Source organism: Micromonospora sp. NPDC048947, from assembly GCF_040649495.1.
GTDB lineage: Bacteria > Actinomycetota > Actinomycetes > Mycobacteriales > Micromonosporaceae > Micromonospora > Micromonospora alfalfae.
The window spans coordinates 54,764-167,550 of record NZ_JBEZFO010000012.1 but is presented as its reverse complement, the minus strand read 5'-3'; the positions used below and the strand labels follow the sequence as shown (position 1 = coordinate 167,550).

At 70.9% G+C, this 112,787-nt stretch carries 108 protein-coding genes and 1 pseudogene (2 of these 109 running past the window's edge); 44 read left to right on the top strand and 65 right to left on the bottom strand.

Annotation, left to right across the window (positions count from 1 at the left end; genetic code table 11):
- The 11 genes from AB0B98_RS19030 to AB0B98_RS18980 form a co-directional block, all read right to left on the bottom strand.
- A protein-coding gene (locus AB0B98_RS19030; protein ID WP_357364145.1) for a transketolase C-terminal domain-containing protein crosses the window boundary here: on the bottom strand, positions 1-806 show its 5' portion. Its footprint begins 163 nt before the window's first position; only the first 806 of its 969 coding nucleotides appear in the window; its start codon is at positions 804-806; its stop codon lies beyond the left edge, outside the window.
- 1 nt (position 807) lies between these two features.
- Complete coding sequence (locus AB0B98_RS19025; RefSeq protein ID WP_357364144.1) at positions 808-1,779, bottom strand: thiamine pyrophosphate-dependent dehydrogenase E1 component subunit alpha; 972 nt, start codon at positions 1,777-1,779, stop codon at positions 808-810.
- Positions 1,776-2,567 (bottom strand): DUF3050 domain-containing protein, encoded by a 792-nt coding sequence (locus tag AB0B98_RS19020; RefSeq protein ID WP_357364141.1) that lies wholly within the window; start codon positions 2,565-2,567, stop codon positions 1,776-1,778. The genes AB0B98_RS19025 and AB0B98_RS19020 overlap by 4 nt, the downstream gene beginning before the upstream one ends.
- Before the next feature lies 1 nt (position 2,568).
- Positions 2,569-3,480 carry a phytanoyl-CoA dioxygenase family protein gene (locus AB0B98_RS19015; protein WP_357364139.1) on the bottom strand — a complete coding sequence of 304 codons (912 nt, stop codon included), beginning with the start codon at positions 3,478-3,480 and terminating at the stop codon, positions 2,569-2,571.
- The gene (gene hppD, locus AB0B98_RS19010; RefSeq protein ID WP_357364137.1) at positions 3,477-4,568 is read right to left on the bottom strand and encodes a 4-hydroxyphenylpyruvate dioxygenase; all 1,092 of its coding nucleotides are present in this window, start codon (positions 4,566-4,568) and stop codon (positions 3,477-3,479) included. The genes AB0B98_RS19015 and hppD overlap by 4 nt, the downstream gene beginning before the upstream one ends.
- A gap of 73 nt (positions 4,569-4,641) precedes the next feature.
- Complete coding sequence (locus AB0B98_RS19005) at positions 4,642-5,880, bottom strand: beta-ketoacyl-[acyl-carrier-protein] synthase family protein (protein WP_357364135.1); 1,239 nt, start codon at positions 5,878-5,880, stop codon at positions 4,642-4,644.
- Positions 5,877-7,493, bottom strand: coding sequence for a class I adenylate-forming enzyme family protein (locus tag AB0B98_RS19000; protein ID WP_357364133.1), 1,617 nt, complete (start codon positions 7,491-7,493; stop codon positions 5,877-5,879). Before AB0B98_RS19000 ends, AB0B98_RS19005 begins: the two co-directional genes overlap by 4 nt.
- Positions 7,490-7,927 carry a beta-ketoacyl synthase chain length factor gene (locus AB0B98_RS18995; RefSeq protein WP_357364131.1) on the bottom strand — a complete coding sequence of 146 codons (438 nt, stop codon included), beginning with the start codon at positions 7,925-7,927 and terminating at the stop codon, positions 7,490-7,492. The genes AB0B98_RS19000 and AB0B98_RS18995 overlap by 4 nt, the downstream gene beginning before the upstream one ends.
- Before the next feature lie 161 nt (positions 7,928-8,088).
- Complete coding sequence (locus tag AB0B98_RS18990) at positions 8,089-9,192, bottom strand: beta-ketoacyl synthase N-terminal-like domain-containing protein (protein ID WP_357364129.1); 1,104 nt, start codon at positions 9,190-9,192, stop codon at positions 8,089-8,091.
- Positions 9,185-9,430: an acyl carrier protein gene (locus AB0B98_RS18985; protein WP_357364127.1), complete on the bottom strand. Its 246-nt coding sequence runs from the start codon at positions 9,428-9,430 to the stop codon at positions 9,185-9,187. The genes AB0B98_RS18990 and AB0B98_RS18985 overlap by 8 nt, the downstream gene beginning before the upstream one ends.
- Positions 9,430-9,696: an acyl carrier protein gene (locus AB0B98_RS18980; protein ID WP_238672266.1), complete on the bottom strand. Its 267-nt coding sequence runs from the start codon at positions 9,694-9,696 to the stop codon at positions 9,430-9,432. The genes AB0B98_RS18985 and AB0B98_RS18980 overlap by 1 nt, the downstream gene beginning before the upstream one ends.
- Positions 9,697-9,711: 15 nt before the next feature.
- Between AB0B98_RS18980 and AB0B98_RS18975 the strand changes: the two genes are divergently transcribed.
- Positions 9,712-10,386, top strand: a complete 675-nt coding sequence (locus AB0B98_RS18975) for a 4'-phosphopantetheinyl transferase superfamily protein (RefSeq protein ID WP_357364125.1) — start codon at positions 9,712-9,714, stop codon at positions 10,384-10,386.
- On the opposite strand, the gene AB0B98_RS18970 is transcribed toward AB0B98_RS18975, so the two are convergent.
- The gene (locus AB0B98_RS18970) at positions 10,314-11,663 is read right to left on the bottom strand and encodes a class I adenylate-forming enzyme family protein (protein ID WP_357364123.1); all 1,350 of its coding nucleotides are present in this window, start codon (positions 11,661-11,663) and stop codon (positions 10,314-10,316) included. The genes AB0B98_RS18975 and AB0B98_RS18970 overlap by 73 nt on opposite strands.
- A 397-nt stretch (positions 11,664-12,060) precedes the next feature.
- On the opposite strand from AB0B98_RS18970, the gene AB0B98_RS18965 reads away from it, so the two are divergent.
- Entirely contained in the window at positions 12,061-13,131 is a 1,071-nt protein-coding gene (locus tag AB0B98_RS18965) for a serine hydrolase domain-containing protein (protein ID WP_357364121.1), read from the top strand.
- A 61-nt stretch (positions 13,132-13,192) separates the two neighbouring features.
- Here AB0B98_RS18965 and AB0B98_RS18960 read toward each other — a convergent pair whose 3' ends face one another.
- The 10 genes from AB0B98_RS18960 to AB0B98_RS18915 form a co-directional block, all read right to left on the bottom strand.
- Complete coding sequence (locus AB0B98_RS18960; RefSeq protein ID WP_357364119.1) at positions 13,193-14,020, bottom strand: M55 family metallopeptidase; 828 nt, start codon at positions 14,018-14,020, stop codon at positions 13,193-13,195.
- 176 nt (positions 14,021-14,196) lie between these two features.
- On the bottom strand, positions 14,197-14,514 hold the full coding sequence (locus AB0B98_RS18955; RefSeq protein ID WP_357364117.1) for an antibiotic biosynthesis monooxygenase family protein: 318 nt from the start codon (positions 14,512-14,514) through the stop codon (positions 14,197-14,199).
- Positions 14,511-15,776: a beta-ketoacyl synthase N-terminal-like domain-containing protein gene (locus AB0B98_RS18950; protein WP_357364221.1), complete on the bottom strand. Its 1,266-nt coding sequence runs from the start codon at positions 15,774-15,776 to the stop codon at positions 14,511-14,513. The genes AB0B98_RS18955 and AB0B98_RS18950 overlap by 4 nt, the downstream gene beginning before the upstream one ends.
- A gap of 5 nt (positions 15,777-15,781) precedes the next feature.
- Positions 15,782-17,056 carry a beta-ketoacyl-[acyl-carrier-protein] synthase family protein gene (locus AB0B98_RS18945; protein ID WP_357364115.1) on the bottom strand — a complete coding sequence of 425 codons (1,275 nt, stop codon included), beginning with the start codon at positions 17,054-17,056 and terminating at the stop codon, positions 15,782-15,784.
- Positions 17,053-17,457, bottom strand: coding sequence for a cupin domain-containing protein (locus tag AB0B98_RS18940; RefSeq protein ID WP_357364113.1), 405 nt, complete (start codon positions 17,455-17,457; stop codon positions 17,053-17,055). The genes AB0B98_RS18945 and AB0B98_RS18940 overlap by 4 nt, the downstream gene beginning before the upstream one ends.
- Positions 17,450-18,205 carry an SRPBCC family protein gene (locus AB0B98_RS18935; protein WP_238672274.1) on the bottom strand — a complete coding sequence of 252 codons (756 nt, stop codon included), beginning with the start codon at positions 18,203-18,205 and terminating at the stop codon, positions 17,450-17,452. The genes AB0B98_RS18940 and AB0B98_RS18935 overlap by 8 nt, the downstream gene beginning before the upstream one ends.
- Positions 18,202-19,632, bottom strand: a complete 1,431-nt coding sequence (locus AB0B98_RS18930) for an acetyl-CoA carboxylase biotin carboxylase subunit (protein ID WP_357364111.1) — start codon at positions 19,630-19,632, stop codon at positions 18,202-18,204. Before AB0B98_RS18930 ends, AB0B98_RS18935 begins: the two co-directional genes overlap by 4 nt.
- 19 nt (positions 19,633-19,651) lie before the next feature.
- A complete protein-coding gene (locus AB0B98_RS18925) occupies positions 19,652-20,182 on the bottom strand; it encodes a biotin/lipoyl-containing protein (protein WP_357364109.1) in 531 nt (176 codons plus the stop codon).
- Positions 20,179-21,927: an acetyl-CoA carboxylase carboxyltransferase subunit alpha gene (locus AB0B98_RS18920; protein WP_357364107.1), complete on the bottom strand. Its 1,749-nt coding sequence runs from the start codon at positions 21,925-21,927 to the stop codon at positions 20,179-20,181. The genes AB0B98_RS18925 and AB0B98_RS18920 overlap by 4 nt, the downstream gene beginning before the upstream one ends.
- Complete coding sequence (locus tag AB0B98_RS18915; RefSeq protein WP_357364105.1) at positions 21,924-22,262, bottom strand: TcmI family type II polyketide cyclase; 339 nt, start codon at positions 22,260-22,262, stop codon at positions 21,924-21,926. Before AB0B98_RS18915 ends, AB0B98_RS18920 begins: the two co-directional genes overlap by 4 nt.
- A 425-nt stretch (positions 22,263-22,687) precedes the next feature.
- Between AB0B98_RS18915 and AB0B98_RS18910 the strand changes: the two genes are divergently transcribed.
- The 4 genes from AB0B98_RS18910 to AB0B98_RS18895 all read left to right on the top strand — a co-directional run bounded on the left by AB0B98_RS18910 (position 22,688) and on the right by AB0B98_RS18895 (position 26,881).
- The gene (locus tag AB0B98_RS18910) at positions 22,688-23,485 is read left to right on the top strand and encodes a BTAD domain-containing putative transcriptional regulator (protein ID WP_238672279.1); all 798 of its coding nucleotides are present in this window, start codon (positions 22,688-22,690) and stop codon (positions 23,483-23,485) included.
- A gap of 130 nt (positions 23,486-23,615) precedes the next feature.
- Entirely contained in the window at positions 23,616-24,026 is a 411-nt protein-coding gene (locus AB0B98_RS18905) for a TcmI family type II polyketide cyclase (protein ID WP_357364102.1), read from the top strand.
- 1 nt (position 24,027) lies between these two features.
- The gene (locus AB0B98_RS18900; RefSeq protein ID WP_357364100.1) at positions 24,028-25,377 is read left to right on the top strand and encodes an NAD(P)/FAD-dependent oxidoreductase; all 1,350 of its coding nucleotides are present in this window, start codon (positions 24,028-24,030) and stop codon (positions 25,375-25,377) included.
- A 343-nt stretch (positions 25,378-25,720) separates the two neighbouring features.
- A complete protein-coding gene (locus AB0B98_RS18895) occupies positions 25,721-26,881 on the top strand; it encodes a hypothetical protein (protein WP_357364098.1) in 1,161 nt (386 codons plus the stop codon).
- 219 nt (positions 26,882-27,100) lie between these two features.
- Here AB0B98_RS18895 and AB0B98_RS18890 read toward each other — a convergent pair whose 3' ends face one another.
- Both AB0B98_RS18890 and AB0B98_RS18885 read right to left on the bottom strand, forming a co-directional pair.
- Complete coding sequence (locus AB0B98_RS18890; RefSeq protein ID WP_357364096.1) at positions 27,101-27,817, bottom strand: isocitrate lyase/phosphoenolpyruvate mutase family protein; 717 nt, start codon at positions 27,815-27,817, stop codon at positions 27,101-27,103.
- A gap of 189 nt (positions 27,818-28,006) precedes the next feature.
- Entirely contained in the window at positions 28,007-28,441 is a 435-nt protein-coding gene (locus AB0B98_RS18885) for a GNAT family N-acetyltransferase (protein WP_357364094.1), read from the bottom strand.
- Here AB0B98_RS18885 and AB0B98_RS18880 point away from each other — a divergent pair.
- The 3 genes from AB0B98_RS18880 to AB0B98_RS18870 all read left to right on the top strand — a co-directional run bounded on the left by AB0B98_RS18880 (position 28,440) and on the right by AB0B98_RS18870 (position 32,612).
- Positions 28,440-29,135 carry a DUF1223 domain-containing protein gene (locus tag AB0B98_RS18880; protein WP_357364092.1) on the top strand — a complete coding sequence of 232 codons (696 nt, stop codon included), beginning with the start codon at positions 28,440-28,442 and terminating at the stop codon, positions 29,133-29,135. The genes AB0B98_RS18885 and AB0B98_RS18880 overlap by 2 nt on opposite strands.
- A 40-nt stretch (positions 29,136-29,175) precedes the next feature.
- Entirely contained in the window at positions 29,176-29,574 is a 399-nt protein-coding gene (locus AB0B98_RS18875; protein WP_357364090.1) for an MmcQ/YjbR family DNA-binding protein, read from the top strand.
- Between the two features lie 155 nt (positions 29,575-29,729).
- On the top strand, positions 29,730-32,612 hold the full coding sequence (locus tag AB0B98_RS18870) for a glycosyl hydrolase (protein ID WP_357364088.1): 2,883 nt from the start codon (positions 29,730-29,732) through the stop codon (positions 32,610-32,612).
- Between the two features lie 94 nt (positions 32,613-32,706).
- Here the strand turns inward: AB0B98_RS18870 and AB0B98_RS18865 are convergent, their stop codons facing one another.
- Both AB0B98_RS18865 and AB0B98_RS18860 read right to left on the bottom strand, forming a co-directional pair.
- Positions 32,707-34,092 carry an endo-1,4-beta-xylanase gene (locus AB0B98_RS18865; protein ID WP_357364086.1) on the bottom strand — a complete coding sequence of 462 codons (1,386 nt, stop codon included), beginning with the start codon at positions 34,090-34,092 and terminating at the stop codon, positions 32,707-32,709.
- A gap of 339 nt (positions 34,093-34,431) precedes the next feature.
- The gene (locus tag AB0B98_RS18860; RefSeq protein WP_357364219.1) at positions 34,432-36,207 is read right to left on the bottom strand and encodes a family 43 glycosylhydrolase; all 1,776 of its coding nucleotides are present in this window, start codon (positions 36,205-36,207) and stop codon (positions 34,432-34,434) included.
- A 695-nt stretch (positions 36,208-36,902) separates the two neighbouring features.
- Between AB0B98_RS18860 and AB0B98_RS18855 the strand changes: the two genes are divergently transcribed.
- The 3 genes from AB0B98_RS18855 (at position 36,903) to AB0B98_RS18845 (ending at position 41,344) form a co-directional block, all read left to right on the top strand.
- Entirely contained in the window at positions 36,903-39,236 is a 2,334-nt protein-coding gene (locus tag AB0B98_RS18855; protein ID WP_357364084.1) for a beta-L-arabinofuranosidase domain-containing protein, read from the top strand.
- Positions 39,237-39,396: 160 nt separating this feature from the next.
- Positions 39,397-40,335, top strand: coding sequence for a superoxide dismutase (locus AB0B98_RS18850; RefSeq protein WP_357364082.1), 939 nt, complete (start codon positions 39,397-39,399; stop codon positions 40,333-40,335).
- Between the two features lie 136 nt (positions 40,336-40,471).
- Complete coding sequence (locus tag AB0B98_RS18845; protein ID WP_357364080.1) at positions 40,472-41,344, top strand: endonuclease/exonuclease/phosphatase family protein; 873 nt, start codon at positions 40,472-40,474, stop codon at positions 41,342-41,344.
- A 46-nt stretch (positions 41,345-41,390) separates the two neighbouring features.
- Here AB0B98_RS18845 and AB0B98_RS18840 read toward each other — a convergent pair whose 3' ends face one another.
- Entirely contained in the window at positions 41,391-42,275 is an 885-nt protein-coding gene (locus AB0B98_RS18840; RefSeq protein WP_357364078.1) for an MHYT domain-containing protein, read from the bottom strand.
- Positions 42,276-42,441: 166 nt separating this feature from the next.
- Positions 42,442-45,243, bottom strand: a complete 2,802-nt coding sequence (locus tag AB0B98_RS18835) for a DEAD/DEAH box helicase (RefSeq protein WP_357364075.1) — start codon at positions 45,241-45,243, stop codon at positions 42,442-42,444.
- Between the two features lie 86 nt (positions 45,244-45,329).
- Here AB0B98_RS18835 and AB0B98_RS18830 point away from each other — a divergent pair, with 86 nt between their 5' ends.
- Both AB0B98_RS18830 and AB0B98_RS18825 read left to right on the top strand, forming a co-directional pair.
- Positions 45,330-46,100 (top strand): HAD-IA family hydrolase, encoded by a 771-nt coding sequence (locus tag AB0B98_RS18830; RefSeq protein ID WP_238672296.1) that lies wholly within the window; start codon positions 45,330-45,332, stop codon positions 46,098-46,100.
- Between the two features lie 230 nt (positions 46,101-46,330).
- On the top strand, positions 46,331-47,248 hold the full coding sequence (locus AB0B98_RS18825; RefSeq protein WP_357364073.1) for an EamA family transporter: 918 nt from the start codon (positions 46,331-46,333) through the stop codon (positions 47,246-47,248).
- Here AB0B98_RS18825 and AB0B98_RS18820 read toward each other — a convergent pair.
- The 6 genes from AB0B98_RS18820 to AB0B98_RS18795 form a co-directional block, all read right to left on the bottom strand.
- Positions 47,211-48,134 (bottom strand): diacylglycerol kinase, encoded by a 924-nt coding sequence (locus tag AB0B98_RS18820; RefSeq protein WP_357272746.1) that lies wholly within the window; start codon positions 48,132-48,134, stop codon positions 47,211-47,213. The genes AB0B98_RS18825 and AB0B98_RS18820 overlap by 38 nt on opposite strands.
- Positions 48,135-48,271: 137 nt before the next feature.
- Positions 48,272-49,222: a twin-arginine translocase subunit TatC gene (gene tatC / locus AB0B98_RS18815; protein WP_357272738.1), complete on the bottom strand. Its 951-nt coding sequence runs from the start codon at positions 49,220-49,222 to the stop codon at positions 48,272-48,274.
- Between the two features lie 18 nt (positions 49,223-49,240).
- Entirely contained in the window at positions 49,241-49,555 is a 315-nt protein-coding gene (tatA, locus tag AB0B98_RS18810) for a Sec-independent protein translocase subunit TatA (RefSeq protein ID WP_124855346.1), read from the bottom strand.
- A 159-nt stretch (positions 49,556-49,714) separates the two neighbouring features.
- Positions 49,715-49,960 (bottom strand): hypothetical protein, encoded by a 246-nt coding sequence (locus tag AB0B98_RS18805; RefSeq protein ID WP_357364071.1) that lies wholly within the window; start codon positions 49,958-49,960, stop codon positions 49,715-49,717.
- Positions 49,961-49,970: 10 nt separating this feature from the next.
- Positions 49,971-51,026: a YafY family protein gene (locus tag AB0B98_RS18800; protein WP_357364069.1), complete on the bottom strand. Its 1,056-nt coding sequence runs from the start codon at positions 51,024-51,026 to the stop codon at positions 49,971-49,973.
- Complete coding sequence (locus AB0B98_RS18795) at positions 51,023-52,021, bottom strand: WYL domain-containing protein (protein WP_238672303.1); 999 nt, start codon at positions 52,019-52,021, stop codon at positions 51,023-51,025. The genes AB0B98_RS18800 and AB0B98_RS18795 overlap by 4 nt, the downstream gene beginning before the upstream one ends.
- Before the next feature lie 117 nt (positions 52,022-52,138).
- Here AB0B98_RS18795 and AB0B98_RS18790 point away from each other — a divergent pair, with 117 nt between their 5' ends.
- Together AB0B98_RS18790 and AB0B98_RS18785 are read left to right on the top strand one after the other, a co-directional pair.
- A complete protein-coding gene (locus AB0B98_RS18790) occupies positions 52,139-53,143 on the top strand; it encodes a cation diffusion facilitator family transporter (RefSeq protein ID WP_357364067.1) in 1,005 nt (334 codons plus the stop codon).
- Positions 53,144-53,192: 49 nt separating this feature from the next.
- Positions 53,193-54,278, top strand: a complete 1,086-nt coding sequence (locus AB0B98_RS18785) for a DUF3866 family protein (RefSeq protein ID WP_357364065.1) — start codon at positions 53,193-53,195, stop codon at positions 54,276-54,278.
- Between the two features lie 150 nt (positions 54,279-54,428).
- On the opposite strand, the gene AB0B98_RS18780 is transcribed toward AB0B98_RS18785, so the two are convergent.
- The 4 genes from AB0B98_RS18780 to rfbA all read right to left on the bottom strand — a co-directional run bounded on the left by AB0B98_RS18780 (position 54,429) and on the right by rfbA (position 57,640).
- A complete protein-coding gene (locus AB0B98_RS18780; RefSeq protein ID WP_238672306.1) occupies positions 54,429-54,623 on the bottom strand; it encodes a hypothetical protein in 195 nt (64 codons plus the stop codon).
- 79 nt (positions 54,624-54,702) lie between these two features.
- Complete coding sequence (gene pafA, locus AB0B98_RS18775) at positions 54,703-56,061, bottom strand: Pup--protein ligase (protein WP_210781723.1); 1,359 nt, start codon at positions 56,059-56,061, stop codon at positions 54,703-54,705.
- Positions 56,062-56,129: 68 nt separating this feature from the next.
- Complete coding sequence (gene rfbC, locus AB0B98_RS18770) at positions 56,130-56,753, bottom strand: dTDP-4-dehydrorhamnose 3,5-epimerase (protein WP_238672307.1); 624 nt, start codon at positions 56,751-56,753, stop codon at positions 56,130-56,132.
- A complete protein-coding gene (rfbA, locus tag AB0B98_RS18765) occupies positions 56,750-57,640 on the bottom strand; it encodes a glucose-1-phosphate thymidylyltransferase RfbA (protein ID WP_238672308.1) in 891 nt (296 codons plus the stop codon). The genes rfbC and rfbA overlap by 4 nt, the downstream gene beginning before the upstream one ends.
- Before the next feature lie 85 nt (positions 57,641-57,725).
- Here rfbA and rfbB point away from each other — a divergent pair, with 85 nt between their 5' ends.
- From rfbB to AB0B98_RS18735, 6 genes are read left to right on the top strand one after another with little or no spacing between them, the layout of a single operon-like run.
- Positions 57,726-58,727: a dTDP-glucose 4,6-dehydratase gene (gene rfbB, locus AB0B98_RS18760; RefSeq protein ID WP_238672309.1), complete on the top strand. Its 1,002-nt coding sequence runs from the start codon at positions 57,726-57,728 to the stop codon at positions 58,725-58,727.
- Positions 58,724-59,611, top strand: a complete 888-nt coding sequence (gene rfbD, locus AB0B98_RS18755; RefSeq protein WP_238672310.1) for a dTDP-4-dehydrorhamnose reductase — start codon at positions 58,724-58,726, stop codon at positions 59,609-59,611. Before rfbB ends, rfbD begins: the two co-directional genes overlap by 4 nt.
- A complete protein-coding gene (locus AB0B98_RS18750; RefSeq protein WP_139584287.1) occupies positions 59,608-59,979 on the top strand; it encodes a DUF2304 domain-containing protein in 372 nt (123 codons plus the stop codon). Before rfbD ends, AB0B98_RS18750 begins: the two co-directional genes overlap by 4 nt.
- Positions 59,972-60,673 (top strand): glycosyltransferase family 2 protein, encoded by a 702-nt coding sequence (locus tag AB0B98_RS18745; RefSeq protein WP_357272610.1) that lies wholly within the window; start codon positions 59,972-59,974, stop codon positions 60,671-60,673. The genes AB0B98_RS18750 and AB0B98_RS18745 overlap by 8 nt, the downstream gene beginning before the upstream one ends.
- The gene (locus AB0B98_RS18740) at positions 60,670-61,980 is read left to right on the top strand and encodes a polysaccharide biosynthesis protein (RefSeq protein ID WP_357364062.1); all 1,311 of its coding nucleotides are present in this window, start codon (positions 60,670-60,672) and stop codon (positions 61,978-61,980) included. Before AB0B98_RS18745 ends, AB0B98_RS18740 begins: the two co-directional genes overlap by 4 nt.
- The gene (locus AB0B98_RS18735; RefSeq protein ID WP_238672313.1) at positions 61,977-63,005 is read left to right on the top strand and encodes a glycosyltransferase family 2 protein; all 1,029 of its coding nucleotides are present in this window, start codon (positions 61,977-61,979) and stop codon (positions 63,003-63,005) included. Before AB0B98_RS18740 ends, AB0B98_RS18735 begins: the two co-directional genes overlap by 4 nt.
- Before the next feature lie 48 nt (positions 63,006-63,053).
- Here the strand turns inward: AB0B98_RS18735 and prcA are convergent, their stop codons facing one another.
- The 7 genes from prcA to AB0B98_RS18700 form a co-directional block, all read right to left on the bottom strand.
- A complete protein-coding gene (gene prcA / locus AB0B98_RS18730; RefSeq protein ID WP_238672314.1) occupies positions 63,054-63,893 on the bottom strand; it encodes a proteasome subunit alpha in 840 nt (279 codons plus the stop codon).
- A gap of 58 nt (positions 63,894-63,951) precedes the next feature.
- Complete coding sequence (gene prcB, locus AB0B98_RS18725; protein ID WP_210781714.1) at positions 63,952-64,791, bottom strand: proteasome subunit beta; 840 nt, start codon at positions 64,789-64,791, stop codon at positions 63,952-63,954.
- On the bottom strand, positions 64,710-64,892 hold the full coding sequence (locus tag AB0B98_RS18720) for an endonuclease domain-containing protein (RefSeq protein WP_357364060.1): 183 nt from the start codon (positions 64,890-64,892) through the stop codon (positions 64,710-64,712). Before AB0B98_RS18720 ends, prcB begins: the two co-directional genes overlap by 82 nt.
- A 117-nt stretch (positions 64,893-65,009) precedes the next feature.
- Positions 65,010-65,225 (bottom strand): ubiquitin-like protein Pup, encoded by a 216-nt coding sequence (locus AB0B98_RS18715; protein WP_030332902.1) that lies wholly within the window; start codon positions 65,223-65,225, stop codon positions 65,010-65,012.
- A gap of 109 nt (positions 65,226-65,334) precedes the next feature.
- Entirely contained in the window at positions 65,335-66,561 is a 1,227-nt protein-coding gene (locus AB0B98_RS18710) for an acyltransferase (RefSeq protein ID WP_357364058.1), read from the bottom strand.
- A 113-nt stretch (positions 66,562-66,674) separates the two neighbouring features.
- Entirely contained in the window at positions 66,675-68,192 is a 1,518-nt protein-coding gene (gene dop, locus AB0B98_RS18705) for a depupylase/deamidase Dop (protein WP_124816943.1), read from the bottom strand.
- A 37-nt stretch (positions 68,193-68,229) separates the two neighbouring features.
- The gene (locus AB0B98_RS18700) at positions 68,230-69,798 is read right to left on the bottom strand and encodes a DUF2142 domain-containing protein (protein ID WP_357364056.1); all 1,569 of its coding nucleotides are present in this window, start codon (positions 69,796-69,798) and stop codon (positions 68,230-68,232) included.
- On the opposite strand from AB0B98_RS18700, the gene AB0B98_RS18695 reads away from it, so the two are divergent.
- A complete protein-coding gene (locus AB0B98_RS18695) occupies positions 69,688-70,362 on the top strand; it encodes a GtrA family protein (RefSeq protein ID WP_357364054.1) in 675 nt (224 codons plus the stop codon). The two genes, AB0B98_RS18700 and AB0B98_RS18695, sit on opposite strands and share 111 nt — an antisense overlap.
- A 64-nt stretch (positions 70,363-70,426) precedes the next feature.
- Here AB0B98_RS18695 and arc read toward each other — a convergent pair whose 3' ends face one another.
- Positions 70,427-72,211, bottom strand: coding sequence for a proteasome ATPase (gene arc / locus AB0B98_RS18690; RefSeq protein WP_030332887.1), 1,785 nt, complete (start codon positions 72,209-72,211; stop codon positions 70,427-70,429).
- Positions 72,212-72,389: 178 nt separating this feature from the next.
- Here arc and AB0B98_RS18685 point away from each other — a divergent pair, with 178 nt between their 5' ends.
- Positions 72,390-72,683: a ferredoxin gene (locus AB0B98_RS18685; protein ID WP_091408893.1), complete on the top strand. Its 294-nt coding sequence runs from the start codon at positions 72,390-72,392 to the stop codon at positions 72,681-72,683.
- A gap of 50 nt (positions 72,684-72,733) precedes the next feature.
- On the opposite strand, the gene AB0B98_RS18680 is transcribed toward AB0B98_RS18685, so the two are convergent.
- The 3 genes from AB0B98_RS18680 to AB0B98_RS18670 are packed head-to-tail and all read right to left on the bottom strand — an operon-like array spanning position 72,734 to position 75,505.
- Positions 72,734-73,306, bottom strand: coding sequence for a hypothetical protein (locus tag AB0B98_RS18680; protein WP_091408625.1), 573 nt, complete (start codon positions 73,304-73,306; stop codon positions 72,734-72,736).
- A 46-nt stretch (positions 73,307-73,352) separates the two neighbouring features.
- Complete coding sequence (locus tag AB0B98_RS18675; RefSeq protein ID WP_238672358.1) at positions 73,353-74,306, bottom strand: tRNA (adenine-N1)-methyltransferase; 954 nt, start codon at positions 74,304-74,306, stop codon at positions 73,353-73,355.
- A gap of 44 nt (positions 74,307-74,350) precedes the next feature.
- Complete coding sequence (locus tag AB0B98_RS18670) at positions 74,351-75,505, bottom strand: site-2 protease family protein (protein WP_357364052.1); 1,155 nt, start codon at positions 75,503-75,505, stop codon at positions 74,351-74,353.
- Positions 75,506-75,582: 77 nt separating this feature from the next.
- Between AB0B98_RS18670 and AB0B98_RS18665 the strand changes: the two genes are divergently transcribed.
- The 5 genes from AB0B98_RS18665 to AB0B98_RS18645 all read left to right on the top strand — a co-directional run bounded on the left by AB0B98_RS18665 (position 75,583) and on the right by AB0B98_RS18645 (position 81,608).
- Entirely contained in the window at positions 75,583-76,497 is a 915-nt protein-coding gene (locus AB0B98_RS18665; protein WP_357364050.1) for a PD-(D/E)XK nuclease family protein, read from the top strand.
- A gap of 205 nt (positions 76,498-76,702) precedes the next feature.
- Positions 76,703-77,389 carry a response regulator transcription factor gene (locus tag AB0B98_RS18660; protein WP_357364048.1) on the top strand — a complete coding sequence of 229 codons (687 nt, stop codon included), beginning with the start codon at positions 76,703-76,705 and terminating at the stop codon, positions 77,387-77,389.
- A 355-nt stretch (positions 77,390-77,744) separates the two neighbouring features.
- Positions 77,745-78,512: an ABC transporter ATP-binding protein gene (locus AB0B98_RS18655; protein WP_030332873.1), complete on the top strand. Its 768-nt coding sequence runs from the start codon at positions 77,745-77,747 to the stop codon at positions 78,510-78,512.
- Positions 78,512-81,067, top strand: a complete 2,556-nt coding sequence (locus tag AB0B98_RS18650) for an FtsX-like permease family protein (protein ID WP_357364047.1) — start codon at positions 78,512-78,514, stop codon at positions 81,065-81,067. Before AB0B98_RS18655 ends, AB0B98_RS18650 begins: the two co-directional genes overlap by 1 nt.
- A gap of 163 nt (positions 81,068-81,230) precedes the next feature.
- On the top strand, positions 81,231-81,608 hold the full coding sequence (locus tag AB0B98_RS18645; RefSeq protein WP_357364045.1) for a carboxymuconolactone decarboxylase family protein: 378 nt from the start codon (positions 81,231-81,233) through the stop codon (positions 81,606-81,608).
- Between the two features lie 17 nt (positions 81,609-81,625).
- On the opposite strand, the gene AB0B98_RS18640 is transcribed toward AB0B98_RS18645, so the two are convergent.
- From AB0B98_RS18640 to AB0B98_RS18630, 3 genes are all read right to left on the bottom strand, one after another.
- Positions 81,626-82,282, bottom strand: a complete 657-nt coding sequence (locus tag AB0B98_RS18640) for an HAD family phosphatase (RefSeq protein WP_357364216.1) — start codon at positions 82,280-82,282, stop codon at positions 81,626-81,628.
- A 121-nt stretch (positions 82,283-82,403) separates the two neighbouring features.
- Positions 82,404-83,147, bottom strand: coding sequence for a neutral zinc metallopeptidase (locus AB0B98_RS18635; RefSeq protein ID WP_238672320.1), 744 nt, complete (start codon positions 83,145-83,147; stop codon positions 82,404-82,406).
- Between the two features lie 135 nt (positions 83,148-83,282).
- Entirely contained in the window at positions 83,283-83,492 is a 210-nt protein-coding gene (locus AB0B98_RS18630) for a hypothetical protein (RefSeq protein ID WP_357364043.1), read from the bottom strand.
- 223 nt (positions 83,493-83,715) lie between these two features.
- Between AB0B98_RS18630 and AB0B98_RS18625 the strand changes: the two genes are divergently transcribed.
- Positions 83,716-84,108 (top strand): YciI family protein, encoded by a 393-nt coding sequence (locus AB0B98_RS18625; RefSeq protein WP_258395694.1) that lies wholly within the window; start codon positions 83,716-83,718, stop codon positions 84,106-84,108.
- Positions 84,086-85,369 carry a DUF6596 domain-containing protein gene (locus AB0B98_RS18620; protein ID WP_357364041.1) on the top strand — a complete coding sequence of 428 codons (1,284 nt, stop codon included), beginning with the start codon at positions 84,086-84,088 and terminating at the stop codon, positions 85,367-85,369. Before AB0B98_RS18625 ends, AB0B98_RS18620 begins: the two co-directional genes overlap by 23 nt.
- A 105-nt stretch (positions 85,370-85,474) precedes the next feature.
- On the opposite strand, the gene AB0B98_RS18615 is transcribed toward AB0B98_RS18620, so the two are convergent.
- Positions 85,475-86,575: an ionic transporter y4hA gene (locus AB0B98_RS18615; RefSeq protein WP_238672322.1), complete on the bottom strand. Its 1,101-nt coding sequence runs from the start codon at positions 86,573-86,575 to the stop codon at positions 85,475-85,477.
- 111 nt (positions 86,576-86,686) lie between these two features.
- On the opposite strand from AB0B98_RS18615, the gene AB0B98_RS18610 reads away from it, so the two are divergent.
- On the top strand, positions 86,687-87,049 hold the full coding sequence (locus AB0B98_RS18610) for a metalloregulator ArsR/SmtB family transcription factor (RefSeq protein WP_357364039.1): 363 nt from the start codon (positions 86,687-86,689) through the stop codon (positions 87,047-87,049).
- Positions 87,046-87,549 (top strand): SRPBCC family protein, encoded by a 504-nt coding sequence (locus AB0B98_RS18605; protein WP_357364037.1) that lies wholly within the window; start codon positions 87,046-87,048, stop codon positions 87,547-87,549. Before AB0B98_RS18610 ends, AB0B98_RS18605 begins: the two co-directional genes overlap by 4 nt.
- Here AB0B98_RS18605 and mug read toward each other — a convergent pair.
- Positions 87,546-88,115 (bottom strand): G/U mismatch-specific DNA glycosylase, encoded by a 570-nt coding sequence (gene mug / locus AB0B98_RS18600; RefSeq protein WP_357364214.1) that lies wholly within the window; start codon positions 88,113-88,115, stop codon positions 87,546-87,548. The genes AB0B98_RS18605 and mug overlap by 4 nt on opposite strands.
- Positions 88,116-88,177: 62 nt before the next feature.
- On the opposite strand from mug, the gene AB0B98_RS18595 reads away from it, so the two are divergent.
- The gene (locus tag AB0B98_RS18595) at positions 88,178-88,921 is read left to right on the top strand and encodes a methyltransferase domain-containing protein (protein ID WP_238672326.1); all 744 of its coding nucleotides are present in this window, start codon (positions 88,178-88,180) and stop codon (positions 88,919-88,921) included.
- 145 nt (positions 88,922-89,066) lie between these two features.
- The gene (locus tag AB0B98_RS18590; RefSeq protein ID WP_357364035.1) at positions 89,067-89,771 is read left to right on the top strand and encodes an alpha/beta hydrolase; all 705 of its coding nucleotides are present in this window, start codon (positions 89,067-89,069) and stop codon (positions 89,769-89,771) included.
- A 42-nt stretch (positions 89,772-89,813) separates the two neighbouring features.
- Here AB0B98_RS18590 and AB0B98_RS18585 read toward each other — a convergent pair whose 3' ends face one another.
- Positions 89,814-90,161: a hypothetical protein gene (locus AB0B98_RS18585; RefSeq protein ID WP_357364033.1), complete on the bottom strand. Its 348-nt coding sequence runs from the start codon at positions 90,159-90,161 to the stop codon at positions 89,814-89,816.
- Between the two features lie 306 nt (positions 90,162-90,467).
- Between AB0B98_RS18585 and AB0B98_RS18580 the strand changes: the two genes are divergently transcribed.
- The gene (locus AB0B98_RS18580) at positions 90,468-91,655 is read left to right on the top strand and encodes a ThuA domain-containing protein (RefSeq protein WP_357364031.1); all 1,188 of its coding nucleotides are present in this window, start codon (positions 90,468-90,470) and stop codon (positions 91,653-91,655) included.
- Between the two features lie 86 nt (positions 91,656-91,741).
- Positions 91,742-94,573, top strand: coding sequence for a PQQ-dependent sugar dehydrogenase (locus AB0B98_RS18575; protein WP_357364029.1), 2,832 nt, complete (start codon positions 91,742-91,744; stop codon positions 94,571-94,573).
- A gap of 49 nt (positions 94,574-94,622) precedes the next feature.
- Here the strand turns inward: AB0B98_RS18575 and AB0B98_RS18570 are convergent, their stop codons facing one another.
- Positions 94,623-95,402, bottom strand: a complete 780-nt coding sequence (locus AB0B98_RS18570) for a helix-turn-helix transcriptional regulator (protein WP_357364027.1) — start codon at positions 95,400-95,402, stop codon at positions 94,623-94,625.
- Between the two features lie 69 nt (positions 95,403-95,471).
- Between AB0B98_RS18570 and AB0B98_RS18565 the strand changes: the two genes are divergently transcribed.
- Complete coding sequence (locus AB0B98_RS18565; protein WP_357364025.1) at positions 95,472-95,858, top strand: nuclear transport factor 2 family protein; 387 nt, start codon at positions 95,472-95,474, stop codon at positions 95,856-95,858.
- Here the strand turns inward: AB0B98_RS18565 and AB0B98_RS18560 are convergent.
- The 3 genes from AB0B98_RS18560 to AB0B98_RS18550 form a co-directional block, all read right to left on the bottom strand.
- On the bottom strand, positions 95,855-96,799 hold the full coding sequence (locus AB0B98_RS18560; RefSeq protein ID WP_357364024.1) for an acyltransferase domain-containing protein: 945 nt from the start codon (positions 96,797-96,799) through the stop codon (positions 95,855-95,857). The genes AB0B98_RS18565 and AB0B98_RS18560 overlap by 4 nt on opposite strands.
- 29 nt (positions 96,800-96,828) lie before the next feature.
- Complete coding sequence (locus AB0B98_RS18555; protein ID WP_357364022.1) at positions 96,829-97,413, bottom strand: hypothetical protein; 585 nt, start codon at positions 97,411-97,413, stop codon at positions 96,829-96,831.
- A gap of 119 nt (positions 97,414-97,532) precedes the next feature.
- Positions 97,533-97,961 carry a VOC family protein gene (locus AB0B98_RS18550; RefSeq protein ID WP_357364021.1) on the bottom strand — a complete coding sequence of 143 codons (429 nt, stop codon included), beginning with the start codon at positions 97,959-97,961 and terminating at the stop codon, positions 97,533-97,535.
- Between the two features lie 84 nt (positions 97,962-98,045).
- On the opposite strand from AB0B98_RS18550, the gene AB0B98_RS18545 reads away from it, so the two are divergent.
- Complete coding sequence (locus tag AB0B98_RS18545; RefSeq protein ID WP_357364019.1) at positions 98,046-98,957, top strand: NAD-dependent epimerase/dehydratase family protein; 912 nt, start codon at positions 98,046-98,048, stop codon at positions 98,955-98,957.
- On the opposite strand, the gene AB0B98_RS18540 is transcribed toward AB0B98_RS18545, so the two are convergent.
- Positions 98,954-99,286, bottom strand: a complete 333-nt coding sequence (locus AB0B98_RS18540; protein WP_357364017.1) for a GNAT family N-acetyltransferase — start codon at positions 99,284-99,286, stop codon at positions 98,954-98,956. The two genes, AB0B98_RS18545 and AB0B98_RS18540, sit on opposite strands and share 4 nt — an antisense overlap.
- Before the next feature lie 324 nt (positions 99,287-99,610).
- Between AB0B98_RS18540 and AB0B98_RS18535 the strand changes: the two genes are divergently transcribed.
- The 4 genes from AB0B98_RS18535 to AB0B98_RS18520 all read left to right on the top strand — a co-directional run bounded on the left by AB0B98_RS18535 (position 99,611) and on the right by AB0B98_RS18520 (position 104,735).
- Complete coding sequence (locus AB0B98_RS18535; protein ID WP_357364015.1) at positions 99,611-99,766, top strand: hypothetical protein; 156 nt, start codon at positions 99,611-99,613, stop codon at positions 99,764-99,766.
- A 153-nt stretch (positions 99,767-99,919) separates the two neighbouring features.
- Positions 99,920-101,266 (top strand): sporulation killing factor system radical SAM maturase, encoded by a 1,347-nt coding sequence (skfB, locus tag AB0B98_RS18530; RefSeq protein ID WP_357364013.1) that lies wholly within the window; start codon positions 99,920-99,922, stop codon positions 101,264-101,266.
- Positions 101,259-102,851: a CPBP family glutamic-type intramembrane protease gene (locus AB0B98_RS18525; protein WP_357364011.1), complete on the top strand. Its 1,593-nt coding sequence runs from the start codon at positions 101,259-101,261 to the stop codon at positions 102,849-102,851. The genes skfB and AB0B98_RS18525 overlap by 8 nt, the downstream gene beginning before the upstream one ends.
- 60 nt (positions 102,852-102,911) lie before the next feature.
- Positions 102,912-104,735, top strand: coding sequence for an ABC transporter ATP-binding protein (locus AB0B98_RS18520; protein WP_357364009.1), 1,824 nt, complete (start codon positions 102,912-102,914; stop codon positions 104,733-104,735).
- Between the two features lie 13 nt (positions 104,736-104,748).
- Here the strand turns inward: AB0B98_RS18520 and AB0B98_RS18515 are convergent, their stop codons facing one another.
- Complete coding sequence (locus AB0B98_RS18515; RefSeq protein ID WP_357364007.1) at positions 104,749-107,619, bottom strand: BTAD domain-containing putative transcriptional regulator; 2,871 nt, start codon at positions 107,617-107,619, stop codon at positions 104,749-104,751.
- A gap of 477 nt (positions 107,620-108,096) precedes the next feature.
- Positions 108,097-108,537, bottom strand: coding sequence for a VOC family protein (locus AB0B98_RS18510; RefSeq protein WP_357364006.1), 441 nt, complete (start codon positions 108,535-108,537; stop codon positions 108,097-108,099).
- A gap of 241 nt (positions 108,538-108,778) precedes the next feature.
- Between AB0B98_RS18510 and AB0B98_RS18505 the strand changes: the two genes are divergently transcribed.
- Positions 108,779-109,057, top strand: a complete 279-nt coding sequence (locus tag AB0B98_RS18505; protein ID WP_357364004.1) for a hypothetical protein — start codon at positions 108,779-108,781, stop codon at positions 109,055-109,057.
- Between the two features lie 65 nt (positions 109,058-109,122).
- Here AB0B98_RS18505 and AB0B98_RS18500 read toward each other — a convergent pair.
- The 3 genes and pseudogenes from AB0B98_RS18500 to metH form a co-directional block, all read right to left on the bottom strand.
- A pseudogene (locus AB0B98_RS18500) lies at positions 109,123-109,874 on the bottom strand (MBL fold metallo-hydrolase).
- Between the two features lie 81 nt (positions 109,875-109,955).
- Positions 109,956-110,744, bottom strand: a complete 789-nt coding sequence (locus AB0B98_RS18495) for a GNAT family N-acetyltransferase (RefSeq protein ID WP_357364002.1) — start codon at positions 110,742-110,744, stop codon at positions 109,956-109,958.
- Between the two features lie 590 nt (positions 110,745-111,334).
- On the bottom strand, positions 111,335-112,787 hold the 3' portion of the coding sequence (gene metH / locus AB0B98_RS18490; RefSeq protein ID WP_357364001.1) for a methionine synthase. Its footprint extends 2,063 nt past the window's final position; only the last 1,453 of its 3,516 coding nucleotides appear in the window; its start codon lies off the right edge, out of view; the stop codon is at positions 111,335-111,337.

Genomic DNA, 112,787 nt, shown 5'->3' with positions numbered 1-112,787 from the left:
ATGATCTCGGCGGCCATCCCGCAGGAACGGTTGCCGTCGTCGAGCACCACGAGGCGTCCGGTGCGGGCCACCGACTCGGCGAGACCGTCGATGTCGAACGGGTACAGGGTCCGCGGGTCGAAGACCTCCACCGAGACCTCGTCGGCCAACTCCTCGGCGACGGCGAGCGCGTCGTGCACCAGGTGCCCGATCGCAACAACAGTCACGTCGTCGCCGAAGCGGTGGATCCGGCCTCGGCCCAGCGGCACGGGCGTCAGGTCGTCGACGTCGGCACGCACGTCCAGCGCTCCGGCCGGCGCGAACACCACCACCGGGTCGTCGTGGCGGATCGCGGTGACCAGCAGCCCGTACGCGTCGGCGGGGGTGGCCGGCACGACGGTGACCACGCCGACGTGGGCGAAGAGGCTGTACGGGTGGTCGGAGTGCTGCCCGGCCCACCCGGTACGCGAGCCGGAGCCGGGCACCAGGTAGGTGACGGGGACGCTGCACTGCCCGCCGGTCATCAACGGGAACTTGTGCGCGTGGTTGACGATCTGCTCGAAGACCAGGAACAGCAGCGACGGGATCTGGAACTCGATCACCGGCCGCAGCCCGGCCAGCGCCGCCCCGGTGGCGAAGCTGGTGAACGCCTGCTCGGACAGAGGGGTGTCGCGGACCCGTTCGGTGCCGAACCGCTTGGCCAGCCCCGTGGTCACCAGCGACGCCCCGACCTGAACGTCCTCGCCGAGCAGGAACACCGCCTCGTCGCGGGCCAACTCGTCGCCGAGGGCCCGCGTGAGCGCCCGACGGTACGACAGTCGGGGCACCTCAACCACCTCCGGCGCGGGCGGTCAGGCCGCTGGCGTACAGGTAGGTCAACGCGTCGGCCGGGTCGGGTTCCGGGCTGCTCACCGCGAACCGCACCGCCGCGTCGAGGATCGCCTCGACCTCGGCGTCCACTGCGGCGCGGTCGATGTCGGTAAGGCGTTCACCCTGGATGCGCACCGGGTCCCGGGCCCGACCACGGGTCACCTCGTCGGGTGGCCGGTAGTCGAGGCGTACCGCGTGTTCGAAGGTGTGGTGGACGTCGAAGCGGTACGTCCGGGCCTCGATCAGCTCGGGGCCGCCGCCGGCGCGCATCCGGTCGACGGCGGCGGCCGCGGCGACGCGTACCGTCTCGGGGTCCTGGCCGTCGACCTGGACGGCCGGGATGTCGAACGCGGCGGCCCGGCCGGCGATGCTGCCGGCCACCGCGCCGGCGACCGGCATGGTGGTGGCGTAGCCGTTGTTCTCGCAGACGAACAGCACCGGCACCCGCCAGAGCGCGGCCAGGTTGAACGCCTCCAGCAACATCCCCTCGTTGACCGCGCCGTCGCCGAAGAAACTCACCCCGACGGTGTCGCGGCCCTGGCGACGGTGGGCCCAAACCGCGCCCGTGATGATCGCCCCGGATGCGCCGACGATCGCGTTGGCGCCGAGCACGCCGATGCTCAGGTCGGCGGCGTGCATGGAACCGCCCCGACCGGCGTTGAGGCCGGTGACCCGGCCGCACAGCTCGGCGAGCATCCGGGCCGGATCGGCCCCGCGGGCCAGGACGTGGCCGTGCCCGCGGTGGGTGCCGGCCAGCACGTCGTCGGCGTCCAGCGCGGCGCAGACGCCGGCGGCGATCCCCTCCTGACCGAGGTACGGGTGGACGCCGCCGACGATCTGCCCGCCGTGGACCAGCTCCACCGCCCGTTCCTCGAAGCGGCGGATCAGCCGCACCGTTCGGTAGAGCCGGACCGGGTCGGCGTCGGTCACGCCGGACTCTTGATGGCAGCGAGGATGTCGTCCCAGAGCCGCGCCCTGGCAGTGAGGGCGGTGTTGACGGTGTCGGCGCACTCCTGCCACCTGGTGTCGTCGTCGCCGCACAGGTCGGCAAGCATCTGCATGGCCATCGGGGTGTGCTGTTCGCCGTCGACCTCGATGTGCCGTTGCAGGTAGTCGACGAAGGTGTTCAGCCGGTTGCTGACCTCGTTGACGGAGACGACCTGGGTGAACATGTCCGGGATGAGGTCCTCCCGGCCGAACGCGAAGGCCGCCGCCTGACAGTGCACCGGGGTGGACTCAATGATCTGCCAGGTGGTCGCGGCGAACCTCGCCGACGCGGCCGGCACCCCCGCCTCGACGAGCGCCTCGGTCACCGGCCGGCCGGTGCGCAGCAGGTCGACGAGGGCGTTCACCGCTGTGGTGTCCGCGCCGGCCTCAACCATGCCCTGCACGTACAGCTCGAAGTGGCTGATGTAGCCGCCGCCCAGCTCGTCACTCTCCTCGACCATTACGATGTCGTTGATGAGGCGACGGCTGCCGGTCGGGCCGGTCGGGATCCACGGCACGGTGACGCAGGTCAGTTGCCGTTGCAGCGACTTCAGCAGCGACATGAAGTCCCAGACCGCGAAGACGTGGTGCTCCATGAAGGTGACAAGCGCCTCGTGGGTGTCGAGGTTGGCGTAGAGCGGGTGCTTGACCACGGCGTCGCGCCGCTCGGTCACCGCCCGCTCCAACCGTTCGATGCCCGGGTGCGTCTTACCCCAGTCGTACCGTGACATGTCAGCCTCCCTGCTGGGCGCGGTGGCGCCAGATGACCGGGCAGTAGTCGGGGTCCGCGTAGTCCGGCCGCCCCTCGTGGGTGCGGCGGACCAGCACGTCGTGGTTGTACGCGGCGAGCGTGCCGTCGGAGAGCGGATACTCCCGCCAGGCGTTGTCGCCGTCCTGCAGGTGCAGCGAGATCGCCTGTCGGGGGCGGCCGCTGACGTTGGGGCCACTGCCGTGGTAGGTGCGGCAGTGGTGGAAGCTCACGTGTCCCTTGGGGATCACCATCGGGATCCTGCGGATCTCCGCGCCGTTGTACGCGGCGTTCTCGGCCAGCATCTCCTCCAGCTGGCTGCGGTCCCGGTCGGCGAAGTGCCGCACCACTGTGTCGTCGGCGCCGATCTCCTTCCACCGGTGCGAACCGTCGACCATCGTGATGGTGCCCATCTCCTCCCCGCAGTCGTGAAAGGGGATGAACGCGGTGAGCATCTTCTCCGACGACGAGGACGCCCAGTAGTGCTTGTCGAAGTGCCAGGGCACGATGTTGCTCGGCTCGCCGGAGATCGGCGGCTTGTAGATCAGCGTGGACTGGAAGACCCGGATCTCGTCGGCCTGGGCGAGCCGGGCGGCGACCGCGCCGAGCAGCGGCTTGCGCAGGATCGCGCCGAGTCCGTCGTGCTCGTGGTGGACGTAGTCGTTGTGCCGCTGCACCGGGCCCAGGGACGGCTCCCAGTAGGCCAGCTTCGGTGGGCGTGCCGGCAGCCGGCGGTCCCGCTCCCCGTCGTAGTAGCGCTGCGCGGCAGCGGCGAGGGCGTCCACCTCGTCGTCGGTGAAGACCTTTCCCGACAGGTACCAGCCATGCTCGGCGTAGTGCCGCACGTCGTCGTCGGACGGCAGCAGCGCCCGCTCCTCGTCGGTGAGCGTGGTCATGCGCCCACCCCCTGTGGTGTGGCCGCCACGGCGGCCAGTTCCCGCTCCTTGGCCTCGTAGAGCGCCTTGATGTTGCCGCTGCCGAAGCCCCGCGCGCCGCGACGCTCGATCAGCTCCAGAAAGAGCGTGCGACGCACGTGCATCGACTCGGCGAAGATCTGCAACAGCTGGCCGTCGTGGTCGGAGTCGACGAGCACACCCAGCTCGCGCAGCCGGTGCAGCGGGGCGTCGATCCGACCGACCCGCGCCTCCAGGGCGTCGTAATAGCTGGCCGGGGTGCCGGCGAAGCGCACCCCGCGCCGGCCCAGCGCCTCGACCGCGCCGACGATGTCGTCGGTGCGCAGCCCCAGGTGCTGCACTCCCCCACCGGCGTGCTGGTCGAGGAACGCGTCGATCTGCCCCGGCCGCCGGGTGCGGTCCGGTTCGAGCAGCACCACTGTGACCAGCCCGGACGGGCTCTGCACCACCTTGGAGTTCATTGCCTGCCCGTCGACCTCGATGTGCTCCTCGAAGATCTGCGCGAAGTCGAACAGCGCCTCGAAGTGCCGGACCGTCGCGTCGAGCTGGCCGGGCGGCACGCAGACCGCCAGGTGGTCGATCTCGGCGAGCACCGGCGGGTGGCCGTCCGTCGTGGACGCCGTCGCGGTGATGGCGCCGGGCAGGAACTCGCCCCCCTCGCCCCGGCGCTGCACCAGCCGGTGCCGCACGTCGGCGAAGCCGTCCACCTCGGCGATCACCACCTCGGCGTCCGCGCCGGTACGGGTGGTCGGCGGCGTCACACCTGTCGCGCCCCGACCCACCAGTTCGGCGTACGCGGCCGACACGTCGTCGACCTCGACAGCGACGACAGCGATGCCGTCACCGTGGCGTTGCACGTACCGCGCCGCCGGATGCTCGGCGCTCAGCCCGGAGGTGAGCAGCAACCGGATGTCGCCGTGGCAGAGCAGCAGCGAGCGCTGCCCTTCCAGCCCGGTCTCCGGACCACCCTGGCCACAGATCTCGAAGCCGACGGCGGTGCTGAAGTAGAAGGCCGCCTGTCGGGCGTCCCCCACGTAGAGTTCGATGTGGTCGATACCACGGATGTCCATGTCCCCTGAAACCCTTCCCACCCGATTCCCCCTGTTGCCGTCCGGGCACACCCCGCCCGGGATGCCGCCTCGATCACCCCCTCGGCTCGGCGACGCGCGCCAGCAGCAGGCTCACGTTCTGGCCGCCGAACCCGAACGAGTTGGTCACCGCGTACTCCAGGTCGGCGGTGCGGGGCGTGCCACGGATGTGGTCCGCCGGGCAGGCCGGATCCGGATCGTCGAGGTGGTACGTCGGCGGCAGCAGCCCTCGACCGAGCGCCAAAGCGGTGGCCGCCGCCTCCAGCACCCCGGACGCGCCGAGCAGGTGACCGGTGAGCGCCTTGGTGGAGCTGACCGGCACACCGCCGACGCCGAAGACGTCGGCCAGGGCGGTGGTCTCCGCGATGTCACCCAGCTTCGTGCCGGTGCCGTGTGCGTTGACGTAACCGACCGCCGCCGCCGGCACACCGGCGCTGCGCAGCGCCCGGCGGATGCACGCCGCAGCGCCGGCGCCGTCCGGGCGGGGGGCGGTCGGGTGGTACGCGTCAGTCGTCGCGCCGTGGCCGGCCACCTCGGCGTACCCGGCGACGCCGCGCGCCGCGGCGTGCTCGGCGCGCTCCAGCACCAGCAGGGCGGCACCCTCGGACAGGACGAAGCCGCTGCGGGAGGTGTCGAACGGTCGACTCGCCCGGCCCGGGTCGGTGCCGGCGCGCGCCAACGCCCGCGCGTTGCCGAAGGTGTCGGCGAAGGTCGGGAAGAGCGGTGCCTCGCTGGCCCCGCAGAGCACCACGTCGACCTCTCCGGTGGCGATGAGCCGCACCCCGTCGGCGACTGCCTGGGCGCCGGAGGCGCAGGCGGTGCCGACCGACGAGCTGTAGCCCCGGATGCCGTGCGCGATGGCGATCCGCGCCGCCGGCATGTTCGGCAAAATCCCGGTGAGCAGGTACGGGCTGACCGCCGCCCGACCCCGGGCCGCCCGGGCCAGCACCTGCGACTCCAGGGTGGCCATCCCGCCGACCCCACCGACGATCACACCGATCCGGTCGGGGTCGACGTCGCGGCCCACCTCGATGCCGGCGTCGGTGAGAGCGTCGGCGGCGGCGAGCAGGGCGAGGACGACGATCCGGTCCAGCACCCGGGTCTCCGGCCCGGACGCGACGGTGCGTGGGTCGATGTCGGGCAGCAGGCCGGCGACGTCCAGCGACGTGCTCGCCGGGTGCCCCCCGGGCGGGCGGGTCAGCCCGGACCGGCCGGTGGTCAACGCGTCGAAGGTTTCCTCGACGCCCCGCCCGACCGGGGTGAACAGACCCATCCCCGTGATCAACGCGGTCACGAGCTGACCTCGGTGAGGTAGCGCTCGCGCAGGACCACCTTGCGGACCTTGCCGGTCACGGTGACCGGGATGTCGGCGGAGCGCACCGGCACGACCCGGCGCAGCGTGGCGCCGACGTCCGGGCCGAGGGCGGCCCGGACCCGCTCTGTGCGGTCCTCGGCCTCGTCGGCGCCGGCGGCCAACTCCAACAGCACGTCGGTGACGACCGCGCCGGCCTCGGCGACGATCACCACAGTGCAGTCGGTGACGTCCGGACAGGCGGCGAGGATGCGCTCCTCGGACAACGCCGTGTAGAAGCGCCGCCCGTCACCGGCGTCGACCGAGTCCACCGCCCGGTCCAGGTGGTAGTAGCGGCCCTCGGCGTCGGCGCGGACCAGGTCACCGGTGAGATACCAGCCGCGCTGGCGGAAGCGGTAGGTGGTGACCGAGTCGTTCCAGTAGCCCCGGAACAGCGACGGCGAGTCGATGCCCAGGAAACCCACCTCGCCGACCGGCACCGGCTCCCCGTCGGCGTCGAGCACCGCGACACTGGCGAACCGGTACGGGCGGCCGATGCAGCGGCCGTAGCGGTCGGTGTCGGCGCGGTGGGTGATGTGGAACATCGAGTGCCCCATCTCGCTGGAGCCCAGCCCGTCGATGAAAACCGAGCCGGGCACCTTCGCCACCCCGTCGCGGGTGATGGTGTCGCGCCAACCGACAGCGACCAGGCGTCGGATGTGCGGCTCGTGCGAGGCGTCGCCGGTGTTGAACCACAGCCGCACCGAGTCCAGGTCGTACCCGGACAGGTCGAAGCGGGCAAGCTCCGCCCAGGTGACCGAGAAACCGAACACCCCGTCGGGGCGCCAGCGTTGGATGGCGTCCAGCACCTGCTCGCCGCCCTGCTCGGAGAGCAGGAACATCTGCGCGCGGTTGCCCAGCGCCTGGTTGACCATCAGCACAGTGGCGGTGTGCGGTGCGGGTAGCGCGTTGAGGATCCGGGTGGTGCCCTGCGCCTGCGGCATGGTGAACAGGTGTCGGGTGGCCGCGAAGAGGCTGGCGTGCGAGTGCAGCACCGCCTTGGGCACCCCGGTCGTCCCGGAGGTGTGGGTGATCACGATCGGGTCGTCCGGGTGGTGCCGGTAGTGCGCCGGGGCCGTGGCCGGGTCACCCGCGCCGGCCTGCGCGGGAGTGCCGAGCAGCGGTACGCCCAGGTCGTGCCCGGCCAGCAGCGCGGTGTGCTCGTCGTCGGCCAGCACAGCGACGCCCCGCAGGCGTCGGATGTACTCGGCGGCGATCTCCGGGCGGAGTTTGCCGTTCATCAGCGCCGGGATCGCGCCGAGCCGGGCCAGTGCCAGGAAGCTGAGCACCATGTCGGCGGCGGCGGAGGCCCAGACGGCGACCGGATCGCGGGGGCGTACCCCCTGTTCGTGCAGCCAGGCGGCGCGGGCGGCGACCCGCTCGTCGAGCCGCCCCAGCGTCAGCGGCGTCTCGGCGGGGTGCCCGTCGACGGTGGTGTCGAAGGTCAGTCCGGGCCCGTCCGGGTCGGCGCCGTGCGCCAGGACCCGGGCGAGGACGTTGCCCGCGCCCAGCTCGGTGTCGGCGGCCAGTGCGCCGCGCAGTCCCCGTTTCCTCATTGTCGTGCTCCTCCCCCCAGCAGCACCGCGACCGCCTCGGTCGGCCCGTCGGGTGCCTGTTCGATCAGGATCAGCAACACCTCGTCGGCGTCGCCGTCGTCGCGCAGCAGGTCGGCCTCGGCGACACCGTCGGTGTACGGGTCGCCGGTCGGGCTGAGGCAGACGACCGGGCCGTGCAGGTCCCAGCGGGCCGCGAGGTGCCCGGCGACGCTGTTGGGCACGGACTGGAAGAAGAACAGCGGGCCGACCCGCCCGCCGGCCTCGACGGTGGCCCGTACGTGCTGGGCGCTGGCGAGATCGCCGCTGGCGCTGACCAGCACGATCCCCGTCCGCACCCCGGCCGGTACTCCCGCCGACCCGTACCCCCGCCGCAGACACCGCTCGGCGACGGCCACCACCACCGGTGCGAAGTCCGAGTGCACGAACCCCGGCACGCCCGCCGCCGCGCCCGCGACGTCCCCACCCTCAGGCCAGCAAGCCCGAGCCCTGACCCCCGCCCTGACCCTCGTCGATCTTGCAGTTTCGGTCGTCGTTTCGGGTGTTTGGTCAGAATCGTCGGGGCAGAAAGTGCAAGATCGCGGGGACTCGGGGGCGGTCATTCGAGGCCGACCAGGAGAGCGGTGTTGGCGCCGCCGAAGGCGGCGTTGAGGGTCAGGGCGTGGGTGGCTTCCGTCTTGTGGGGACGGTCCTTGACCACGTTCAGGGGGCAGGACTCGTCGGGGGCGAGCCAGCCGGCGTTGACAGGCAGTTCACCGTGGCGCAGCGCGAGCGCGGTGACCACCAGTTCGAGTAACCCGGACGCCTCCAGCGCGTGCCCGTGCACCGACTTCGTGGAGCTGACCGGGACCCGGTCGGCATGCCCACCGAGGGCCCGACGTAGGGCGGCCGCCTCGGCGGCGTCGCTCTGCGCGGTTCCGGTGGCGTTGGCGTTGACGTAGCCGACGGACTGCGGTGCCAGCCCGGCCCGGTGCAGCGCGCCGCCGACAGCGCGGGCCAGTCCGCTGCCACCGGGCTCCGGCTGGCAGGGATGGAACGCGTCGCCGGCCCGCCCCCAACCGACAACTGTGGCCACCGGATCGACACCGCGTCGCCGCCCGGTGCTCGACTCCAGCACCACAGCGGCCACGCCGTCACCCAGCAGCAACCCCCGGCGGCCGGCGCTGAACGGGCGGACCGCCCCGTCGACAGCGAGGGCGCGACCGGCGTCGAAGAGCGCGAACTGGTCCGACTCCACCAGGTAGCCGGCAGCGACCACCACCCGCTCGACGTCACCGCGGGTGATCCGGGCGGCGGCATCGGCCACCGCCGTGCTCGCCGACACGCAGGCGCTGGTGTAGACCCGGGTGTGACCCGAGAGTCCACATCGGGCGGCGAGCTGTCCGGCGAGCACGGCCGGCGTCGGGCCCGGGGCCGGGCCGCCGTGCACGGCGAGCAGCAGGGCGCACCCGCTGCGCTGCGCGCGGTCCAGGCCGGCCGCTCGGCAGGCCGCGTCGACAGCGGCGGCCAACTCGTCTGGGAGGGTGGCGACCTCGGGCAGTGTGGCCGCCACTGTGACCCGGCGGGCGGCGGTGTCGAATCGGCTCACCGCTGCGAACGCCGGCACCCCGGCCAGCACACCGGCGAGCTGCGCGTCGGCGCCCCGCCCCAGGGCGCTGACCGCGTGCACACCGGTGAGCTGGGCGACGCGCGCCTCAACCATCTGCGGAGGCGGTCAGCGACGCCCGGAACACCACCAGGGCGTCGTCGACGGTGCGGATGCCGGCCAGCTCGTCGTCGGTGAGGTCGAGCCGGCACTCGTAGCGCTGCTCGACGAGGTGCACCAGCCAGGCAAGCTCCATCGAGCCGATCCGGTCGGACACCTCGGCAGCCGGTTTCGCGGTGAGTTCGGCGAGCATGCTCATCAGGTCAGCTCGCCCCAGATCGGGCTGACCGCTCATCAGGCGTTGTCGCTCGTCGCCTCGGTGACGCGATTGGCGACCATTGTGGTGAACTCGCCGACAGTCATCAGGGCCAGCTGCTCCGACTCGTCGTCGGCGAACGTCAGGCCGTACCGGTCCTCGACCCGGACGGACAGGTCGGCCAGGGCGAGTGACTCCAGGTCGACGCCGGACGGGCCGAGCGTGGTGTCGTCGTCGAGCCCCTCGACGTCGTAGTTCATGTCGGCGAGCTGCTCGACGACGAAGGCGCGGACCTCGGCTCTCATGGATACCCTCTCTAGGTGGGTCAGCTGACGGTGTCCGGTCGGGACACCGTCTACGTGTGGGTCGGCCGGGACACCGGCGGTCAGCCGGACCCGTCCGCTGTGCTGGTGCGGCGGGCGAGTGCCCTGCTGCTCGGTCGCGCGAACACCGCTGTGGTGCTGACGCACGACCGCGAGGGACGGCCGGTCGTCCGCGCCGACGAGGTCGAGGTAGCGGTCAGCGTCAGCCGCACCGCCGGGCTGGTGGTGGTCGCCGCCCGTCGGGCCGGCGCGGTCGGGGTGGACGTGGAGCGGATCCGCCCGCTGCCGGCGCTCGCGCTGGCCCGCCGCTGGTTCCCGCCCGCCGAGCTGGCCTGGTTGGGCGATCGGCCCGAGGCCGGCCGGGCTGTGGACTTCCTGCGACTGTGGACCGCCAAGGAGGCGGTCGGCAAGGCGTGCGGGCAGGGGTTGCGCGGCGGCGGGCTTCGCCGGTTGATGCCGCCACCGGGGCTGCCGTTGCGGCCGGTGCCCGGCGCCGAGGCCCTGCGGGTCGGTCACCCGCGGCTGGGCCGGGGCCTCGTCCTGGCGATCGCCGCACAGGCGAGCGCACCTGTCGACGTCAAGGTGGTGCAGCGGCCCGGTCACGAGGTGGCCGCCGAGCGCAGCACGTCGGTCGAGCGGACCAACTTGCCGGTGGTGGTACGGGGCAACTGATCGAGCAGGTGCAACGCCCGGGGCCGCTTGTAGCCGGCCAACCGCTCGGCGAGGAGCTTGTCCAGCGACTCCTCCGACAGCGGTCCGTCGGGTTGGACGTACGCGGTGATGCCGTCGTCCCAGACCACCACGGCGGCGGCCACACCGGTCAGCTCGGCGACGGTGGCCTCCACCTCGGTCAGGTCGACCTTCATCCCGCCGACGGAGACCTGCGAGTCGAGTCGACCGCGCACCGTGACCAGGCCGGTGTCCTCATCGACGGTGCCGGCGTCACGGGTGTGCAGCCAGCCGTCGGACCACCGGGTCGGGTCGCTCAGTCCGACATACGGCGACGCCGGGCAGGACACCCACAGCTCACCCCCGGACTCGCGGACCTCGATACCGGGCGCGGGGGCGATCGACGGTCGGTGCGCGCCATACAGGTCAGTGCCGATCACCCCGACCTCGGTCATTCCGTACATGTTGCCCAGCGGCACCCCGTAGCGATCGGTGAACGCCCGGGCGACGGCGGCCGGCACCAGCTCACCACCGGTGGTCATCCGCCGCAGCTGTGGCAGTGGACCAGCCGGGCGGGTGGAGGCGAGCAGTCCAATGTGGAACGGCACACCGAGCACTGTGGCCGGTGTGGTGCCGGAGCTGATCGCGGCCAGCACCGCGTCGCCGCTGAGCCGCTCCGGCGGAACCAGCTCGACCCCGGCGTGCAGCCCGTAGAGCAGGCCACCGACCAGGCCGAGCACGTGCACCATCGAGGGCAGCAGTATGAGCCGCTCGCCAGGCAGCGCCACCCCGTCGATCAGGGTGTAGCGGTGCACCTCGGCGACCAGGTCGGCGGCGGTGCGGCCGATCACCTTGGACGGGCCGGTGGAGCCGGAGCTGAGCTGGATCACGGCCTGGCCGCTGACCGCCGGACGGTCGGCGTACCCTGTGACGCCCTCGGTGACGTCGACGAAAATCTTCAGCGCGCCGCCACCGGTCCGCACCGGAGCGACCACCACCTGCGGGGTCAACCGGACCAGCGCCCGGTCCACCTCGTGGTCGGTGAGCCGGTGGTCGAGCAGGATCGCCTGCCCCCCGGCGCGCCAGGTGGCAAGCAGGTTCACCACGTACGCCAGCGACGGTGGCAACCGCAGCGCCGCAGCGCCACCGGGGCGCAGTCCGGCAGCGGTCAACCGGTGCTGCGCGGCGGTGACCAACCGGTGCAGGGCGGCCCGGTCGACGGGCTCGGGCAGACGGAGACAAACGTCGGTCGGGTGGCCGGCGAAAAGGACATCGTCCACCCAGCCGGGGTCGGTCGCCGTAGGATCTTCTGCCGTCACTGCCGTTCACCGCCCAGCATGAAAGAGGGCGAATCCGCCCATCACGTACGCTTGTCGGGGTGTTGCGGGGAACCATACGACGGCCGCAGGGCCATTGCTAGATGCGAATGGATGGATCAGAAGCAGCGGCCCGCCGGATTGCCGACAGCCCGTTCGGCGGACAGGATCGAGCGGGCGACTTGGCGGAGCGTCACCGAGACATGACCCCTCGTACAAGCGTCGCGCGGTACCAACCGGACGGCCGATGGCGTCGCGGTTATCGGTGCACCGGCCCGTCGAAGGGGGTGGGGTTGGCCGGAGCACCACCGGGGGGCGTTCCGGAGTGATGGCCCCTGGACCGGCGACCATAGTGGAGCCCATGCGGACTCTTGCGGTGGCAGCGACAATGACATTGCTGGTGGCGACGGCTGCCACCACAACACGCAGTGAGCTTCGGCGTGATGCCGAGGCACTGCGGGCGACCGGTGTGACCGGCGTCCTGACCCGCCTGGAGTCCCGGACCGGGGTGCAGGTTGTCCGCTCGGGCCGGGACGTTGCGCGCGACCCCTACCTCCGGATCGGGAGTACCACAAAGACGTTCACCGCGGTCGTGGTGCTGCAACTCGTCGGCGAAGGAAGGCTGACGCTGGACGATCAGGTTGACAAGTGGCTGCCGGGTGCGGTGGCCGGTCGGCGGATCTCCGTGCGGCAGCTCTTGCAGCACACCAGCGGACTGTACGACTACTCGTCCGACCTGATCGGGAACTACGCCACGCCCGAGTCCTACCGGCGGGAGCGGGACAGGCCGTACCCGCCGGAGCAGCTCGTGACGATTGCCCTGGGCCACCCGCAGGGCGCCACCACCTGGTCGTACTCGAACACCAACTACGTCCTCGCCGGCATGCTGATCGAAGCGGTCACCGGGCGGAGCTGGGCACACGAAGTGGACGCCCGCATCACGGGGCCGCTGGGCCTGCGGCGCACCCGCACCGGATTCTTGCGCGACCTTCCCGCGCCGCATGCCACGAACTACATGCAGTTCACCCGGGGAGGTCCGCTGGTAGACACGACGACTGCGATCCGCGGGCTGGACAGCGGCGCCGACGGATCGATGACCAGCACGGCGTCCGACCTCAACCGATTCCTGGCCGCCCTGGCCGGAGGCCGCCTGTTGCGACCGGCGCAGCAGGCGCAGATGCGCACGCTGGTCGCGACGGCGGATTCGCCTGCCGGTTCCGGGTACGGGTTGGGCATCTTCTGGATACCGCTGTCCTGTGGCGGTGGCTACTGGCGACACGGCGGCACCGGTTTCGGATACCAGGTGGAGCCGGCGTTCACCGACGACGGGCGTCGGTTGACCGTGTCGATCTTCACCAACACCGGTGACCCCGAACTGGCGGCGACCCGCCAGAACCTGCTCAACGACTTGGTCGATAACGCCTTCTGCTAGGCCGTGTCTGCACAGTCGTAACGACGACCCGCGCCACACCAGGACTCTTCGGGGACGCCGGCTAGCCGGGTTTGATGCTGGCGAGTTGAACGAGCAGCTGAACCAGCCGGTACGCCTCGGCGACGTCGGCGGCGTGGAACGCGACAGTCCGGCCGCCGCCGACGCGGGTCACACCGGGCACCAGAGTTGCGAGGTCGACCATGTACGGGCCGTACAGGTCGACCTCGACGTCCAACGGCCCGGCCATCTTCGCCGGGGGAATCGAGGCGCGCCGGGCGATCGCGTCGGCGGCGGCGTGGCGCAGCCGCTCCCGCGCTTCCTGTGGATGCAGTGTCACCGCGGCGGCCTGCCCCAGGGTCTGCTTGACGGCGACGGTGACCGCGGCGGGCACCAGCTCGCTGAATTCCGTGCAGGCGGTGTCGTCTCCGCTGAGCAGGACGACGGGCGCGTCCAGGTGCCCCGCCATGGCGACGTTGAGGCCGATCTCGCCCAACGACCGGCCGGCCACCCGCACGTCGAGGACGGCGTCACTTATCGTGTGGGCCAGCACGGCGGGCCCGGCACCGGCCCGAGCGTGATAGCCGACGAGCAGAACGGCATCCGTCTGCTCGTCCAGCCCCGCGAGCATGCCCAGCGGGCGGGGTTTGCCCCGCACCAGGTGAGCGCGCCGGTCGAGGTCCTCCGGCAGGATGTTCCGAAACGTGCCGTGCGCGTCGGCGACCCACACCACCGCGTCGGGTTCGGCATCGAGGACCCCGGCGATCACCGCGTTCGCCTCGGCCGTCATCAGCGCCCGGCCGCGCTCGTAGTCGTACCGATCCGGGTTCGTCTCGGCGGGATGCACGATCCCCGAGATGCCTTCCAGGTCCACCGAGATCAATACCTTCATGGCTCCAGGACCCTACGCCCTCTGACCACAATGTCGACCCCGCGCGGCGCAGCCAGGGCACCGGCCCGCCTACCCGCGTCGATCTTGCAGTTTCGGTCGTCGAGATGCGTGGAATGACCCCCATGTCGCGACAGTAAGTGCAAGATCGCGGAAGCGGACCGGGGTGGCGCGGAGTGTCAGGGCAGGGCGGGGGTTTGGGCGTGGATGTGGAAGCGCAGCGAACGGGCGTCGGTGAAGCACTCCCGCATCGGGCGGACCAGGTCACGGTGTTCGGGGCTGCGTTCCCAGTCTTCGAAGTCGGCCAGGCTCACCCACTCACTGGTGATCAACCACTGCTCCGGGTCGGTCGACGACCGGCACACCTGGTCGACCAGGTGCCCCGGCACACCGTCGGCGACCAGGTGTCGCACCTTCTCGTACGCGGCGAGGAACTGCGCGGTGCGCGGCACTGGCACCCGCACCAGAAAGACCACCCGGGCTCGTTTGTCGCTCATGACGCCTCTCCCCTCATCGGCGCGGCCCCGCGCAGGACCAGCGCGCTGTTGAACCCGTCGAAGCCCCGCGCGCAGATCAGGGCGAGCCGGCTTCGCGGTTGGCGGTGCTCGCGCAGGAAGTCCAGCTCGCAGCCCTCGGCCACCTCGTCCGGTCCCGCCGACGCGGGCAACGTGTCGTGGGCGAAGGCGAGCAGCGCGGTGGCCACGTCCAACGCCGACCCGCCCTGGTACGCCCGACCGGTCAGCGGTTTCTGCGTGGTCACCGGGGGTGGCCGGTCGGCGAACACGGCCCGCAACGCCTCGGCCTCGCTGCGGTCGTAGCGGGGCACGCCGAGAGCGTCGGGCAGCACCACGTCGATTCCGGCGGCGGCGACGCCCGCCCGGTCCAGGGCCAACCGCATCGCCCGCGCGTACTGGACCGGGTCGCCGCTGCTCTGCTCCGTGGTGTGCGCGGCGTCGTGGGTGGAGCCCCACCCGCTCACCTCGCCGTAGACCCGGGCGCCCCGGGCCAGGGCGTGCCCCAACTCCTCCACCACGAACACCGCTCCGCCCTCGGCCGGCAGGTAGCCGCTGGCCGTGACGTCGAACGGCCGGTACGCCCGCTCCGGGTCGGCGACGTCACTGAGCAGTCCCGAGCGCAACTGGCAGGCGAGCGCGTACGGGCTCAACGGGCACTCGGTGGCCCCGGCGATCACGACCGGGGTGCCCCTGCGCACCGCGCGGGCGGCGTGCGCCAGGCTGTCCAGCCCGCCGGCCGACTCCGCGACCAACACCCCGCTCGGGCCCTTGAACTGGTGATGGATGGAGAGCTGCCCGACGCTGGCCGCGTAGAACCAGGCAATCGACTGGTACGCCCCGACCGTCCGCGACGTGCCGCCCCACAGCCGTTGCAGTTCCCGCTGACCGAACAGGTTGCCCCCGGACGAGCTGGCCAGGGTCACCGCGTATCCGTACGGGTCGGGGGCCCGGTCGGGCAGGCCGGCGTCGGCCAGGGCCAGCCGGGTGGCGGCGAAGCCGAGGTGCGTCCACCTGTCGGTCTGCACCAACTGTCGACTGTCGGCGTAGGAGTCGGCGGTGAAGCCGGGCACCTCCCCACCGAAGCGGGTCGGATAGCCGGCCGGGTCGAACAACGTGATCGGCCCGGTCCGGCGGGTGCCGGCGAGGACCGTACGCCAGTGCGCGTCGGCGCCGATGCCGCTCGGCGCGACCACCCCGATGCCGGTCACCACCGCCCGGGCCGTCGCGCCGCCACTGTGCGACACGGCGCTCACGCCGCCACCGCGCCGACCATCCGCCGGAACACCATCGCCGACTGGAAACCGCCGAACCCGCTGCCCACCGAGAGGGCCACGTCCACCGGGACCTCCCGCGCCTCATTCGGTACGTAGTCCAGGTCGCACTCCGGGTCCCGGGTGCTCCAGTTCGCCGTCGGTGGCACCACACCGAACTCGATGGCCAGGGCGCACGCGGCCATCTCGATCGACCCGATCGCGCCGAGCGAGTGCCCGACCATCGACTTGATCGAGCTGACCGGTATCCGGTACGCGGCCTGGCCCAGCGCCCGCTTGAACGCGGCCGTCTCGTGCCTGTCGTTCTGCCGGGTGCCCGACCCGTGCGCGCTGATGTAGGAGACCTGCTCGGGCAGGATCCGACCCTGCCGGAGGGCGTCGGTGACGGCGAGGCCCATCTCCAGCCCGTCCGGCCGCAGCCCGGTCATGTGGAAGCCGTTGCTGCGGCTGGCGTAGCCGGCCACCTCGCAGTAGATGTGCGCTCCCCGTCGCCGGGCGTGCCCGGCCTCCTCCAGCACCAGCACCGCCCCGCCCTCGGCCAGCACGAACCCGTGCCGATCGGCGTCGAACGGGCGGGAGGCGTGCGCCGGGTCGTCGTTGTCCGGGCTGGTCGCCTTGATCGCGTCGAACGAGGCGACAGTCACCGGCGAGATCGGCGAGTCGGACGCGCCGGCCAGCATCACGTCCGCCTCACCGTCCACGATCATCTGGTGGGCGTACCCGATGGCGTCGATGCCGGATGTGCAGCCGGTGGAGACCACCTGCGCCGGGCCGTGCAACCCGTGCCGGCAGGCCACGTCCGCCGCGAGGCTGCTGGGCACCAGAGCCTGATAGAGGTACGGGCCACCGCGCGCCGCGTCCACCAGCCACCGTCGGCCGTGCTCGCTGACTGTGACGTACTCCTGCTCCAACGCCATCGTGCCGCCCACCGCCGTGCCCAGCACCACCCCGGCCCGGTCCCGTTCCGCGTCGGTGAGCACCAACTGGGCGTCGGCCACCGCCTCGGCGGAACAGGCCAGCGCGAACTGCACGTACCGGTCGGCCCGGCGTCGCTCGGCCTCGCTGAGCCCCGCCGCGACCGGGTCGAAGTCGCACTCCGCCGCGATCTGCGACCGGAACGCCGACGGGTCGAAGAAACTGATCCGCCGGGTGGCGGTCCGCCCCTCGGTGATGGTCTTCCAGAAACGGTCCCGGCTGGCGCCACCCGGGGCGACCACCCCGATCCCGGTCACCACAGTGCGACGCCTGGTCATGATCCGCCCCGCTGTTCGACCAGTTCGGTGTCGACGTGCCCCAGCTCGGGCCTCGGGGCGAGCGGTCCCAGGTGGAAGACCACCTCGGCCGGTTCGACGCCGGTGTTGCGCAGCCGGTGCCGCACGTTAACCGGTACGAACAGCCCCTCGCCGGCGGCCAGCAGCGTCGGCTGGTCGTCCAGGTCGACGGTGATCGCGCCCCGGATCAGGTACAGGAACTCCTCGCTGTACGGGTGGTAGTGCTCGGCGATCCGCTCCCCCGGAACGAGCGTGGCCACCCCGAGGAAACCTGAGGTGCTGCCGACGGTGCGGGGGCCGAGCAGCACGCGCAGCTCACCGCCGCGCCGGCGGTCGGCGGGTACGTCCCGGGCGGCGATCGGGCGGGTGCTCAGGTCACTCATCGTCGGCCTCCGTCGGTGCGTCGCTGGCGGTCGGGCTGCCCTGGTCGGCACGCTGCCAGGCGATCCGCTCCACCCGGTCCTTGATCACCGCGAGTTGGATCACGCTGTTGGTGTTGATCCGCTCGGTCATCGCGGCGTTGTCGACAGGCGCTGTCGGCTTCATCGCGAAGTCCTGCGTCCAGGTCATCCGGGTGCCACCGGCTTCCTCGGTGTAGCGCCAGTGGATGCGCATGTACTCGAACGGCCCGGTCTCCACCCGGTGCGCCCGGACCTGCCTGCTCACCGGGTCGGCGGTGCGCTCGCTGACCCAGCTCCAGGACACCCCGTTCTCGTCGGGGTACATGGTGAGGCGGAACCGCACCGTGTGCGCCTCACGGTGCAGGATCTCCACCACGGCGTACTCGGTGAACAGCTCGGTCCAGTTGGCCACGTCGTTGGTGACCTCCCAGACCAGCCCCAGCGGCGCGTCGATGACCACGCTGTTCTCGGTGTGCCCGGGCGGGTCGGCGCGGCGGGCGACCAGGTCGGCGACCGCCGGGATGCTCAACTGTCCGGCCTGCTCGGGGATGGCCACCTGCCAGCGGTCGGCGACGACCGCCGACAGTTCCAGCAGGGCGAGCGAGTCCATGCCCAGCTCCTCGAGCGACGCGGCGGGCGCCCGGGCCGCGGCGTCGGCGTCCAGCCCGCAGTGTGCCACCAGGATGTCGGTGATCTCGGCGGTCATCGGGCGACCATGGGTGACGGTCATCGGGTCCTCCTGTGGGTTGCGTCGGGATCGGCGGCGGGCGCGGTGCGCGGTGCGGGGGTGGCCGTCGGCCCCGGCGCGGGCGCGGCGAGCAGACGGTCGACCAGGCCGGTGGTGTAGCGGCCCTTGCGGAATGCGGCGTCGTCGAGCACCCGCCGGACGAACGGGATCGTGGTGTGCACGCCCGGACCGGCGATGTCGAACTCGTCCAGGGCACGTTCCAACCGGTTGAGGGCCAACTCCCGGTCGGGGGCCCAGACGATCACCTTGGCGAGCAGCGAGTCGTACCAGGGGCCGACCAGGTAACCGGCGCTGGCGTGGGTGTCCACCCGGGTGAACGGGCCGCCGGGTGGGGTGAACCGCTCCAACCGGCCGGGGGTGGGGGCGAAGCCGCGCCCGGGGTCCTCGGTGTTGACCCGACACTCCACAGCGACGCCGTGCAGGCGGATCTCCTCCTGCCGCCACCGCAGCGGTACGCCGGCGGCGATGTGCAGTTGCTCGTGCACCAGGTCGATCCCGGTGACCATCTCGGTGACGGGATGCTCCACCTGGATCCGACAGTTGATCTCCAGGAAGTGGAACCTCTCCTCGGCGTCGACAAGGAACTCCAGCGTGCCGGCACCGACGAAACCGACCTGGAGCGCACCCCGCAGGGCGGTCTCGGCGATGGTGTCGAGAACGGCGGCGGGCAGCGCCGGCGCGGGCGCCTCCTCGACCAGCTTCTGGTGCCGGCGCTGCACCGAGCAGTCCCGGGTGCCCAGGTGCACCCCGTTGCCGTGGGCGTCACAGAGCACCTGCACCTCGACGTGTCGCGCCTCGGTGAGGTAACGCTCGACGTACACCCGGTCGTCGCCGAAGGCGGCCTGCGCGGCGGCCCGGGTCCGGGTGTACGCCCGGCGCAGCTCGCCCGGTGTGTGCACCACCGTCATCCCCCGGCCCCCGCCGCCGGCGGCGGCCTTCACGATCACCGGGTAGCCGACGGCGTCGGCCACCTCGGCCGCCGCGGCGGCGGTCGGCACCGGCGCGACACTGCCCGGCGACAGCGGCAGGCCGGCGCGGCTCATCAGTGCCCGGGCCGAGGACTTGTCGGCCAGCGCGGCCATCACCGCCGGTGGCGGGCCGATGAACGTCAGCCCGTTGTCGGCGCAGATCTCGGCGAAGTCGGCGTCCTCGGAGAGGAAGCCGTAGCCGGGGTGCACGGCCTGCGCCCCCACCTGCCGGGCCGCCTCCACGATGGCGGCGGCGTTGAGGTAGCTGCGCCGACTCGACGCCGGTCCGATCCGGACGGCCTGGTCGGCGAGGCGGACCGCCGCCGAGTCGGCGTCGGCGGCGGAGTAGACCACCGCCGTTCGCACGCCGAGCTCCTTGCAGGCGCGCAGCACCCGCAGTGCGATCTCGCCGCGGTTGGCGATGAGCACGGTCTCGAACATGGTCAACCACCCCGCGCCGTCATGCCGGGTCCAGCTCGACGAGCGGCTGGTCGTACTCGACCGCCTGGCCGTCCTCGACGAGGATCGCGGCCACCCGGCCGGCCCGGTCGGCGGTCACCTCGTTCATCAGCTTCATCGCCTCGACGATCGCGACCGGCTGGCCGGGGCGGACCAGGTCGCCCACCGCGACGAACGGCCGCGCGCCGGGCTCCGGCGCCCGGTAGAAGGTGCCCACAATCGGTGCCCGCACCGCGGCGCGCCCGGGCACCGGCGGCCGCAGCACAGCGGGTGGGGCACCGGGCGCCGGCCCGGCCGTTGGTGCCGCCTCGGCCCGGGGCAGCGGTACGTCCGGTCGGGTCGCGTCGTCGGGGTGCCACTCGACCTCCAGCACGGCCGGTCCGCTGCGCAGCCGGATCCGGCGCACCGGTCCGGCCAGCTCGGCGATCAGGTGCTGCGCCTGCCGGCGTAACCCGGCCAGCGCCTCCTCGCCGTCCACCCCGACGTCGTCGGACGCGTCGACTGTCGACAGCGCCCGGTCACCGGCGGTCATCGCAGGCCCGCCCGAGCGCCGACGCGGTTCGCGCCGAACCGTCGGAAGCGTTGCCGGCGCAGGCGGACCAGCATGGCCGGCGGCACGTCCAGCAGCGGCAGGAGGTTGGCCAGCAGCGCGGCGCGCAACCGGTGGGCGGTCTCTGCCGGGTCGTCGTGCGCGGCACTCGACGGCTCCGGCACGACCTCGTCGACCACCCCGAGCCGGCGCAGGTCGGGCGCGGTCAGTCGCAGGGCGCGGGCGGCCTGCGGCGCCGCGGACCGGTCCGGCCAGAGGATCGCCGCACACCCCTCGGGGCTGATCACCGAGTAGACGGCGTTCTCCAGCATCAGCACCCGGTCGGCCACCGCCAGCGCCAACGCGCCGCCGCTGCCGCCCTCGCCGGTGATCACCGCGAGCACGGGCGTGGGCAGCACGGTGAGGGTGAGGATGTTCTCGGCGATGGCCGCCGCCTGGCCCTGCTCCTCGGCGCTCACCCCGGGATCGGCGCCGGGGGTGTCCACCAGGGTGACCACTGGCAGGCCGAGGCGGGCCGCCAGGCGCATGAGCCGCAGCGCCTTGCGGTGCCCGGCCGGGCTGGCCATGCCGAAGTTGCGGGCAACCAACTCGGCTGTGGTGTGCCCTTTCTGGTGACCGATGACCATCACGTGCCGGCCGGCCAACCGGGCCACCCCACCCACGATGGCCGGGCAGTCCGCGCCGAGCCGATCGCCGTGCAGCTCCACGAACCCGTCGAAGACCGAGTCCAGGTAGTCCAGTGTGGTGGGCCGCCCCGGGTGCCGCGCCATCCGGACGGTGTCCCACGCGTCGCGTACCGCCGGGGTGCCGGTGTCCTTCTCGGCCGCCGGGTCCGGCGGCTGCGCCAGGGCCGCGCCGTCGTCGGCGAGGCGCTCGCGGTGCGACGCCGGCTCCTGCCGGGGTACGGCCGGACGCGCCGGACGGCCGGCGCGGGTCGCGGCGAGCAGCGCCGCCAGCCGTCCGCGCAGCGACCGGCGCTGCACCACCATGTCGACCTGCCCGTGTTCGAGCAGGAAGTCGGCGGTCTGGAAGCCCTCCGGCAGGGCCCGCCCGGTGATCTGGCGGATCACCCGAGGGCCGGCGAAGCCCATCCGCGCGCCACTCTCGGCGAGCACCAGATCGGTGTTGGTGGCGAACGACGCGGCCACCCCACCGTAGGTCGGGTCGGTGAGGACGCTCACGGTGAGCAGCCCCGCCTCGCGCAACGCGGCGATGGCCTGACTGACGGTCGCCATCTGCATCAACGACAGCGCGCCCTCCTGCATCCGCGCCCCGCCGGAGGCGGTGATCAGGACGAGCGGCGTCCGGTCGTCCAGCGCCCGTTCGGCCGCCCGGGTGATCAGCTCGCCCACCGCGCAGCCCAGGCTGCCCCCGAGGAAACGGAAGTCCATCACCGCCAGGGCCACCGGGTGCCCACCGATGGTGGCAGTGGAGCAGACGACCCCCTCGGCAAGACCCGTGCTGGCCCGCGCGCCGGTGAGCCGGTGCGGGTACGGCAGCGCGTCGACGAAGTCGAGCGGGTCCGCCTCCGGCAGCCGGTCGGGCAGCAGGCGCAGCGAACCCGGGTCCACCAGTTGGCGCAGGCGTTCCGGCGCGCCGAGTCGGGCATGTTCCCCGCACTCCGGGCAGACGTCGAGGTTGCGGCGCAGCCGTTTGCGGTAGAGCAGGCTGGCGCAGCCGGCGCAGCGGGACCAGAGCTGCTCTTGGCGCGGCGCGGTGGCCGTCACGACCGCCGCCCGGCGTCCGGGGCGTCGAACCGGTAGAAGCACCGCGCCATGGCGTCGCGCGGCGAGCGCCAGGTCGTCAGGTACGGCGACACGTACGGGCGTAGACGGTCACTGACCCGGATGAACTCGGGGTGGTCACGAGCGGCCTCCACCGCGCCCTCTGTCGGCTGCGCGGTTTCGAGCAGGTGCACATAGAGGTCGTGCAGTCGGTACAGCGATCGGTGCCGGACACCGACCAGGCGCGGCAGCTCCGTCGCGTCCGACTCGGCGAAGATCTCGGCGACCCGCTCCTCGGCGGTCGGATCCACCTTCGCGACGATCAGCGATCGGTCCATATTGGGCCTCCCCCCACGGCGTCCGGCCGGCGACGGGTGGCCCCCGGACGCGCTGGACGACTGCCGACACGATGCGCCGATCCTCGTCACGGCGGCGTCACCGCGCCGGGTCGGCCAGCGACGGAGAGCGGTGACGCTGCGTTGACGCAACCTGTGTATCAGCTATGTGCCCAGCGCGCTCAACGCGCCAACGTTTATGCAGTTCAGAACCGATCTCGGGTTGACTGTCGCCAATTGAAGGGTCGCGCTGACGTTGACGCAACGTGACCATTATTGATAATCTTCAGCGTGGTCAGCCCAGCGGCCTCGGCGGGCGGGGCCGCGTCCGGCCACGCCGCGATCGGCGGGGTCGACAGTGGCGTCGAGGGCAACCGATCCGGAACACAGCAGACAGTCGGGACGAGCGTTCCGCAGGGGGTGCCGCCGTGGCCGCTGATCCGTCCGTGCCGACCGCCGGAGACCCGCCCGAGGAGGGCGTCTCACTGCACCTGCTCGGAGGTTTCCGACTCCTCCGCGAGGCGGTGCCGGTGGTGGTGCCGCGTGGGCTGCAACGGGTGATCGCGCTGATCGGGCTCCGCCCCGGCGCCACCCGCAGCCAGCTCGCCGGGCTGCTCTGGCCCGACGCGTCGGAGGAGCGGGCGCTGTCCTCCCTGCGTACCGCCCTGTGGCGGCTGCGACAGGACCCGTGCTGCCCGATGACAGTGGCCAGCGACACCGTACGCCTCGGCCCGGCGGTTCGGCTCGACGTGGACGACCTGGTCGGCACCGCGGCCCGGGTCCGGGACGGCGACGACCCGCGCACCGCGGCCGGGGCGCTCGCCGCCGGACGGCACGACCTCCTCCCCGGCTGGTACGACGACTGGGTGCTGCTGGACCGGGAACGCCTGCGCCAACTTCGCCTGCACATGCTGGAGCAGGTCGCCGGGCACCACCTGGCCGCCGGACGGCACGGCGAGGCCCTCGAAGCCGCGTTGGAGGCGATGGCCGCCGAGCCGTTACGGGAGACACCACACCGACTGGTGGTCCGCATCCACCTGGCCGAGGGCAACGCCTTCGAAGCCGTGCACGCGTTCTACGTCTACCGGGACCTGTTGCGCCGGGAGCTGCGGCTGGAGCCGAGCCCCGCCATGAGCGCCCTGCTCGACGACACCCTCGCCCCGATCCGCCAGGCCAGCCGCGAGGCCATCGCCGACCGCCCGTCACCCGCCGCCCGGCGTACGTGACGGCGGTGCCCGTCACCGCCCGGTCGGCGTACGTGACGGTGATGTGACAGGCACTGCGGCACGGTGGGCGCACAGAGCACGTGGCACCGGCCCCCGAGGGGCTGGGCAGGCCACCGGCGGAAGGGGTCCCATGAGTCGTCTACTGATCGTCAGCCGGATCATCCCGGGAGCGGAGGGGCGGGTCGCGCAGATATTCGCCGAGTCCGACGCCACCGAACTGCCCAGCCTGACCGGTGTCACGCACCGATCCCTGTACTGCCTGCACGACCTGTGCGTACACCTGCTGGAGACCTCGGACGACGTCGACCCGGACGCGCTCGCGGCGGCCCGCAACCACCCACTCTTCCGACAGGTCAACGAACGGCTCTCCGCGCACACGTCGCCGTACCTGCCGACCTGGCGCTCCCCCCGGGACGCGATAGCCGGCTGCTTCTACCGGTGGGACGCGGCCGAGGCGCCCGCCGCGCGCCCGGCCGGCACCGAGGCGCCCGCTCCGCGCCCGGCCGTTACCGACGCGCCCGCCGCGCACCCGGCCGGCTGACATGTCCGCCGCGCCGCCGCACGTCCTGATCATCGGCGCGGGCACGGGCGGGCTGTGCCTGGCGCACGGCCTGCGCCGCGCCGGGATCAGCGTCGCCGTCTACGAACGGCACCGCGACCGCGCCGAAGGGCTGCTCGGCTACCGGGTCGGCATCGGCCCCACCGGTAGCCGAGCGCTGCGGGAGTGCCTGCCCCCGGAGCTGTTCGCCACCTTCCTCGCCACCTGCGCCCGGCCGCCGCACTACTTCAACGTCGTCACCCAGGGGCTCCGCCAGACCGCGTCGTTCGCGCTGCGGCCGAACGCCGACCCGGTACACACCGAACACTCGGTGGCCCGGATGGTGCTGCGCCAGGTGCTGCTGACCGGCCTGGAGGACGTGGTGCACTTCGACAAGACCTTCACCCGGTACGAGCAGCGCGACGACGGCACTGTCACAGCGCACTTCGCCGACGGCACAAGCGCCACCGGCGACCTGCTGGTGGCTGCCGACGGCACCCACTCCGCCGTACGTCGCCAGTACCTGCCGCACGCCGTCACCCGCGACGCCGGGACGATCAACATCGCCACCCGGATCCCGCTGACCCCGCACACCCGCGGTCTCATTCCGGAGCGGGTCCAGCAGGGCATCTCGCTGATCTTCGGCGTCGGCGGAATGATGGGCGTGCTGCACGTCATGGAGTTCAAGTGGGACGCCGAACGCAGGATCAAGCCCGGTGTCAGCGAGACCGACGCGGCAGTGCTCCGGGACTGGCCCGGCCTGGCCCACGACACCACCACCGACAACATCAACCTGATCATCTGGAGTGCGGCAAACCGGTTCCCGACCGACATCATGGAACGCCGCGGTGAGGACCTGGTGCAGGTAGCTCTGGACCTCACCGCGAACTGGCACCCGCACCTACGGGAACTGCTCACCCACGCGGACCCGGCCAGCGCCCTACCGATCAAAGTGTCCACGTCCGAGCCGGTGCCGCCCTGGAAGAGCAGCACCGTCACCATGCTCGGCGACGCCATCCACACCATGACCCCCGGTCGGGGCGTGGGCGCGAACACCGCGCTGCGCGACGCCCGCCTGCTCTGCGCACAGCTCAGCCGCGCCACTGCCGGCGACAAGACGCTGCTCCAGGCGGTCGCCGACTACGAGGCCGTGATGGCGCCGTACGGCTTCGCCCGGGTCGCCGAATCGTTGAACCGCAGCGGCACCAGCGGCGACGACCGGATGTACCGGCCGGTGGTGGGTCGGCTCGCGTTGCTCGGCGCGCGCGGCTACTTCGGAGTGACCAGCCGGGTGCCACGGCTCCGTCGCCGGTTCGTCGACGACTTCCACACCTATGAGGGCGACCGGGACTGAACCCCGCATCGCCCGACCCGGGCTCGGCGTTCCGCGCCGGGCCCGGGTCGCATCATGTCCGCGCGCTCACGCCCCGGCCGGTCCCGCCGAGGTCCGTTCATGCCCGGCCTCGGTATCGTCGCGTCCGGGCCCTGCCGGGTCCCGGTCTTTCCGGTCCTCGTCTCGACGGGTCGGGTTCTGGTGCGATCGGGCGACGCTGTGTCACCCGGCAGGCACCGGCTGAGGTGGCCGGCCCGTCCGCAACGCTGTCGACCGATCCTCTCTCTCGCCGGCAATACGCGTGTGCGAAGCTGCGGCGAGTTTTTCTCGTGACTTTTCCAACGAGCTGAGAGGGAGGTTCGCCGTGGCGTGGTCTTTCGGACACTCGCTGATACTGGTACTGGCACTGTTGCTGGGCCTGGCCGCCGGGTGGCTGCTGCGCGGCCGGCGGGGCGTACAGGGCAATTCGATTGTGGATGGTGACCCCGTCGCCGGCCTGGCCGTCATCGAATCGCCCACGCCGGCTGCCACCACCGACGAGGACCGGCCCGCGGCCGCCGTCGACCCGGCACCCACCGCGGTCGCCGACGAGCCGGTGCCGGTCGACACGGTCAGCGCGCCAGCCGCGGTGACCGGGCCGGACGGTCCCACGCCGGTGCCCGTGCCGGCGGATGCCCCGAGCACTGTCGACCCGGCGGACATGGCGCTGACCGAGGACCCGCCGCCGGTACCGGTGACCGAGCAGTCCGACGCTGAGGAGCTGCGGCAGGAAGCGGCCCCCGAGCCGGTCATTGTCGACGAGCAGCCTGCCCCGGCGGCCGTGGTCGCTCCCCGCCAGCCCGCGGACGACCTCGCGACCGCCGACGACGCGCCGGTCGCGGCCACCACCGCCGACAGCACGCCGGCCGACACGACGCCGGCCTCCGTCGGCGCGGCCGACGATGCGGAGACCAAGGCCACGGCGGCCGACCCGGCAGAGGCACAGGCGATCGCCGACCAGTCGACCGCCGAGCCGGCGCAGGCCGACTCCGTGCACGCCGAGCCGGCGCAGGCCGAGTCCATGCACGCCGAGCCGGCACAGGCCGAGTCCATGCACGCCGAGCCGGCACAGGCCGAGTCCATGCACGCCGACCCGGCGCAGGCCGGGTCCGCGGTCGACGCTGCGGAGGCCGAGCGGTCGGCGGTGGCCACGCCTCCGGTCCGGCCGGTCAGCACCGCGACCCCTCCGGTCCGATCGGCCGCCGACGCGACGATCAGCAGCGTCGACGCCGACCCGACGGGCCCGGCCGACGACTTCCGCCGGATTCAGGGAATCGGGCCGAAGATGGCGGCCGCGTTGCAGGACGCTGGCGTGCGTACGTACGGCCAGCTCGGCGAGTTGGACGAGCCGGCGCTGCGCGACCTGATCCGGGCCGCCGGCCTGCGCGCCGCACCTGGGCTGGCCAGCTGGCCGCAGCAGGCGCGCGTGCTCGCCGGCGCCGGCGAGGAGATGGCGGCGGTGCTGCCGAACGGCAACCAGGCCTGACCGCCTGCAACCGAGCCCCCGGCTGCCGTCATCACGACGGCGCGCCGGGGGCTCGGCCGTTGCTGTCGAGAATCCCCGACGCCACCCCGGTGATCGACTCGGCATTCCGGAAACCGGGCCATCCATCCGACCCGGACACCCCGACTTCCAGGAATACGAGTCGATCACGCCAGGCCGAGCGGCTGCGGCGCAGCGCTGACCCGTGAGTGGCGGGCAGCCTCAGGCGCGTAGCTCGGCCGCGAGGTCACCGATCGACGCCATCGCGTACCGCTGCATTCCTGGCCCGAAGGTGATGCGTGTCGCGCCGTGGCGGCCCAGCTCGGTTACGGACTCCCGGTCCGGTCCGGCGGCCATGTTGATCGGCCCGGAGATGCCCTCCCGCAGCTGCGGGAGCACCTTCAGCGGCGCCAGGATCGGGTAGACGCAGTCGGCGCCGGCCGCCACGTAGCGGCGGGCCCGTTCCACCGCGTCGGCCGGGTCACCCGTCCCGACCAGGAACGTGTCGACCCGGGCGTTGATGAAGAGCGCGTCGCCCGCCTCCGCGCGCACCTCGGCCAGCCAGTCCGCGTGCCGCTGCGGGTCCTTCAGGGTGGCGTGCCCCTCCGAGTCTTCCAGGTTGCAGCCGACCACGCCGGCCTCCACCAGCCGCCCGACCAGTTCGCGAGGGGCGAGGCCGTAGCCGCCCTCGACGTCCGCGGACACCGGAACGGAGACAGCGCGGACGATGCGCGCGACCGCCGCGAACATCTCGTCCGGCGGGGTCGCGCCGTCCTCGTAGCCGAGCGAGGCGGCGACACCCGCGCTCGGGGTCGCGAGCGCCAGGTAGCCGGCGTCGGCCAGTACCCGGGCGCTGGCCGCGTCCCAGGGGCCCGGCAGGACGAGCGGGTCACCGGCGGGGCGGTCGTGGTGCAGGGCACGGAAGGTGGCGGCTGTCATCGTTGGTGTCTCCCGACGGGGCTGCGGAGGGGCGGGGTTCAGGCGTTGTATCCCCCGTTGGAGTCAAGCACGGCACCGCTGATGTGCGAGGCCGCGGGGCTGGCCGGGAACGCGAGGGCCGTGGCGGTCTCGGGCCAGGCCACGGCAGTTCGACGAGGAAAAGGTGATCCGCGCGGGCCGGGAGCGCGGTTATTTGATCTTGCGGGTGGACCTGACCACGATGTTCTCGTACTCCGGGTGCTTGACCACCCAGTCGGCGATGAACGGGCAGATCGGCACGACCGTCCGACCCTTGCTCCGCGCGTCGTCCAGCACGGCCCGCGCCAGCGTCGACCCCACGCCCTTGCCCTCGTACGCCGGATCCACCTCGGTGTGGGTGTAGGCGATGATCGAGCCGGTGAGCTGGTAGGTGACGAACCCGACCACCGCGCCGGCCTCGTCGCGCGCCTCGAAACGCTCCCGCGTCGGCGCGTCTGTCACTGTGAACTGCACAGGACCATCCAACCACCCGGCCGGCGGCGCTCGCCGCAAGGCCGGCAGGGGACGCGACCCACGTGCATTGTCTCGGCCGGAACGGGAAACGCAACGCCGCCGGGCACGCAGTGGGAGGAGACAGGCCACCATGACGAATCCATCGACGGACGGCGGCTTCGCCGTCGTCGAGATGTTCACGTCCCAGGGCTGCAACAGTTGCCCTCCCGCCGAGGAGTTGCTGAGCGAGATCGAGCGCGACGCACGGGCTCGGGGCCAGAACGTCTTCGCCCTCGGGTTCCACGTCGACTACTGGGACGACCTGGGCTGGCCCGACCAGTTCGCGGACGCGGCGTACACCGCGCGCCAGGAGGCGTACGCCCGCGCGTTCGGTACCAGAGGTCTGTACACCCCGCAGATGGTCGTCAACGGCACCGTCGAGTTCGTCGGTTCCGATCGCCGCCGGGCGGCCTCCGCGATCATGTCCGCCATAGCCTCGGCCACCGCCACACCACTGGCGCTCTCCATCGGCAACCTGGGCAATGACCGGGTGATGGTGGATTACCGGACCGAACAGCCGCCAGAGCGCGCGGTGTTGCACGTGGCGGTCATGGAACGGGACCTGACCAGCGACATCGCCCGGGGGGAGAACGCCGGGCGGACGCTGCGGCAGGACAACGTCGTACGCGCCTTCAGGTCGGTGGGCCTGGACGCCGAGCGGGGGCAGGTGGAGCTGGCGACACCACCCGGTCTCGATCCGCGGAGCGCCAGTGTTGTCGGTTATGTCCAGGAGAACGGCGAACGGGCGATCGTCGGCGCCACGGCCATCGAACTGTCCACCGCGTAACCTCAGCGCATGCTCATGGTGCGCGGTGCGAGGGGGTTCGGTGGCTGACGCGGACGACGTACGCCGGGTGGCGCTGGCCCTGCCACACACTGTGGAGATCGCCAGTGCCGGCTTCGACTTCCGGGTGGCCGACAAGGGCTTCGTCTGGTCCTATCCGGAGCGGACGCCGGGCAAGCCTCGGGTGATCCGGCTCGACATCGCTGTGCTGTTCGTCGGCGACGAGGCGGAGAAGCAGGCTCTCCTGCTCGGGGAACCCGAGATCTTCTTCACCACGCCCGGCTACCAGGGCCTACCCCTGGTGCTGGTGCGCCTGGCGGCGGTCGACCTGGACCGGTTGACCGAGCTGGTCACCGACGCGTGGCGGATGCGCGTGCCGGACGCGCTGGTGGGCGACAGCGAGGGCGAAGTGCTGGGCGACCATGCGGGCGTCGGCAAATAGCGACATCAGCACGCAACGGGTTGGACACATTGACGGGGATCTCGGTACTCCATTACCGTGACCGAGAGAGCGCTCTCTCACCTGACCTTCCCCCCAATTCAGACGCAAAGCGCTGGACCCGGCAAGGGCCGCACCCAGCGCGCGATGGAGGCACGATGAAACCTCCCGTCCCCCACCGCCGATGGGCCCTGGCCGCCGCCACCGCGCTGGCCCTGGTCGTCGGCGGCCTCGCCATCCCCGTCACCCGCGCGGCCGAAGCCGCACCCGTCGGCGCCGGCAGCTACACCACCACACCTGTCGGCCCGCTCCCCAGCGGCTGCGGCGCGATGTCCAGCAACCCCCGGCAGTTCGCCACCGCCAACGCGCCCGCCGGGCCGATCCCCACCAACGACTGGTGGTCCTCACTGCTGTGGAAGCGCACCGACTGCTCGTTCAGCGAGCCGCTGCACGCCCACCCGATCTCGTACGACACCTTCGGCGACGGGCTCGGCTTCTCCGCCAACTCCACGCCCGCCATCAGCGGCACCGCCACCGGTGTCGGTGAGTTCCACTACCCGTACGTGCAGGACATCCGGGTCGGTGTGGCCGGGCTCGCCGCTCCACTGGTGAAGGTCGACGGTTGGACGGACTGGACGGTCAGCCCGCACTGGAGCGACGGCACGCGCACCATGCGCGCGACCATCGGCCACGGTCTGCCGTTCGCGTACTTCCAGACCACCGGGGGGAACGCGCAGATCAGCACCGCCGGCACCCCCGACGTCTGGTCCAACAGCGGCGCCACCATCGGCTTCCGGGTCAACGGCCACGACTACGTCGGGTTCGCGCCCAGCGGCGCCAGCTGGAGCGTGGCGTCCGGGCGGATCTCGTCCACCCTGGCCGGCCGCGGTTACTTCTCCGTCGCCCTCCTGCCGCCCACGTCGAGCACCACCGAGCGCGCCAGCCTGGCCGCCACCTATGGCCAGTACGCGCACGCCCACGTGACGGGCACCCAGGTGTCGTACGCCTACAACCCGGCCACCAGCGGCCTGACCACCACGTACGCGTTCACCACTACCGCGCGGGAGGGCACCGCCACGCAGACAGTGGTCAGCCTCTACCCGCACCAGTGGAAGTCGCTGAGCGGTTCCACCGCGATCACGCCGACCTACCCGTCGGCGCGTGGCCGGATGAAGGTACTCACCGGCGTCAACCAGTTCCGCACCGCGATGAAGTTCCAAGGCATCCTGCCGGAGCTGCCGGCCGTCGGTGACGGCAGCGGTGGTGACCTGTCGACGCTCACCGGGCACCTGGCCGCCACCCGCGCGAACCCGATGGACCAACGCGGCAACGACACCTACTGGACCGGGAAGGGGCTCGGCCGGGCCGCGCGGATCGCCGAGATCGCCGACCAGGTGAACGACACCACGACGCGCGACAGCGCGCTGAACGCGATCCGCAGCACGCTCACCGACTGGTTCACCGCGTCCAGCGGCAAGACCAGCAGGGTCTTCTACTACGACAACAACTGGGGCACCCTGATCGGCTACCCGGCGTCGTACGGGTCCGACCAGGAGCTCAACGACCACCACTTCCACTACGGCTACTACATCGCCGCCGCCGCGACACTGGCGAAGTTCGACCCGGCCTGGGCGGCCACCAGCCGCTACGGCGGGATGGTCGACCTGCTGATCCGGGACGCCAACAACTACCGTCGCGACGACACCCGCTTCCCGTACCTGCGGGACTTCGACATCTACGCCGGGCACGACTGGGCGTCCGGGCACGGCTCCTTCGGCTCCGGCAACAACCAGGAGTCCTCGTCGGAGGGGATGAACTTCGCGAGCGCCCTGATCCAGTGGGGGCAGACGACAGGCAACACGGCGGTCCGCGACGCGGGCGTCTTCCTCTACACCACGCAGGCCGCGGCGATCCAGGAGTACTGGTTCGACGTGAGCGACCAGAACTTCCCGAGCGCGTTCGGGCACTCCACGGTCGGCATGGTCTGGGGCGACGGCGGCGCGTACGCCACCTGGTTCAGCGGCGAACCGGAGATGATCCAGGGCATCAACCTGCTGCCGGTCACCGGCGGTCACCTCTACCTGGGCAACAACCCGGCGTACGTGCGGACCAACTACGCCGAACTCGTCCGCAACAACGGCGGACAGCCCACTGTGTGGCAGGACATCCTCTGGCAGTTCCAGGCCCTCGGCGACCCCGACACGGCGCTGGCGAACCTCCGTGCGAACCCGGGCTACACCCCCGAGGAGGGAGAGAGCCGGGCGCACACGTTCCACTGGATCCGTAACCTCGCCGCCCTCGGCAATGTCGACACGACGGTGACCGGCAACCATCCGCTGTCCGCCGTCTTCTCCCGCAACGGGGCGCGGACCTACGTGGCGTCGAACCCGACGGCGACGCCGATCACCGTGACGTTCTCCAACGGCACCACGCTCGCGGTGGGCGCCGGCAGGACGGCCACCACCGGGGCGTACACCTGGAGTGGTGGCAACGCGGCCGGCGGCGTCCCCCCGACGACGCCGACCGATCCACCGCCGACGACCACCCCGCCGCCGACCACCCCGCCGCCGTCCACCGGCGGGCCGACGCGGTACCTGTTGCCCGGAGGTGGGTTGGGCGCCGCCGGTAGCGCGGCCACGACGACGGTCGCGGCGGCGAACGGAAACCACGACGGTACGCCCACCAACGCCCAGGTCTTCACGGCGACCGGCCTCAACCTCGCCTACGCCGGCGGGCAGACGGCGTTCGACCTGTTCGTGGACGCCGGGACGGCGGTCGGCAACGGCGTGCAGGTGCGGATCTCCTACGACCTCACCGGCAACGGCAGTTGGGAACGGGTGGAGACGCTGCGCTACTTCGCCACCGACCCGGTCACCGGCTACGAGCACTACACCCAGAACGCCGGCCTGTCCTCGGCCACCGGCACGTTGGGCGCGCTGAGCAACGGCACGGTCCGGGTGGAGGTCTGGTCGGCGATCGGCAACAACCCGACCACGCTGGGCATCGGCAACCAGTCGGTGCTGCGGCTTCCGTACTCCTGATCGATCTGATCGTCGCGACACGACGTCGGCCGGTGTGCAGGACCAGGATCGGTCCCCCACACCGGCCGATGTGTGCCGGGTCAGTCAGTCGTGCTCAGGAGGCGGTGCAGGTGGGCGTGATGCCGGCCCCACTGCCCGTGCCCTGGAAACCGAACTCGGTGACCTGGCCCGCGCCGAGGCGGCCGTTGTAGTCCACGTTGGCGAACCGCACACTGCCGGTCGAGCCACTGGCCGTCGCGCTCCAGGTGTTCGTGACACTCGCACCGCTCGCAAGGGTGACACCGACGTTCCACCCGCTCGTGCCGGCGGAGCCGGCGGTCACCTTCACGGTGGCCACGAACCCGCCGTTCCACGAGTTCAGTGACACCGACGCCGAGCAACCGGCCGTTCCCGGCGGCGGAGTGGTGGGCGGCGGGTCCGTCGGCGGGGGCGTCGTCGGCGGCGGGTCCGTCGGCGGCGGCGTGGTGGGGATGGCGGGGCCGGCGTTGAGGGCGTTCAGAACGCTCGTGTACGCGGCCTTCTTGTTGCCGTTGCAGTCGAACAGCAGCGCGTTGTCCGAACCACGCCACGAGTCGCAGTCCCGCACACCCCAGGTGGTGATGCCGGTGCAACGGGAGACGTTCATGCAGGCGCGGGTGACGGCGCCGAAGATGTTGGCCTGGTTGCCGCCGGTCATCACGTCCAGTTCGGTGATCTGCACGTCCACGCCGAGGTCGGCGAACCGCTGCAGGTTGGCCTGGTAGTCACCGGCCAACGAGGTGCCCAGGTGCGACTGGAAGCCCACGCAGTCGATCGGCACGCCACGGGACTTGAAGTCCCGCACCATGTTGTAGATCCCCGTCGACTTCGCGTTGACCCCGTCGGTGTTGTAGTCGTTGTAACACAACTTCGCACCCGGATCCGCCGCCCGCGCCGCCCGGAACGCCGCCTCGATCCAGTCGTTGCCGGTGCGCTGCAGGTTCGAGTCACGACGCCCACCACCACCACCATCGGCGAACGCCTCGTTCACCACGTCCCAGGCATAGATCTTGCCCCGGAAGTGCGTCGCCACCTGCGTGACATGGTTGATCATCGCGCTGCGCAGCGCGCTGCCCGACATGCCCTGCGCCCAACCCGGCTCCTGCTGGTGCCACAGCAACGCATGGCCCCGCACGCTCATGCCATTGGCCTGCGCGTGACTGACCAGACGATCACCACCGGTGTAGCTGAACCGACCCTGCTGCGGCTCGGTGGCGTCCCACTTCATCTCGTTCTCAGCCACGACGCTGTTGAACTCACGGTTCAGAATGGTCGTGTACGCGCTGGTGGACAGCTTGCCCGTCGCGACGGCCGCGCCGAAGTAACGGCCCTTCTCGGCCGCCGAGGCCCGGAGGGTCGTGCCGGCGCTGGCCGTGGAGGTCAGCGTCATCGTCATAGCGGCGGCGAGAGCGCCGGTGACTGCGATGGTCACCGCCGCTCGCAGGGCTCTTCTGTGATTCATGCGGATTCCTTCTCTGTGGTGGTGCAGCGATGGAGACGCACGCCCGAATCTGCTCCTGCGACAGGGAGACGTCAGCAACGGTCGCCGTCGCGGCAGCGGTGCGGGGAGTCCTGACCCGACGTCCGGCATGCCCTGGGCGGACGTCGCGGGTCGAGGTGCCACAGCAGGTTCGCCCGGTGAACCACTGGTGCGGCTACCCTCAAGCATCGACTGTGAGCGATAACATGCTGTTCGTCAAGTCGTAACCAACAGCGTCAGGAAACGGGCCGCCCCGCCGCAGTGGTGGGGCACGTCGCCGTGCTGCCGGAGCCGCACCCGGCGCGGCTCCGGCAGCAACCGTCACTGGAACGAGGCGTCGTCGACGAGGAGGCTGTCGGTGCCCTCGGCTGTCTCCACGTAGAAGGCGGCGTTGCTCAGCGTGCCGCTCCACGAAACGGTAGTGGTGCCGGTGAGCAGGGTCCAACCGTTGACGTTCACTCCCACCGCCGGCGTCAGCTGGAGGTAGCTCGTCGTGCCGTTGGCTGTCAGCGACAGCGTCGCCTTCGCCGACGGGGTGCCGCTCTGCGCTCGTACCCAGACGTTCGTGGTGTAGCTCCTGCCGTTGGTGAGCTTGGTGGTCACGTCCTGACTGGGGCCGTTCCAGGCGCCGGTCCGGCCGGTGATCGACAACGATCCGCTGCCGCCGTGCGCGACAGTGGTGTTCCTGGCGAGGGTGCCGCTGCCGTGCACACCCCAGCCCGTCGTGCCGTTCTCCACGTCGCCGTTGGTGAGCAGGTTGGTGGCGCTGCCGCCGGCACCGCCGAACTGCCACCAGTTGATGTTGAACAGGTTGCCGCTGCCGCCGGCGAAGCGCAGGTAGAGATCACGGGTGCCGGTCGCTCCGCTGACCGCGCAGGTGGTGGTGCTCCAGGCCTGCCAGCCGCCGGTGCCACCCACTGTGCAGGTGCCCACGGTCGGGCCGCTGGCACTGTCGAGGCGTACCTCGATCCGCCCGCCGCTGGTGGCCGACGCGACCCGGGCGCTGAACGAGGTCGCACCCGCCCCGAACGCGACGCCCTTGACCTTGATGTAGTCGCCGTTCTCGATCCAACCGACGTTCATCCCGCCCTCGCTGGACGCCTCGGTCTCGATCCCCGAGCCCCACGCGATCGTCTCGGCCTCCTGCCGCACGTACGGGTTCAGCGTGCCCACCTGCGGGGCACCGGTGTTCGTCATCGTGATCGTCGGGAACAGGCCATTGCTGCCGTAACTGAACTTCTCCACGGCGACCGAGCGGGTGTAACCACCACCACCCGGCAACGCCCCGTTGTGATAGAAGAAATACGAGCCGCCCTGGAAATCAATCACACCCGCGTGATTGGTGAAACTGGCGCCCTGCCGCGGCATGATCGTTCCCCGATACGTCCACGGCCCGGTCGGCCCCGTCGCGGTGGAGTACGCGATGAACTCCGAGCAGCACTCCGCCGCGAACACGTTGTAGTACAACCCGTTGCGCTTGAACACCCACGGCCCCTCCTCATACAGCGTCGGCCGACTCGCATTGCCGTTACGGGTACCGAACCCCGCCGTCGTGAGTGGAATGCGTGTCGCGCTGCCGGAGAACGAAATCATGTCCGGGTTCAACTTCACGTACCACAGACCCGGGTTGCCCCAGTACAGATACGCCTGCCCGTCATCGTCGATGAACGCGTGCGGGTCGATTTCGTTGTTGCCGACCAGTGGTCGACCGAGCGCGTCGCGGAACGGCCCGGTCGGGCTGTCCGCCACCCCGACGCCGATGACCATCTGCCCGTTGGAGCGCTGGCGCACCGGCACGTACCAGTAGAACTTGCCGTTACGCGGAACGACCTGCCCGGCCCACGCGTTGGCGTCCGCCCACGCGAACGTCGCCAGGTTCATCGGCGAGCCGTGATCGGTCCAGTTCACCATGTCGGCGGACGAGTACACCCGCCACTCACGCATTGTGAAATAGGTGGACCCGTCCTCGTCATGTCCGGTGTAGAGGTAGACGCGACCGTTGTGCACCATCGGTGCCGGGTCGGCGGTGTAGATGTTCTGGACAATGGGGTTGTCGGCCCTGGCCGTACCCGGAATCAGTGCGAGGAGACAGGCCATGCTCGCCAGCCAGGCGATGACGCGCCTGGCCCGGCGGGTGGCCCGGGTTGTGGTTCGATCTGTCACTTTCACTATTACTCCCACAGAGAGTGCGCCGTACGCGATGTCCGACTGGGCGAGCCACCGCTGTGCCGGCGGTCGCGCGAACGGGCTGTGCCGTTCGCGCGCCGAGCAGCACGACCGGCGGCCGTGTTAGCGCTAACAGGATGTTCCTGAATGCCTCCTCTCCTATCTGACCTGGATTTTTGTGAGGCGCGGGATGACCGTCGTAACCACATCGCAGCAGTGATGTATCGACGTTGACATCGAAGATTTACGATGCACGGTACTGAGCGGCCGAACGGGCGTCAACGGACGGAGAGTCATCGGCATCCGTCACCCACGGTCACGCTCCGGTGATCGCAGGCCCGGCGGATGCCCGTCTCGGGCCATGACCGCCACCGGGGCCCGACGCCCCGGGCCAGGTCGCGCTGGGAATGGGTCGGCGAGGTGCCTCGGGGGTTGCGGGCGTGTTAACGACGAACTATGTTAGCGATCACATCGATGTGCCGCGATAAGCGCAGGGGTGGGCACCCGGCGTCCACGGCGACCCACGTTCCACCCACCCACACCGCACCCGTCGCCGGCCCCATGCCGCCGACGATCCCCCGCCATCGATGGCGGCCCCGACGTACCCGGCCACCTGGAGGTCCCCCATGCCACCCCTGCCCCTCAGCCGCCGTCACCTGCTTCAGGCCGCCGGAGCCACAGTGGTGGTCTCCGCGAGCGGCGTCGCCGTCTCCCCCGGGAGCGCGTCCGCGGCCGTCGTGCCCCCGGCCCGGTCCGACATCGGCGTCTCGGCGTACGCGTTCGACCCGGGTCAGGTACGACTCAGCTCCGGCCGTTGGATGGACAACCAGACACGGACGCTCAACTACCTGCGGTTCGTCGACGTCGACCGGATGCTCTACAACTTCCGGGCCAACCACCGGCTGTCCACGAACGGCGCCGCCACCAACGGTGGCTGGGACGCGCCGAACTTCCCGTTCCGGACCCACATGCAGGGCCACTTCCTGAGCGCCTGGGCGTACGCGTACGCGGTGCTGGGTGACACCACCTGCCGGGACAAGGCGAACTACATGGTCGCCGAACTGGCCAAGTGCCAGGCGAACAACGGTGCCGCCGGGTTCGGCGCGGGTTACCTCTCCGGCTTCCCGGAGTCCGACTTCACGGCGCTCGAGGCTCGGACGCTGTCCAACGGCAACGTGCCCTACTACTGCATCCACAAGACCCTCGCCGGCCTGCTCGACGTCTGGCGCTACATCGGCAACACGCAGGCCCGTACGGTGCTGCTGTCCCTCGCCGGCTGGGTCGACACCCGGACATCCCGGCTGAGTTCCAGCCAGATGCAGTCGATGTTGGGCACCGAATTCGGTGGCATGAACGACGTGCTCGCCGACATCTACCAGCAGACCGGCGACAGCCGTTGGCTCGCCACCGCACAGCGGTTCGACCACAACTCCGTGTTCAACCCCCTGGCCTCCGGCCAGGACCAGCTCAACGGGCTGCACGCCAACACGCAGGTGCCCAAGTGGATCGGCGCCGCCCGCGAGTACAAGGCCACCGGGACCACCCGTTACCGGGACATCGCCAGCAACGCGTGGCGAATCACCGTCGGCGCGCACACGTACGCCATCGGCGGCAACAGCCAGGCCGAGCACTTCCGGTCGCCGAACGCGATCGCCGGCTACCTCAGCAACGACACCTGCGAGCAGTGCAACACGTTCAACATGCTCAAGCTGACCCGGGAGCTGTGGCTGCTCGACCCGAACCGGGCGGACTACTTCGACTTCTACGAGCGCGCGCTGATCAACCACCTGATCGGCGGGCAGAACCCGTCCGACAGCCACGGTCACATCACCTACTTCACCCCGCTGCGGCCGGGCGGACGTCGCGGTGTGGGCCCGGCGTGGGGTGGCGGCACCTGGAGCACCGACTACAACTCGTTCTGGTGCTGCCAGGGCACCGGCCTGGAGATCAACACGAGGTTGATGGACTCCATCTACTTCTACAACGGCACCACACTGAGCGTGAACCTGTTCACGCCGTCGGTGCTGAACTGGACGCAGCGCGGCATCACTGTCACCCAGACCACCAGCTTCCCGGCCAGTGACACCACCACGCTGACCCTGTCCGGCTCGATGAGCGGGTCGTGGAGCATCCGGGTCCGGATCCCGTCCTGGACCAGCGGCGCGACGATCGCCGTCAACGGCACTGTGGAGAACGTCACCACCACACCGGGCAGTTACGCCACCGTCACGCGCACCTGGGCCGCGGGCGACACCATCACCGTGCGGCTGCCGATGCAGGTCGCCGTCAAGGCCGCCAACGACAACGCCAACGTCGGCGCGGTCACGTACGGCCCCGCGGTGCTGGCCGGCAACTACGGCAACACGGCCCTGAGCACCCTGCCCACCCTCACCGTCTCCTCGATCACCCGGACCAGCACCAGCTCGCTCGCGTTCACCGCCAGCGCCAACGGGTCCACGGTGAACCTCGCCCCCTTCTACGACGCCCACGGCTACAACTACACGGTCTACTGGAACACCAGCGGCAGCGGCGGCCCCACCGGCAGCTACCGCCTGGTCAACGTCGGCACCGGGCTGGTCCTCGGTGTCCAGAACATGTCCACCGCCGACGGTGGTCTGGCCGTGCAGTGGGGCGACAGCGGCACCGCGGACCACAACTGGGTGGTCATCACCGACGGCAACGCGGTCCGGTTCCGCAACGTCAACAGCGGCAAGGTCCTGGGCGTGGAGAACATGTCCACCGCCGACAACGCCCGGGTCCTGCAGTGGGCCGACAACGGCACCGCCGATCACCGGTGGATCCTGGTGGACAACGGCGACGGCACCTACAAGATCCGCAACGTCAACAGCAACAAGCTGCTCGGGATCCTGAACGCGTCGACCGCCTGGGGAGCGCAGGCCGTGCAGGATCCGGACAACGGCAGCGCGGACAACCGGTGGAGGCTGGTCCGCAACGCCTGACCTCCGCCCCGCTCGACGGGCTCACCGGCGCGGTCACCCGAAGGCCGCGCCGGTGACGCCGGGCGGGCGCCCGCCAGCGGTCGTACAGTGGGGAGGGTCCTGGCCCCAGTGAACGTGGCGGACGTGTCGGCTCGTGCCGCTTCCGCCCGGAAGGAGCACAGTGAACCGCCCCCTCCGCACCACGCTCGGCGGCGCGTTGACCGCCGCCATGCTGGCCACCGTCGCCGTCGCGCCGGCGCAGGCGCACCCCGCGGGGCCGCCGCCGGCCGTCCTCGCCCTCCCCGACGGGTTCCAGCCCGAGGGCATTGCCACCGCCGGCCGGTACGCCTACTTCGGCTCCCGCGCCACCGGTGCCATCCAACGCGTCGACCTGGTCACCGGCCGGGGCACGACGATCGGCGCGGCCACCGGCACGCCGTCGCTCGGCCTCAAGGTCGATCCACGTGGCCGGCTCTTCGTCTCCGGGGGCACGGCCGGCGACGCCCGCGTGCTCGACACCCGCACCGGCGAAGTGTTGGCCCGCTACCAGTTCGCCACCGCCCCGACGTTCGTCAACGACGTCGTGCTGACAGGCGACGCGGCGTACTTCACCGACTCGAACCGGCCGGTGCTCTACCGGCTGCCGCTCGGTCGCGGTGGGGCGCTGCCGCCCGCCGACGCCTTCACCACGATCACGCTGACCGGCGCGTACGAGCAGGTCGGCACGGGGGTGAACCTCAACGGCATCGCCACCACACCGGACGGCCGGGCGCTGATCGTCGTCCAGTCCACCACCGGCACGCTGTACCGGGTCGACCCGGCGACCGGGGCGAGCACCGTCGTGGACGTGCCGGGCCACACCTTCACCAACGGCGACGGACTTCTCCTGCTCGGCCGCACCCTCTACGTCGTGCAGAACCGCCTCAACCAGATCGCCGTGGTCCGGCTGAACAATGCCGGCACCGCCGGAGCGCTCACCAGCACCATCACCGATCCGAACTTCGACGTACCCACCACAGTGGCCAGGGCGCTGGGCCGGCTCTACCTGCCCAACGCCCGATTCACCACACCGCCGACCCCCACCACGCCCTACACGGCCGTCGCGGTCCGCGCCCACTGAGCGACCCGAGGGGGTACGCGCCGCGCGGCGCGTACCCCCTCGGCCCACCGCTCTGGATCTCGATCGTCGATTCGGCCGCCAGTAGGATCACTGGAACCTCGGCGACGACTGTCGCCTCGTGCACCCCGGAGTTCGTGTGGCCGCCCGCCAGTACCGCTTCCTGCGCCGAACCCTGGCCGTGGGCTGCCTCCTCGCCGCCGCCGCACTGCCGGCCAACCGGCCGGACGCATCGCGTGCCGCGCCCACCGACGCCGCGCAGCCCACTGTTCTACGGATGCTCCAGCTGAACCTCTGCAACAGTGGCCGCGCCGGCTGCTACACCGGCCGAGCGATGGCCAGGGCCGCCGAGGTGATCACCATCGAGGCACCCGATCTGGTCACCCTCAACGAAGTCTGCGCCGGTGACGTGTCCGAGCTGCGCGGCGTCTTTCAGACCGTGCACCCCGGGCGGACCGTCGTGGCCGCGTTCCAGGCCGCCGGCGACCGACCGAGCGGCGACGACACCCGCTGTCGCAACGGCCAACGGTTCGGCATCGGGCTGCTGGCCCACGTGCGGACGCCGGCCGCCCCGCCCACCGTGTACGCCGGAACCCACCCGACGCAGGACCTCGCGGACCCCGAGGAACGAGCCTGGCTCTGCGTCGACGTCGACGGCGCCCTGCTCGCCTGCACCACGCACCTGTCGGCCACCGGCTACCGCGTCGCGCTCACCCAGTGCGACCACCTGCTCGACACCATCCTGCCGACGATCAGCCGCAACGCCGGGTACGAGCCCACCGTGCTGGGTGGCGACCTGAACCTGCGCGCCGGCCACGACCCCGACGTGCGGTCCTGCACCCCGCCGGGCCATCAGCGGGTCGACGACGGCCGACTGCAACACGTCACGGCGACCACCGACATCACCCTCTGCTGTCGTAGCCTGGTGCCCATGCACGGGGCGACCGACCACCCCGGGCTGCTGGTCACCCTCGCGATCGACGGCAGCCGACCCAGCCGGCGGCCGACCTGATCCGCCTCCTCAGCGGGCGCGGATGGGGCGGGCCGGGCGCACGGCGTCAGCGCGGCGGTGTGTCCCGGCGGGACGGGAACGGAGTGCCGGGCTGGCCGAGGGTGGAGCGGGCACGCAACCCCACGGGGTCGGGAGCAGCGGTGGGCGCCGCAGCCGCCGGTTCCGAGAGCCGCCGCCCGTCCAGGTACGCGGTGGCGGCCCGGTCGTCGTCGGTCGGAGCGGCGAGCAGCGCGTAGAGCAGACCGACGACCCCGAAGACCACCGCGAGCACGATCGGCACGAGCAGGGTGCTCACCCCGGCGCCGGTCACCTCACCCGTCCGTTCGTGACGGTGCACCGACAGGGCGCTCATGCCGGTGAAGTGCATCCCGTTCACGGCGATGCCCATGACCAGTGCGGAGGCGAAGATCGCCAACCCCCGCCGGACGGTCATCGCGAGCCACAGCGCGACGGTGGACGCCACCACGGCGATGACCACCGACAGCACGACCCGGACCGTGTCATAGCCGAGGCTGCCGTTGAGGCGCATGGCGGCCATGCCGGTGTAGTGCATGGAGGCCACGCCCGCGCCGGTGAAGATACCGCCGGCGATCAGGCGTACCGGATTCAGCCGGCCGGTGCCCACGATGGCCAGGCCGATACCGACCGCTCCCACGGCGATGGCCGTGCTGGCCGCGGTCAGCGGCACGTCGTAGCGGATGCGGGTGTTCTCCACGGCGAAGCCGAGCATGGCCATGAAGTGCATCGCCCAGATGGCGGTGCCACCCAGCGCCCAGGCCGACAGCAGACCCCACCACGCCCGCTGGCCGTTCGTCCGAGCCGTGCGGATGCGCCCGGCGCACACCAGACCGAGGATCGAGCCGAGCACGGACAGCGCGTAGCTCAGCGAGGGCGTGATCCACCCATACTCAAAGTGATTGATCTCCGCCACGGCGGCTTTCTCCCCATTCGTTACCGACGCGTCAACAAGACGCCTCGGCAATGATCAGGGGTGCTGTGATCAGGCGCAACAGTGCCCCCCGCGCTGTTCGAGGGGTGCCGTCGCGGTAACCGTCCGCTGCGTCGATTCACCGACGAAAAATGACTGAGCGTAATTGTCACGCTGACGTGTGGTACGCGAGAACGCCTCGATTGACTGCCGCTATAGCCTGTCGAGCCGTCGACCGCAGCTCCGTTGTGGCACCGCCGGAGTCGGCAATCTGACCGAGCAGGTCGACCACCTGTCGGGCCCACCGGACGAAGTCACCGGCGGGCATTTCGCCATCGATCTCGTGACCGCTGCCGAGCACCTTCGCCAGCGCCTCGCCCCGGGCCCACCGGTAGACGGGCCAGGCGAAGCCGAGATCCGGCTCCCGGGTCGCCGTCAGCCCCCGCGCCGCCTCGTCGGCCTCGATCTCCCCCCACAGCTTCAGCGTCTCGTCCACCGCGTCGGCAACCGGCCCGCGCGGCAGCGACGCCCGCTCGTCGACATCGCGGCGCGCCTCGAACACCACCACTGACACCGCGGAGGCCAGCTCGGCAGGGGACAACCCGTTCCACACCCCCCGGCGCAGACACTCGGCGACCAGCAGGTCCGCCTCGGTCCAGATCCGGCCCAGCATCCGACCGGCGTCGGTGACCGCGCCGTCGCGGGCGAGGTAGCCACGCTCGGTCAGCAACGCCACGATCCGGTCGAACGTTCGCGCGAGGGACCCCGTACGACCACTGACGCGCTCGCGCAGCTCCTCGGTGTCGCGCTCCAACCGCCGACGCCGCTCCGCCCAGCGGGCGTGCTCCTCCCGCTCCGGGCAGGCATGGCAGGGGTGGTGACGCAGCTCGGTGCGGAGCTGGGCGATCTGGTGGTCCTCGCCGCTGACCTGCCGGGAACGGCCGCCGCGTCGGCCACCGTGCCGATCCAGGCCGGTGCCGCTGACCTCGGCGGCGAGATCCCGCCGGGCGCCCGGGGACCGGTGGTTGAAGTGCTTGGGCACCCGGATCCGGGCCAACACCTCGGCCGGAGTGGTGAAATCGCCCGGGCTGACCCGCCCGGCCCAACGGTCCTGGGTGAGCACCAGCGGCCGGGGCTCACCGAACCCACCGGTCGCCGGGTCCAGCACCACGGCCAGCCCGGCCCGCCGGCCCGACGGCACCCGGATCACGTCGCCGACCCGCAGCCGCTCCAACGAGGCAACCGCGGCGGCCTTGCGCTGGGTCTGCCCCTGCCGGGCGATCGCCTTCTCCCGGTCGGCGATCGCCACCCGCAGCGCGAAGTACTCGTCGAAGTCGCCATGGTGGCAGGCGGCCTCCGCGCCGTACGCCTCGATGGTCTCGGTGTTGCGCTGCACCTGCCGGGCCAGGCCGACCACCGACCGGTCCGCCTGGAACTGGGCGAACGAGGACTCCAGCAGGGCCCGAGCGGGCTCCGCGCCGACAGTGCCGACCAGGTTCACCGCCATGTTGTACGACGGCCGGAAGCTGGAGCGCAGCGGGTAGGTGCGGGCGGACGCGAGCCCGGCCACGTGCCGTGGGTCGGTCTCCGGGGACCACACCACGACGGCGTGCCCCTCCACGTCGATGCCTCGCCGGCCGGCGCGCCCGGTGAGCTGCGTGTACTCCCCCGGGGTCAGGTCGACGTGCGCCTCGCCGTTGTACTTGACCAGCCGTTCCAGCACCACGCAGCGGGCCGGCATGTTGATGCCCAACGCCAACGTCTCGGTGGCGAAGACCGCTTTGACCAGGCCGCGGACGAACAACTCCTCGACGACCTCCTTGAACACCGGCAGCATGCCGGCGTGGTGGGCGGCCAGGCCGCGTTCCAGGCCGTCCAGCCACTCCCAGTAGCCCAGGACCGACAGGTCCTCGCCGGGAATGGCGGTGACCCGCGACTCGACGACCCTGCGGATCTCGGCCCGCTCCTCGGCCGAGGTGAGCCGCAGCCCGGCGGCGAGACACTGCTGCACCGCTGCGGCGCAGCCGGCCCGGCTGAAGATGAACAGGATCGCCGGCAGCAGACCCTCCCGGTCCAGTCGGTCGACGATGTCCGGGCGCAACGGGCCACGCCAGCGCGGGCCACGCCGGCCGGCACCCGGCCCCGCGCTGCGCCCCTCACCCAACTCCAGCCGCCGCGCGGTCTCCCGGGTGTAACGAAGCAACTCCGGGTGCACGTCGTGCTTGCGGGCGGCGTCGGCGTCGTGGAACAGGTCGAACATCCGCTTGCCGACGAGCATGTGCTGCCACAACGGCACCGGCCGGTGCTCGCTGACCACCACGGCGGTCTCGCCGCGCACGGTGACCAGCCAGTCGGCGAACTCCTCGGCGTTGGAGACGGTCGCCGACAACGAGACCAGGGTGACCGAGGCGGGCAGGTGGATGATCACCTCTTCCCAGACCCCACCGCGGAACCGGTCGGCCAGGTAGTGCACCTCGTCCATCACCACGTAGGCCAGGCCCTCGAGGGTGCTGGAGCCCGCGTAGAGCATGTTGCGCAGCACCTCGGTGGTCATCACCACCACCGGGGCGTCACCGTTGATCGCGTTGTCGCCGGTCAGCAGGCCGACCTGCTCGGCGCCGTACCGGGCGACCAGGTCGTGGTACTTCTGGTTGGACAGCGCCTTGATCGGCGTGGTGTAGAAGCACTTGCGCCGCGCCGGTGAGGTCGTCGCGTCGGCGGCGGGCACCGGGTCGTCGGGCCGCCCCCGCAACGCCAGGTGGACGGCGAACTCCCCGACCACCGTCTTGCCGGCACCGGTGGGAGCGCAGACCAGCACACCGCTGCCCCGCTCCAGCGACTGGCACGCCTCCCGCTGGAAGTCGTCGAGGTCGAACCCCAACTCGAGGGCGAACTCGTCCAGCGCCGGAAACTGTGCGGCTTGTGCGGCCTTGCGGCGCGCCGCTGCGTACCGCTCGGCGGGGCTCGACATGGCACCAAGATTAGTGCGTGCCGAGACATGTCACCCCACAAGGCCGTCCGGAGGGGCGGTCGGGGGCGGTCGGTAGGGTGCACGGCGTGCCGGACCATGCCGAACCGCCCCAGACCAGTCCGCCGGGCACCGCCGAGGCGCCCGCCGCCCGCCGGGCGTCCCGACGCCCTGTCAAGGCGGTGCTCTTCGACTTCCACGGCACCCTGGCCCAGGTGGAGGACCCCCAGCGGTGGGTGCTGCAGGCCGCGGCGGCGTGCGGCGTCACGCTGGACCGGGTCCGCGCCACCTCGCTGGCCGACCGACTGCTGACCGCCGGCCGCGCCGGCGGGCCACTGCCGGCACGGGTGCCGCCCCGACTCGCCGAGCTGTGGGCGGACCGGGACCTCTACCAACACGCCCACCGGGGCGCGTACACCGGGCTGGCCGAGACCGTCGACGCCGGCATCGACGGCTTCGCCGACGCGCTCTACGAACGGCTGCTGACCACCGAGGGCTGGCTGCCGTACGCCGACACCGCCCCCACGCTGACCGCGCTGCGCGACGCCGGGGTGCCGGTGGCCGTGGTCAGCAACATCGGCTTCGACCTGCGGCCACACTTCGACGCCTGGGGGCTGACCGACCTGGTCGGCGCGTTCGTGCTCTCGTACGAGGTGGGGCGCTGCAAACCCGACCCGGCGATCTTCTGGCGTGCCTGCGGCATGCTCGGCGTCGACCCGGAGCAGACACTGATGGTCGGTGACACCCCGGCGGACGCGGGCGCGGTGGCCGCCGGCTGCTCGGTGCTGGTGCTCCCGGCAGCCGAGCCGGGCCGGGAGAACGGGCTGGGCGCGGCGCTCGACCTCGCCCTGCCGTCCTGAGCGGGCGTGCTGTGCCGTCAGTCGGGAATGTGAGTCACCGGTAGCTCCACGCGGCGCCACCCCGGATACCCCGGTTCCGAGCGGCGCACACCGCCGCTCGGTGTCCCCCCAACCGCGGGCAGGGGCCGCCTGCGACACACCGGTCCCTCTCGCCACCAGCCGCCTGCCAGAGCTCACCTTTCGGCAGGTGGACACCGCCGGACGGTAGCCGGAGCGGACCGCCTACCGTCGTGCCCGTGACCGAGATCCTGCTGCCCACGCCATCGCCGGCCGACACGCCACCGGCCCGGCGCGGCGGCATCGTCGCCGTGGGGCTGGTGCTCGGCGGGGCGCTGTCGGTGCAGTTCGGGGCCGCCGTGGCCGCGTTGCTCTTCCCGCGCACCGGGGTGGCCGGCGCGGTGACCCTGCGGCTGACCATCTCGGCGGTGCTGCTGCTCGTCGTGTGCCGGCCCCGACTGCGCGGACACGACCGGTCGGCCTGGCTCGCGGCCGGCGCGTTCGGGCTGGCGCTGGCCGGCATGAACTCGCTGTTCTACCAGGCCATCGAACGCATCCCGCTGGGCCCGGCGGTGACGCTCGAGGTGCTCGGCCCGTTGGCGCTGTCGGTGTTCTCCGCCCGCCGGCTGGCCAGTTGGGGCTGGGCGGGTCTCGCACTGGCCGGGGTGGCGCTGCTCGGGCAGGGCGGCTTCGACCGGCTGAACCCGGTCGGGGTGGCCTTCGCCTTCGGCGCGGGCGCCATGTGGGCCGCGTACATAGTGCTGAGCGCCCGGGTCGGCGGCCGCTTCCCCGGCGCGGACGGGCTGGCCCTGGCACTGGCCGTCGCCGCGCTGGCCACCCTGCCGCTGGGCATCGTCGACGGCGGCGCCGCGCTGCTCGACCCGCAGGTGCTGGCGCTCGGCGCCGCCCTCGCGGTGCTCGCCTCCGGGCTGCCCTACACCCTGGAACTGCTGGCGCTACGGCGGATGCCCACCGCCACCTTCGCGGTGCTGATGAGCCTCGGCCCGGCCGTCGCCACGCTCGCCGGGTGGCTGGTGCTGCGGCAGGCGCTGACAGTGCTGGAATGCGCCGCCATCGTGCTGGTCATCGCCGCCAGCATCGGCGCGGTACGGGTCAACGCAGCAGCCGCACGGCGCCCGGAACCGCGCTGATCGTCACCGGCAGCCGCAGGGAGCGTTCCCCGTCGGCGTACGAGGTGATGCCCTCGGCTGCCAACTCCACTGTGCGGGCCCGGAAACTGCGCACCAGCGGGTGGCTGACGTGGGTGCCCTGGTAGATGCGGGGCTTCACCCGGACCAGGGTCCGCCGGTTGACCCGACCCGCCACGACCACGTCGAGCAGTCCGTCGGTCGGGTCCGCGTCGGGGCAGATCCGCATCCCACCGCCGTACGTGGGGCAGTTGCCCACCGCCACGAGCACCGCGTCCAGCTCGTGTGGCACCCCGTCGAGGCGCAGCGTGTAACGGCGTGGCCGCAGCCGGGCCAGCTCGACCAGGATCGCCAGGTCGTATCGGCGCGGGCCGCGGGGCCAGCGCATCCGGTTGGCCCGCTCGTTGACGATCGCGTCGAACCCGGCCGCGAGGACCGCGCCGTACCAGCGCTCGACACCGTCGACCCCGACCATCCGGGCCAGGTCGACAGGTTGGCTGCGCCCGTCACGCACCGCCTCGGCGATCACCGCCGCCGCGGCGACGGGGTCGGCCGGGAAGCCGGTGTCCAGGGCGAAGTCGTTGCCGGTGCCGGCCGGGATCGGGCCGAACGGCACGGCGGTCCCGGCGACCGCCTGCAACGCCCGGTGCACGGTGCCGTCCCCACCGACCGCCACCAACGCGCCAGCGCCGTCGGCGACGGCGGCCCGACACACCGCCTCCGCCTCGGCGGGGCTGGACGCCGGCAGCAACCGGACCGGCCGCCCGGCGGCGGCCAAGCCGTCCAGCAGCCGGGGCAGCAACGCCCGGTGCCGTCCACGACCGGCGCTCGGGTTGGCGAGCACGGCGACCGGGCCGGGCAGGTGATCGTCTGCGGTCACGGGCAGCACCGTACCGGTCGTACACCCGTCGTTCGCCAGGGGCAGCCGCCGTCACCAACAGTTCCGCCGCCGACGCGGGAGGTGACGCGACGACGCCGCCCCCGAAACACGGGGACGGCGTCGGTGGACCGGTCGGCGCGGAGCCGTCAGGTCATGTCGTCGTAGCGGCGTTCGATCGGCGCCGGTTTGGCGATCGGCTCGGGTTCGCCGATCGGCGCTGCCGAGTCGACCCGCTGCCCGGCCACTACCGGGTCCGCGTCGAACTCCAACGGCGACACCTCGTCGTCGTCGATGCCGGCATAAATCTCCTTGCCCCGCCCACGCCGCTTGTCGTTGAGGAAGGCGATGCCCACCGCGCCGAAGTAGAGCGCCGACAGGCAGATGGCCAGGGCCGTCATCCCGAACGGGTCCGGGGTTGGGGTGACCACTGCGGAGAAGGCGAAGAACACGAAGATCGCCACGCGCCACCAGCTGAGCAGCCGCTTCGCGCTGGCGATGCCCACGAAGTTGAGCATCAGCACGACGAGCGGGAACTCGAAGGCCACGCCGAACAACAGGATCAGGTTGGTGACGAAGGAGATGTACTTGGTGATCTCCAAGGTCGTGCTGATCTCGCTGTCCGAGATGCTGAGTAGGAACTCCAGGCCCTTGGACGTGACGAAGTACGCCAGTACCGCACCGGCCGCGAACAGCGGCGCGGCGAGCGCGGTGAAGAAGTACGCGTAGCGCCGCTCGTGCCGGTGCAGGCCAGGCGCGATGAACGCCCAGAGCTGGTACAGCCAGATCGGCGCGGCCACAATCAACCCGACCCAGAGCGCGACCTTCAGGTTGAGCAGGAACAGGTCGGCCGGGCCGAGCTGCACGAACTCGCACTTGCCGTCGACATATCGGGCCTGCGGCAGGTCACAGTAGGGCTGCTGGAGCAGGTGCAGCACCGGCTCGGCCAACCAGAAACCGAAGCCGAACCCGATGAGGATCGCCACGGACGCGCGGAACAGACGGTTGCGCAGCTCGCGGACGTGCTCGATGAGCGTCATCGAGCCGTCGGCGGCCCGTTCGAAGGTGCTCGTGCCGCGTTTACGCAGTGCGAAGGCCACGGGAGTGGGGCCCTTCGGTCAGTTGTCGCGGACGCGGTGCACCGGGTCGACGACCGGCTGCTGCGGCGGGGCCTGCTGGTACGGGGCCTGCTGCGGCTGGCCGGCGTACGGCGCCTGCTGCCCGGCGTGCGGCGGCAGCGGCTGGTAGCCGGCCTGCGCGTCAGCCTTCTCGGCGAGGTCGCGGTCGTCGTCCTGCAGGCTCTTGGTCTCGGCCTTGATGATCCGCAGCGACCGACCCAGCGACCGGGCCGCGTCGGGGAGCCGCTTCGCACCGAAGAGCAGGATCAGCACAACCACGAGAACAGCGATGTGCCACGGCTTGAGGGCACCCATGAGAAGCTCCAGTCGCTCTGTGTCCGGGGGGTGGTACGCAGCCCATCGTACGTGCGGATCGGCTGCCCGCCACCCACTGGGTGGTGGTGGTCCGGGCGGGAGGGTGAAGTCTTGACCAACCCGCGATGATCCGTCAACCACCGCCGGGTGCGTACTCGATCAGCCGCGCTTGGCCTTGATGACCGCGAGTCGCTGGGACGCGGTGTCGAGCCGACGTTGGACGTCCTCGGCACGCTGTTGCAGCGCCTCGGCGGTTTCCCGCAGCGCCTCGGCCTCGACGGCCCGCCGCTGCAACGCCACCGCTGCGCGGCGCAGTCGGGGCAGCCGGGCCAACACCGGGCGCACTGCCAACGCGAGCGCCACGAGGGGTAGCAACACCACCGCGAGCACGATCCAGATCAGCACGGCGGTCAGCCTACTGGGTGCGGCCGGCCACCGCCCTGTCACCCGACGGCGCGCGCTCCGCGTCGACCTCGGGCGGCCGGGGCGCGGCCGTGGGCGTGGGCACTGCGTACGCGTCCAGCGCGGCGGCCGCCGTCGCCCGCACCTGCTCGGCCAACGCGACCGGGGCGACCACACTCACCTCCGGGCCGAGGCCGAGCACGAACCGGCGGGCCCAGCCCAGGTCGGTGACCCGCAGGGAGACGAGCCACTGGTCGCCGTCGCCGGCCTCCACCCGCTCGCACGGGTAGTACTCGGTGATCCACCGCTCGCCCCGGCCGATGCGCAGGGTGATCAACGGCAGGTCGGCCGAGGGGCGGAACACGCCCTCGGTGAGGTCGTGCGGGACTGCCTGCGGCGGCACCGTGGCCGGCTCGTCCAACTCGGTGACCGCGTCGATCCGGTCGGCGCGGAACAGCCGGACGGCCTCCGCACGCCGACACCACGCCTCCACGTACGCCCGACCGCCGACCATCAGCATCCGCAGCGGGTCGACGACGCGCTCGGTGGTCTCGTCCCGGGCCGCCGTGTAGTAGGTGATCCGCAGCGCCTTGCCGCCCTCCACCGCGGCGCGCAGCGCCTCGACCCGCCCGGTGTCCCCGGGCAACCGGACCGCCACCGGCGCGCCCACCAGGTCGCCCGCAGCCTCGATCTTGGCGAGGGCCCGTTCGACGGCCTCCCGGTTGGCCACCCCGGGCGTCTCGGCCAGCATCCGCAGCGCCACCACCAGTGCGAGGGCCTCGTCTGGGGTCAGCCGCAACGGTCGGTCGATGCCGGCGTCGTAGGTGATGGTCACCCGGTCACCGTCGAACGCCATGTCGATCAGGTCACCGGGGCCGTACCCGGGCAGCCCGCACACCCAGAGCAGCTCCAGGTCCTCCCGGAGCTGGCGCTCGGTGACGCCCAGGTCACCGGCCGCCTCGGCGATCTCGATGCCGGGCCGGGCCAGCAGGTAGGGCACCAGGTTGAGCAGTCGGGCCAGCCGGTCGGCGGACGCGCGGGAACCGTTGCGGGCGGCCGGGCGGGTCACCTGGCGCCTCCGCTGACGGCCAGCTCGTCGTGGCGCACGGCGATCTCCTTGAGTCGTTGGATGACCGCCTCGCGGACCTCCGGTGGGTCGAGGACCCGCACGTCCGGGCCGTAGCCGACGAGATGGCCGGCCAGCCCGTCCGGGTCGGCGTACGGCAGCACCAGCCGGTCGCCGTCCGGCCCGGCGGTCACCTCCACCGCCCAACGGCGCAGCCCGGCGGCCCGCCCCGGCGCGGCCAGCACCGTGGCCCGACCGGTGCGCTCCACCGGGCCGGACCAGCGGGCCACGTGGCTGATCAGGTCGACGTTTGCCGGCGGCTCGTAGGCGCCGGGAGAGCCGGTCACCCGGACCGCGCCGACGACCCGGGACAACCGGAAGCAGCGGGTCGCCTCCCGGTCCTGGTCGTGGCCGACGACATACCACCGGCCGCGCCAGCAGACCACGCCCCACGGTTGCAGCCGCCTCCGGGTGGGCGCGTCGCGGTCGGGCACCCGGTAGTCGAACCCCACCTCGCGGCGGTCCCGGGCGGCGGCGGTCAGCGGCGCGAACGCCGGGTCGACAGTGACCATCGGCTCCAGGCCGAGGGTCGCCTGCGGGTCCACGTCCACACCGGCGGCACGCAGCTTGGCCAGCCCCGACGACGCGGCGGCGGCCAACCCGGCGTGCTGCCACAGCCGGGCGGCGATGCCGACCGCGGCGGCTTCGTCCGGTTCGAGGAGGATGTCGGGCAGCGCGTATTCGCGGTGGGCGATCCGGTAGCCGGGCTCGGCGTCGAAGGCGCTCGCCGTGCCCGTCTCCAGTGGCACACCCAGCTCGCGCAGCTCAGCCTTGTCCCGTTCGAACTTGCGCTGGAACGCCTCGTGGTCGCGCGCGTCGTCCGGATCGTGCTCGTAACCGGGCACTGTCGCGGCAATCTGCGCGGCGGTCAGGAACCGTCGCGTGGACAGCAGGCAGATCACCAGGTTGACCAGGCGTTCGGTGCGGGTCCGCGACACGCGGTAGACGCTAGCAGCCGACCCGCCCAGACCGTGCACCCACGCGGGCGTGCCGCACACTTGTTCGGATCGGGCCTCCCCCGGCGCGTCGCCGTCCACGGTCATAGGGTGATCCTCATGCCGCAAGCGGACGCCAGGCCCGAGAGCGAGAGCGTCGGCACCATCGTCGTCGCCGGCACCGCCAACCTCGCCATCGCGATCGCCAAGCTGATCGCCGGGCTGATCTCCGGATCAGCCGCGATGCTGTCCGAGGCGGCGCACTCGGTCGCCGACACCACCACCGAGGTGCTGCTCTTCCAGGCGCTGCGCCGCGGCGCCCGTCCGGCCGACCAGCGACACCCCTTCGGGTACGGCAAGGAAAGCTACGTCTGGGCGTTCTTCGCCGCCATGTTCACGTTCGTCGCCGGCGCCGGTTTCGCCGTCACCCACGGCGTCACCACGATCCTGGTGCGCGAGCACAGCGGCGACTACCTCGTCTCGTACATCGTGCTCGGGGTGTCGTTCGTCATCGAGTCGATCTCACTGGGCCGGGCGGTGCGGCAGGTCCGCCGCGAGTCGCGACGCTGGCAGACCACGCCTCGGCGGTTTCTGCGGCTGACCGCCGACACCACAGTCAAGGCGGTCTTCCTGGAGGACAGCGCGGCCCTGATCGGTCTGGTGCTGGCCGGGCTCGGCGTCGGCCTGTCGCACGCCACCGGCGACGAGGTGTGGGACGGCGTGGCGTCGATCCTGATCGGCCTGCTGCTGCTGACCGTCGCCGGGATCCTCGCCGGCAACAACCTGTCGCTGCTGGTCGGCCGGGCCGTGCCGGAGCGGCTGCGCCGCGAGATCGAGCAGGAGCTGGCCGGGCTGCCCGAGGTGGAGCGCATCGACACCCTGTTGACCATGCAGCTCGGCCCGCAGGACATCCTTGTCGCCGCGAAGGTCGACTTCCGCGACGAGGCCACCGGCGCGCAGATCGAGGCCACCGCCGACGAGGCCGAGCGGCGGCTCACCGAGCGATACCCGGAGATCCGCTTCGTCTTCCTCGACCCGACCCGTTCGATGCCGGGCGCCACCGGCACCGCCCGACACACCCAGGCCGGGCCGAGTCCGGACGCCGGTGGTCCCGAGCCGGCCTGACCCACACCCGGGCGCGGGCCGCCGGGCCCGCGCGGCTAGCGTGCCCGTCATGGTGCGATGGCGTACGGGGACGGTGGCGACGCTGCGACGGCAGTGGACCGGGGCGGTGGAGCTGGACGTCGACCTGCCCGACGGCACGCGGATGCGGGCGCTGGCCTACCCGAAGCTGGTCGGCACGCCCGAGCCCGGTGACCGGGTGCTGCTCAACGCCGGTGCGCTGCTGATGGGGTTGGGCACTGGCGGGTACGCCCTGGTGGTCGCATTGCCGGACCGGCTGCCGCCGGACCCACCCGACGTCGCCGACACCCGCGACGCCGGGCACCTGGTCAAGGCCCGCTACACGCCGTTGCAGCCGATCCTGCTCGGCGTCGACGAGGAGGCGTCCCCGCACCGCGACGTGCTGGCCGACGCGGACGACCTGGGCGGCCTGCCGGTGGTCACCGCCGACCTGCACTCGGCGCTCCCGGCGATCCTGGCCGGCATCCGGGCCGACGCCCCGCAGGCGCGGGTGGCGTACCTGCTCACCGACGGCGGGGCGCTGCCCGCCTGGTTCTCCCGCACCCTCGCCGGGCTACGGGCCGAACTGGCCGGCACGATCACCGTCGGGCAGGCGTTCGGCGGCGACCTGGAGGCCACCACCCTGCACGGCGGCCTGCTCGCGGCCCGGTACGTGCTCCACGCGGACGTGGTGATCGTGGCTCAGGGACCGGGCAACCTGGGCACCGGAACCCGGTGGGGCTTCTCCGGCGTCGCCGTCGGCGAGGCGGTCAACGCGATCGCCACGCTGGGCGGGAAGCCGGTCGGATCGTTGCGCATCTCCGACGCCGATCCCCGCCCCCGACACCGGGGGGTGTCACACCACAGCCTCACCGCGTACGGCCGGGTGGCGCTCGCCCCGGCGGACCTGGTGGTGCCCGAGGACCTGGCGCCGTCCCTCGCGGCCGAGGTGCACACGGCGCTGGCGCCCCTGGCGGCCCGGCACCGGATCGTCCGGGTGCTCACCGACGGTCTGGACGCCGCGCTGCGGGCCAGCGCCGTACCCCTGTCCACAATGGGCCGCGGGCTCGACGCCGACCACGCGTACTTCCTGGCGGCAGCCGCCGCCGGCCGCCACGCCGCAACCCTCCTCCCCTAACCAACCCCCACCCCGGCCCCCGGCCCCGGCCCCGGCCCCGGCCCCGGCCCTCAGCCCGGTTGATCATGAAGTTATTGCCCGCCGCCTCGGCGTGTCATGGCAATAACTTCATGATCAACGCGCGCTGGGGGTGGGGTGGGGTGGGGTGGGTTAGGCCAGGAAGATCAGGGCCAGCCAGCCGCCCACTATGAGCACCAGCGCCAGGGCCAGCACCCACGTCGGCACCGTGTAGTCACCGCGCCGGTTACGGTCGATCTCGGCGCGGATCTTCTCCCGCCGGCGTTCGACCCAGTTCTGCCGCTCGGTGCCGCGCTCGGAGCGGTCGGAAGGTCCAGAAGTCGTCATGGCGCGCTCAGCTTAACCGCTCGGTGCGCAGGGCTGACCGGCCCCGTCGGCGCAGCGCACCGACGGGGCCGGCAACCGGTCACATGCTGGCGATCAGCCGTTCCACCCGCTCGTCGTACGCTCGGAACGGATCCTTGCAGAGCACTGTGCGCTGCGCCTGGTCGTTGAGCTTCAGGTGCACCCAGTCGACGGTGAAGTCCCGGCGCTTCTCCTGGGCGTGCCGGATGAACTCGCCGCGCAGCCGGGCCCGGGTGGTCTGCGGCGGGGTCTCCTTGGCCTCGAAGATCTCCGGGTCGGTGGCCACCCGGTCGACATCGCCGCGGCGCTCCAGGAGCCCGTAGAGGCCCCGGCCACGGCGCACGTCGTGGTAGGCCAGGTCCATCTGCGCCACCCGGGGGTGCGACAGCGGCAGGTCGTGCTTGCGCTGGTAGCGCTCGATCAGCCGCAGCTTGCTGACCCAGTCGATCTCCCGGGAGACCGGCTCCAGGTCGCCGCTCTCCACCGCGTTGAGCACCCGGCCCCACAGCTCGACGACACGCTTGGCGGCCTGGTCGCCGCCGCGTCGCTCGACGAACTCGGTGGCCTTGGCGAGGTATTCCTGCTGGATGTCCAGGGCGCTGACCTCCTTGCCGTTGGCCAACCGCACCTTGCGCCGCCCGGTGATGTCGTGCGACACCTCCCGGATGGCCCGGATCGGGTTCTCCAGGGACAGGTCGCGCATCACCACCCCGGCCTCGATCATCCGCAGCACGATGTCGGCGGTGCCGACCTTGAGCAGCGTGGTGACCTCGTTCATGTTGGAGTCGCCGACGATCACGTGCAGCCGCCGGTAGCGCTCGGCGTCAGCGTGCGGCTCGTCGCGGGTGTTGATGATCGGGCGGCTGCGGGTGGTCGCCGAGGAGACGCCCTCCCAGATGTGCTCGGCCCGCTGCGAGAGGCAGTAGACAGCGCCGCGTGGGGTTTGCAGGACCTTGCCGGCCCCGCAGATCAACTGCCGGGTGACCAGGAACGGAATGAGCACGTCGGCGAGCCGGCCGAACTCGCCGTGCCGCGAGACAAGGTAGTTCTCGTGGCAGCCGTACGAGTTGCCGGCGGAATCGGTGTTGTTCTTGAACAGGTAGATCTCACCCGCGATGCCCTCGTCGTGCAGTCGCTTCTCCGCGTCGACGAGCAGCCCTTCCAGGATCCGCTCGCCGGCCCGGTCGTGGGCGACGAGATCGGTCACCGAGTCGCACTCCGGTGTCGCGTACTCCGGATGCGACCCGACGTCCAGGTAGAGCCGGGCCCCATTGCGCAGGAAGACATTGCTCGACCGGCCCCAGGACACCACGCGACGGAACAGATACCGCGCGACCTCGTCCGGGGACAGCCGCCGCTGCCCGCGATAGGTGCAGGTGACGCCGTACTCGGTCTCGAGGCCGAAGATTCGCCGCTCCATGGTGTGACATTAGCCGCCCGGAGGCCCGGTTCGTCACTGTCAGACCACAGGTCGTGCCCCGAGCGCTGTCACATACCGGTTGAGTGCGACATTCCGTCCGGACCGAGGCTCGCCACGAACCGCCGGCAGCTGTCGTACTCCGGAAGCAGGCCCCGCTCGCGGGCCTGCGCCAGAGTCGGCGCCGCGTCGTCGCGCGCGGACAGCAGTGGAACGTCGGCGGGCCACTCGATGCCCAACTCCTCGTCCAGCGGGTGCACCGCGTGCTCGCCGGTCGGGTTGTAGGTGGCCGAGCAGAGATAGCTCAACGTCGCGTCGTCGGTCAACGCGCAGAACCCGTGCCCCAGCCCCTCGCTGAGGTAGACCGCCCGACGGTCGGTGTCGTCCAGTCGGACGCCCTCCCAACGACCGAAGGTCGGGGAGCCCACCCGCAGGTCCACGATCACGTCGAGGACCGCGCCCCGCACACAGGTGACGTACTTGGCCTGCCCGGGCGGCACGTCGGCGAAGTGAACGCCGCGCACCACGCCACGCGCGGAGACCGACAGGTTGGCCTGGGCCAGTCGCAGCGGATGCCCCACCACCTCGGCGAGCTTGTCGAAGCGGTACCACTCCATGAACATGCCACGCGGGTCGCCGTGCTGCTGGGGGGTGATCTCCCAGGCGCCCTCGATGCTCAGCTCCCGGATCTTCACCAGGAACCCCCCTCGTCGCCGGCCTGGTCGTCGAGCAGACCGAGCAGGTAGTCGCCGTAGCCGCTCTTGGTCAGCGGCTCGGCGAGCGCGCGCAGCTGCGCGTCGTCGATCAGGCCAGCCCTCCAGGCGACCTCCTCGACGCAACCGATCTTGAGACCCTGCCGCTCCTCGACCACCCGGACGAACTCGGCGGCCTGCATCATCGAGGTGAACGTGCCGGTGTCCAGCCAGGCGGTGCCCCGATCCAGCACCGTCACCGCCAGCTCGCCGGTCTCCCGGTAAACCTCGTTGACCGCCGTGATCTCCAGCTCGCCGCGGGCGCTCGGGGTGAGCTTGCGGGCGATGTCCACCACCCGGTTGTCATAGAAGTAGAGGCCGGGCACCGCGTAGCGGGACTTCGGGCGGGCCGGCTTCTCCTCGATCGAGAGCACCCGACCATCGGCGTCGAAGTCGACCACGCCGTACTCCTGCGGGTTGGCCACCTGATAGGCGAAGACCCGCCCACCGACCGGGTCACGGTGGTCGGCGAGCTGCCGACCCAGACCCACTCCGTGGAAGATGTTGTCGCCGAGGACCAACGCCACCGACTCGGTGCCGATGAAGTCCGCGCCGAGGATGAACGCCTGCGCGATGCCCTCCGGGCGCTCCTGGCTGACGTACTCAAGCCGCAGCCCGAACTGGCTGCCGTCGCCCAGCAGCCGACGGAACTGGTCCTGGTCCTCCGGAGTCGTGATCACCAGGATCTCCCGAACCCCGGACATCACCAGGGTGGAGAGCGGGTAATAGATCATCGGCTTGTCGAAGACCGGCATCAGCTGCTTCGAGACCGCCCGGGTGATCGGCCAGAGCCGGGACCCGGTGCCGCCGGCAAGTAGGATTCCGCGCATCGGGGAAGCCTAGCCGCACCCGGACCCGTTGCGCGGGGGTCGGATACCAGGGGCCGCGCCACCCGTCGCGTATACTTCCGGACCCGTGAGGATCCTCGTCACCGGCGGAGCCGGATTCATCGGGTCGGAGTACGTTCGCCTGCTGCTGGGCAAGCCCCTCGGCAGTGCGGACAGTGTGCCGCCGCTCGAGCCGGCCGTCGTGACCGTGCTGGACAAGCTGACCTACTCGGGCAACCTGGCCAACCTTGAGCCGGTCCGCAACGACCCGCGGCTGCGGTTCGTGCAGGGCGACATCTGCGACCCGGCGGTGGTCGACACCGTGGTGGCCGAGCACGACGTGATCGTGCACTTCGCCGCCGAGTCACACGTCGACCGTTCGATCGCCGGCGCCGCGCCGTTCGTCACCACGAACGTGCTGGGCACCCAGACGCTGCTCGACGCGGCGCTGCGCCACGGCACCAGCCGGTTCGTGCACGTCTCCACCGACGAGGTCTACGGCTCGATCGACGAGGGCTCCTGGACCGAGACCTGGCCACTCGCGCCCAACTCGCCGTACTCGGCCTCCAAGGCCGGCTCCGACCTGCTCGCGCTGTCGTACCACCGCACCCACGGCATGGACGTGGTCGTCACCCGCTGCTCCAACAACTACGGCCCGTACCAGTTCCCCGAGAAGGTCATCCCGCTGTTCGTCAGCAACCTGCTCGACGGTGGCACCGTCCCCCTCTACGGCGACGGCGGCAACATCCGTGACTGGCTGCACGTGCACGACCACTGCCGGGGCATCGCCCTCGTCCAGCAGAAGGGCCGCGCCGGTGAGGTCTACAACATCGGCGGCGGCACCGAGTTGACCAACAAGGAACTCACCGGCCTGCTCCTGGACGCCTGCGGCGCCGGGTGGGACCGGGTCGTCCCGGTCACCGACCGCAAGGGCCACGACCGCCGGTACTCCCTCGACATCACCAAGATCAGCGAAGAGCTCGGCTACCACCCCAGCATCACCCTCGACCAGGGCCTCGCTGACACCGTCCGCTGGTACCGGGACAACCGCAACTGGTGGGAACCCCTCAAGTCCGCGCCGACCGCATGACCCGACTCCTCGTCACCGGCGCGGGCGGGATGCTCGGCCGGGACCTGGTCACCGTGCTGGGTGCACGGCCCGACCTCAAGGTGACCGCCGCCACCCGCGCCGACCTGGACGTCACCGACAGCGCGGCGGTCCACGCCGCCGTCGCCGGGCACGACCTCGTGATCAACGCGGCCGCGTGGACAAACGTCGACGCCGCCGAGGCCGACGAGGCGGCGGCGACCGCCGTCAACGGCCACGGCGTGGCCAACCTGGCCGCGGCGTGCGCCACCGACGGAACCCGGCTCATCCAGGTCTCCACCGACTACGTCCTGGCCGGCAACGCGGACACCCCGTACCCGGAGGACGCGCCCACCGCGCCGGTCAACGCCTACGGCCGCGGCAAGCTGGTCGGCGAAGAGGCCGTCGCGCGGCTGCTGCCTGACACCGGGTACGTCGTGCGCACCGCCTGGCTCTACGGCGCGCACGGCCCGAACTTCGTGGCCACCATGCTCCGACTCGCCACCCAGCGCGAACACCTCGACGTGGTCGACGACCAACACGGCCAACCCACCTGGTCGTACGCGCTCGCCGAGCGGCTCGTCGCGCTCGCCGACGCGGCGCTGGCCGGTCACGCCACGCCCGGCGTCTACCACGGCACCTGCGCCGGGCAGACGACCTGGTACGGGTTGGCCCGCGCCGCGTTTTCGCTGGCCGGACTGGATCCGGATCGGATCCGACCCACCACCAGCGACCGGTATCCGCGTCCCGCCCCTCGGCCTGCGTACAGTGTGCTAGGGCACAGCCGCTGGGCAGCCGTGGGTCTGCCTCCGCTTCCAGACTGGCACAGCGCCCTGGTTGACGCGTTCCACTCCCCCGCTCCACCCGCCCCGTGGAAGGTCGCATGAAGCTCACCCTCGTCACCGGTCTGACCGGCCTGCTGCTCCTCGGCACCATCGTCGAGCTGTTGCGCCGCCGTCAGCTGCGCGAGAAGTACGGCATGCTCTGGCTCGCCGTACTGATCATCGTGATTCCGCTGTCCCTTTTCCCCCGGCTGCTCGACAACGTCGCCGAACTCCTCGGCGTCGCCTCCGGTGTCAGCCTGGTGCTCTTCCTTGGCATCGTCTTCCTGCTGCTGGTGTGCGTACACCTCAGCTGGGAGGTCAGCGCCCTGGAAGAAGAGACCCGCACCCTGGCCGAAGATTTCGCCCTGCTCCGCGCCCAGATCGACGCGGACCGGGCAGCCCGAGACGAACTGGTGTCGACCGATGGTTAACGGCAAGCGCACACTGATCATCATCCCGGCTCTCAACGAGTCGGGCTCGATCGCCGACGTCGTCGGCGAGGTCCGTGGCGAACTGCCCGGCGTCGACGTGCTCGTCGTCGACGACGGCTCCACCGATCGCACCGCTGCCGTCGCCGCCGCCGCTGGCGCCCTGGTCGCCAAACTGCCGTACAACCTCGGCGTCGGTGGGGCCATGCGCCTCGGCTACCGCTACGCCCGTGACAACGGCTACGACGTCGCCATCCAGATCGACGCCGACGGCCAGCACGACCCCCGGTACGTGCCGAAGCTCGTCGACCTGCTCGATGACAACGACCTCGTCATCGGCGCGCGCTTCGCCGGTGAGGGCGACTACAACGTCCGCGGCCCCCGCCGCTGGGCGATGGTGATGCTCTCCGCCGTGCTGTCCCGGGTCGCCCGCACCAAGCTCACCGACACCACCTCCGGCTTCCGGGCCGCCAACCGGCGGGTCATCGAGATGTTCGCCGGCTGGTACCCGGCCGAGTACCTCGGCGACACTGTGGAGACCCTCGTGCACACCGCCCGCCGCGGCTACCGCATCCGCCAGGTGCCGGTCGCCATGCGCAAGCGGATGGCGGGCACACCCAGCCACTCCCCCGCCAAGGCGATGGTCTACCTCGGCCGCGCGTTCGCCGTTCTCACGCTGGCGCTCATCCGCCGGTGATCCGACGGCTACTGAGCCTGGTCCCGCCCGGCACCGTCGCTGTCGGTGCCGGGCTGGCCCTTCTCGGGCTCGCCTCCTACGTTCACCTCGCCGTCGCCGGCCACAGCCTCAGCCAGGCCGACTACTCGTCCCTGTCGGTGCTCTGGTCGATCGTGTTCACCCTCGGCATCGGCGTGTTCATGCCGATCGAGCAGGAGGTCGCCCGGGTCGTCGCCGCCCGACACAGCCAGGGGCTGCCCCCCGGGCCGGTACTGGCCCGCGGCGTCACCGTCGCCGCCGTGATGCTCGCGGTGCTGGTGTTGGCCGTCACCATCTGTCGTCAGCCGCTCGCCGACAAGCTCTTCGCCGGTGACGGCAACCTGGTCACAGTGCTGATCGGCGCACTCGCCGCGATGGCCGTCGCCTACGCCACCCGCGGTGTCCTCTCCGGCCTGCAACTGTTCCCCTGGTACGGCGCTCAACTCGGGATCGACGGCGGCCTGCGGATCATCATGGTCGCCCTGCTCGGGCTGGCCGGAGTGACGTCGCCCGTCTGGTACGGGCTCGTGCTCGTCGCCGCCCCGCTGGTCAGCGTCCTACTCACAGTGCCACCGGTGCTGCGCGCCATCGGCGGAGGCCCCCCGGTGGCCTGGGCGACCCTGCTGCGTGGCCTCGGCCTGCTCACCGCCTCCAGCCTGCTCTCGCAGGTGGTGGTGAACATCGGCGTGATCAACGTGCAGCTGCTCGCGCCCTCCGACGCGGCAGCCGCCGGCGCACTACTCTCCGCCCTCGTGCTGGTCCGCATCCCCCTGTTCGTCTTCGGCTCCCTACAGGCGTCACTGCTGCCCGGCCTGGCCACCACCGCCACCACCGGCGACCAGGCCGGCTTCCACAGCCTGCTGCGCCGGGCGCTCGGCATCGTCACCGCGCTCGGCCTCACCGGCGCCCTCGGCGCCGTGCTGCTCGGCCCGTGGTTGGTCGGCACCCTCTTCGACGCACCCGGCGTTCTCGGCCACGGCGACTTTGCCTGGTTGGCTGCCGCCACGCTCGCCTACCTGTGGGCGATGGTGCTCGGCCAGGCCCTGCTCGCCCTCGACCGGCACCGCGCCCAGGCCCTCGCCTGGACCGCCGGCGTCACCGCCCTGATCGCCGTGACGCTGATCCCGGCTCCGGTCACCCTGCGCGTCGAACTGGCGTACACCATCGGCTCCGTCATAGTGGCCGCCACCATGGCGATGCTGCTGCGCGGCGGCTTCCGCCGACCCACCACCCCCACCCGGCCGCTCGCCGAGGCCGTCGCCCCTGCCGCATCCGGAGGCATCCGATGACCCGACCCCGGGTGAGCGCCGTCATGCTCGCCTACGGCCCGGAGCCCTATCTCGTCGACGCCGCCCAGGCGGTGCTGGCCAGCACCGACGTCGAGATCGACCTCATCGTCGTCGACAACGGCTGCACCGGGGACGGCATCGACATCGTCAAGGGCCTCCCCGGGGTACGGGTGATCCGACCGGAGGAGAACACCGGTTACTCCGGCGGCTGCCGGGTAGGCGCGGCCGAAGCCACCGGCGACTGGCTCGCGTTCGTCAACTCCGATGCCGTCGTCGCACCCGACGCCCTGGCCAAGACCACCGCCGTAGCCGCCGAAGCGGGCATAGGCGCGGCCATGGCGTCCATCCGGTTGGCCGACACCCCCGAGCTGATCAACACCAGCGGTAACCCGCTGCACTTCACCGGCCTCTCCTGGGCCGGCGGCAACGGCGAACCGGCCAGCAACCACGCCGAGCGGCGGGCCGTACCCTCCCTCAGCGGCTGCTGCTTCGTGATCAGCCGGAAGCTCTGGCGCGAACTCGACGGCTTCGCCGCCGAATACTTCGCGTACCACGAGGACACCGAACTCAGCCTGCGACTGTGGCAGCGCGGACTTCGACTGGAGTACGTGCCGGACGCCGTCGTGCGTCACCACTACGAGTTCTCCCGCAACGCCCTGAAGCTCTACCTGGTCGAGCGGAACCGACTGGTCACCCTGCTCACCGCCTACGAGGCGCGGACACTCGTGGTGCTCGCCCCGGCGCTGCTGCTCACCGAGGCCGCAATGCTCACCGCCGCGGTCGTCGGCGGCTGGTCCCGGCAGAAGCTGCAGGGCTGGGGCTGGTTGTGGCGCAACCGCGACTGGGTTCGCGGCCGTCGACGGCAGCTACAGGCTGAACGCCGGGTGCCAGACGGGGTCATCGCGAAGCTGATGACCGGTCGGGTCACGCCCTCCGGTGTGCCGACCACACCCGGCCTGGGCGCGTTCAACGCCGTCGCCGGCGGTTACTGGGCCCTGGCCCGGCCCCTGCTGCGCCGAGGATGACCGCTGGTGCCGGCCCCTGCTCGGGGCCCGGCACCAGCGGGCGAAACCTTAGCGCTCGCCGCCCTCTGCGGGCCGGTCCTCCAGGTCCGCGGAACCAGCCGAGGACGTCGGCTTGTGCCCCTCAGTGGTCGGCACGACCGGCTCGGCGGGACCGCCCGCCGCATCCGCCGCCTGCCCCTCGGCCGGCGCATCCCCGTCCAGCAGAGCAGTCAGCGCGGCACCGGTGATCCGCCGGAACGTCCGTCCGATCCGCTGACGGTCCAGGACCGCCACCTCGAGCTGGTTCGCGGCGATCGTCCGGGCGGCACCGCCCTCACCACCGACGGTGCTCAACGCCTGCACCGCCACCCTGACCGCCTCGGCCAGGGACATGTCCGCCCGATGCTGCGACTTCAACACACCGGTGATCGCCTCGGCCTGACCACCCATGGCCATCCGCCCTGGCTCGTCGTTCACCGAACCGTCATAGGTCAGCCGGTACAGTTCGTCCGCCTCCGGGGTGGCACCGACCTCCGCCACGCAGATCTCCACCTCGAACGGCTTCGACTGCTCGGTGAAGATGGCACCCAGGGTCTGCGCGAACGCGTTGGCCAGGGCCCGGCCAGTGACGTCACGCCGGTCGTAGCTGAGCCCGTTCAGGTCGGCCATCCGGACTCCGGCACGGCGCAGGTTCTCGAACTCGTTGTACCGGCCGACGGCGGCGAACCCGATCCGGTCGTAGATCTCGCTGACCTTGTGCAGGGCGCTGGAAAGGTTCTCCGCGACGAAGAGGACCCCGCCGGAGTAGCTGAGGACCACCGCGCTGCGACCCCGAGCGATGCCCTTGCGGGCCAACTCGGAGCGGTCGCGCATGATCTGTTCGGGAGAGGCGTAGAACTGCATGGCCACGTCGGCGGTTCTCCTTACGGCGCTGTGCTGACGACTGCTGACTGGTGAGGTGCGGGTCTCAACCGCCCGGGTTCTCCATCCGGCCGGCAACCACACCCTCGGCGATAGCCGCCGTCTCGGTGTCGGTCAGCCGGCGGGTGCCCTCGGCGGTCGCGGTCATCACCACGGGATAGATCCGGCGGGTCAGATCCGGCCCACCGGTCGCGGTGTCGTCGTCGGCGGCGTCGTACAGCGCCTCGACCGCCAGCCGCGTCGCGTCGTCGACGGACAACCCGGCCCGGAACCGCTTCTTCAACGCTGACTTCGCGAACAGCGACCCGGACCCGATCGCGTCGTAGCCGGTCTCCTCGTACGGGCCACCGGTCACGTCGAAGCTGAAGATCCGACCGGCGCGCGCCGGGTCGGCGGCGGCCAGGTCGAACCCGGCGAAGAGCGGCACCACTGCCAACCCCTGCATGGCCGCCCCCAGGTTGCCCCGGATCATCGAGGCCAACCGGTTGGCCTTACCGTCCAACGAGAGCATCGCGCCCTCGATCTTCTCGTAGTGCTCCAGCTCCACCTGGAACAGTCGCATCAGCTCGATGCCGATACCGGCGGTGCCCGCAATGCCGACCAGCGAGTAGGCGTCGGCGGGGTGCACCTTCTCGATGTCGCGCTGGGCGATCAGGTTGCCCATGGTGGCCCGTCGGTCGCCCGCCATCACCACACCCTCGGCGGCCGCGATGGCCACGATGGTGGTCGCGTGCGGCGCCAGGTCGGCGGCCATGCCCGGCGGCAGCGGTCGCCGACCGGGCAACATCTCGGGGGCCACCCGACTCAGAAACGTCGTGAAGGAGGACGTCCCCGCGTTGGTGAACACATCTGGAAGACGCCCGGATGGATCAAAGCCCGCTGCCACGTGGTTCCTCTCAGGTACGTGATCGCCCTGGCCAGCCTCATCGGACTGTCACGGAACTGGCCAAGACCACCGTTGCAGTTGAAGCAGAGTATCCCGCGCACCCATCCGGTGCGATGATCGTGGTCCAGATGTTGCGGGTCGGCGCGCTTCCCGCACCTCGCGGCCGTGCTTCTCCTTCACTTCTCCAAAGAGAGCCATGTCTGAATTGCCCTCTTTGTCTACTGACCTCCTTTTTGCACGTAGCCCCTCACGAATTCCTCTGCGTTCTCTTCGAGGACGGAGTCGATCTCGTCGAGGAGGTCGTCGACGTCCTCGGTGATCTCGGCGTGCCGCTCGGCCACCTCGGGGTTGGCCTCCGTGGTGACGTCCTCGATCTCCTCGCCCTGACGGGACTTGCCGGACTGCGACTGACCGCCGCTGTCATGAGTGGCCATGGCTGTCTCCTCCACGATCGTCTGGGATGAAATCTACCCCGCGCAGGCGACAGAAAGCCCTCACGTCCGCCGTGTTCGGGTCCGGGGGTGTTCGATTGCGGCGAAGCGGTCAGCTCCGAGGAGCCGACGCGTCGGCCGGGGCCGAGGCCGGGACCGGCACCGGCACCCGCTCCGGCTCACGCTGCCCCTCCCCCGACGCCTCCGCCGGTGGTGCCCCACGCCGCAGGCGGGGCGTCCAGTCCTTGAACCGCAGCGCCTGCTTCTCCACCAGATGCCAGGACAGGAACGCCAGGAAGACGGTGCAGACCATGACCACAACGAAGTAGCCGACGAAGCCCCAGGCAGCCGCCCCCAGCCAGGCCAGCATCTGCTGCACGACGAAGGAGTAGATGTAGATGCCGTACGAGTAGTCGTTCTTCTGGCCCACGCGGTGCAGCAGCCGCGGCAACCGGACCGCGAGGTAGAGGATGGCGTATTCGTAGGCGAGCAACGCCGGGCCGAACAGGTGGCCCTCCAGGGTCTGCCAGCCGGCCACGACGATGGCGAGCACGCCGAGGACGTCGCTGATGGGGAGCTTGTCGCTGTACAGATCCGCGACGGCCCCCACCAGGAACATGAAGCCGAACCGCAGGAACCAGATCTTGCTGAGCGCGCCGAGCAGCGGCAGCGTACCGACGGAGCCGCTGGTGAAGTACGTCGATCCGCCGAAGCGCAGCGCCTCGTACTGGTTCCAGAGCAGCAGACCGAAGACGACAACGGCGGCCGCGAGCACCAGCCAGCGGGCACGGCGCAGCACCGCCACCACGGCCAGCGAAGCCACGATCAGGTAGCAGAAGATCTCGTAACTGAGCGTCCAGAGTGAGCCGTCGAGGACGCTCTTACGCACCAGGTCGCCGTACGGCGTGTCCCGGAAGACGTCGACGATGCCCTGCTGGCGGTAGCCACCCCACCAGTTCGCCTGCAGGAAGTTGACCACGCCGGCCGGGTGCCGCCACAGGCCGTCCAGATTGCCGCGATCGGCGTACCAGACGATCGGGGCCACCACCAGGCCGATGAACAGCAGACACACCCAGAGGCCCGGCCAGATCCGCAGGGCCCGGTGCCACAGGTAGCGGGGCAGGCTGGCCCGCCGGGCGCTGCGGGTGATGAGGAAGCCGGAGATGCCGAAGAAGCCGGCCACCCCCAGACCGGCCACGTCGACGACCTCGGTCAACGGTCGGGCGTACCCGATCACCGCGGTGTGCGCGAGGACGACCGCTACGGCGAAGCAGAGCCGCAGAAAGCCGAAACTGTTGGCACGCCCGGCGTACGCGTTCGACAGTGGTACAGCGGTCATCGCACGCAGGCCAACCTGCCGGGCTGAGGGGAGCATCGCATCACCGTGTGGGTCGACGGATCGGGGGACGGCCTAGCATGCCACACGGTGATTGCCGGCGGAGGCACCGGATCTCAGCCTCCGGTCAGTGTCTCCAGCAGGTCCTTGGCGCTGGCACAGCGGTCGAAAAGCGCCCCGACGTGCGCGCGGGTGCCCCGCTCCGGCTCCATCATCGGGACCCGGACCAGCGACTCCCGACCCACGTCGAAGATCACCGAGTCCCAGCTCGCGGCGACCACTTCGGAGGCGTACTGGGCGAGACAGCGGCCGCGGAAGTAGGCCCGGGTGTCCTCCGGCGGCTCGGTCATCGCGGTGCGCGTCTCGTCGTCGGTGAGCAGTGTCTTCATCGCCCCCCGGCTGACCAGGCGGTGGTAGAGGCCCTTCTCCGGCCGGACGTCGGAATATTGCAGGTCGACGAGCTGGAGCTTGTGCGAGCCCCAGCCGAGCTTCTCCCGCTCCCGGTAGCCCTCCAGCAGCCGCAGCTTGGCCACCCAGTCCAGCTCGTCGGCGCAGAGCATCGGATCGCGGCCGAGCCGGTCCAGGACGCTCTCCCAGCGGTCGAGCACGTCGATGGTCTGCTCGTCGGCGTCGGTGCCGTACCGGTCGTCGACAAAGGACCGGACCCGCTCCAGGTACGCCCATTGCAGGTCGAGGGCAGTGAGCCGGCGACCGTCACGCAGTCGCATCCGGTGCGTCAGCGAGGGGTCGTGGCTGACGGCGCGCAGCTCGCTGACCGGGTCGGCGATGCCGAGGTCGGCGCCGAGGGCCTTCTCCTCGATCATGGTGAGGATCAGCGCGGTGGTGCCGACCTTGAGGTAGGTGGAGATCTCGGAGAGGTTGGCGTCGCCGATGATGACGTGCAGCCGGCGGTACTTGTCGGCGTCGGCGTGCGGCTCGTCCCGGGTGTTGATGATCGGCCGCTTGAGGGTGGTCTCCAGCCCCACCTCGACCTCGAAGAAGTCGGCGCGCTGGGAGATCTGGAAGCCGCTCTGGCCGCCGTCCTGGCCGATGCCGACCCGGCCGGCGCCGCAGACGATCTGCCGGGTGACGAAGAACGGAGTCAGGTACGCCACGATGTCGGCGAACGGCGTCTGCCGGCGCATCAGGTAGTTCTCGTGGGCGCCGTAGCTGGCGCCCTTGTTGTCGGTGTTGTTCTTGTAGAGGTGGATCGGCTGGGTGCCCGGGATGGTGGCGGCCCGGCGGGACGCCTCGGCCATCACCCGCTCGCCGGCCTTGTCCCAGCGCACGATGTCCCTGGGGGTGGTGACCTCGGGGGTGGAGTATTCGGGGTGAGCGTGGTCCACGTAGAGCCGTGCGCCGTTGGTGAGTATCACGTTGGCCAGGCCGAGGTCTTCGTCCGCGAGAGCCTCGGCGGGGTCGTACGCGGCGCCGGAGTAGGTGAAGCCACGAGCGTCGCGCAGCGGCGACTCTTCCTCGTAGTCCCACCGGGCCCGGCCGCCCCGGTTGAGTTCCGGGCGTGCCCCATAGGCGTTGACCACCTGCGATGAGGTGACCATCGGGTTGGCTCCGGCCTGCCCGGGCACGGAGATGCCGTATTCGACCTCGGTGCCCATGATCCGTCTTACGCTCATCGACCTACCCGCTTCGCTCGCCCGACCCGGTCCCCCGTCAGGTCGAGCGTAGTCCGCCCTGAGCACCTGCACTCTGCAGGTGAGTGCCGGCGGGCCGGAACAGTTCGCTGGATTCGGTGTCGGAATGCTCAGCGGGCGGCGTCGGCTCGTCGGTGGCGGCGGGGCGGGTGGTCCAGACGAGCCACCCGAACAGCACCAGGCCGAGGCTGGCGCTCAGCAGCGGAATCACCGAGCCGACCACCGGATGCCAGTCGCCGGCGAGGGGGTTGAGGCTGCTCAGTCCGATGTTGGCGGGCAGGCCGTTCTGCCAGCGGACCATCGTGTACGCCAGGCAGAAGAGCTGGATCGGCAGCAGGAGCAGCACGGCGAGTCGGGTGAACGAGCGGGCCCGGGCGACCTCGAAGCCGCGTTGTTCGGCGATCCACGCGGCGTAGAGCAGGACACCGACCAGCATGGGCAGCATGTAGCGGCCCTGGGTGACGAAGCCGCTCTCGTTGACCAGGGCGATCTGCATCAGGGAGGGGACGGCCACGCCGCCGCCGAGCAGCACGAGCAGCCGCCACCGGTCGAGCGTGCTGCCCCAGACGACCCCGATGAGCAGCAGCGCTCCGGCGACGAGCTGCCAGATCAGGTACGGCGGGGCGGGCATCCGGGTGTCCAGCCAGGAGGTGACCCCGACGATCTGGTCGAGGTATCCCCGCCACCGGTCGGCCTCGCGCAGGGCCGCCTGCCCGTAGGTGAGCCGGTCGGCGGAGTAGTTGCCGAGGTCGGAGGTCTGTTGGCGGACGGACCAGGCGAGCACGGCGAGTGTCGACAGGACGATGCCACCTGCCCAGAGCTGCGCGGCCCGGTCCCGCAGCAGGCCGAGGAGGTTGCTGCGGCGCAACGGGAAGGCGAACGCGATGAAGGCGGTCGCCAGCCAGAGCGGGCCGGTCTGGCGCAGCACCGCGAGGAGCAGCGCGCTGATTCCGACGAGGACGATGAGGCCGCGCCGTGGGCCGGGTGGGCCGAGCAGCAGGGGGATGACAGCGCTGAAGAAGGCGATGCCGGCGGCGATCTCCAGGCCGTTCGGGTTGACTGCGCTGGCCATGTGCACGGCCATCGGGGTGGTGACGACGAGCAGGGCACCCAACATGAGGCCGCGGCGGGAGCGGTTGCGGATCACGACGTACGCGCAGGCGAGCAGCGCGGCGCAGCACAGGGCGCTGATCATGCGGGCGAGCAGGACGCCGGACCAGCCGGGCCAGAGCACTGTGGGTGCGCCGACGAGGGCGTAGTAGGCGGGGAAGTAACGACCGGCCCCGGTGCCGGCGCGGGTCGGTGTGTCGTCGCTGCCGGGGGGCTGGGCGCAGGCCGCCGAGACTTCCTTCTTGAACTGCCAGCACTGCTCGCGGACGAGACCGCCGGGGACCGTCTGGAAGGCGCCGGTGCCCTTCTTCGCATCGGCGGGAGGGGGCGCGATCTGCCCGGCGGCGACGCCGGCCGCTCGGACGATGTGCTCGCGCTCGTCCGGGGTGCCGTCGTAGGGGGCGGCCATCGACCAGGCGAAGATGATCAGGAAGAACGCGGCGAAGGCGAGGGCCCAGTGCCGTCGGCTTGTACTCACGGTGGCTGCCGGGCTTCCGTCGGTGGCCGGCGGCGTCACTCTTCCGGGATCAGGCACGTCAACCTCGCGGCTCGCGCGGGCAGGCCCCGCTGGGTGGATGGACAGACGATAGACTCCCTCGTCGTCCTCACCGCTCCGGGTCCCCCCTTGGAGAACTCTTTGCTGTCACCTGTTGCCGATTCCGTCCGCCACCTGTCCCGACACAGTGCTGTGCGGTTTCTGGTCGTCGGAGGTCTGAGCGTTGCCGTGGACACGGGATCACTCTTCGTGTACCACGGAGTTCTCCGGATTGTCCTGCCGGTTGCGGCCGGCATGTCGTTCCTGACCTCGTTCTGGGTCAACTTCGGGCTGAACCGGGCGTGGTCGTTCGGCTCGTCCGCCCAGATGGTGCCGCAGGTGGGGCGCTACTTCGCGCTGGTCCTCGCCAACCTGACCGCCAACGTGGTCCTGGTGTCCGCGTTGACCTGGGCGGGCACGCCGTACCTGCTGGCGAAGCTGCTGGTGACGGCGTCGCTGTCGGCGGCGAACTACGTGGTGTCGAAGCGGTGGATCTTCGCTGCCTGACCGACGCTCTGACATACCCGCAGCGAGGGTGCCCACCGGATGGTGGGCACCCTCGCTGTTGGGGTCAGAGGTACTGGCCGGTGTTGCTGGCGGTCTCGATGGACCGGCCGGCCTCGGCGCCCTTGCCGCCGGAGACGAGCGTGCGGATGTAGACGATCCGCTCGCCCTTCTTGCCGGAGATGCGCGCCCAGTCGTCGGGGTTGGTGGTGTTGGGGAGATCTTCGTTCTCGCGGAACTCGTCGACGCAGGCGTCGAGCAGGTGCTGAAGGCGCAGCCCCTTGCGACCCGAGGTGAGGAACTCCTTGATGGCCATCTTCTTGCTCCGGTCGACGATGTTCTGGATCATCGCGCCGGAGTTGAAGTCCTTGAAGTAGAGGACTTCCTTGTCACCGTTGGCGTAGGTGACCTCGAGGAATCGGTTCTCCTCGGTTTCCGAGTACATCCGCAGCACCACGGCGTCGATCATCGCCGCGACCGTCGCCTGGGGGTCGGTGCCGTGTTCGGCCAGGTCGTCCGGGTGCAGGGGCAGCCCGGAGAGGATGTACTTGGAGAAGATGTCCTTGGCCGCCTCGGCGTCCGGTCGCTCGATCTTGATCTTGACGTCGAGGCGACCGGGGCGCAGGATCGCCGGGTCGATCATGTCTTCCCGGTTGGAGGCGCCGATGACGATGACGTTCTCCAGCCCCTCCACGCCGTCGATCTCGCTGAGCAGCTGCGGGACGATGGTGTTCTCCACGTCGGAGGAGACACCGGAGCCGCGGGTCCGGAAGATCGAGTCCATCTCGTCGAAGAACACGATCACCGGCGTGCCCTCGCCGGCCTTCTCCCGGGCACGCTGGAAGATCAGCCGGATGTGCCGCTCGGTCTCACCGACGTACTTGTTCAGCAGCTCCGGGCCCTTGATGTTGAGGAAGAAGCTGGTGTGCTTCTCCTTGCCCTGCCGCTCGGCGATCTTCTTGGCCAGCGAGTTGGCCACCGCCTTGGCGATGAGCGTCTTGCCACAGCCGGGCGGGCCGTAGAGCAGGATGCCCTTCGGTGGGCGGAGCTGGTGCTCGCGGAACAGGTCCGCGTGCAGGAAGGGCAACTCCACCGCGTCGCGGATCTGCTCGATCTGCGACTGGAGGCCACCGATGTCGCCGTAGTCGACGTCGGGCACCTCCTCCAGGACCAGCTCCTCGACCTCGCTCTTCGGGATCCGCTCGTACGCGTACGCCGAGCGGGGCTCGATCATGAGCGAGTCGCCGGCCCGGATCGCCGAGCCGATGAGCGTCTCGGCGAGGTGCACGATGCGCTCCTCGTCGGAGTGGGAGACCACCAGCGCCCGGTCGCCCGGCCCGCCGTTCGGCCCCTCCAGGATCTCCTTGAGCATCACCACTTCGCCAACCCGCTCGTAACCGAACGCGTCGACGATGTTGAGCGCGTCGTTGAGCAGGACCTCCTGGCCGCGCCGCAGGTCACCCACGTCGAGCGAGGGCGAGACCGCGACCCGCAGTTTGCGGCCACCGGTGAAGACGTCCACCGTGCCGTCCTCGTGCTTGGCCAGGAAGACTCCGTAACCGCTCGGCGGTTGCGCGAGCCGGTCGATCTCCTCCTTGAGCGTCACGATCTGCGTGCGAGCTTCCTTGAGGGTGCTCACCAGCCGGTCGTTGTTCTCGGTCAGCCGCGCCAACTGTGCCTGGGTGGCCGCCAGCCGCTCTTCGAGCTGCCGGACGTGTCGGGGGCTTTCGGTCAATTTGCGCCGCACCAGGGCGAGTTCCTCTTGCAGGAACGCGACCTGCGTGGAGAGATCGTGGGCTTCCTTCTCCCACCGTGCGGCGCGCGAGTCCGCGTCGTCGCTACGTGCTGCCACGTCCCACCTCCCCGGGGGGCTTGAACGTTCTGCCCTAACACTAGCCGCTATGAGGCCGATTCGGTCCCACGCAACACCCTCGTCACCGAACCTTGATCGCCAAGGGTGGCCTGACGGGCCGTTACCGGCGTTCGGGTACCGTCGGAGCGTGGCACGGGAGAACATGGGGGGTGCACAGGTGGCCGAGGTCGCGACCGACGAATTGCAGGTCTGGGTCGACCAGGACCTCTGCACGGGCGACGGGCTGTGCGTGCAGTACGCGCCGGAGGTTTTCGAGTTCGACATCGACGGCCTGGCCTACGTCAAGGGCGTCGACGGTGAGCTGCGGATGGCACCGGGCAGCCGGGTCGACGTCCCCGCGCACCTGCGACTCGAGGTGATCGACTCCGCGAAGGAGTGCCCGGGCGACTGCATCCACGTGGTGCGCGGCGACGGCGTCGAGGTCGCCGGCCCGGACGCCGAGGAAGACTGACCCACCGGCCGGGCCACGACGGCCCGGCCGGGCCCAGTTCGGGGTACGCCTCAGAGCATCGGACGGCCGACCACCGAGGCGACCAACCGCGCGAACTCCTCCAACCGGGCGATCTGCCCGGCCCCGCCGTCGTCGAGGGTCTTGCCGAAGCGCAACGCGTCGTGCCGGGGCGTGCCGGCCATCTCCTCGCTCGGCGGCGCCTCGTCCAACGAGGTGAGCAGCAGGTAGACGTCGATGCTGTCGACCCGGATCTCGCCGCTCTCGGCACGATTGAGCCGCCGCCGGCAGCCCACCTCGGTGACTGTGGAGACCGGCACCACCCGCAGCGACGAGGTCATCGAGCCCGGCGGGCCCTCCTCCGGCGGGACGTCCTCGCCGTGCCAGAGGATCAGCCGGCTGCCGTCGCAGACCACGACCTCCTGCCACACCCCGTTGACCTCGTTGACGAAGCGCTCCAGGGTGAAGCCGAGCACCGACGCGCCGCGCAGCACGCCGCCGAGCGCCTCCAGGGCGACGTCCGGGTCGCGCAGGTAGGCCCGCGCCGCAGACTCCAGATCCTGGTAGGGCGACCAGTCGGGAAAGACCGCGGGGAGGTCTCCACCGCCGTAGCCCGGTCGGCTCATGCCAGCGTCTCCCAGTGCTCGGCGCTGCCGACACCCAGCTCGATGGTCACGGCCTGTCCATCTCCCCCGCACCGTTGGGTTGCGCGTCCGCGGCCTGCGCGGCGGCGGCCTGTCGGGCCGCCTCCGCCGCGCGCAGGTCCTGGCGGCGCTGCGCGTACGCCTCGGTGCCCTTGCTGGGTTTGCGTCGGCGCGGCGGCGCGGTTACCCCGGGGGCCAGCTTGCGCGCGGACACCAGGAAGGCGGTGTGCGCGATCATCCGGTGGTCCGGACGGACGGCGAGGCCCTCGGCGTGCCAGTCGCGCACCAGGGACTCCCAGGCCCGCGGCTCGGTCCAGCCGCCGCGCTCGCGCAGCGCCTCCACCAGTTCGGAGAGCTGCGGTGTGGTGGCGACGTAGCCGATGAACACCCCGCCGGGCACGAGTGCCCGCTCGACCATGTCGAGGGTCTCCCAGGGGGTCAACATGTCCAGGATGATCCGGTCGAAGCCCGTCTCGCGGCACTGCGCGACGTCGCCGACGTGCAGGTTCCACGAGGGGTGCGGCCCGTTGAAGAACGCCTCGACATTGCGCTTGGCGATCTGGGCGAAGTCGTCACGCAGTTCGAACGAGTGCAGCTCACCCTCGGTGCCGACGGCGCGCAGCAGGGAGCAGCTCAGCGCGCCGGAGCCCGCGCCGGCCTCGAGGACCTTCGCGCCGGGGAAGATGTCGCCCATCGCCACGATCTGCGCCGAGTCCTTGGGGTAGATCACCTGGGCGCCGCGCGGCATGGACAGCACGTAGTCCGACAGGAGCGGCCGCAGGGCCAGGAACGCGGTGCCGCCGCCGGAGGTGGTCACCACGCTGCCGTCGGGGAGCCCGATCAGCGCGTCGTGCGCCAGGATGCCGCGGTGGGTGTGGAACTCCTTGCCGGGCTCCAGCGTCACTGTGTGCATCCGCCCCTTGGGGTCGGTCAGCTGGACCCGGTCGCCGGGCCGGAACGGCCCGCGGTGCACGGGTGTCAGCGCCGGGTTGGCGGGGTCGGCGGCGACGGTGGAGGGAGTTGCGGTCACGGTGTCATCTTCCGGTTGGGTTCGAGGAGCTGTGCCAGGTCCGCGATGTGCAGAATGCCGACGACATCTTCGCCTGACGTCACCACGTACTGTGCGCCCGGGTGGGTCTGTACGGCCTCCATCACCCGCTCGCCGTCCCACCCGACCGACAACGTGGGAAGGGTGCCCAGCGAGCGGGCGACGGCGTCCACCGCCAGCCACGGTCGGCGCTCGATCGGCACCGCTTCGGCGGCGGCCGGGTCGACCAGCGCCACCGGTCGGCCGGTGGAGTCGGTGACCAGCAGCGCGGCGGCAGGCTGCCCGCTCTCGTCGCGTCGGCGCTGGGCCTCGGCCAGTGGCGTACCGGTGGCCGCCGGCCAGACCGGACGGGCCAGCCGGGCGAGGTCGATCAGCGGGAACCGGCGGCTGACCCGGGCTGCCCGGATCGACTGCCCGGCGCCACGCCAGAGGGTGACGGCGACCAGCAGCATCAGCGGCAGCGCCAGCGGCGCCAGCCGCCGCTCGACGGTGAGCAGCAGGACCAGGGCCGCGGTGCCGACGGCGACGACCCGGCCGGCCCACCCGGCGACCTCGGTGCCGAGGTGCCGGTCGCGGGTGAGACCCCACACGGCGGCGCGCAGCGCCCGGCCGCCGTCGAGTGGCAGCCCGGGCAGGCTGTTGAACACCGCCACGATGACGTTGCTGACCGCGAGCTGGAAGGCGAGCTGGTGGGCCACGGTCCCCTCGGGCAGGGCGAGCGTGGCGGCGACCGCCAGGACGCCGAGCACCGCGGAGACCGCCGGGCCGGCCAGCGAGACCAGCAGGTCGACGCGGGCCGACGGGGCGTCCCGGTCCATCTCGGTGTAACCGCCGAGCAGCTCAAGGGTGATCCCGCGCACACCGATGCCGTACCGCCGGGCGGTGAGGGCGTGGCCCAGCTCGTGCAGCAGCACCGAGCCGAGCAGCGACACGACGAACCCGAAGCCGATCAGGTAGCCGCTGAGCTGCGGCAGGTTCAGTTGTCGACGGGCGAACTCGCCGTAGAGCACCGCGATGAGCACCGCGAGCAGGACCATGGAGCCGTTGAGGTGCAGCGGCACCCCGAACACCTTGCCGACGTTCAGGCCGAGGCGTCGGTCCGGTCGGCGTGGCGGCCTGGTTGTCTGCTCCATCGCCACGATGCTACGGACCGTCGCTGGGTGGGGCGGGCGGCGGTCGGTGTCGCACCGGTGCCCTAACCTTTGCCGACATGACGGCGGAATCGGTCACCACCTCCCAGCCCTCCCCCGCGGCGCAGGCGCCGCCGACGGTGCGGGCCTCGCTGTCCCCGTCGCGGGCGGCGGATTTCAAGACCTGCCCGCTGCTCTACCGGTTCCGCAGCATCGACCGGCTGCCCGAGCGCACCACCATCGAGCAGGCCCGGGGCACGTTGGTGCACGCGGTGCTGGAGCGCCTGTTCGACCTGCCGGCCACCGGCCGCACGCCGGAGGCGGCCGGTGACCTGGTGGCCCCCCAGTGGGACCGGCTGGTCACCGAGCAGCCGGAGCTGGCCGGGATCTTCGACGGCGCGGAGCCGGCCGGCCCGGTGGAGTTCCTCCGCTCCGCCGCCGGGTTGTTGCAGGGTTACTTCGCGGTGGAGGATCCGACCCGGCTGGAGCCGGCCGAACGCGAGAGCCTGATCTCCGCGGTCGTCGACGAGGAGTTGCTGATCCGCGGCTACCTCGACCGGCTCGACGTCGCGCCCGACGGCGCGCTGCGCGTGGTCGACTACAAGACCGGGGGCGCCCCGCGGGAGGCGTTCGAGGCGCGGGCGCTGTTCCAGCTGAAGTTCTACGCCCTGGTGCTGTGGCGCACCCGAGGGGTGGTGCCCCGGGTGCTGCGGCTGCTCTACCTGCGCGACGCCGAGGTGTTGGATTACACCCCGGACGCCGACGAGCTGGTCCGCTTCGAGCGCACAGTGGTGGCGCTGTGGCGGGCCATCGAGCAGGCCACCGCCCGGCAGGATTTCCGGCCCCGGCCGAGCCGGCTCTGCGACTGGTGCAGCCACCAGGCGCTCTGTCCCAGCTTCGGCGGCACCCCGCCGCCGTTCCCGGTCACCGCGGCGAGCGCCGACCCGCTGCGTGACTCCCGGTCCACTCCGGTGGCGCCGGGCGCTGACGAGTGACGGCCTCCTGAGCGACGCGAACGGCACGGCTGTTCGGGCCGCCGGGACCGCCTGCCGCACTCCGCCGCCGCCGACCCGACCGCAACGGTGCCGCCGCGGTCGGGACAGGTCGACCGGCCGGCCTCTACGGTGATCCGCGACGTACCGGCTCCGGTACGCGAGGATGACCGGTGCGCGCCACGACGTCGGCGGGACGGGAGACGAGATGACCGATCAGGCGCCCTCGGCGCGGCCGGTGCGGATCCTGCTCGCCGACGACCAGCCGCTGCTGCGGACCGGGTTCCGGATGGTGCTGGGCGCCGAGAGCGACCTGGACGTGGTGGCTGAGGCCGGTGACGGCGTGGAGGCGGTGGAGTTGTCCCGCCGGCTGCTGCCCGACGTCGTACTGATGGACATCCGGATGCCCCGGATGGACGGGGTGGCGGCGACCCGGGCCATCGTCGACGCCCGACTGCCGGTACGGGTGCTGGTGCTCACCACCTTCGACCTGGACGAGTACGTGGTGGGCGCGTTGCGGGCCGGCGCCCGCGGATTCCTGGCCAAGGACGTGCCGGCGGAGGATCTGATCGCGGCCATCCGCACTGTCGCCGGCGGGGACGCGGTGGTGACACCTCGGATCCTGCGGCGACTGCTGGACCGCTTCGCCGAGCTGCTGCCCGACCCGGCGGCGACGCCGTCGGCGACGCTCAACGCGCTCACCGACCGGGAGCGCGAGGTGCTCGTGCAGGTCGCACGGGGGCTGTCCAACGCCGAGATCGCGACGGTCCTGTCAGTGAGCGAAACCACCATCAAGACGCACGTCGGGCATGTGCTGACCAAGCTGCGCCTGCGCGACCGGGTGCAGGCGGTGGTACTGGCGTACGAGTCGGGGCTGGTCCGCCCCCGGGCGTAGTTCCGCCGGCCCGGGTACCTCACCCGGCGTACTCGAAGATCCCTCCGTGGGGGGACGGCTACCGTTGCCGTCGTCACCTACCGTGACCGGAGATGGCGTAGTTCGGTTGACCCTCCTGTGGCGTCAGGTGCAAGTGTCGGTGCTGCCGCCCGCCGCCGAGGTGAAAAACGGTCGACCGGCCGTCGACTCAGGGGCAACCCTGATCCGACATGGGGGTGCACCCGCAGCGGGAAATCCGCGCCAGGTCCCCCCAGGGTCGGACGGGGCGGATGTATGCAGCACCGATGATTGAACAGTCGCGCCGGACCATCGGGGGGCGGCGTGCATTTTCGGACAGACGGAAGAGGTAGATGACGTGACCGCGACGGTAGGCCAGCAGGCGCAGGCCGCGGCCCGGGCGAACGACGTGTGGAAGGTGTACGGCAGCGGCGAGGCTCAGGTCATCGCGCTGCGGGGGGTCAGCGCGGAGTTCGAACGTGGCCGCTTCACCGCGATCATGGGCCCGTCGGGTTCCGGTAAGTCCACGCTGATGCACTGCCTGGCCGGTCTGGACTCGGTGACCCGGGGGACGGTGTCGATCGGTGAGACGACGGTCACGGGGCTGGGCGACGCGGGGCTGACGAAGCTGCGCCGCGACAAGGTGGGCTTCATCTTCCAGCAGTTCAACCTGCTGCCGACGCTGACCGCCAAGGAGAACATCCTGCTGCCGCTGTCGATCGCCGGGCGCAAGCCGGACCCGGCCTGGTACGACACGGTGATCGAGACGGTGGGTCTGAAGGACCGGCTGGACCACCGGCCGGCGCAGCTCTCCGGTGGGCAGCAGCAGCGGGTGGCGTGCGCCCGGGCGCTGGTCTCCCGCCCCGAGGTGATCTTCGCGGACGAGCCGACCGGCAACCTGGACTCGCGCTCCGGCGCGGAGGTGCTCAACTTCCTGCGTAACTCGGTTCGGGAGCACGGGCAGACCATCGTGATGGTCACCCACGACCCGACGGCCGCCGCGTACGCCGACCGGGTGGTCTTCCTCGCCGACGGCGAGATCGTCTCGGAGCTGATCGAGCCGACCGCCGAGACGGTGCTGGACACCATGAAGAAGCTGGACACTCCGGCCGAGGTGGGCAACTGATGTTCCGCGCGACGCTGAAGAGTCTGCTGGCCCGTAAGGTCCGGCTGATCCTGTCCGGCCTGGCGGTGGTGCTCGGGGTGATGTTCGTCTCCGGCGCGTTCGTGCTCACCGACACGCTGGGTCGATCCTTCGACTCGGTCTTCGCCGACGGTTTCTCCGAGATCGACGTGAACGTCGCGGCGAAGCCGAAGGTGCAGGTCAACGAGATGGAGGGCGAGCAGACAGTCGCCCCGCTGCCGGCCGCCCTGGTGGACCGGGTGAAGCAGGTGCCGGGGGCGGCCTCGGCGACCGGTGTGGTCAACGCCGACGGCGCCCGGGTGATCGGCAGCAACGGCAAGGTCGTCACCTCGTTCGGTCCGCCGCAGTTGGGCGAGAACTGGACCGGCGAGAGCGAGCTGCTGAAGCTGCGTGAGGGGCGCGCGCCGCAGGCCGAGGATGAGATCGTCATCAACAAGGCGTTGGCCACGGCAGCGAAGGTGCAGGTCGGCCAGAAGGTCGGCGTGCTGACCGCGTTCGAGTCGAAGAAGCGTGATTTCACACTGGTCGGCGTCTTCGGTTACAGCGGTGACCGGGACTCGATCGGCGGGGTCAACGAGGTCTTCTTCACCACGCCGGTGGCGCAGCGGCTGATGCTGGGCGAGCCGGACGTGTTCAGCAGCATCACCGTGCAGGCCGCCGGCGGGGTCTCGGACGAGAAGCTGCGCGACGACGTGGCCCGCACCCTGGGCGCGGACTTCGAGGTGAAGACCGGCAAGCAGGTGGCCGCGGACGCCTCGGCCAGCCTGAAGGAGGGCCTGTCCTTCTTCAACAAGATCCTGCTCGGCTTCGCCGCTGTGGCGCTGCTGGTGGGCACCTTCCTGATCCTCAACACCTTCTCGATCATCGTGGCGCAGCGGACCCGGGAGTTGGCGCTGATGCGCGCCATCGGGGCCAGTGGCCGGCAGATCATCGGTTCGGTGGTGCTGGAGGCCATCGCGGTGGGGTTGATCGCGTCGGTGCTCGGCCTCGCCGCCGGCATCGGGGTGGGCGCGCTGCTGGCGTTCCTGTTCGGCAAGCTCGCCGGTGGGCTCACCCTGGCCGGGATCGGCGTGCCGGCGGCGGCGGTGATCGGTTCGTTCGCCGTCGGTCTGGTGATCACCGTGGTGGCGGCGCTGCTGCCGGCGCTGCGGGCGTCCCGGATCCCACCGATCGCTGCCATGCAGGACGTGGCCACCCCGGACCGACCGTTGACAAAGGTCACGGTGGCCGGGTCGCTGGTCACCGGCGTCGGCGCGGTGCTGCTGTTCCTCGGGCTCAGTGGCAACGCCGGCGGTCAGACGCTGTCGACCATCCTCGGTGGGGTGCTGTTCGCCTTCATCGGGGTGGCGTTGCTGACTCCGCTGATCAGCCGGCCGGTGGTGAGCCTGCTCGGCGCGATCTTCTCCTGGTCGGTGCCGGGCCAGCTGGGCCGGCTCAACTCGGGGCGCAACCCCCGTCGTACGGCCATCACGGCCGCCGCGCTGATGGTCGGCATCGCGCTGGTCACCGGCGTCACTGTCATCCTCGACTCGGCCAAGGGCAGCATCAGCGCGCTCGCCCAGGACACCATCAAGGCCGAGCTGGTGATCGCCGGCCAGCAGGGCGGCCCGCGTCCGCCGACGTTCGACCCGGGCGTACTGGACCAGGCCAAGGCCCTGCCCGGTGTGCGGTTGGTCGACGGCGAGTACGGCGACATGGGGCGGATCGACGGCGAGGGCACCTGGGTCGCGGCGAGCAGCGACATCGCGTCGCTGCGGCAGATCTTCGGCGCGAAGCCGACCGCCGGTGACATCGACCGGCTCGGGCCGACCCAGATGCTCGCCAGCTCGGACACTGCCACGTCCCGTGGCTGGTCGGTGGGTTCCACCGTCAACGTGCAACTGACCCGGGGCGAGGCACGCACCTACACGATCAGCGGCATCTACGAGTCGTCGCAGCTGACCAACCCGGTGACGTTGCCGGTGACCGCGGCGAAGGACTTCGCGATCCCGCAGCCCATCCAGGGCTTCATCCAGCTGGACCCGGGCACCCGGGTGTCCGACGTCCAGCCGCAGGTGGAGGCGTTGCTCGCGGACAGCCCCGAGGTGTCGGTGGCCGACCGGGACGCGTTCATCAAGCAGCAGACCAGCTCGCTCGACGGGCTGCTCACGATGATCCAGATCCTGCTCGCGCTGGCCATCGTGATCGCCGTGCTGGGCATCATCAACACCCTGGCCCTGTCGGTGCTGGAGCGGACCCGCGAGTTGGGTCTGCTGCGGGCGATCGGCCTACGCCGGTCCCAGACCATGGGCATGATCACCGTGGAGGCGGTGGTGATCTCGGTGTTCGGCGCGCTGCTCGGCGTGGTGGTGGGCACCGGCCTCGGCGCCGCTGTGGTCGAGGCGCTCAAGGACGAGGGCATCACCGACCTGATCCTGCCCTGGGGGCAGATGGGTGTCTTCCTCGGCCTCGCCGCCATCATCGGCGTGGTGGCCGCGGTGCTCCCGGCCGTCCGGGCGGCCCGGATCAACGTCCTGGGCGCCATCGCCCACGACTGATCGGCACTGCCGAGGCCCCTGGTCGCCATCCGCGCGACCGGGGGCCCCGGCCGTCCGGCCTGCCAAATTCGCCCCACGTGGCAACCGAGACTGCCAGGCTGGTGGTGCCGGCACGGCGCCGGCCCGCCCGCGAACCGGGCGGCGGGCGGCTGAGGACGATGAGATGACCGATCAGGACGCGTACCAGCGGGCACTCGACAATGCCGAGCGGCTGCTCGGTCAGCCGCTGGTGCTGCCACTCGGCAAGGGTGAGCCATCGGTCGGGCAGGATTTTCGTCGTCTCGCCACGGTGCAGACCTTCGGCGAGGCCTGGCCACGGGAAGGTCTGGACCTTCGCAGCCGTTGCCTGGTCTCAGTGGCGATCGCCGCCGCCCTCGGCACCCACGAGCCGCTCCGCGGCCAGTTACGCATCGCCCTGACCTCGGGGGTGACCAAGGAGGAGATCGTCGAACTGTTCATCCACCTCGCCGCTTACGCGGGGGCCGCGAGAGCGTTCGACAGCTACCAGGTGGTCGGGGCGGTCTTCGCCGAACAGCAGTGACCCGCGCGCCGACCCGGTCAGCCGGTCGCGCCGGCCCGGTCGTTCACCAGCCCGGCGAGCAGGTCCAGGTCGACGCCGGTCAGGTTCTCCACCTGGTGTACGCCGACAGTGTCGGCGAGCGGCACCTCCGCAGGGACGGCCAGCACTGCCGCGCCCGAGGCGAGCGCGCTGGCCACGCCGGTCGGTGAATCCTCGATCGCCACACAACGCTCGATCGGCACACCCAGCAGCCGGGCCGCGGTCAGGTACGGCTCGGGGTGCGGCTTGGCCGCCACCACCTCGTCACCGGCGACCACAGTGTCGAAGTTGTCCCGACCGAGGGTGTCCAGGGCGATCTCGACCAGCGCCCGGGGGCTGGAGGTGACCAGCGCGGTGGGGATTCCCGCCGCGCGGACCGCGCGCAACAGCTCGAACGCCCCCGGCTGCCAGGGCAGGCCGGTGCGGAACAACTCCAGGATCCGGGCGTTGATCCACGCCGCGCTGATCTCCGGATCCCGTTCGGGCTGCCCCAGGTCGTCGTGCAGGATGCGCATCGACTCGGCCATGGCGGTGCCGATGATCGACTGGCGGGCGTCGACGGAGAGTTCCCCGCCGTACTCCTTCGCGAGTTCCTGCAACGCGACGTCCCACAGCTTCTCGCTGTCGACCAACGTGCCGTCCATGTCGAAGAGCACAGCGGCGGGGTGATGGCTGCTCAGCGGAACCTCCAGGGTCGTGACCGACACCGGCGATCCTGCCAGCAGCCGCCGGGGCTGGTGGCGGCAACGGGCGCCAGGGTGATCCGGGCAACCCCGCTCAGCCCAGGTCGCACTCCTTCAGGGAACCCTCGTACCCCCGGAAGAACATGTCGGTGCGCTGCTCGGCGGTGCCGTGCGCCCCTTCCGCGAACCACGGCTGGTCCGGGTCGTCGCCGACCGCCGCCACCCCCTCCCGGAACTCGTCCAGGTCGCCCTCGGCGAGGGTCAGGGCCTCCGAGCGAACCGAGTCGCCGAGGTACGCCCCGGCCATGCAGTCGGCCTGCAACTCCTGCTGGATGGTGAAGCTGTAGTTGATGCCGAGCCGCACCTGGATGGCGTGCGCGTACTCGTGCCCGAGCAGGTAGAACACGAACGCGTCGCCGACCTGGCGGAACGCCGCCACCGACCAGGCGACGTCGTACGCGATGAAGTCGCCGCGCGAGCAGTAGACGGCGTTGTTGCGGGGCAACGCCTGGCCGCCACAGGACACCTCGCCGTCGCGCTGGTACGGGATGATCCGCCGGATCGGCTGGAATCGTTGCCCGGACTCCTTGAACTGGGCCGCCCAGTACCGCTCGGCGACCGCCTGCGCGTCGGCGACGTCCTGCTCGAACTCGGCGACGCTCGTGGTGCTGTCGGCCCGGGTGGTGCTCGGCCCCGGTGAGGCTGCCGACGGGTTCGCCCCGGGGCGCTCGGCCTCCGGCTCGGCCAGCCCACCGCCGGCGCAGGCGAGGGAGACCAGTGCGGCGATCAGCAGCCCCGCCAACGGGCCCCGCGCGTCGCGTCCGAACCGTGCCCCCACTGTGCCTCCCCAGACATCGGTACTCAGGCTGGTAGTACCCCGACGATAGGACCGCAACGCCCGTCACCGGTTTCACGCACGGCACGGCCGGACGGTTCACGTGCACTGAGCCTGGGCGGGCAGTCGCAGCCGACGTCAACCACCCGACTCACGACCGCGCTGCCACGTGTCACCCTGGTCACCGTGCCGCTCTGCCTCGTACCGGTGCTGGCGAGCACGAGCGTCCCGCCCAGCCCGAGAGTCGTCGCCCCCCACCTCGCCGACCCGCCCCCGCCGCACCACGACGCCAAACGCCACCCCCGCCACGACGACGAAGATCCCCACCACCACCCACACCACAGTCATCCCGCCAACCTAGGCCCCACCCACCACAGCGCCCCTCGGTGATCACGGAGTTGGCGTCACCCCGCTCGGCGTGTCGCGACGCCAACTTCACGATCACCGGTTCGGGTGGGAGGCAGACCCGAGGTCGGTGGGATGTCCGGGTGGGGGGTTGAGGTTCGACGTTTCCGGTGAGGGCGCCGGGGTGGTGTCCTCACCGGAGGAGGAGGGAAGAACCGTGAAGTACATGATTTTGCTCTACGGGTCGCAGCAGGACTACGACGTGCTGTCCGGGCGGGCTTCCGACCGGCCGGCGATGTCGGCCGAGCAGATCGCGGCGATGCACCAGCACATGGAGACCTTCCACCAGGCGCTGGCCGAGTCCGGGGAGTTGGTTGACGCCCGGGGCCTGAGCGAGCCGGTGCACGCCCGCCGGGTGCAGGTGCGCGAGGGGGCACCAGTGATCACCGACGGCCCGTACCCGGAGACGCAGGAGGTCCTCGCCGGCTACACCATCGTGGAGTGCGCCAGCTTCGACCGGGCCACCGAGATCGCCGCCGGCCTGGTCGACCCGGACGCCCCCGGTGGGTACGTGGACGTGCGGCCGGTGCTCGACGGTGTCGAGGACCTGGCCGGCTGACCGGGTGCCGGAGACTCCCGCCGAGGACCTGCTGCGCGAACTGGCGCCGCAGGTCCTCGGCGCGCTGGTCCGCCGCTACGGGCACTTCGACACGGCCGAGGACGCGGTGCAGGAGGCGCTGATCGCTGCGGCGCACAGTTGGCCGCGCGACGGCGTACCGGAGAATCCGCGTGGCTGGCTGATCACCGTGGCGTCCCGTCGGCTGACCGACCTGCTGCGTCGCGAGCAGGCCCGGATGCGGCGGGAGGACACGGTGGCCCGGTGGGTGCTCCCGGAGCAGTGGCGCGCCCCCGGCGCCGACCGTCCGCCGGCGGACGCCGACGACACGCTCATCCTGTTGTTCCTGTGCTGTCACCCGGCGCTGTCGGCGGCGTCGCAGATCGCGCTCACCCTGCGGGCGGTGGGCGGGCTGAGCACCGCCGAGGTGGCGCGCGCGTTCCTGGTGCCGGAGGCGACGATGACCCGGCGGATCAGTCGGGGCAAGCAGCGGATCCGTGACAGTGGGTTGCGGTTCGCGCCGCCCACCGGCCCGGAGCGCGCCGACCGGCTCGCCGCCGTGCTGCACGTGCTCTATCTGATCTTCACGGAGGGGTACGCCCGCACCGCCGGGCCCGGGTTGCTGCGCGCCGACCTGACCGCCGAGGCGATCCGGCTGACCCGGCTGGTGCGCCGGCTGGCGCCCGAGGACCCCGAGGTCACCGGGTTGCTCGCGTTGATGCTGCTCACCGACGCTCGCGCCCCGGCGCGGATCGGCCGGCACGGTGAGCTGGTGCCGATGGCCGAGCAGGACCGCTCCCGGTGGCGGGCCGACCAGATCGCCGAGGGGGTCGAGCTGATCACCGGGGCGCTACCGCGCGGGGCGGTCGGGGCGTACCAGCTCCAGGCGGCCATCGCGGCCGTGCACGACGAGGCGCCCAGCGCGGCGGCCACCGACTGGGCGCAGATCACCGCGCTGTACGAGGTGCTCCTCGGGATGTCCGACAACCCGGTGGTGGCGCTCAACCACGCGGTGGCGGTGGCCATGAGCCGGGGCGCGCCGGCCGGGTTGGCGTTGCTCGCCGACCTGGCCGACGACCCCCGTCTCGCCGACGACCCTCGACTGCCGGCCGCCCGCGCCCACCTGTGGGAGCTGGAGGGCGAGCGGCTCGCGGCGCGGGAGGCGTACCGGATGGCGGCGGCGCGCTCGACGAACCTGGCGCAGCAGCGCTACCTGAACGCCCGCGCGGAGCGCCTCGCGGGCGACCCGCCGCCCACCGGCTGAGCCGACGGGCCGCGCGGGCCACGCGACGGGCCGACGGGCCGTGCGGGTCACGCGACGAGCCGGCGGACCGTGCGGGTCACTCGGTGAGCCGGCGGACCGTGCGGGTCACGGGCTGGCGGCCAGGAAGACGAAGGCGGCCATCAGCACCAGGTGTACGCCGCCCTGCAACACGTTGGCCCGGCCGGGCACCACTGTGAGGACGGCGGTCACGGCGGTGAGCGCGAGCAGGGCGAGCTGGGTGCCGCCCAGGCCGAGCAGCAGCGGGCCGTCCAGCCAGATCGAGGCGATCGCGATGGCCGGGATGGTCAGGCCGATGCTGGCCATCGCCGAGCCGAGCGCGAGGTTCAGGCTGGTCTGCACGCGGTCGCGGCGGGCGGCGCGGGCGGCGGCCAGGGTCTCCGGCAGCAGCACGAGCAGGGCGATGATCACGCCGACGAACGCGTGCGGCAGGTTCGCCGCGGCGACGCCGGCCTCGATGGTCGGCGAGACGGTCTTGGCGTCGCCGACCACCGCGACCAGCGCCACCAGCAGCAGGCCCAGGCTGACCATCGCCGCACGGGTCGTGGGCGGCTTGGCGTGCTCCTCCGTCTCGATGACCTGGCCCCGGCTGTCGACCGGAAGGAAGTAGTCGCGGTGCCGGCCGGTCTGCACGAGCACGAACAGCCCGTAGAGCGCCAGCGAGGCGACGGCGGCGAAGGCGAGTTGGGCCGGGCTGAACTCCGGGCCGGGCCGGGCCGTGGTGAAGGTCGGGATGACCAGACTCAGGGTGGCCAGGGTGATCACGGTGGCCAGGGCTCCGCCGGTGCCCTCCGGGTTGAACACCGCCACGCGGCGGCGCAGCGCCCCGAGCAGCAGGGACAGGCCCAGTATTCCGTTGCAGGTGATCATGACGGCGGCGAAGACGGTGTCGCGGGCGAGCGACTGGGTCTTCTCCGGCCCGCTGATCATGAGCGTGACGATCAGGGCCACCTCGATCACTGTGACCGCGACGGCGAGCACTAGGGACCCGTACGGCTCCCCCACCCGGTGGGCGACCACCTCAGCGTGGTGCACCGCCGCGAGCACCGCGCCGCCCAGCAGCACCGCGACAACCACGATGACGGGCCCAGGCAGGCTCCGCCCCCAGGTGACCATCAATATCAGGACGGCGAGCACGGGTACGACGAACGTCCAGTCGGTCAGGCGGGAGCGAAGGAGGGCGGCCATCCATAAAGAGTGCCAGGTCAAGTGATCATGTGCCCACCATCGACGCGGCGACATGCGGCCGTCCGTGGCCTTCACCACCCCGACCCGTAACCCATAGGTTACGCTTTCCAGGTGAACGAGGTGGCCACCGCGATCGCGGACCCGGTACGACGGCACATCCTGACCCTGCTGCGCGACGAGTCGCTGTCCGCTGGTGACATCGCCCAGCGATTCGTGATCAGCCGACCCGCGATCAGCCGCCACCTGCGGCTACTACGCGAGAGCGGTCTGGTGCACGACGAGATGGTCGGCCGACAGCGGATCTACCGACTCGATCCGCGCCCGCTCGCCCCGCTGGTCGACTGGCTCGCCGCGCTCGCGGCCACCGACCGGTGGGGCCGGCACCTCGACGCGTTGGAGACCGAGGTCTATCGCACCCGCCGAGAGCGCCGCAGCCGCGGCCCGGCGGAGCACCGAAGGGAGCAAACGGCATGACCCGCACGCCCGCCGGACGCCTGTTCCAGACCGACACCGGCCACGATCTCGTCCTCACGCGAACCTTTCGCGCCCCGGCGGCCGACGTCTGGGCCAGCCTGACCGAGCCGGAGCGTACGGCCCGCTGGTTCGGCCCGTGGGAGGGCGACGCCGGGCCCGGACGGACCATCCGGGTCCAGATGACGTACGAGGAGCAGCAACCCTGGTGCGAGGTGCGCATCGACGCGTGCGAACCGCGGCAGCACCTCGCCGTGTCGATGGTCGACGACTACGGCAGCTGGCTGTTGGAGCTGTCGCTGACCGAGACCGACGGCACCACCGAGCTGCGGTTCGTGCAGCACCTGAGCAGCGTGGAGGGCATCGCCGAGGTGGGTGCCGGTTGGGAGTACTACCTGGACCTGCTGGTCGCCTCCCGGGACGGCTCGCCCCGCCCGGAGTTCGACGACTACCACCCGGCGATGCAGCCCTACTACCAGGGGCTGGTCGCCACGGCCGGCTAGGGGTCGAGGGCCTGCCGCAGCTTGGCGAACTCGGCGGTCAACGCCGGCAGCGGGAAGTGCGCGTTCAGACCGCTGGGGTTCGGCAGCACCCAGACCTGGGCCGGGCCCAGCCGGTCCGGTCGCGGGCCCAGCCCGGCCTTCGGTCGGGCGAAGGCGATCCGGTACGCGGTCACCCCGAGGATCGCCACCCAGCTCGGCCGGTAGCGCTCGGCCTTCATCGCCAACCCGGTCACCCCGGCGACCAGCTCCTCCGGGGTCAGCTCGGCGGCGCGGGCGGTGGCCCTGTTGCTCAGGCTGGTGATACCCAGGCCCTGCCGCAACAGCTCGTCGCGTTCCCATGAGTGCAGTTGGCGGTCGGTGAAGCCGGCCCCGTGCAGGGCCGGCCAGAAACGGCTGCCCCGGCGGGCGAACGGCTCCCCCACCGCTGCCGAGTACAGGCCCGGGTTGTAGCCGCAGAACAGCACGCGCAGCCCGGGACCGATGATGTCCGGCAGACCCCGACCGGCCGCCGCCGCCACCTCCTGCGGGGTCGGCCGCCGCGCCGGCCCCGCACGCTCCGCGTCCATCTCACCGATCCTGCCGTACGCCCCGGTGCCGGACCCGGCGCACGGCTTGACACTCTCAACGGATGCAGTCAACCGACCACCTCGCCGCCAGCCGTCACGCGCGGATGCGCTGGAACACTCCGCTCTCGCCGGAGCACGCCGCGTTGCTGCTGCAACGGCTCGACGTCCGCCCCGGCGCGCGCGTGCTCGACCTCGGCTGTGGTTGGGGTGAGCTGCTGCTGCGGGCGGTCGCCGCCGGCGGTGTCTCCGGCCCGGTCGCGACGCGCGGCGTCGGCGTCGACACCGACGAGGCCGCGCTCGCCCGAGGGCGGCGGCTGGCGGCTGGTCGGTCGCTGAACCGGCACGTCGCCTTCGTGATGGGGGAAGCGGCGGCCTGGCAGGAGCCGGCCGACCGGGTCCTCTGCATCGGCTCGGCACATGCCTTCGGCGGCACCGAGGCCGCCCTCGACGCCCTCGCCGCAGTGGTCCGGCCCGGCGGGCGGCTGCTGTTCGGCGACGCGTACTGGGAGCGGTCCCCCACGGCGGAGATCGCCGAAATCTTCGGTCCGGAGGTCCCGACCCTCTCCGGACTGGTCGAGACCGCCCGACAGCGGGGCTGGCGCTTGCTGCACCTGAGCACCGCCGACCAGCGGGAATGGGACGACTTCGAGTCGACCTGGCTCGCCGGCCGGCAGGAGTGGCTGTTGGCGTACCCGGAGGATCCCCGCGCGGCCGAGGTCCGCGCGGAACTCGACGACAGGTTGCGCCAGTACGTCGGCGGTTACCGGGGTGTCCTCGGCCTCGGCTACCTCGTCCTCGGCCGGTGACCGTCCGCGGTTGCGGACCCGGCGCCCTCTAGCGGCTGAAGCCTGGACGTTTGACCCACCGCCCCGTCCGTCGTGGGGAAGAGTGGTGGGCGAGAGCTGTCGTCGAGCAACGGGCGGCGGCACGGCGTCATGCGGAGGTTTTCGGATGAGCGACACGTCTTCGGCCAGGCCCGCCCGCAACGTCGTCCTGGTCCATGGCGCGTACGCCGACGGGTCCTCCTGGTCCGACGTCATCCCGCTGCTACAGCGGGCCGGGCTGACGGTCACCGCGGTCCAGAACCCGCTGACCTCCCTGGCCGACGACGTCGCGGCCACCAACCGCGCCCTCGACCGGCAGGACGGGCCGACGGTGCTGGTGGGCCACTCGTGGGCCGGCACGGTCATCAGCGAGGCCGGCAACCACCCGAGGGTCACCGCCCTGGTGTACGTCGCCGCCCGCGCGCCGGACGCTGGCGAGGACTACGCCGCGCTCGCCGCCAGGTACCCCACGCCACCGGCGAACGCCGGCCTCGTGCACCACGACGGGTACGCGCAGCTCAGCGAGAGCGCTTTCCTGGCCGACTTCGCCGGGGGAATCGAGCAGACCCGGGCCCGCGCTCTGTACGCGGTGCAGGGCCCGATCACCAAGAACCTCTTCGAGGGCCGCACGACGACGGCCGCCTGGCGGGACCGGCCCTGCTATTACTCGATCTCCACAGAGGACCGCACCACCGCGCCGGAGCTGGAGCGTTTCCTGGCCGAGCGGATGAACGCGACGACCATCGAGGTCGAATCGTCGCATCTCGCCATGGTCACCCACCCGGAGACGATCGCCGACCTCATTCTGATGGCGACCCGGGGCACCCGGTAGGGCGGAAGCGGCTGGCCACGGGACGGCCGGCCGACGTGGGGCTCAGGTCAGGGCACACGCGGATCCGCAGTACGGGCAGAACGCGCGCTTGGCATTCGAGGTGACCTCGATGTCGCACAGTGCGCAGTGGCCGTTCTCCCACAGGCCCTGGTCGATCCCGAGGCCCCCGTCGTAGTAGTCGCGGTCCGGCCAGGCGACCAGTTCCACGTTGAGGCCCGGTTCGACCTCGTCCGCGTAGTAGGTGACGCTCGCCAGAGTCAGCGCAGTTCGCATGCCGTACGCCTCGGCCGTGTAGTGCGGCAGGGCCCGGCGCAGGACGTCGACCAGCTCGCGGACCGGCAGCGCCACGAGTTGCTCGGCGAGCCGTTCTCGATCTTCGTCGGTGCTCATCACACCGACGATACGTCTTACCTCCACGCCGCCGTCGGTCGTGCACGGGCGTAGTCGGACCGGAACACCTGGGCTTGACGGGGCCTAGACATCGGAGGTTTACTGCGTCAACGATGCCAGTCGATGAATTTAGATCGTCCACTGTGGGACGTCTGCATCTTCGGCCGGTGTCACCGCCCAACCCCTGCACCCCCACCACCACCTCAGCCGAGCATCGGCGGCCCGGCTCCCGCACCACCGCCATCGCGGCCTCCGGCCTGCCCGTGCGCACAGCCTGAGGTAGACGCTCAGCAGAGGAGCAAGACCATGCGTTCCCGTCCCCGCCTGTTGGCACTCGTCACCGGCCTGGCCGTCATGCTGGCCAGCCTGGTCGCACTGCCGACGCCCGCCTCGGCGGCGCCACTGACCAAGGTCCTGGTGTTCAGCAAGACCGCCGGCTTCCGGCACTCGTCCATCCCCAACGGCATCGCGGCGATCCAGCAGCTCGGCTCGCCAAACGGCTTTACCGTCACCTCGACCGAGGACGCCGCCCAGTTCACCACCTCCAACCTGGCCCAGTACCAGGCGGTGGTCTTCATGTCGACCACCGGCGACGTCCTCAACGCCAGCCAGCAGAGCGCGTTCGAGTCGTACATCGCCGCCGGTGGTGGCTACGTCGGCGTACACGCCGCCGCCGACACCGAGTACAGCTGGCCGTGGTACGGCTCGCTGGTCGGCGCATGGTTCGACTCGCACCCGGCCATCCAGAACGCCACGGTGCGGATCGAGGACCAGACCAACCCCTCGACCGCCCACCTCGGCACCACCTGGGTCCGCTCCGACGAGTGGTACAACTACCGCACCAACCCCCGGTCCAGCGCGCGGGTGCTGGCCAGCCTCGACGAGTCGTCCTACAGCGGCGGCAACATGAACGGCGACCACCCGATCACCTGGTGCAAGGCCTACGGTGGCGGGCGTGCCTGGTACACGGGCCTCGGACACACCGAGGCGTCGTACACCGATCCGAACTTCACCCGGATGTTGCTCGGCGGCCTCCAGGTCGCCGCGGGTTCCGTGACGGCCGACTGCTCGCCGCGCACCACGACCCCGCCGCCCACCGCCAGCGGCTCCACCCTGCGGGCCCGCGCCAACAACCAGTACGTCAGCGCGCCCAACTCGACCACCGCGCTGATCGCCAACAAGACCTCGGTGAACACCAGCGAGCGGTTCGACCTGGTCAACCTGGCCAACGGCAACGTGGCGCTGCGGGCCAAGAGCAACTCGCAGTACGTCGCGGCCGAGAACGCCGGGGCCGCCGCGCTGATCGCCAACCGGGGCAGCGCCGGCGCCTGGGAGACGTTCCAGCTCATCCGCAACTCCGACGGCACGGTGAGCCTGCGGGCCACGGTGAACAGCCGGTACGTCTCCGCCGACAACGGGGGCGCCTCCCCGTTGATCGCCAACCGCACCTCCATCGGCCAGTGGGAGAAGTTCGACCTGGTCACCACCAGCTGACCTGACCCCCCCGCTCGCACTCCACCACCACCTGGTCGTGGCGCGCCCCCGCGCGCCCGTCCCCCGGTCGTCGAGAAAGGACGATCATGCTCTCGTATCCCCGGCGCTGGCCCCGGGCGCTCTTCGCGGCGGTTCTCACCGTCGCAAGCGCGGCCCTCGCTGTGGCTGCACCGTCCACCGCGCAGGCCGCGGTGATTCCCGCCTCCGACTATCAGCAGGTCAAACTCGCCACCGGCTCGGCCGAGCTGGGTGAGGCCATGTCCCTGGCCGTTCTGCCCAACCGCTCGGTGCTGCACACCGCCCGCAACGGCGTGCTGCGGGTGACCGACGTGGCCGGCAACACCAAGACCTCCGGCACCCTGTCGGTCTACACCCACGACGAGGAGGGGTTGCAGGGCGTCGCCGTCGACCCCGGCTTCGCCACCAACCGGTGGATCTACCTGTACTACTCGCCCACGTTGAGCACCCCGTCCGGGGACGCCCCGACCACCGGTTCGCAGTCTGACTGGGACCGGTGGAAGGGGCACCTGCGGCTGTCGCGGTTCACCCTCAACTCCGACGACACGCTCAACCTGGGCAGCGAGAAGATCGTGCTCCAGGTCGCCAATGACCGTGGGCAGTGCTGCCACGTCGGCGGCGACCTGGACTTCGACGCCGCCGGCAACCTGTACCTGACCACCGGCGACGACACCAACCCGTTCGAGTCGTCCGGCTACGCGCCGCTCGACGAGCGGACCAACCGCAACCCGCAGTTCGACGCCCAGCGCTCGGCGGGCAACACCAACGACCTGCGGGGCAAGCTGCTGCGGATCAAGCCGCAGGCCGACGGGACGTACACGATCCCGTCGGGCAACCTGTTCGCGCCCGGTACGGCCAACACCCGTCCCGAGATCTACGCGATGGGTCTGCGCAACCCGTTCCGGATGAGCGTCGACAAGGGGACCGGCGTCGTCTACCTCGGCGACTACGGCCCGGACGCGGGAAGCACCAACTCCAGCCGGGGCCCCCAGGGTCAGGTCGAGTTCAACCGCATCGCGGCGCCCGGCAACTTCGGCTGGCCGTACTGCACCGGCAGCAACACGAGCACCGAAACATACAATGAATACACCTTCCCGTCCGGGCCGTCGCAGTCCAAGTACAACTGCACGGGCGGGCCGACGAACAACTCGTTCCGCAACACCGGGCTCGGCACGTTGCCCGCGGCGAAGCCGGCCTGGATCAAGTACGCGGGTGACTCCGGTTCGCCGTCGGAGTTCGGCAGCGGCTCGGAGTCGCCGATGGGCGGGCCGGTCTACCGGTACAACGCCTCGCTCAACTCCAGCATCAAGTTCCCGCAGTCGCTGGACGGCCAGTTCTTCGCCGGCGAGTACGGCCGCCGTTGGATCAAGGCCATCAAGGTCAACTCCGACGGCTCGCGCGGGGAGATCTCCAACTTCCCGTGGAGCGGCACGCAGGTCATGGACATGGCCTTCGGCCCGGACGGCGCGCTCTACGTGCTGGACTACGGCACCGGCTCGAACAACCAGGCGCTGTTCCGGATCGAGTACATCGGTGGTGGCAACCGCAACCCGATCGCTGTCGCCTCGGCCAACCCCACGTCAGGGGCCAACCCGCTGACCGTCAACTTCTCGTCGGCCGGCAGCTCGGACCCCGAGGGTGGCTCGCTGAGCTACCTGTGGACGTTCGGTGACGGCACCACGTCGACGGCGGCGAACCCGACCAAGACGTACACCACGAACGGCACCTACTCCCCCACGTTGAGGGTCACCGACCCGAATGGCTTGACCGGCACGGCGAGCCTGGTCATCACCGTGGGCAACACGGCCCCGACGGTGACGCTCACCTCGCCCGCCGACGGGCAGCTGTTCAGCTTCGGTGACACGGTGTCGTACCAGATCTCGGTGAGCGACCCGCAGGACGGCACCATCGACTGCTCCAAGGTGAGCCTGACGTACGCGCTGGGCCATGACAGCCACGCCCACCAGATCACCTCGAAGACCGGGTGCAGTGGCTCGATCACCTTGCCGACCGACGGTGAGCATGACTCGGCCGCCAACATCTACGGGGTGTTCGACGCCGCGTACACCGACAACGGCGGGCTGACCACGCACAGCATCAAGACGCTGCAACCGAAGCACCGCCAGGGTGAGCACTTCGGCGCCCAGTCCGGTGTCCAGGCCACCGACCACACCAGCGCCGAGGGTGGCCGCACGGCCGGGTTCATCGAGAACAACGACTGGATCTCCTACCAGCCGTACAACCTGTCCAACGCCAACCGCATCACCGTACGGGCGTCGTCGGCCGGCGCCGGTGGCACCATCGAGGTCCGGGCCGGGTCGGCCACCGGAAGCCTGCTGGGCACCGTCACGGTGCCGGTGACGGGCAACTGGGAGACCTTCGTCGAGGCGTCCGGCACGATCAGCAACCCACCCACCGCGTCGACGACGTTGTACCTGGTCTTCAAGGGTGGGTCGGGCTACCTGTTCGACGTCGACGCGTTCACCTTCGCGACCGGCACCGGTAGCGGCTCACCGGCGAGCACCCTGCGGGCGCAGGTCAACAGCCAGTACGTGTCGGCGGTCGGCAGCACGGCACTGATCGCCAACAAGGCCAGCGTCGGCACGACCGAGCAGTTCGACCGGGTGGACGCCGGCAACGGCAACATCGCCCTGCGGTCGCGCGCCAACGGGCTTTACGTCTCCGCCGCGAACGCGGGCGCCAACCCGTTGGTCGCCAACGCCACGGCGATCGGATCGTGGGAGACGTTCCAGCTCATCACCAACTCGGATGGGACGGTGAGCCTGCGCGCCACTGTCAACAACCAGATCGTGTGCGCCGAGAACGCCGGGGCCGGATCCCTGATCGCCAACCGTACGTCGGTGGGTGCCTGGGAGAGGTTCGTCCTGACCACCGGCTGACCGAGGGTGTGTGCACAGGGCCCGGCCTGGTAACCGACCAGGCCGGGCCCTACCGTGTGAAGTAGGCGGCGCTCTGCTGGTCCGCCGGGTAGTAGGACTCCACAGCGATCTCCTCGATGGTGATGTCCATCGGAGTGCCGAACGTGGTGATGGTCGAGAACAGCCGCAGCTCGCGCCCACCGATCCGCAGGATCATCGGGATCACCACGTCGGCGTCGACCCGTTGGTCCGTCGGCTCCTCGGGCAGCGGGTTCAGCAGTTCGTCGTAGAGCGCCGCGAGTTCCGCGTCGGGAGCGGCGGCGAGCTGACGCGAGATCCGGCTGCGGAACACCGCCCGCACGTCCGCCAGGTTGACGACCAGGGGTGCGAGCCCGCGCGGGTGCAGACCCAGCCGAACCAGGTTCACCGGTGGGCGCAACAGGTCGGGCGCCGCGTACGCGAAGAACGGGTCGACGGCGCTGTTGGTGAGCACGATGTTCCACCGGCGGTCGAAGACCAGCGCCGGATACGGCTCGTGCGCCTGGAGCACCCTGCGGACCGCGTCGAGGGCGCCCGACAGTGCGGTGTCGTCGAGCGGGCGCTGCGCGTACCGGGGCGCGAAGCCGGCGGCGAGCAGCAGCTGGTTGCGGTCACGCAGCGGCACGTGGAGCTGGTCGGCGAGCCGGATGATCATGTCGGCGCTCGGCGTGGACCTGCCGGTCTCGACCAGGCTGACGTGCCGAGCCGAGACATCCGCGGCGATCGCCAGGTCAAGTTGGCTGAGCCCTCGGCGCTTGCGCCACTGCCGCAGGAGTTCCCCGACCGCATACATGATCATGAGCCTACTCATCGTCGCTCCGGGCGCCATGAAGTGCGATGTCATCGACAAGCGCACGAGGCCGGGGAAACACTTGCGGCCATGACCACCGAGAACAAGAGCATCGTCGGACGTGCGTTGGCGGGGCTTGTCGACACCGGCGACGTCGACACGCTCGCCTCGTACCTGAGCGAGGACTTCACCCATCACCGGTCGGATTCGACGACCTCGACCAGGGCGCAGTGGCTCGCCGCGGTTCGCGCCGCACTGGGCCCGACCGCCGGCATGCGGGTCGACATCCTGCACCTGCTGGCCGACGGTGACCACGTCGTGGTGCACTCACGACGCCGACTCCCCGACGGAGGGCCGGAGATCGTGGTGGTCGACGTCCTGCGGATCGCCGACGGACTCATCGCGCAGGTGTGGGAAGTCATCGAACCGGCAGGCCAGGCGGCCGCCAACGGCGCGTGGTGGAACGCGGGTGTCTAGATCGGGAAGCGACCGTGGCGCCAGTGCCAGTGGCCGCCGGCCCGCAGGTGGTCGATGATCGCGCGCTGGAGCGCAGTGCGGCGCGGCAGTTCGTCGAGCGGCGTGGTCAGGGTCCGGAACCCGAACCGCAGCACCTCTATGTCGGCGTCCGGCCCCGCGGACTCGTCGTAGGGCTCCAGCTCGAACCGGCGCTGGAACCGCACGATGTTGGAGTCCTCGGGAAGGTAGTCGCGCAGCTGCGGGTCGAGCAGCCACGAGGCACAGGAAAACGCTGTGTAGCGCTCGTCGGGGAAGTGCCGGGGAAAGAACGCGCGGGCCTCGTCGAGGGACGCCTCGATCGCCTCCGGGGTCAACGGCCCCGACTCGGGGACGTGCAGGCCGATGGCGCCGTCACCGCGCTGGTGTTGCAGCCGACCCAGCTCATAGACGCTGCCGCGCGAGTGCAGCGTCAGCCAGCTCTGCATGATCGGCCAGCCCTCGCCGCGCATCCGTCGGTCGACGGCGAGGTTGCGGCCCAGGTCAGCCAGGGTCACCCAGGTCACGGCACCGGGGACGCCGTGGTCGCTGTGGTAACCGCGCACCACGTCGACCAGGGCCAGGTACGCGTACACGTAGAGGTGCCGCCAGGCGGGCCCTCGCTCTCGCGGCAGCTCCGGGCCGGGCGACAACCAGTCGTAACCGGCGAGGTCGGCGCGGACCAGGGCGATCGAACGGTCGAGCAGCCAGCGCAGCTCCGGAGTCCAGTGCGGAGAGTCGGGGTCGGGCCAGCCCGCCATGATCTCGGCGGCGTCGTCCGGCCGCACGGCGAGCCGGTCGAGGATGGCGGGCGCGTCGGCAGTGGCTGGCAACGGAACTGACGGCCAGTCACCGGCGAGCCGGTGCACGCGGTCGACCTCCTCGACGGGCACTGCGAGCCGGGCGGCGATATCGTCCAGATCCACGCCGACGACCCTACCGGCGGACGCGCAACTCAGGAGTCCGCCGGCACTCCGGCGTCGAGCTGCCCGATCATCGGCGCGAGGAGGTCGTTGAGCTCGCGGGCCAGCACCGCCACTGCCCGGCGCGCCGCTGCGGCGACCTCGTCGTCCGGACCGTCGGGCGTCGGCGGCAGGTCGTCGAGCGGGACCGGCGCCTCCACCTGCAGCAGCGCGCGCAGGTGCGGGCGGCGCGTCTGGTCCTCCTCGGTGGGCGTGGTGAACTGGCCGAACAACCGGGGCCAGTCCTGCCAACCGCGATCGCGCTGCCACTGCTTGGTCCAGGTCAGCTCGGCCGGCCAGCGCGAGGCCACCGTCACCGCGCAGACCAGGCTGCCGTCCCACGGGCTGCGCGCGCAGGTCGCCGAGATGATCCGCCGGTGCCAGCGGACGAAGCCCGGCGACAGCTCGGCGGCCAGCCGCCAGGCGGTCACCGCGAACGCGACGGGCGCGAAGTCACCCCAGGTGTCACCGAACTCGTCGATCCGACGAAACACCTCGGCCTCGTACCGGCCGCGCCCGTCGGTGCCGTGCTCACGGTCGAACTGCTCGTCCAGCCAGAAGGCGCGCGGTTCCGGCATCCTCAACCCCGTTTCACAGCGATGGTGTTGCGTACCTCGAACCTATGCGAACGTCGGGGTCGCGGACGTCATCCTCGCCCGTTGTCAACCTGCGCTCCGGCGCGGTGACGGAAACCCACTCAGCCGACGAGGACGCAGAAGGGATGCCCGGCCAGGTCGGCGTACACGCGCAGCGGCTCGTCCGGGTCGTCGATCCGGTCGTACAACGGCCGGCCCCCGAGGCGCAGCACCCGCTCATGCTGGACCAGCAACTCCTCGACGGACTCCACGGTCAGGTCCAGGTGCAGCTGCTGGGGCACTGTGTTCGTCGGCCAGGTAGCCTCCGGCAAATGCTCCACCTGCTGAAACGCCATCTGCGGTCCACCACCGGGTGACCGCAGCACCAGCCAGTCACTGCCGCGTTCGTCGGCCTGGCCGGCCGCTGGCGGTTCGTCACCGGGCCGGTAGACGAAGCCCAGTAGTTGTCGATAGAACTCCGCCAACGCCCTCGCATCGGTGCAGTCGAGCACCACCGAACACAGCTTGGGCACGCTCTCCTGGTCGACCATGGTTGATCACCTCCGGGTGCCATTCTGGTCGAATCGCGGCGCAGCCGCTTGACAAAGGCCTGCCTCCAGAGTGGACGATGCACCGTGCGCATTCTTGTGGTGGGTGGCAGCGGCCTGATCGGCGCTCACGTCGTGGACGTTCTCCGGGGGCGTGGCCACGTCGCGACCACCGTGGCGCGTACCGCTCAGCCGGGCGTCGACCATCTGCTCGACGTCGGGTCCGCCTCGATCGAGCAACTGCGGCCATTGCTCGCCGGCCACGACGGCGTCGTCTACGCCACCCGCACCGACGAGCAGCGGCCGCTGCCCAAGCCGATCTATGCCGAGTTCCGCAGTGGCAACGTCGACCCGGTGGTACGCCTGTTCACCGCCGCCCGCCTCGAAGGTCTCACCCGGGGCGTCGTGATGGGCTCCTACTACACCTACTTCGACCGGCTCCACCCGCAGTGGCGCCTCGCCGAACGGCACACGTACATCAGGTGCCGTCTGGAGCAGGCCCGCGAGGGGCGGGCAGCCGCCGGCGACGGCCTGCCGGTCGCCGTACTCGAACTGCCCTTCGTCTTCGGTCGGGCCGGCGACCGACTGCCCAACTGGGCCGGTCCGCTGGACCGGTGGGCCCGCTCGCGTACCCCGCTGCTCGCCCCGACCGGCGGCAGCGCCGCCGCCTCCGCCCACAGCGTGGCCGAGGTCGCTGTCGACGCCCTGGAGCAGACCAGCGGCGCGGACCTCCCGGTCGCCGACGAGAACCTCAGCTGGCACGACATGATCGCCCGCATCGCTGACGCGGTGGGCCGACCCCGCCGGGTCCGTCGCCTGCCGTCCGGCGCCGCGAAGGCCGCCCTGCGACTGGGCGGCGCGCTACAGTCCCTCGGCCGCAAGGAGTCGGGCATCAACCCCACCTACCTCGCCGACCTGCTGCTCGCCGACCTGTTCATCGAACCGACGAGCGGCCGGACGCTGGACCCGGCCCTACGCGAAACCTTCCCCGCTGCCTAGCAGCCTGGCCTTCGCTGCGACGGTCGGGCCAGATATGCGCTCTTGGCGTCGGGTGAAAACCCGCAGGCCCGGTAGAAGGCGTGCGTCGCAGGCGTGCGCGAACCCGTCATCAGCATCGCCTTGTAGCAGCCCGCATCCCAGGCGGCCTGGAGTGTGCCGGCCATGATCAGCCGCCCCAGGCCGGTGCCGCGCCGCGACTCCTCGACGACGACGTTCTCGATGACCGCGTACGGCGACGCCGACCGGGTGAGGTTCGGGATCACGTTGAGGTACGTCGTGGCGACGACGACTCCATCCACGAAGTCGTCCGACCGGGCCGCACGGAACATGGCGGAAGCCCAACCAACAGTGGCCGAAATCGGGGCCTCGCACTCGGCGCATGACCCCATGTGCGGCGCTAGCCGTAGACACCCTGCTGGTCAGTCGATTCAAGGTTAGTTGCAGATCTGCTGCATGGCCGCCCGGCACATTTGCGGTCACGGCCCCGATGAACAGTACCGACACGGGGGGATCCGGGCGACGCGCGGCCCGGATCAGAGGTTCGTCTCGCTTGCGAGGAGTCGGGCGCTAGATAACCCGCTGCGGAGCGGTTCGTCACGGGTCGCACTGTTCCGGGGATGTCGACCGAGTGATCCGGGGAGGGGGTGATTGACATGCAGAAGTCGAGCAGCACGCTCAACCGACTCGGCTCGGAGAAGCGGGCCGAACCGATGATCAAGTCCGTGGGTTGCGGCATTTGCTGGGCCAGCGGCTGGGCGCCGTTCGTCGCGGCGTGCTGGGGGCCGCCGCCGTACTCGCAGGCCATGTGACCGATTCTGACCGACCGTCCGGGGCGGGCGTGATGCCCGCTCCGGACGGCCGGGGCCGTACCTCTCCAGACGACGAAATCCCGCCGGCCCCAGACCAGGACGGCGCCGACGCAGCCGCCGCGCCCACGGCCGGCCAATCCCGAGGGAACCCTTATGACAACCGCGCTTTCCCACGCGTCCGGTGACTCGGTCGCCGGCACCGCTGACCCGCCACCGCCTGACTGGGGCGTCCACCTGCAACCCGTCGGTGGACTGTTGGTGGACCGCAACAGCCTGAACTACGTACGACTGTCCAGCGAGGCGCTGGAGATCGCCCTCCAACTGGCACGGACGCGCAGTGTGGTCCGCACCGCCCGGATCCGGGCCGGCACCTCCCGCCGTGACCCGGACGAGGTTCAGGCGGAGATGGTCGAGGCACTGAGCGGGTCGTGGTTGACCTCCTCCTGGCTCAACGGGGCGCTCGACCAGCCCCTGCGGGTGTCTGGCTCGACCGACGCGTACCTGCCGCTGCTGGCGTCGCTCCAACTCACCAACCGGTGCAACCTCAGCTGTTCGTTCTGTTACGCGAGCTCCGGAGCCGCCCTGCCCGGCGAGTTGACCGCCGACGACTGGGTCAAGGTGCTGGAGCGGCTGGCCCAGTCCGGAATCGCGGCCGTGACCCTCACTGGTGGTGAGCCGACCATCGCCCGGGACTTTCGCCGCATCCTGGCGACCGCCAGCGCGCTGGTCGACCACGTCGACATCTTCACCAACGGCCTGCACTGGTCCGACGAACTGGTCGCGATGGCGGCCGCCTGCGGCAACATCCGGGCCCAGATCAGCATCGACGGACGCGCCGAACGGCACGATCTCATCCGGGGCCGGGCCGGGGCCTACAACGAGTCGCTGCACACGATGCGACGCCTAACCGCAGCAGGGATACCCGTGATCGTCGCGATGACGGTGACCCCCGCGAACTACCGGGACGTCGCCGCCGTCGTCTCCGACGTGGACAGCGCCGGCGCCCGACTGTTCCGGGCAGGTCGGGTGGTACCGGTGGGCAGGGGCGACCAGGACGGGTTCGGACTGACACCGGATCAGGTCGCGGATGTGATCCGGCAGTTCCAGGAGACACGCCACCTCAACCTCGAGGCGCTGGGCTGGGACCAGTGCGTGGATCTCGGTGAGCAGTTGGCGCCGATCGGGCTGCCCGTCGAGTTCCTCACCCCCGGCTACCTGAGTTGGCACGTCCGCGCCGATGGCCAGGTGACCCCGTGCCAGATCGAGGCGGAGTCCCTCGGTCGGATCCTCACCGAGCCACTCGAGTTGATCGGGGAACCTGGTCGGCTGGCCGCCGTCCGGTCCACTGCCCGCGGTTGCCGCTGTATCCAGCGGCTGAATCCCAGCGAAGACGTCGACCTGCCGTTCGGTCTGACGCCGGGGCCGTCGATCCGTGGGGACGCGACGACCAGCGGCTGCTGCGGTACGGCGCGCTGCGGCTCGGGGTGCGGTCATGACTGAGAGTGTCGTTCTGGCCGTTATCGGACTGCTGTTCGGTGCGCTCTTCATCGTCCTACGGACCCGGGCGTACCCCACCGAGCCGATGCCCCCGGTGATGGACGCCGCTGCCGCAACGGTTCAGGCAGCGGCGACGGTACGGCGCCTCTGCGGTCTCGACACCACGGGCTGGCGCTCCTTCGCCGTCCTGCACTTCGATGGCATCGTCGACCGGCTGCACCACCTCGGGCTCGTCGGCCGGCAACGGGAGTTCCTCAACGGGTGGGGTCTACAGGGCTCCTGGCGGGTCCGCTTCATTGGCGCCGACGGCACCGTCCTGGTCGGACTCTCACCCCGGGGCGAGGTGGTGCTCTTCGAACTCGCCGGTGATCTGCGCGGTCGAGTGGTCGACCGTGTCGTACCTGTTCGAGGGCGTGACGCCGCGACCGACTATGGCGCGGATCGGGCCGCCGACGTCGGGCCGGCGTCGGACACTGGCGACGACACGGGGCTGCGACAGCGGCTGGGGGTCCGCGACGGGGTCTGGGCCGGGGCGGAGCCGGTGGGCGCCGGGTACTGGACCCGTGAGGATGAGTCGACCGAGCGTACCCGCCGGTTCCGGGCGACCAGTCCGGACGTCCGGATCGAGTTCGAGGTGGAGTCACTCGGCGCGACAGTGCTGCGCGTCGACTCCCTGGTGGAGTTGACCAACGAGCAGGTACCGGCACTCGAGCGGGCCGAGCAGCGGGAAGTCCTCGCCGGCGCGGGGGCGCTGCTCGGCTCGGTGCTGGCACTGGTCGGCGGGGTGGCCCTCCTCGCGTTCGCCGGTGGTACCGCGCAGGCGTCGTTGGCCGCACTGTTGGCGGTGCCGGTCCTGCTGGCGGTCCTCTTCGGTGAAGGCAACCGGTTCCGGTACACAGCGGTGCACGGTTACGAGGGGACGCAGTCCTGGACCGCCTTCAGGGCGATCAACGCGCTCACGTCGGCGGTGACGGCGGTGACCATGAGTGCCGTGGTGGTGGTCGCCGCCCTGGCCGGATCGCTGGTCGCCCAGCGGGTCGGGATTCCCACAACCTCGAATCTCGGTCGGCAACTGATCTGGGGCGCCTGCCTGGCAGCGATCTGGCTGGGACTCGCCGCGGCCGGGTACGCGCTCCTGCGTCGGACGGGACTCGCCCGGGTGTCTCCGAACCCGGACCGGCGCTCGTTGCGTACGGTCGGAATGGACCTGCCCCACGTGCTCTCGCTGACCGCGCAGAGTTCGATCGGCGAGGAGGCGGTCTTCCGGCTTCTCGCGGTGCCGGTCGTCCTCTGGCTGACCGGTCAGCCGTTGCTCGCCGCCCTGGTCGCCGCGCTGCTGTGGGCCGGTACGCACAGCGGCAGCATGGTCCGTCCGCGGTGGATCCGATTCGCCGAACTGACCCTCATCGGCGTGTCATTGGGGCTCGTGGCCATCGAGATCGGGATCGTTGCCGCCCTGGTCGCGCACGCACTCTACAACCTCGTCGTGCTCAGCGCGCCGCTGCTCGGCGTCGACTCCGGCCGGCGGCGGGTCAGCGAGGAGGCGCCGGCCGAGGCTCGGCGAGTATCGGCGACATCCGCCGCCTGAGGTTCCGGACGCGCCGCCCGCACCCGCCCTGTCCATTCGTCAAACCCAGGGAGTCCCACAGTGCGTACCGATATCCGCCGTAACCCTCTGGAGGCCGGCCCGGTGCCTCCGACAGATCCCGTCGCGGTGCCGTTGCGTGAGCTGCTCGGCCTGCTCCGCCCACAACGGCCGGTACTGCTGGTGGCGGCCGTCCTCGGCATCGTGTCGGCCGGTCTCGCCCTGGTCCAGCCGCTGCTGGCCATGCGCACGATCAACGCGATGCTGCTCGGCCAACCGGTCACGTCACTCGCGATCTGGTTGGTCCTCCTCTTCCTCGCCGCCGCGGCGATCTCGGGTGTGCAGAGTTTCCTGTTGCAACGCGGCGGCGAGGCGCTGGTGCTACGGCTGCGACTCGGTCTGACCGACCGGCTGTTGCGGCTGCCGATGCGGGAGTACGACCAACTCCGCACCGGTGACCTCCTGTCCCGGGTCGGCACCGACACCACCCTGCTACGGGCAGTGGTGGCCAACGGGATCGTCAACGCGGTCATCGGCGTGGCGTCACTGGCAGGTGCGGTAGCGCTGATGCTCTGGCTCGACTGGTTCCTGTTCGTCTTCGCGGTCGCGTCGGTGGCCCTGGGCGGGTCGATTCTCGCGTTCGTGATGATCGGGATCAGGCGCTGGTCGGAACACGCGCAGGGGCGAATCGGTCTGCTTCTCGCCGATCTCGAGCGTGCCCTGGCGGCGATGCGGACGGTTCGCGCCGCCAGGGCCGAGGATCGTGAGGCCGAACGGATCGGTGGACGAGCCCGGGAGGCGTATGACGCGGGCATCCGGGTGGCTCGGCTGGACGCGATGATCGTTCCGGCCGTGTCCCTGAGCGCCAACGGCTCATTCCTTCTCGTACTCGGTCTCGGTGGTGCTCGCGTCGCCTCCGGCCACCTGGACATCGGCCAGTTCGTCGCCTTCCTCCTGTACGTGTCGTTCCTGCTCGTCCCGTTGGTCGCCGTCTTCGCCGGGGGAAGCGCCGTGCAGAAGGGGATGGCTGCTCTGCAACGCATCCACGAGACCATGGGGCTCGACCTTGAGCAGACCGCCGACGTCGAGCGGGACGGTGCCGACGACGGGAACGGGCCGCCCGCTTCGATTGCCGGACCAGAGACGCCGGCCCTGGAACTGCGCGATGTCCACTTCTCCTACGGTCCGGGCCGGGAGGTGCTGCGGGGGGTGTCGTTCGACGTCGCGCGGCATACCAGTGTGGCTCTCGTTGGTACGTCCGGTGCGGGCAAGACCACCACCTTCGCCCTGGTCGAGCGCTTCTACGAGGCGTCCCGGGGAACGATCCTGCTTGACGGCCGGGACATCGCGTCGATGCCGGTCGACGAACTGCGGTCGACGGTCGGGTACGTCCAGCAGGAGTGCCCGCTGCTCGCCGGCACCCTCCGTGACAATCTCACCTACGCCCACCCCGATGCCGACGAGGATGAGCTCGCCGAAGTGCTCCGGGTGACCAACCTCGACGAAGTGGTGGACCGACTGCCTGACGGGCTCGACACCCAGGTGGGCGAGCACGGCAGCATGCTCTCCGGTGGGGAACGCCAGCGGGTGTCGATCGCTCGCGCGTTGCTGCCCCGACCTCGGTTGCTGCTGCTCGATGAGCCGACCGCGCATCTGGACGCGGCCAACGAGGCAGGGTTGGCGGAGTTGGTGCGGAACATCTCGCGTTCATGCAGCGTGCTGATGATCGCGCACCGGAGTTCGACGATTCGGGTCGCCGACCGGGTCGTGGTGCTCGCCGACGGAAAGGTGACCGCGACCGGTACCTCCGACCGACTGCCAGCCGGGCCCGGCATACCGACCGAACTGTTGCCCGAGCAACGAAGAGAAGCCGTTCCCGTGGATTGACCTGGCTGTCTGCTCAGCGAGGTTTGGTCAACGCAGTCGGGTCGGCTGGCAGCCTCGCGAAGCCAGCCGACCGCGGGCGAGCATCGGCAGGCACGCCCTGACTCGCGGCGAGCTTGTCGCGGACCTGTTCGACCTCCGGATGCCCGATCGCTGTGAGGATTTCCAGGGCGCGCAGCCAGCAGAGGTTGGCCGCCTCCGGGTGGCCGAGGGCCTGCTGGGTGTCACCCAGGTGCCGTAGGGCCTCCGCCTCGTTGTAGCGGTGTCCCAGTTCCCGGTTGAGTTTCAGCGCCCGGCGGTAACAGCGGGCCGCCCGCTGGTAGTGACCGAGATGGTGATGGGCATAGCCGAGCGTGTCCCAACTGTTCGCCTCGCCGGTCCGGTCCCCGAGCTGACGTTGCAGGACGACAGCTTGCTGGCAGTAGCGGATCGTCTCCTGGTATTCCCCGAGCATTGCGTGATCCCAACCGAGCGCGTTGAGAGCACGGGCCGCGCCTGCCTGATGCCCGTTGTCGCGGAACAGTCTCAGCGCGTGCCGGTCATGGCGCAACGCTGCCGCCTGATCGCCTTCCTTGTCGCTGACCCAGCTCAATGTCAACAGCGCGTGCGCCTGGCCGACCCGGTCGGCAAGTTCGTCCAACAACATCAGTGCGCGTTCCAGGTGAGCCCGGGCCAACTCGAGCCGGCCCGTCTCCGAGTAGGCGGGAACGATGTCCTGGTGCGCCTGGGCCTGCGCCGCCCGGTCACCATTGCGCTCGGCGACAGCCAACGCGCGGTTCTGCACGGCGATGAGGTCCTCCCAGTGGCCCCGGCGGCTCAGGAAGGTGGTCAGTGCCCCGGCGAGCTGCCAGACGTACCGGTCGAGCCCGTGCCTGGCGGCCAGCTCGACCACCTGCCTGAGCACGGCGTACTCCTCGGCGAACCAGGACAACGCCTGGGCGTTGTCCGCTGGCTCCTCCGGCTGAACGCCCACCTGGACCGGCGGCGACTCGCTCGGATTCCGCAGCGGGGACAGCCGCCGGTCGGCGTACTGAGCGCTGTGGAGGTAGTGCTCCACGATCCGGTGCAGGGCGTCGCGGTGTACCTCCGCAGGCTCCGACTCGACCAGTTCGGCCGCGTAAGCCCGCAGCAGGTCGTGGCAGGTGTACCTACCCGGCGCCCACTCCACCAGAAGCTGCGCCCGGTTCAGCTCAGCGAGGATGCCACGTACCTGCCGTTCCGGCACGGCGGCGAGGCTGGCGGCAGCCCGTACCGAGGTGTCCGGCCCGGGGTGCAGCCCAAGCAGGCGGAACAGCCGCGCCGCCGGCTCGCCGAGCGCGCGGTACGACCAGGAGAACACCGACCGTAGGTCGGTGGCCGGGTCCCCACTGCCTGAGAAGCCGTCAAGGCCGCCCTGCAGTTCGGCCAATTCCCGGCCGAGCGCGGCGAGCGGAAACCCGGGCTGGGTCGCCGCGCGGGCCGCCACGATCGCCAGCGCCAGCGGCAACCCGGAACACCGCTCGACGATGTCGTCCACCGGCTGCGGTTCGGACTCCACCCGGTCGCCGCTGAGTCGACGTGCCAGCAGCTCCCGGGCGTCAGCGGTACTGAGGAGGTCGAGCGTGACCGGGTGGGCGCCCTCGACCGCCACCAAGCCGGACAACTGCTGTCGGCTGGTCACCACCACCACGCAGCCCGCGACACCGGGCAGCAACGGACGGACCTGCTCGGCGTCGCGGGCGTTGTCGAGCACGATCAGCATTCGCCGACCGGCGACAAGGCTGCGGTACAACCCGACCTGCGCGTCCAGATCCAGCGGCACCGAATCGGGCGGTACACCGAGGGTGTCGAGGAAGCCGCGTAGCGCTACCGCCGATGGCAGCGCCTCCGCGGTGGGCTCGAAGCCGCGCAGGTTGACAGCCAACTGTCCGTCGGGAAACCGGTCCAGGTTGTCGTGGGCCCACCGCAACGTGAGCCAGGTCTTACCGATCCCACCCATCCCCGCGACAGTCATGATGACGGGTCCGCTCTCGGGCTGGCGGTCCACGGCTTGGGTCAGCGCCGCCAGCTCACGAGCCCGTCCAGCGAAGTGCGCCGGCGGCGGTGGCAGTTGCCGGGGCGGATGAGCCGTGGCCGGCTCCGTAGATGCCCGTACCACGGCCGAGGCGGCGAACTCACGATCGCCGTGGAGGATCCGGAGAAACAGCTCCTGCAGGTCACGCCCCGGGTCGATGCCCAACACGTCGGCCAGGCGTTGCCGGATCTGCTGGTACTGCTCGAGGGCTTCCGCCTGTCGACCGGAGCGGGACAGCGCCAGCATGAGCTGGCCGGCGAGACGCTCGTCCAATGGCTGTTCGGCCAGTTCACGCGACAGCTCGGACAACAACGCCGAATGCCGACCGCGACGCAGGGCGATGTCGGTACGGTCGCGCTCGGCGGCCAGCCGCGCCTGACGCAGAGCGGTACGCAGGGTGTTGAACCAGGGGGTGTCCAGACGCGCGAACGGGTCACCGCGCCATAGCCCGATCGCCTCGTCGAACTGCCGCAGCGCGTCGTCGTCGTCCACCGCGAGCCGGACGCGGGAGACCAACTCCTGGAAACGGTGCAGATCCACCATCATGGGATCGACCTTGAGCAGGTAACCACCCTGTTGCCGGACGATGGCGACGTCGTCGGCGCTCCGCAGACAGCGCCGTAACCGGGAGAGGTAACTGTAGAGCGCACCGTGTGCACGTTGCGGCGGCCGGTCCACCCACACCCTGTCGAGCAACTGGTCGACGTGAACGACCTTGTTCGCCTCGACCAGTAGAACTGCCAGCACGCATCGCTGACGGACATGCCCCAGGTCAATCGCATTGCCGTCGATGAAGGCCTCGACATCGCCCAGCAGCCTGAATTGCGCGACCATGAGCCCCCGCTGTTCGCACCTGCTCCCACCAGCAGATTCAAGCTTCCCACAAAGTTTGTTCAAGGGGCGTCCGCTAGGTGACGGGCAGGGTCGTGTGGACCGGATCCGAACGCTCCGAAGATCGCTCCGGTGGCTCGTCCAGACACGGTCCATCCAGGACTTACGAGGGGTCGATCTCGAATGCTGGACAGGCCAAGTCCGTTTCGACATGCGACCACAAGGTGGGAACACGCCGATGGCCTCGGTGATCACACGTCATCTCATCGACTTGTGCGACAGGCTCAAACGTGTGCGGGCGGTACGAACTGCCGAACTGGACGAATTCGAATGCGACGGATGGACCGGCCAGCAGGGCAAGCATCCGGTCGACCTGACGGATCGGCTGATTAAGCCCGTATTTTCGGAATGCACGTGGCTATGCCGGAGACGCTGCGGTGAAGGGCCGCGAGCCGGATCCGTAGTTAGCTGCGTAGAGTCTCAGGTGAGCTGTTCGGCCAGTCCGACGAGGATGCCCTCGGGGCCGCGGACGTAGCAGAGCCGGTAGGCGTCCTCGTACCGCTCCAACTCCCCCACGAGTTCGGCGCCGTGGCCGCGCAGCCGGGTGATCACGTCCTCGATGTCGTCGACGGCGAACATGATCCGTCGAATGCCCAGCGTGTTCGCCGGCGCGTTCTTCGGTTCCGCGCCGATCGCCGTCGGTCGGTGGAACATCGCCAACTCGACCTTGCCGTAGCCGTCCGGGGTCCGCAGCATCGCGACCTCCTGCCGGACGTCGTCGATCCCGATGACACGTTCCACCCACCGCCCCTCGACCGGCCCCCGCCCCTCCAGTTCCATGCCGAGTTCGACGAAGAACGCGATGACCACGTCGAGGTCCTCGACAACGATGAGGACGTTGTCCATCCGCTGGATCGCCATGCTGGATCTCCCTGCTCTGGTGCGGTCACGGTGACCGCATCCTCCCCGAGGACGGACCCGCCCGGCCGTTCTCGACATCTGAACGGAGGGCTCGTTGCCCAAAGACGATGCCTTCCTCCAGCACGTCCTGGTCGGCGTACTCGTGCCGATCAACCTGGGGACTCGGCATTCCAGCTCGTGCCGCTGTCTTGCTACTACTACTACAAGCTAACGGCCACAACGCGGCTGAGAGGCTGAGCAGATGGAGCTGAAGAACGAGTCGGCGGCAGGGCTCGCCGAGGTGCGCCTGGCTGAATGGCGACGCGTCAACTACCGCGACTGGTGCGCGATGCTCGATGACAAGGACGTACGCCACGCCATCGGCGATGACGGCAAGCGGTACCACGTGGTCAGCCACGCCCTTGATGACGGCGATGGGCGCATCCGCATGTCGGTCGCCGTGGACGACGGGACCCGGTCGGCCTTCGTACCGCTGGTGCGAGACGAGATCATGAACGCGGATGGCACATTCGTCGAGTGACTGCGCTCCGACGTCATTGAGCCTGCCGCTCGACGGGCAGTCGCGCACGGTGCGACAGAGGAAGGTCAGCTGTCTGGTGTTCCAAGCATCAGGGTGAGCCCTTCCTCGGCCGCCAGCACCGCACCGTCGAACTCCACCTGCGCGGCGGCCACCGCGGCCGCCCGGTCGTTGCCGGGCCAGAAATGGGTGAGCATCAGGCGGCGGGCACCCGCGCGGCGAGCCCACACACCGGCCTCGGTGGAGGTCATGAGGTTTCGAGTGGGACGGCTGGCCTCGCCCTCGTAGTCCGTCGCCTCGACGATGAACAGGTCGGCGCCACGGCCCAGCTCGGCCAACGCGGGGGTCGGCCCCGTGTCCCCCGAGTAGGCCACGGCAATTCCGTCGGCCTGAAGCCGGATGCCGGCGTTGGGCACGAAGTGCGGCAGAGACAGCCCGTCGAGGTCGAACGGCCCGACCCGGTAGCTGCCGGCAACGGGTGCAGGTCGAAGACCGCGTGCAGGTCGACATCGGGCTCCAAGCCGCCGAGCCGGTCGAGCACGCCGGGCGGGCAGTACAACGGCAGCCGTGGCCCGCCCGGCTGACCGTAGAACCGCATCCTGAACAGACCGTGCAGGTCGACGCAGTGATCCGGGTGCTCATGGGTGATGACGACGGCGTCCACCGCGCCATCGGGCCAGTGTTCGAGCAACCGCGGCAGCGTGGCGTAGCCCAGGTCAAGCACCAGGCGGTAGCCGTCCCAGTCCACAGCGAAGCCGCTACAGGCACGGCCTGGTTCGGGGAAGGCACCGGAACTGCCGAGCACTGTCACCTGTCGCATCCGCACAGCGTGTCATCCACGCAGGTGGGATGGACACCCGCTGCGATGGGATGGGACCACGTGGGGCCGCGAGAAGGGCGATCACCGCTGCCAGTTGTAGGGCGTCGTCGTCGACACCTTGATCAGGCCGTAGCGTTCAAGGATCGGACGCGAGTACTCGGTCGAGTCGCTGTTGATGAGTGTCTTGCCCATCCGGAGTGCCGAGCGGGCCCGCGCCGCGGTCAACGCGCGGTAGATCCCACGGCCGCGCCACTCCGCTCGCGTCGCCCCGCCCCAGATCCCGGCGAAGTCGGTCCCCCGCAGCGGCTCCAGCCTGCCGGCGCTGACGATCCGTCCCTCCGCCTCCGCAACCCACAACTCCATCCCGTCATCGCGGGCCAGGCGGCGCAGGAGGGCGTTCGCCATGTCATCGCTGACCGGGTTCCCGAAGACCTCGTCCTGCATCGCACTCATCGCGCGGACGTCCGCCTCCTCGCTGACCCGACGCAGTGTCACGCCTTCGGGCAGCGAGACGTCAACGGCCAGTAGCTGCGCCTCGCCAATCATGATCGACTCGGGCTCATCCGCGGTGAACCCATTCTCCAGCAACGCCTCGTGCAACCCCGGCGCATGATCGTGCCCACGTGCCTTCCACTTGACCCGCCCGATCTCGGGGTCTGCCCGGTAGTGAGCGAGCGCCTCGGGGACGAGCCGACGAATCGTATCGGCGTCCGCCCCACCGAGATCGCGGTAGGTGACAAACCCACGACCACCCGCGAAGGTCACGAGACGCAGTGGCCCGTGTCGGGTGACTGAGACCGCGCTCGGCGTCTCGGCGTCAGTCCGAAGCTGTTCGTCGTAGGCCGCAAGCAGTCGAGCCGAATTGATCATGCCCGTACGCTGCATCAGCGGTGGCCGGAGACGCAACTGGTTATCAAGCCGACCCCGCGATTCTGGCCTGACGTACTCTCCTGCCGCCGCTCGTGCTCTCGGCCTGTTCGCCGCCGGCCGTCACTGCTGCGGCGAGAGCATCAAGGCCCCGTCCACCGCCTGCACGGCGGGCTTCAACCTCGGGTTGCCGCATCAGCCCCGATCTTGGGAACCCAACGAGGAGGCCATGCCGGCGGCGGCAACATTCCACCACCTACACCAAGGTCGTTTCGTGCACATTCGTAGTACTTGTCGCGGCACTTCTCCATCTCCTGAATTGCCGGCCGCCACTGCTCGGCCTGCCCCGGTTTGGTGGCAGGCGGGATGGCTCGCGCAACCACCCACGGACCGCAACACGCCGACGGGGTTGTAACCCTCTCGGAGCCCGAGCACCCCCGCCGGAGGCGAGTAACCGCAACCCCGCCACCGGCGGCCGCCAGTTCGCCGACGCGGCCGGCATGCGCTCCCCTACGCCGCGCGGGCTCGTGGCCGCGCGGCCCGGTAGCGGCCTTCCGGACGACCTCAGGTGCAGGTCAGGCCATCTGCGCCAGTTACTTGGCGTTGAAGTAGTTGGCCTCCGGGTGGTGGACCACTATCGCGTCGGTGGCCTGCTCCGGCATGAGCTGGAACTCCTCGGACAGCTCGACCCCGATCCGGTCCGCGCCGAGCAGATCCATGATCTTCGCCCGGTCTTCCAGGTCGGGACAGGCCGGGTAGCCGAACGCGTACCGGCAGCCCCGGTAGTCGTTGTGCAGGATGCCGGCCAGGTCCGCCGGGTCGTCGTGCCCCAGCGGACGACCGTCGGGCAGTGTCATCTCGGCGCGGATGCGCTGGTGCCAGTATTCGGCGAGAGCCTCGGTGAGCTGCACGGAGAGCCCGTGCACCTCCAGGTAGTCGCGGTATTCGTTGCGGGCGAACAGCTTCGCCGCGTACTCGCTGACCGGCTGGCCTACGGTGACCAGTTGCAACGCCACCACATCGAGCTGGTCGCCCTGGGGCCTGAAGAAGTCCGCCAGGCAGAGCCGCCGCTCCTGCCGCTGCCGGGGGAACGAGAACCGGGCGCGCTCCGCGTGCCCGTTCTCGTCGAGCACCACCAGGTCATTGCCTTCGGAGTACGCGGGGAAGTAGCCGTACACCACTGCTGCCTCAAGGACCTGGTCGGCGATCAGCCGGTCCAGCCAGTACCGCAGCCGCGGCCGGCCCTCGGTCTCGACCAGTTCCTCGTAGGAGGGTCCGCTGCCGCCCCGGACGCCGCGCAGCCCCCACTGCCCGGAGAAGGTGGCCCGCTCGTCGAGCAGCGCCGCGTAGTCGGCCATCGGCACGCCCTTGACGACCCGGGTGCCGAAGAACGGCGGGGTGGGCACCGCCACGTCGGCGGCCACGTCGGAGCGGACCGAGGAGTCGTGCAGCTCCGGCAACGACGTGGTGACCATTGAGCGCTGCCGTTCCCGGCGGGCCCGCCGGGCCGCGAGAGCCGCCTCCCGCTCGGGGTCGATCACCGGGGCGCCGCCACGCTTGGCGGTCATCACCCGGTCCATCAGGGACAGACCCTCGAACGCGTCCCGCGCGTAGTGCACCTGCCCGGGGAACATCGAGCGCAGGTCGTCCTCGACGTACGCGCGGGTCAGCGCCGCCCCACCCAGCAGGACGGGCCAACGCTCCGCTACCCCGCGGGTGGCCATCTCGGCCAGGTTCTCCTTCATGATGACGGTGCTCTTCACCAGCAGCCCGGACATGCCGATCGCGTCGGCGCGGTGCTGTTCGGCGGCGTCCAGGATGGCGCTTATCGGCTGCTTGATGCCGATGTTCACCACCTCGTAGCCGTTGTTGGACAGGATGATGTCGACCAGGTTCTTGCCGATGTCGTGCACGTCGCCGCGGACGGTGGCGAGCACGATGCGGCCCTTGCCGCCGTCCTCAGCGGTCTCCATGTGCGGCTCCAGGTAGGCCACAGCGGTCTTCATCACCTCGGCGGACTGGAGCACGAACGGCAACTGCATCTGG

Excerpts from the sequence above, each read along its gene's own strand:
- AB0B98_RS19020 (WP_357364141.1), bottom strand. The coding sequence starts at position 2,567 with ATGTCACGGTACGACTGGGGTAAGACGCACCCGGGCATCGAACGGTTG.
- AB0B98_RS19015 (WP_357364139.1), bottom strand. The coding sequence starts at position 3,480 with ATGACCACGCTCACCGACGAGGAGCGGGCGCTGCTGCCGTCCGACGAC.
- hppD (WP_357364137.1), bottom strand. The coding sequence starts at position 4,568 with ATGGACATCCGTGGTATCGACCACATCGAACTCTACGTGGGGGACGCC.
- AB0B98_RS19000 (WP_357364133.1), bottom strand. The coding sequence starts at position 7,493 with ATGAGGAAACGGGGACTGCGCGGCGCACTGGCCGCCGACACCGAGCTG.
- AB0B98_RS18990 (WP_357364129.1), bottom strand. The coding sequence starts at position 9,192 with ATGGTTGAGGCGCGCGTCGCCCAGCTCACCGGTGTGCACGCGGTCAGC.
- AB0B98_RS18985 (WP_357364127.1), bottom strand. The coding sequence starts at position 9,430 with ATGAGCGGTCAGCCCGATCTGGGGCGAGCTGACCTGATGAGCATGCTC.
- AB0B98_RS18980 (WP_238672266.1), bottom strand. The coding sequence starts at position 9,696 with ATGAGAGCCGAGGTCCGCGCCTTCGTCGTCGAGCAGCTCGCCGACATG.
- AB0B98_RS18965 (WP_357364121.1), top strand. The coding sequence starts at position 12,061 with ATGCGGACTCTTGCGGTGGCAGCGACAATGACATTGCTGGTGGCGACG.
- AB0B98_RS18960 (WP_357364119.1), bottom strand. The coding sequence starts at position 14,020 with ATGAAGGTATTGATCTCGGTGGACCTGGAAGGCATCTCGGGGATCGTG.
- AB0B98_RS18955 (WP_357364117.1), bottom strand. The coding sequence starts at position 14,514 with ATGAGCGACAAACGAGCCCGGGTGGTCTTTCTGGTGCGGGTGCCAGTG.
- AB0B98_RS18945 (WP_357364115.1), bottom strand. The coding sequence starts at position 17,056 with ATGACCAGGCGTCGCACTGTGGTGACCGGGATCGGGGTGGTCGCCCCG.
- AB0B98_RS18940 (WP_357364113.1), bottom strand. The coding sequence starts at position 17,457 with ATGAGTGACCTGAGCACCCGCCCGATCGCCGCCCGGGACGTACCCGCC.
- AB0B98_RS18935 (WP_238672274.1), bottom strand. The coding sequence starts at position 18,205 with ATGACCGTCACCCATGGTCGCCCGATGACCGCCGAGATCACCGACATC.
- AB0B98_RS18930 (WP_357364111.1), bottom strand. The coding sequence starts at position 19,632 with ATGTTCGAGACCGTGCTCATCGCCAACCGCGGCGAGATCGCACTGCGG.
- AB0B98_RS18925 (WP_357364109.1), bottom strand. The coding sequence starts at position 20,182 with ATGACCGCCGGTGACCGGGCGCTGTCGACAGTCGACGCGTCCGACGAC.
- AB0B98_RS18915 (WP_357364105.1), bottom strand. The coding sequence starts at position 22,262 with ATGGACCGATCGCTGATCGTCGCGAAGGTGGATCCGACCGCCGAGGAG.
- AB0B98_RS18905 (WP_357364102.1), top strand. The coding sequence starts at position 23,616 with ATGAGTCGTCTACTGATCGTCAGCCGGATCATCCCGGGAGCGGAGGGG.
- AB0B98_RS18900 (WP_357364100.1), top strand. The coding sequence starts at position 24,028 with ATGTCCGCCGCGCCGCCGCACGTCCTGATCATCGGCGCGGGCACGGGC.
- AB0B98_RS18890 (WP_357364096.1), bottom strand. The coding sequence starts at position 27,817 with ATGACAGCCGCCACCTTCCGTGCCCTGCACCACGACCGCCCCGCCGGT.
- AB0B98_RS18880 (WP_357364092.1), top strand. The coding sequence starts at position 28,440 with ATGACGAATCCATCGACGGACGGCGGCTTCGCCGTCGTCGAGATGTTC.
- AB0B98_RS18885 (WP_357364094.1), bottom strand. The coding sequence starts at position 28,441 with ATGGTGGCCTGTCTCCTCCCACTGCGTGCCCGGCGGCGTTGCGTTTCC.
- AB0B98_RS18870 (WP_357364088.1), top strand. The coding sequence starts at position 29,730 with ATGAAACCTCCCGTCCCCCACCGCCGATGGGCCCTGGCCGCCGCCACC.
- AB0B98_RS18865 (WP_357364086.1), bottom strand. The coding sequence starts at position 34,092 with ATGAATCACAGAAGAGCCCTGCGAGCGGCGGTGACCATCGCAGTCACC.
- AB0B98_RS18860 (WP_357364219.1), bottom strand. The coding sequence starts at position 36,207 with ATGGCCTGTCTCCTCGCACTGATTCCGGGTACGGCCAGGGCCGACAAC.
- AB0B98_RS18855 (WP_357364084.1), top strand. The coding sequence starts at position 36,903 with ATGCCACCCCTGCCCCTCAGCCGCCGTCACCTGCTTCAGGCCGCCGGA.
- AB0B98_RS18835 (WP_357364075.1), bottom strand. The coding sequence starts at position 45,243 with ATGTCGAGCCCCGCCGAGCGGTACGCAGCGGCGCGCCGCAAGGCCGCA.
- tatA (WP_124855346.1), bottom strand. The coding sequence starts at position 49,555 with ATGGGTGCCCTCAAGCCGTGGCACATCGCTGTTCTCGTGGTTGTGCTG.
- AB0B98_RS18790 (WP_357364067.1), top strand. The coding sequence starts at position 52,139 with ATGCCGCAAGCGGACGCCAGGCCCGAGAGCGAGAGCGTCGGCACCATC.
- AB0B98_RS18785 (WP_357364065.1), top strand. The coding sequence starts at position 53,193 with ATGGTGCGATGGCGTACGGGGACGGTGGCGACGCTGCGACGGCAGTGG.
- AB0B98_RS18780 (WP_238672306.1), bottom strand. The coding sequence starts at position 54,623 with ATGACGACTTCTGGACCTTCCGACCGCTCCGAGCGCGGCACCGAGCGG.
- pafA (WP_210781723.1), bottom strand. The coding sequence starts at position 56,061 with ATGGAGCGGCGAATCTTCGGCCTCGAGACCGAGTACGGCGTCACCTGC.
- rfbA (WP_238672308.1), bottom strand. The coding sequence starts at position 57,640 with ATGCGCGGAATCCTACTTGCCGGCGGCACCGGGTCCCGGCTCTGGCCG.
- rfbD (WP_238672310.1), top strand. The coding sequence starts at position 58,724 with ATGACCCGACTCCTCGTCACCGGCGCGGGCGGGATGCTCGGCCGGGAC.
- AB0B98_RS18750 (WP_139584287.1), top strand. The coding sequence starts at position 59,608 with ATGAAGCTCACCCTCGTCACCGGTCTGACCGGCCTGCTGCTCCTCGGC.
- AB0B98_RS18745 (WP_357272610.1), top strand. The coding sequence starts at position 59,972 with ATGGTTAACGGCAAGCGCACACTGATCATCATCCCGGCTCTCAACGAG.
- AB0B98_RS18735 (WP_238672313.1), top strand. The coding sequence starts at position 61,977 with ATGACCCGACCCCGGGTGAGCGCCGTCATGCTCGCCTACGGCCCGGAG.
- AB0B98_RS18715 (WP_030332902.1), bottom strand. The coding sequence starts at position 65,225 with ATGGCCACTCATGACAGCGGCGGTCAGTCGCAGTCCGGCAAGTCCCGT.
- AB0B98_RS18710 (WP_357364058.1), bottom strand. The coding sequence starts at position 66,561 with ATGACCGCTGTACCACTGTCGAACGCGTACGCCGGGCGTGCCAACAGT.
- dop (WP_124816943.1), bottom strand. The coding sequence starts at position 68,192 with ATGAGCGTAAGACGGATCATGGGCACCGAGGTCGAATACGGCATCTCC.
- AB0B98_RS18680 (WP_091408625.1), bottom strand. The coding sequence starts at position 73,306 with ATGAGCCGACCGGGCTACGGCGGTGGAGACCTCCCCGCGGTCTTTCCC.
- AB0B98_RS18670 (WP_357364052.1), bottom strand. The coding sequence starts at position 75,505 with ATGGAGCAGACAACCAGGCCGCCACGCCGACCGGACCGACGCCTCGGC.
- AB0B98_RS18665 (WP_357364050.1), top strand. The coding sequence starts at position 75,583 with ATGACGGCGGAATCGGTCACCACCTCCCAGCCCTCCCCCGCGGCGCAG.
- AB0B98_RS18660 (WP_357364048.1), top strand. The coding sequence starts at position 76,703 with ATGACCGATCAGGCGCCCTCGGCGCGGCCGGTGCGGATCCTGCTCGCC.
- AB0B98_RS18650 (WP_357364047.1), top strand. The coding sequence starts at position 78,512 with ATGTTCCGCGCGACGCTGAAGAGTCTGCTGGCCCGTAAGGTCCGGCTG.
- AB0B98_RS18645 (WP_357364045.1), top strand. The coding sequence starts at position 81,231 with ATGACCGATCAGGACGCGTACCAGCGGGCACTCGACAATGCCGAGCGG.
- AB0B98_RS18630 (WP_357364043.1), bottom strand. The coding sequence starts at position 83,492 with ATGACTGTGGTGTGGGTGGTGGTGGGGATCTTCGTCGTCGTGGCGGGG.
- AB0B98_RS18625 (WP_258395694.1), top strand. The coding sequence starts at position 83,716 with ATGATTTTGCTCTACGGGTCGCAGCAGGACTACGACGTGCTGTCCGGG.
- AB0B98_RS18615 (WP_238672322.1), bottom strand. The coding sequence starts at position 86,575 with ATGGCCGCCCTCCTTCGCTCCCGCCTGACCGACTGGACGTTCGTCGTA.
- AB0B98_RS18605 (WP_357364037.1), top strand. The coding sequence starts at position 87,046 with ATGACCCGCACGCCCGCCGGACGCCTGTTCCAGACCGACACCGGCCAC.
- mug (WP_357364214.1), bottom strand. The coding sequence starts at position 88,115 with ATGGACGCGGAGCGTGCGGGGCCGGCGCGGCGGCCGACCCCGCAGGAG.
- AB0B98_RS18595 (WP_238672326.1), top strand. The coding sequence starts at position 88,178 with ATGCAGTCAACCGACCACCTCGCCGCCAGCCGTCACGCGCGGATGCGC.
- AB0B98_RS18590 (WP_357364035.1), top strand. The coding sequence starts at position 89,067 with ATGAGCGACACGTCTTCGGCCAGGCCCGCCCGCAACGTCGTCCTGGTC.
- AB0B98_RS18585 (WP_357364033.1), bottom strand. The coding sequence starts at position 90,161 with ATGAGCACCGACGAAGATCGAGAACGGCTCGCCGAGCAACTCGTGGCG.
- AB0B98_RS18580 (WP_357364031.1), top strand. The coding sequence starts at position 90,468 with ATGCGTTCCCGTCCCCGCCTGTTGGCACTCGTCACCGGCCTGGCCGTC.
- AB0B98_RS18575 (WP_357364029.1), top strand. The coding sequence starts at position 91,742 with ATGCTCTCGTATCCCCGGCGCTGGCCCCGGGCGCTCTTCGCGGCGGTT.
- AB0B98_RS18570 (WP_357364027.1), bottom strand. The coding sequence starts at position 95,402 with ATGAGTAGGCTCATGATCATGTATGCGGTCGGGGAACTCCTGCGGCAG.
- AB0B98_RS18565 (WP_357364025.1), top strand. The coding sequence starts at position 95,472 with ATGACCACCGAGAACAAGAGCATCGTCGGACGTGCGTTGGCGGGGCTT.
- AB0B98_RS18555 (WP_357364022.1), bottom strand. The coding sequence starts at position 97,413 with ATGCCGGAACCGCGCGCCTTCTGGCTGGACGAGCAGTTCGACCGTGAG.
- AB0B98_RS18550 (WP_357364021.1), bottom strand. The coding sequence starts at position 97,961 with ATGGTCGACCAGGAGAGCGTGCCCAAGCTGTGTTCGGTGGTGCTCGAC.
- AB0B98_RS18540 (WP_357364017.1), bottom strand. The coding sequence starts at position 99,286 with ATGTTCCGTGCGGCCCGGTCGGACGACTTCGTGGATGGAGTCGTCGTC.
- AB0B98_RS18535 (WP_357364015.1), top strand. The coding sequence starts at position 99,611 with ATGCAGAAGTCGAGCAGCACGCTCAACCGACTCGGCTCGGAGAAGCGG.
- skfB (WP_357364013.1), top strand. The coding sequence starts at position 99,920 with ATGACAACCGCGCTTTCCCACGCGTCCGGTGACTCGGTCGCCGGCACC.
- AB0B98_RS18525 (WP_357364011.1), top strand. The coding sequence starts at position 101,259 with ATGACTGAGAGTGTCGTTCTGGCCGTTATCGGACTGCTGTTCGGTGCG.
- AB0B98_RS18515 (WP_357364007.1), bottom strand. The coding sequence starts at position 107,619 with ATGGTCGCGCAATTCAGGCTGCTGGGCGATGTCGAGGCCTTCATCGAC.
- AB0B98_RS18510 (WP_357364006.1), bottom strand. The coding sequence starts at position 108,537 with ATGGCGATCCAGCGGATGGACAACGTCCTCATCGTTGTCGAGGACCTC.
- AB0B98_RS18505 (WP_357364004.1), top strand. The coding sequence starts at position 108,779 with ATGGAGCTGAAGAACGAGTCGGCGGCAGGGCTCGCCGAGGTGCGCCTG.
- AB0B98_RS18495 (WP_357364002.1), bottom strand. The coding sequence starts at position 110,744 with ATGATCAATTCGGCTCGACTGCTTGCGGCCTACGACGAACAGCTTCGG.